The organism is Marinobacterium sp. MBR-109 (genome assembly GCF_040547565.1).
Lineage (GTDB): Bacteria > Pseudomonadota > Gammaproteobacteria > Pseudomonadales > Balneatricaceae > Marinobacterium.
This window is the reverse complement of record NZ_JBEPPZ010000006.1, coordinates 115,344-216,869: the sequence shown is the minus strand read 5'-3', so window position 1 is coordinate 216,869 and position 101,526 is coordinate 115,344. Positions and strand designations below refer to the sequence as shown.

At 56.6% G+C, this 101,526-nt stretch carries 102 protein-coding genes (1 of these 102 cut by a window edge); 30 read left to right on the top strand and 72 right to left on the bottom strand.

Going from position 1 to position 101,526, the window contains the following annotated elements:
* Positions 1-197 precede the first annotated feature (197 nt).
* From murI to ABIE60_RS10075, 19 genes are all read right to left on the bottom strand, one after another.
* Positions 198-1,058, bottom strand: coding sequence for a glutamate racemase (gene murI, locus ABIE60_RS10165; RefSeq protein WP_354469289.1), 861 nt, complete (start codon positions 1,056-1,058; stop codon positions 198-200).
* Positions 1,051-2,499, bottom strand: a complete 1,449-nt coding sequence (gene der, locus ABIE60_RS10160) for a ribosome biogenesis GTPase Der (RefSeq protein WP_354469288.1) — start codon at positions 2,497-2,499, stop codon at positions 1,051-1,053. The genes murI and der overlap by 8 nt, the downstream gene beginning before the upstream one ends.
* Before the next feature lie 75 nt (positions 2,500-2,574).
* On the bottom strand, positions 2,575-3,723 hold the full coding sequence (gene bamB / locus ABIE60_RS10155) for an outer membrane protein assembly factor BamB (RefSeq protein WP_354469287.1): 1,149 nt from the start codon (positions 3,721-3,723) through the stop codon (positions 2,575-2,577).
* The gene (locus ABIE60_RS10150; protein WP_354469286.1) at positions 3,720-4,379 is read right to left on the bottom strand and encodes a YfgM family protein; all 660 of its coding nucleotides are present in this window, start codon (positions 4,377-4,379) and stop codon (positions 3,720-3,722) included. The genes bamB and ABIE60_RS10150 overlap by 4 nt, the downstream gene beginning before the upstream one ends.
* Positions 4,380-4,416: 37 nt before the next feature.
* Positions 4,417-5,658, bottom strand: coding sequence for a histidine--tRNA ligase (hisS, locus tag ABIE60_RS10145; RefSeq protein ID WP_354469292.1), 1,242 nt, complete (start codon positions 5,656-5,658; stop codon positions 4,417-4,419).
* Positions 5,659-5,726: 68 nt separating this feature from the next.
* A complete protein-coding gene (locus tag ABIE60_RS10140; RefSeq protein WP_354469285.1) occupies positions 5,727-6,650 on the bottom strand; it encodes a RodZ domain-containing protein in 924 nt (307 codons plus the stop codon).
* Positions 6,647-7,423, bottom strand: a complete 777-nt coding sequence (gene pilW / locus ABIE60_RS10135) for a type IV pilus biogenesis/stability protein PilW (RefSeq protein WP_354469284.1) — start codon at positions 7,421-7,423, stop codon at positions 6,647-6,649. The genes ABIE60_RS10140 and pilW overlap by 4 nt, the downstream gene beginning before the upstream one ends.
* A 9-nt stretch (positions 7,424-7,432) precedes the next feature.
* Complete coding sequence (gene rlmN, locus ABIE60_RS10130; RefSeq protein WP_354469283.1) at positions 7,433-8,566, bottom strand: dual-specificity RNA methyltransferase RlmN; 1,134 nt, start codon at positions 8,564-8,566, stop codon at positions 7,433-7,435.
* Positions 8,567-8,625: 59 nt separating this feature from the next.
* The gene (ndk, locus tag ABIE60_RS10125; RefSeq protein WP_354469282.1) at positions 8,626-9,033 is read right to left on the bottom strand and encodes a nucleoside-diphosphate kinase; all 408 of its coding nucleotides are present in this window, start codon (positions 9,031-9,033) and stop codon (positions 8,626-8,628) included.
* Between the two features lie 91 nt (positions 9,034-9,124).
* Positions 9,125-9,325, bottom strand: coding sequence for a Fe-S cluster assembly protein IscX (iscX, locus tag ABIE60_RS10120; protein WP_354469281.1), 201 nt, complete (start codon positions 9,323-9,325; stop codon positions 9,125-9,127).
* A gap of 8 nt (positions 9,326-9,333) precedes the next feature.
* The gene (gene fdx / locus ABIE60_RS10115; protein ID WP_354469280.1) at positions 9,334-9,672 is read right to left on the bottom strand and encodes an ISC system 2Fe-2S type ferredoxin; all 339 of its coding nucleotides are present in this window, start codon (positions 9,670-9,672) and stop codon (positions 9,334-9,336) included.
* Positions 9,672-11,552 (bottom strand): Fe-S protein assembly chaperone HscA, encoded by a 1,881-nt coding sequence (gene hscA, locus ABIE60_RS10110; RefSeq protein WP_354469279.1) that lies wholly within the window; start codon positions 11,550-11,552, stop codon positions 9,672-9,674. Before hscA ends, fdx begins: the two co-directional genes overlap by 1 nt.
* A 10-nt stretch (positions 11,553-11,562) precedes the next feature.
* Positions 11,563-12,093 (bottom strand): Fe-S protein assembly co-chaperone HscB, encoded by a 531-nt coding sequence (gene hscB, locus ABIE60_RS10105; RefSeq protein ID WP_354469278.1) that lies wholly within the window; start codon positions 12,091-12,093, stop codon positions 11,563-11,565.
* Positions 12,094-12,120: 27 nt separating this feature from the next.
* Positions 12,121-12,444, bottom strand: coding sequence for an iron-sulfur cluster assembly protein IscA (iscA, locus tag ABIE60_RS10100; RefSeq protein ID WP_091827842.1), 324 nt, complete (start codon positions 12,442-12,444; stop codon positions 12,121-12,123).
* Between the two features lie 39 nt (positions 12,445-12,483).
* Positions 12,484-12,867 (bottom strand): Fe-S cluster assembly scaffold IscU, encoded by a 384-nt coding sequence (iscU, locus tag ABIE60_RS10095; RefSeq protein ID WP_091827799.1) that lies wholly within the window; start codon positions 12,865-12,867, stop codon positions 12,484-12,486.
* A gap of 27 nt (positions 12,868-12,894) precedes the next feature.
* Positions 12,895-14,109: an IscS subfamily cysteine desulfurase gene (locus ABIE60_RS10090; protein ID WP_354469277.1), complete on the bottom strand. Its 1,215-nt coding sequence runs from the start codon at positions 14,107-14,109 to the stop codon at positions 12,895-12,897.
* A 21-nt stretch (positions 14,110-14,130) separates the two neighbouring features.
* Entirely contained in the window at positions 14,131-14,613 is a 483-nt protein-coding gene (gene iscR, locus ABIE60_RS10085; protein WP_206835562.1) for a Fe-S cluster assembly transcriptional regulator IscR, read from the bottom strand.
* Between the two features lie 66 nt (positions 14,614-14,679).
* The gene (gene cysE, locus ABIE60_RS10080; protein WP_354469276.1) at positions 14,680-15,504 is read right to left on the bottom strand and encodes a serine O-acetyltransferase; all 825 of its coding nucleotides are present in this window, start codon (positions 15,502-15,504) and stop codon (positions 14,680-14,682) included.
* Complete coding sequence (locus tag ABIE60_RS10075) at positions 15,497-16,255, bottom strand: RNA methyltransferase (RefSeq protein ID WP_354469275.1); 759 nt, start codon at positions 16,253-16,255, stop codon at positions 15,497-15,499. The genes cysE and ABIE60_RS10075 overlap by 8 nt, the downstream gene beginning before the upstream one ends.
* Before the next feature lie 130 nt (positions 16,256-16,385).
* On the opposite strand from ABIE60_RS10075, the gene ABIE60_RS10070 reads away from it, so the two are divergent.
* Complete coding sequence (locus ABIE60_RS10070) at positions 16,386-17,201, top strand: inositol monophosphatase family protein (RefSeq protein WP_354469274.1); 816 nt, start codon at positions 16,386-16,388, stop codon at positions 17,199-17,201.
* Positions 17,202-17,293: 92 nt separating this feature from the next.
* Here the strand turns inward: ABIE60_RS10070 and ABIE60_RS10065 are convergent, their stop codons facing one another.
* The 11 genes from ABIE60_RS10065 to ABIE60_RS10015 all read right to left on the bottom strand — a co-directional run bounded on the left by ABIE60_RS10065 (position 17,294) and on the right by ABIE60_RS10015 (position 29,908).
* Entirely contained in the window at positions 17,294-18,589 is a 1,296-nt protein-coding gene (locus ABIE60_RS10065) for an adenylosuccinate synthase (RefSeq protein WP_354469273.1), read from the bottom strand.
* 41 nt (positions 18,590-18,630) lie between these two features.
* Positions 18,631-19,809, bottom strand: coding sequence for an ATP phosphoribosyltransferase regulatory subunit (locus ABIE60_RS10060; protein ID WP_354469272.1), 1,179 nt, complete (start codon positions 19,807-19,809; stop codon positions 18,631-18,633).
* A 123-nt stretch (positions 19,810-19,932) separates the two neighbouring features.
* Positions 19,933-20,808, bottom strand: coding sequence for a protease modulator HflC (gene hflC, locus ABIE60_RS10055; RefSeq protein ID WP_354469271.1), 876 nt, complete (start codon positions 20,806-20,808; stop codon positions 19,933-19,935).
* Positions 20,808-22,016: an FtsH protease activity modulator HflK gene (gene hflK / locus ABIE60_RS10050; RefSeq protein WP_354469270.1), complete on the bottom strand. Its 1,209-nt coding sequence runs from the start codon at positions 22,014-22,016 to the stop codon at positions 20,808-20,810. The genes hflC and hflK overlap by 1 nt, the downstream gene beginning before the upstream one ends.
* Positions 22,017-22,082: 66 nt before the next feature.
* Positions 22,083-23,381: a ribosome rescue GTPase HflX gene (gene hflX / locus ABIE60_RS10045; RefSeq protein WP_354469269.1), complete on the bottom strand. Its 1,299-nt coding sequence runs from the start codon at positions 23,379-23,381 to the stop codon at positions 22,083-22,085.
* Between the two features lie 8 nt (positions 23,382-23,389).
* Positions 23,390-23,629, bottom strand: coding sequence for an RNA chaperone Hfq (gene hfq / locus ABIE60_RS10040; RefSeq protein WP_091827810.1), 240 nt, complete (start codon positions 23,627-23,629; stop codon positions 23,390-23,392).
* 118 nt (positions 23,630-23,747) lie between these two features.
* A complete protein-coding gene (gene miaA, locus ABIE60_RS10035) occupies positions 23,748-24,695 on the bottom strand; it encodes a tRNA (adenosine(37)-N6)-dimethylallyltransferase MiaA (RefSeq protein ID WP_354469268.1) in 948 nt (315 codons plus the stop codon).
* Entirely contained in the window at positions 24,695-26,563 is a 1,869-nt protein-coding gene (gene mutL, locus ABIE60_RS10030; protein WP_354469267.1) for a DNA mismatch repair endonuclease MutL, read from the bottom strand. Before mutL ends, miaA begins: the two co-directional genes overlap by 1 nt.
* 15 nt (positions 26,564-26,578) lie before the next feature.
* Positions 26,579-27,916, bottom strand: a complete 1,338-nt coding sequence (locus tag ABIE60_RS10025) for an N-acetylmuramoyl-L-alanine amidase (protein WP_354469266.1) — start codon at positions 27,914-27,916, stop codon at positions 26,579-26,581.
* Positions 27,916-28,389 (bottom strand): tRNA (adenosine(37)-N6)-threonylcarbamoyltransferase complex ATPase subunit type 1 TsaE, encoded by a 474-nt coding sequence (tsaE, locus tag ABIE60_RS10020; protein ID WP_354469265.1) that lies wholly within the window; start codon positions 28,387-28,389, stop codon positions 27,916-27,918. Before tsaE ends, ABIE60_RS10025 begins: the two co-directional genes overlap by 1 nt.
* 13 nt (positions 28,390-28,402) lie before the next feature.
* Positions 28,403-29,908 (bottom strand): NAD(P)H-hydrate dehydratase, encoded by a 1,506-nt coding sequence (locus ABIE60_RS10015; RefSeq protein WP_354469264.1) that lies wholly within the window; start codon positions 29,906-29,908, stop codon positions 28,403-28,405.
* A gap of 70 nt (positions 29,909-29,978) precedes the next feature.
* Between ABIE60_RS10015 and queG the strand changes: the two genes are divergently transcribed.
* Positions 29,979-31,109: a tRNA epoxyqueuosine(34) reductase QueG gene (queG, locus tag ABIE60_RS10010; protein WP_354469263.1), complete on the top strand. Its 1,131-nt coding sequence runs from the start codon at positions 29,979-29,981 to the stop codon at positions 31,107-31,109.
* 19 nt (positions 31,110-31,128) lie between these two features.
* On the opposite strand, the gene orn is transcribed toward queG, so the two are convergent.
* Entirely contained in the window at positions 31,129-31,671 is a 543-nt protein-coding gene (orn, locus tag ABIE60_RS10005) for an oligoribonuclease (protein ID WP_354469262.1), read from the bottom strand.
* 96 nt (positions 31,672-31,767) lie between these two features.
* Here orn and rsgA point away from each other — a divergent pair, with 96 nt between their 5' ends.
* The 9 genes from rsgA (at position 31,768) to ABIE60_RS09960 (ending at position 42,338) form a co-directional block, all read left to right on the top strand.
* The gene (gene rsgA, locus ABIE60_RS10000; RefSeq protein ID WP_354469261.1) at positions 31,768-32,793 is read left to right on the top strand and encodes a small ribosomal subunit biogenesis GTPase RsgA; all 1,026 of its coding nucleotides are present in this window, start codon (positions 31,768-31,770) and stop codon (positions 32,791-32,793) included.
* A 23-nt stretch (positions 32,794-32,816) separates the two neighbouring features.
* Positions 32,817-34,433 (top strand): HDOD domain-containing protein, encoded by a 1,617-nt coding sequence (locus ABIE60_RS09995; RefSeq protein WP_354469260.1) that lies wholly within the window; start codon positions 32,817-32,819, stop codon positions 34,431-34,433.
* Positions 34,434-34,506: 73 nt separating this feature from the next.
* Positions 34,507-35,337, top strand: coding sequence for a sulfurtransferase (locus ABIE60_RS09990; RefSeq protein ID WP_354469259.1), 831 nt, complete (start codon positions 34,507-34,509; stop codon positions 35,335-35,337).
* Positions 35,338-35,349: 12 nt separating this feature from the next.
* Entirely contained in the window at positions 35,350-36,213 is an 864-nt protein-coding gene (gene asd / locus ABIE60_RS09985) for an archaetidylserine decarboxylase (protein ID WP_354469258.1), read from the top strand.
* Between the two features lie 76 nt (positions 36,214-36,289).
* On the top strand, positions 36,290-37,291 hold the full coding sequence (ygfZ, locus tag ABIE60_RS09980; RefSeq protein WP_354469257.1) for a CAF17-like 4Fe-4S cluster assembly/insertion protein YgfZ: 1,002 nt from the start codon (positions 36,290-36,292) through the stop codon (positions 37,289-37,291).
* A 198-nt stretch (positions 37,292-37,489) separates the two neighbouring features.
* Positions 37,490-38,158 (top strand): hypothetical protein, encoded by a 669-nt coding sequence (locus ABIE60_RS09975; protein ID WP_354469256.1) that lies wholly within the window; start codon positions 37,490-37,492, stop codon positions 38,156-38,158.
* Positions 38,159-38,175: 17 nt separating this feature from the next.
* Positions 38,176-38,730 (top strand): FlgO family outer membrane protein, encoded by a 555-nt coding sequence (locus tag ABIE60_RS09970; RefSeq protein WP_354469255.1) that lies wholly within the window; start codon positions 38,176-38,178, stop codon positions 38,728-38,730.
* Positions 38,731-39,065: 335 nt separating this feature from the next.
* Complete coding sequence (locus tag ABIE60_RS09965) at positions 39,066-40,289, top strand: ATP-grasp domain-containing protein (protein WP_354469254.1); 1,224 nt, start codon at positions 39,066-39,068, stop codon at positions 40,287-40,289.
* A gap of 75 nt (positions 40,290-40,364) precedes the next feature.
* Positions 40,365-42,338, top strand: a complete 1,974-nt coding sequence (locus tag ABIE60_RS09960) for a hypothetical protein (protein ID WP_354469291.1) — start codon at positions 40,365-40,367, stop codon at positions 42,336-42,338.
* A 2-nt stretch (positions 42,339-42,340) separates the two neighbouring features.
* Here ABIE60_RS09960 and ung read toward each other — a convergent pair whose 3' ends face one another.
* The 3 genes from ung to prfB form a co-directional block, all read right to left on the bottom strand.
* Positions 42,341-43,030: a uracil-DNA glycosylase gene (gene ung / locus ABIE60_RS09955; protein ID WP_354469253.1), complete on the bottom strand. Its 690-nt coding sequence runs from the start codon at positions 43,028-43,030 to the stop codon at positions 42,341-42,343.
* Between the two features lie 77 nt (positions 43,031-43,107).
* On the bottom strand, positions 43,108-44,622 hold the full coding sequence (gene lysS / locus ABIE60_RS09950) for a lysine--tRNA ligase (protein WP_354469252.1): 1,515 nt from the start codon (positions 44,620-44,622) through the stop codon (positions 43,108-43,110).
* Positions 44,623-44,645: 23 nt separating this feature from the next.
* The gene (prfB, locus tag ABIE60_RS09945; protein ID WP_354469251.1) at positions 44,646-45,740 is read right to left on the bottom strand and encodes a peptide chain release factor 2; all 1,095 of its coding nucleotides are present in this window, start codon (positions 45,738-45,740) and stop codon (positions 44,646-44,648) included.
* Positions 45,741-45,899: 159 nt separating this feature from the next.
* Here prfB and nhaD point away from each other — a divergent pair, with 159 nt between their 5' ends.
* Both nhaD and ABIE60_RS09935 read left to right on the top strand, forming a co-directional pair.
* Complete coding sequence (gene nhaD, locus ABIE60_RS09940) at positions 45,900-47,354, top strand: sodium:proton antiporter NhaD (RefSeq protein WP_354469250.1); 1,455 nt, start codon at positions 45,900-45,902, stop codon at positions 47,352-47,354.
* 1 nt (position 47,355) lies between these two features.
* Positions 47,356-48,084 (top strand): cytochrome b/b6 domain-containing protein, encoded by a 729-nt coding sequence (locus tag ABIE60_RS09935; protein ID WP_354469249.1) that lies wholly within the window; start codon positions 47,356-47,358, stop codon positions 48,082-48,084.
* A 60-nt stretch (positions 48,085-48,144) separates the two neighbouring features.
* On the opposite strand, the gene ABIE60_RS09930 is transcribed toward ABIE60_RS09935, so the two are convergent.
* The gene (locus tag ABIE60_RS09930) at positions 48,145-48,588 is read right to left on the bottom strand and encodes a c-type cytochrome (RefSeq protein WP_354469248.1); all 444 of its coding nucleotides are present in this window, start codon (positions 48,586-48,588) and stop codon (positions 48,145-48,147) included.
* Positions 48,589-48,704: 116 nt separating this feature from the next.
* On the opposite strand from ABIE60_RS09930, the gene ABIE60_RS09925 reads away from it, so the two are divergent.
* A complete protein-coding gene (locus tag ABIE60_RS09925) occupies positions 48,705-49,952 on the top strand; it encodes an MFS transporter (RefSeq protein ID WP_354469247.1) in 1,248 nt (415 codons plus the stop codon).
* On the opposite strand, the gene fldB is transcribed toward ABIE60_RS09925, so the two are convergent.
* The gene (fldB, locus tag ABIE60_RS09920) at positions 49,925-50,440 is read right to left on the bottom strand and encodes a flavodoxin FldB (RefSeq protein WP_354469246.1); all 516 of its coding nucleotides are present in this window, start codon (positions 50,438-50,440) and stop codon (positions 49,925-49,927) included. The genes ABIE60_RS09925 and fldB overlap by 28 nt on opposite strands.
* A 119-nt stretch (positions 50,441-50,559) precedes the next feature.
* Positions 50,560-50,892 (bottom strand): phasin family protein, encoded by a 333-nt coding sequence (locus tag ABIE60_RS09915; protein WP_354469245.1) that lies wholly within the window; start codon positions 50,890-50,892, stop codon positions 50,560-50,562.
* A 124-nt stretch (positions 50,893-51,016) separates the two neighbouring features.
* On the opposite strand from ABIE60_RS09915, the gene gloA reads away from it, so the two are divergent.
* Positions 51,017-51,415 (top strand): lactoylglutathione lyase, encoded by a 399-nt coding sequence (gloA, locus tag ABIE60_RS09910; protein WP_354469244.1) that lies wholly within the window; start codon positions 51,017-51,019, stop codon positions 51,413-51,415.
* 10 nt (positions 51,416-51,425) lie between these two features.
* On the opposite strand, the gene ABIE60_RS09905 is transcribed toward gloA, so the two are convergent.
* Complete coding sequence (locus ABIE60_RS09905) at positions 51,426-53,054, bottom strand: methyl-accepting chemotaxis protein (RefSeq protein WP_354469243.1); 1,629 nt, start codon at positions 53,052-53,054, stop codon at positions 51,426-51,428.
* A 257-nt stretch (positions 53,055-53,311) separates the two neighbouring features.
* On the opposite strand from ABIE60_RS09905, the gene ABIE60_RS09900 reads away from it, so the two are divergent.
* Entirely contained in the window at positions 53,312-54,118 is an 807-nt protein-coding gene (locus ABIE60_RS09900; RefSeq protein ID WP_354469242.1) for a tetratricopeptide repeat protein, read from the top strand.
* 93 nt (positions 54,119-54,211) lie between these two features.
* A complete protein-coding gene (locus ABIE60_RS09895; protein WP_354469241.1) occupies positions 54,212-54,697 on the top strand; it encodes an RDD family protein in 486 nt (161 codons plus the stop codon).
* Between the two features lie 14 nt (positions 54,698-54,711).
* On the opposite strand, the gene lptG is transcribed toward ABIE60_RS09895, so the two are convergent.
* Both lptG and lptF read right to left on the bottom strand, forming a co-directional pair.
* Entirely contained in the window at positions 54,712-55,773 is a 1,062-nt protein-coding gene (gene lptG, locus ABIE60_RS09890; RefSeq protein WP_354469240.1) for an LPS export ABC transporter permease LptG, read from the bottom strand.
* Positions 55,770-56,888, bottom strand: coding sequence for an LPS export ABC transporter permease LptF (gene lptF / locus ABIE60_RS09885; protein WP_354469239.1), 1,119 nt, complete (start codon positions 56,886-56,888; stop codon positions 55,770-55,772). The genes lptG and lptF overlap by 4 nt, the downstream gene beginning before the upstream one ends.
* A 185-nt stretch (positions 56,889-57,073) precedes the next feature.
* Between lptF and ABIE60_RS09880 the strand changes: the two genes are divergently transcribed.
* From ABIE60_RS09880 to ABIE60_RS09855, 6 genes are read left to right on the top strand one after another with little or no spacing between them, the layout of a single operon-like run.
* Positions 57,074-58,600, top strand: coding sequence for a leucyl aminopeptidase (locus ABIE60_RS09880; RefSeq protein ID WP_354469238.1), 1,527 nt, complete (start codon positions 57,074-57,076; stop codon positions 58,598-58,600).
* A 2-nt stretch (positions 58,601-58,602) separates the two neighbouring features.
* Complete coding sequence (locus tag ABIE60_RS09875) at positions 58,603-59,034, top strand: DNA polymerase III subunit chi (protein WP_354469237.1); 432 nt, start codon at positions 58,603-58,605, stop codon at positions 59,032-59,034.
* A gap of 40 nt (positions 59,035-59,074) precedes the next feature.
* Complete coding sequence (locus ABIE60_RS09870) at positions 59,075-60,205, top strand: efflux RND transporter periplasmic adaptor subunit (protein WP_354469236.1); 1,131 nt, start codon at positions 59,075-59,077, stop codon at positions 60,203-60,205.
* The gene (locus ABIE60_RS09865) at positions 60,202-60,885 is read left to right on the top strand and encodes an ABC transporter ATP-binding protein (RefSeq protein WP_354469235.1); all 684 of its coding nucleotides are present in this window, start codon (positions 60,202-60,204) and stop codon (positions 60,883-60,885) included. Before ABIE60_RS09870 ends, ABIE60_RS09865 begins: the two co-directional genes overlap by 4 nt.
* Positions 60,872-62,092 (top strand): ABC transporter permease, encoded by a 1,221-nt coding sequence (locus ABIE60_RS09860; protein ID WP_354469234.1) that lies wholly within the window; start codon positions 60,872-60,874, stop codon positions 62,090-62,092. The genes ABIE60_RS09865 and ABIE60_RS09860 overlap by 14 nt, the downstream gene beginning before the upstream one ends.
* Complete coding sequence (locus ABIE60_RS09855; protein WP_354469233.1) at positions 62,079-63,275, top strand: ABC transporter permease; 1,197 nt, start codon at positions 62,079-62,081, stop codon at positions 63,273-63,275. Before ABIE60_RS09860 ends, ABIE60_RS09855 begins: the two co-directional genes overlap by 14 nt.
* 190 nt (positions 63,276-63,465) lie before the next feature.
* Here ABIE60_RS09855 and ABIE60_RS09850 read toward each other — a convergent pair whose 3' ends face one another.
* Genes ABIE60_RS09850 through ABIE60_RS09840 form a run of 3 tightly spaced genes read right to left on the bottom strand, consistent with a single transcriptional unit; the run spans position 63,466 to position 68,833 of the window.
* Positions 63,466-67,497, bottom strand: a complete 4,032-nt coding sequence (locus tag ABIE60_RS09850) for an NACHT domain-containing protein (RefSeq protein WP_354469232.1) — start codon at positions 67,495-67,497, stop codon at positions 63,466-63,468.
* Positions 67,498-67,511: 14 nt separating this feature from the next.
* Positions 67,512-67,919: a DUF6375 family protein gene (locus tag ABIE60_RS09845; protein ID WP_354469231.1), complete on the bottom strand. Its 408-nt coding sequence runs from the start codon at positions 67,917-67,919 to the stop codon at positions 67,512-67,514.
* Positions 67,916-68,833, bottom strand: coding sequence for a radical SAM protein (locus ABIE60_RS09840; RefSeq protein WP_354469230.1), 918 nt, complete (start codon positions 68,831-68,833; stop codon positions 67,916-67,918). The genes ABIE60_RS09845 and ABIE60_RS09840 overlap by 4 nt, the downstream gene beginning before the upstream one ends.
* A gap of 563 nt (positions 68,834-69,396) precedes the next feature.
* Between ABIE60_RS09840 and ABIE60_RS09835 the strand changes: the two genes are divergently transcribed.
* The gene (locus ABIE60_RS09835; RefSeq protein WP_242530005.1) at positions 69,397-70,026 is read left to right on the top strand and encodes a tyrosine-type recombinase/integrase; all 630 of its coding nucleotides are present in this window, start codon (positions 69,397-69,399) and stop codon (positions 70,024-70,026) included.
* Positions 70,027-70,280: 254 nt separating this feature from the next.
* Here the strand turns inward: ABIE60_RS09835 and ABIE60_RS09830 are convergent, their stop codons facing one another.
* From ABIE60_RS09830 to ABIE60_RS09820, 3 genes are read right to left on the bottom strand one after another with little or no spacing between them, the layout of a single operon-like run.
* Positions 70,281-70,634 carry a cation transporter gene (locus ABIE60_RS09830; RefSeq protein ID WP_206835653.1) on the bottom strand — a complete coding sequence of 118 codons (354 nt, stop codon included), beginning with the start codon at positions 70,632-70,634 and terminating at the stop codon, positions 70,281-70,283.
* 14 nt (positions 70,635-70,648) lie between these two features.
* Positions 70,649-71,002, bottom strand: coding sequence for a cupredoxin domain-containing protein (locus ABIE60_RS09825; RefSeq protein ID WP_206835655.1), 354 nt, complete (start codon positions 71,000-71,002; stop codon positions 70,649-70,651).
* 15 nt (positions 71,003-71,017) lie between these two features.
* The gene (locus tag ABIE60_RS09820) at positions 71,018-73,318 is read right to left on the bottom strand and encodes a heavy metal translocating P-type ATPase (protein ID WP_206835658.1); all 2,301 of its coding nucleotides are present in this window, start codon (positions 73,316-73,318) and stop codon (positions 71,018-71,020) included.
* 312 nt (positions 73,319-73,630) lie between these two features.
* Between ABIE60_RS09820 and ABIE60_RS09815 the strand changes: the two genes are divergently transcribed.
* The 3 genes from ABIE60_RS09815 to ABIE60_RS09805 all read left to right on the top strand — a co-directional run bounded on the left by ABIE60_RS09815 (position 73,631) and on the right by ABIE60_RS09805 (position 76,646).
* Positions 73,631-74,182: a cupredoxin domain-containing protein gene (locus ABIE60_RS09815; RefSeq protein ID WP_206835660.1), complete on the top strand. Its 552-nt coding sequence runs from the start codon at positions 73,631-73,633 to the stop codon at positions 74,180-74,182.
* Between the two features lie 61 nt (positions 74,183-74,243).
* Entirely contained in the window at positions 74,244-75,902 is a 1,659-nt protein-coding gene (locus ABIE60_RS09810; RefSeq protein ID WP_242530006.1) for a copper resistance system multicopper oxidase, read from the top strand.
* A 12-nt stretch (positions 75,903-75,914) separates the two neighbouring features.
* Positions 75,915-76,646: a copper resistance protein B gene (locus ABIE60_RS09805; RefSeq protein WP_206835662.1), complete on the top strand. Its 732-nt coding sequence runs from the start codon at positions 75,915-75,917 to the stop codon at positions 76,644-76,646.
* Positions 76,647-76,880: 234 nt separating this feature from the next.
* On the opposite strand, the gene ABIE60_RS09800 is transcribed toward ABIE60_RS09805, so the two are convergent.
* The 7 genes from ABIE60_RS09800 to ABIE60_RS09770 form a co-directional block, all read right to left on the bottom strand.
* Complete coding sequence (locus ABIE60_RS09800) at positions 76,881-77,561, bottom strand: Aq_097 family APC-type transporter (protein WP_502914949.1); 681 nt, start codon at positions 77,559-77,561, stop codon at positions 76,881-76,883.
* A gap of 10 nt (positions 77,562-77,571) precedes the next feature.
* Positions 77,572-77,982, bottom strand: a complete 411-nt coding sequence (locus ABIE60_RS09795) for a c-type cytochrome (RefSeq protein ID WP_206835668.1) — start codon at positions 77,980-77,982, stop codon at positions 77,572-77,574.
* Between the two features lie 98 nt (positions 77,983-78,080).
* On the bottom strand, positions 78,081-78,554 hold the full coding sequence (locus ABIE60_RS09790) for a hypothetical protein (protein ID WP_206835671.1): 474 nt from the start codon (positions 78,552-78,554) through the stop codon (positions 78,081-78,083).
* 102 nt (positions 78,555-78,656) lie between these two features.
* A complete protein-coding gene (locus tag ABIE60_RS09785) occupies positions 78,657-78,827 on the bottom strand; it encodes a DUF2933 domain-containing protein (RefSeq protein ID WP_341868537.1) in 171 nt (56 codons plus the stop codon).
* Positions 78,828-79,040: 213 nt separating this feature from the next.
* The gene (locus ABIE60_RS09780; RefSeq protein ID WP_206835674.1) at positions 79,041-80,213 is read right to left on the bottom strand and encodes a transposase; all 1,173 of its coding nucleotides are present in this window, start codon (positions 80,211-80,213) and stop codon (positions 79,041-79,043) included.
* 21 nt (positions 80,214-80,234) lie between these two features.
* Positions 80,235-80,747 carry a signal peptidase II gene (lspA, locus tag ABIE60_RS09775; RefSeq protein ID WP_003821921.1) on the bottom strand — a complete coding sequence of 171 codons (513 nt, stop codon included), beginning with the start codon at positions 80,745-80,747 and terminating at the stop codon, positions 80,235-80,237.
* 3 nt (positions 80,748-80,750) lie between these two features.
* Entirely contained in the window at positions 80,751-81,647 is an 897-nt protein-coding gene (locus tag ABIE60_RS09770; RefSeq protein ID WP_004364974.1) for a cation efflux transmembrane domain-containing protein, read from the bottom strand.
* Between the two features lie 95 nt (positions 81,648-81,742).
* Between ABIE60_RS09770 and cadR the strand changes: the two genes are divergently transcribed.
* A complete protein-coding gene (gene cadR / locus ABIE60_RS09765; RefSeq protein WP_007148576.1) occupies positions 81,743-82,150 on the top strand; it encodes a Cd(II)/Pb(II)-responsive transcriptional regulator in 408 nt (135 codons plus the stop codon).
* 169 nt (positions 82,151-82,319) lie between these two features.
* Here the strand turns inward: cadR and ABIE60_RS09760 are convergent, their stop codons facing one another.
* The 5 genes from ABIE60_RS09760 to ABIE60_RS09740 all read right to left on the bottom strand — a co-directional run bounded on the left by ABIE60_RS09760 (position 82,320) and on the right by ABIE60_RS09740 (position 84,250).
* Positions 82,320-82,583: a DUF5676 family membrane protein gene (locus ABIE60_RS09760; protein WP_206835717.1), complete on the bottom strand. Its 264-nt coding sequence runs from the start codon at positions 82,581-82,583 to the stop codon at positions 82,320-82,322.
* Positions 82,580-82,867, bottom strand: a complete 288-nt coding sequence (locus ABIE60_RS09755) for a YHS domain-containing protein (protein ID WP_206835719.1) — start codon at positions 82,865-82,867, stop codon at positions 82,580-82,582. Before ABIE60_RS09755 ends, ABIE60_RS09760 begins: the two co-directional genes overlap by 4 nt.
* Before the next feature lie 118 nt (positions 82,868-82,985).
* Positions 82,986-83,342 carry a heavy-metal-associated domain-containing protein gene (locus ABIE60_RS09750; RefSeq protein ID WP_206835723.1) on the bottom strand — a complete coding sequence of 119 codons (357 nt, stop codon included), beginning with the start codon at positions 83,340-83,342 and terminating at the stop codon, positions 82,986-82,988.
* A 13-nt stretch (positions 83,343-83,355) separates the two neighbouring features.
* Entirely contained in the window at positions 83,356-83,523 is a 168-nt protein-coding gene (locus ABIE60_RS09745) for a hypothetical protein (RefSeq protein WP_206835725.1), read from the bottom strand.
* Positions 83,524-83,848: 325 nt separating this feature from the next.
* The gene (locus tag ABIE60_RS09740) at positions 83,849-84,250 is read right to left on the bottom strand and encodes a hypothetical protein (protein WP_206835728.1); all 402 of its coding nucleotides are present in this window, start codon (positions 84,248-84,250) and stop codon (positions 83,849-83,851) included.
* Positions 84,251-84,706: 456 nt separating this feature from the next.
* On the opposite strand from ABIE60_RS09740, the gene ABIE60_RS09735 reads away from it, so the two are divergent.
* Together ABIE60_RS09735 and ABIE60_RS09730 are read left to right on the top strand one after the other, a co-directional pair.
* Positions 84,707-86,077: a heavy metal sensor histidine kinase gene (locus ABIE60_RS09735; RefSeq protein WP_354469228.1), complete on the top strand. Its 1,371-nt coding sequence runs from the start codon at positions 84,707-84,709 to the stop codon at positions 86,075-86,077.
* A 34-nt stretch (positions 86,078-86,111) separates the two neighbouring features.
* On the top strand, positions 86,112-86,789 hold the full coding sequence (locus ABIE60_RS09730; protein WP_354469227.1) for a heavy metal response regulator transcription factor: 678 nt from the start codon (positions 86,112-86,114) through the stop codon (positions 86,787-86,789).
* Positions 86,790-86,793: 4 nt separating this feature from the next.
* Here ABIE60_RS09730 and ABIE60_RS09725 read toward each other — a convergent pair whose 3' ends face one another.
* The 14 genes from ABIE60_RS09725 to ABIE60_RS09660 all read right to left on the bottom strand — a co-directional run.
* Positions 86,794-87,675: a CopD family protein gene (locus ABIE60_RS09725; protein ID WP_206835738.1), complete on the bottom strand. Its 882-nt coding sequence runs from the start codon at positions 87,673-87,675 to the stop codon at positions 86,794-86,796.
* A 97-nt stretch (positions 87,676-87,772) separates the two neighbouring features.
* On the bottom strand, positions 87,773-88,015 hold the full coding sequence (locus ABIE60_RS09720; RefSeq protein WP_206835743.1) for an SHOCT domain-containing protein: 243 nt from the start codon (positions 88,013-88,015) through the stop codon (positions 87,773-87,775).
* 68 nt (positions 88,016-88,083) lie between these two features.
* The gene (locus ABIE60_RS09715) at positions 88,084-88,431 is read right to left on the bottom strand and encodes a copper resistance CopC family protein (RefSeq protein ID WP_206835748.1); all 348 of its coding nucleotides are present in this window, start codon (positions 88,429-88,431) and stop codon (positions 88,084-88,086) included.
* The gene (locus tag ABIE60_RS09710; RefSeq protein WP_206835752.1) at positions 88,431-91,625 is read right to left on the bottom strand and encodes an efflux RND transporter permease subunit; all 3,195 of its coding nucleotides are present in this window, start codon (positions 91,623-91,625) and stop codon (positions 88,431-88,433) included. The genes ABIE60_RS09715 and ABIE60_RS09710 overlap by 1 nt, the downstream gene beginning before the upstream one ends.
* Entirely contained in the window at positions 91,622-93,511 is a 1,890-nt protein-coding gene (locus ABIE60_RS09705) for an efflux RND transporter periplasmic adaptor subunit (RefSeq protein ID WP_354469226.1), read from the bottom strand. Before ABIE60_RS09705 ends, ABIE60_RS09710 begins: the two co-directional genes overlap by 4 nt.
* Before the next feature lie 2 nt (positions 93,512-93,513).
* Positions 93,514-94,842, bottom strand: coding sequence for a TolC family protein (locus ABIE60_RS09700; protein ID WP_206835758.1), 1,329 nt, complete (start codon positions 94,840-94,842; stop codon positions 93,514-93,516).
* Positions 94,843-94,942: 100 nt separating this feature from the next.
* Positions 94,943-95,344, bottom strand: a complete 402-nt coding sequence (locus ABIE60_RS09695) for a hypothetical protein (protein ID WP_206835761.1) — start codon at positions 95,342-95,344, stop codon at positions 94,943-94,945.
* A 1,247-nt stretch (positions 95,345-96,591) separates the two neighbouring features.
* Entirely contained in the window at positions 96,592-97,308 is a 717-nt protein-coding gene (locus ABIE60_RS09690; RefSeq protein WP_354469225.1) for a YebC/PmpR family DNA-binding transcriptional regulator, read from the bottom strand.
* Between the two features lie 109 nt (positions 97,309-97,417).
* Complete coding sequence (locus tag ABIE60_RS09685; RefSeq protein ID WP_354469224.1) at positions 97,418-98,023, bottom strand: transglycosylase SLT domain-containing protein; 606 nt, start codon at positions 98,021-98,023, stop codon at positions 97,418-97,420.
* A gap of 26 nt (positions 98,024-98,049) precedes the next feature.
* On the bottom strand, positions 98,050-98,916 hold the full coding sequence (locus ABIE60_RS09680; protein ID WP_354469223.1) for a bifunctional methionine sulfoxide reductase B/A protein: 867 nt from the start codon (positions 98,914-98,916) through the stop codon (positions 98,050-98,052).
* Between the two features lie 39 nt (positions 98,917-98,955).
* Positions 98,956-99,564: an ABC-type transport auxiliary lipoprotein family protein gene (locus tag ABIE60_RS09675; protein ID WP_354469222.1), complete on the bottom strand. Its 609-nt coding sequence runs from the start codon at positions 99,562-99,564 to the stop codon at positions 98,956-98,958.
* A gap of 13 nt (positions 99,565-99,577) precedes the next feature.
* On the bottom strand, positions 99,578-100,516 hold the full coding sequence (locus ABIE60_RS09670) for an MlaD family protein (RefSeq protein ID WP_354469221.1): 939 nt from the start codon (positions 100,514-100,516) through the stop codon (positions 99,578-99,580).
* Between the two features lie 2 nt (positions 100,517-100,518).
* Positions 100,519-101,307, bottom strand: coding sequence for an ABC transporter ATP-binding protein (locus tag ABIE60_RS09665; RefSeq protein ID WP_354469220.1), 789 nt, complete (start codon positions 101,305-101,307; stop codon positions 100,519-100,521).
* Positions 101,307-101,526: the 3' end of an MlaE family ABC transporter permease gene (locus ABIE60_RS09660; RefSeq protein WP_354469219.1), read on the bottom strand. The gene runs 920 nt beyond the window's last position; 220 of the gene's 1,140 nt are visible here — the last part of the coding sequence; the start codon falls outside the window, past its right edge — the gene reads right to left on this strand; its stop codon occupies positions 101,307-101,309. Before ABIE60_RS09660 ends, ABIE60_RS09665 begins: the two co-directional genes overlap by 1 nt.

Here is a 101,526-nt window from a genome sequence, read left to right as displayed (position 1 = left end):
AACCGCACCGTTGAACTGCTCGGTGCAACCTGTTGTCTCAAGCGAGGCGCGTATTCTACCGCAGCCCGTTTCAGTGTCAACCGTTTTTTTCGTTTGTTTTCACTGCCTTGGCGGAGAAAACAACGCGCGGTCAGCGCTGATGAGGTGGCGTATTCTACAGCGATCCGGACTGCTGTCAACGCCCTCCCACCACTTTTTTACCTTTCAGCAGTGTAGTGCTGGATATCAACCAGTTCAACCGATGCAGGATCGATCCGTTCACTGAAAAAGTTCGTCGCTACTCGCGCAAAACGTTCGGGTCCGTCCGTTACCAGGAAGGTCAGCCCGCCCCGCCCTTCCTCTGTGTTCAGCAACGCCTTGGTTTCCAGCTCCCGCTTTACCGCCTCAGCCGTTGTTTGTGCCGAGTCAACCAGCTGAATGGTATCACCGACCACCGATGCGATCGCTTTCCTCAATGCAGGGAAATGAGTACAGCCCAGAACCAGCGTATCCAGAGGAAACTGCTGATCGGTCAACAGCAGCGGCTGGAGACAGCGTGCGACTATTTGTTCTACCAGATCACCCTCATGCCACCCCTCTTCAGCCAAAGCAACAAACAACGAACAGGCTTGAGCACGAATGCGCGCATCAGGCCTTAATCGAAGAATGGCCTTCTGATATGCCTGATTGTTTGTTGTACTTTCGGTCGCGATGACGCCGATATGCCCCAGTCGACTCGCACGGCAGGCCGCTTCGGCACCAGGCTCGATCACCCCCAGTACAGGCAGGTCGGGGTAGCAGTTTTGCAGGTGTTCAAGCGCCATGGCCGAAGCGGTATTGCATGCAACGACGATAGCCTTGATCTGACGACTGCTCAGGGCACACACGGCCTGCTCGGCATAACGGCGGACTGACAATGCACTTTTGGTACCGTAGGGCACTCTTGCGGTATCACCAAGATAGACCAGGTGCTCTTCAGGCAGCACCTGCCTAAGCGCATTAAGAACCGTTAAGCCGCCAACGCCGGAGTCAAACACACCGATGGCATGGTTTGAACGTGGACCTGCAACCTCAGCCATCACGACGCGCCCGCTTCTTGGCTTTATGCTTCAGTGTCTTGATATGCTGACGACTCCGCTCCTTTTTAGCTTCCTGACGTGCGGTAAGGGGATTTTTGCGCCCCGCAAAGGGGTTTTCACCGGTTCGGAACTCAAATCGGATCGGTGTTCCACGCACCTTCAGGTATTTGGTAAAGCGGTTTTCCAGATAACGCTTGTACGAACCAGGCAGCGCATCAGTCTGATTACCATGCACCACGATAATCGGGGGATTGGAGCCGCCCTGGTGGGCATAACGCAACTTGATGCGTCGATTGTTGACTGCCGGCGGCTGGTGATCAGCCACAACATCTTCCAACAGCCGAGTCAGCTGATTGGTAGACCATTTCGCCATCGCCGAATCAAAGGCTTCATTGACCGATACATACAGGTCGCCAACACCCGAGCCATGCAATGCGGAGATAAAGTGAAAGCGCGCAAAAGACGCAAACGCCAGTTTTCGCTCTACCTGGGTTTTAACATCGGCGCGTTCGTCAGGATTCATGCCATCCCACTTGTTAAGAGCAACAACCAACGCACGCCCTGAGTCGATGACAAAACCAAGCATGCTCAAGTCCTGCTCGGTTACACCCTCTCGCGCATCAATGACGCTTATAACAACATTCGCATCCTTGATCGCCTGCAGTGTCTTCACGATGGAGAACTTTTCCACCGCTTCCTTAATGTTTTTTCGCCTGCGCACACCGGCGGTATCGATGAGGATATATTTCTGCTCATCACGCTCATAGGGAATATAGATACTGTCACGAGTCGTGCCGGCCTGATCAAAGACCACAACCCTGTCCTCGCCCAGCATTCGGTTAACCAGTGTCGACTTGCCCACGTTCGGACGTCCGATCACGGCGATTCGAATATTATCCGTATAGGCTTCCTTTGCCTTTTCTTCGCCTTCACCTTCGCCTTCCTCCTCAGGCATAAAGGGCGCGAGCACTTCATCAATCAGCTGGCTGACACCACGGCCATGAGACGCGGCGATGGCTACTGGCTCACCAATACCCAGCGCATGAAAATCAGCCATGGCAGTATCCGGGTCGATACCATCGGTCTTGTTCACTACCAGCCAACAGGATTTATTGTTGCGCCGCAGATGGTCTGCAATCATCTCATCAGCCGGGTTGAGACCTGCGCGACCATCTACCAGGAACAGAACCACATCCGCTTCATCAATCGCAAACAGTGACTGTTCGGCCATGCGCTGATCAATACCGGCCTCATCCCCTGAAATGCCACCAGTATCGATAACAATGTAGTCACAGTCGCCAACACGGCCCTCTCCGTACTTGCGGTCACGGGTCAGACCCGGCAAATCAGCAACAAGTGCATCACGCGAGCGTGTCAAACGATTGAACAGAGTGGACTTGCCAACGTTGGGACGACCAACCAGTGCAATTACGGGCAACATAGGATTTCACCTGAAAACAACACGGCGGCCACTGTGGATAACAGCGGCCGCCGAAAATGGACCCACAGATCCGGATTATTTAAATTTCAGCGCAGTCAGACGACCATCATTGCTGAGTACATAGAGCACATCGTCACGCACCAGCAGATCACTCTGAACACCGGATGAGCTGACGCGATGGCGGGCTGTAAAATGACCGTCAACCTGAGACATGACGTGCAGATAACCATCTGCATCAGCCGTTACCAGCGAGTTCCCCACCACGACCGGTGTAGTCAGACGGCGGTATTGCAGACTGTCCTGACGCCACACACTGGCACTGTTACGCGCATCAAATGCATGTACATGATCCTCATCCGAGATTGCATATACATTCCCGAAGCCTCCGGCCAGACCACGGTAGGTGGACAAATCCTGGCTCCATACAACCTGTCCATTACCAGGATTCAGCGCCACCAGGCGGCCCTGATAACTGCCGACGTAGACGAGACGGTTGTAGACCAGGGGCTTGCCATCAATATCGACAATACGCTCAAGTTCAGTTCTACCCTCAGCCAGTGAAATACGCTGTTCCCAGACAGGCCGCCCCGATGCATTTTCGACTGCAACCAGTTTGCCATTGGCAAAACCCGCCAAAGTGAGGTCAACCGCTACAATAGGTGCGCTTGTACCGCGCAGGCTGAGCCGCGGAATCTGACTGTCATAACTCCAGCGCCGCTTACCATTACCAACCTCAAGCGCCGTAATCTTGCCATCAAGCTGCTGAACAACAACCAGCTCCGCATTCATCTGTGGTTGGGAAATCACTTCAGAAGAAGCCTGATAGCGCCAACGCTCTGTACCGTCTTCGGTATCGAAGGCGATCACCACACCCGATTCAGTGGCCAAAACCACGATACCGTTACCGGCACCAACGCCACCACCTATCGGAGTTTTCAGATCGACGCGCCAATTGACACGTCCTGATGCAAGATCCGCTGCAACGAGGTCGCCCTGGGCACTGACTGCAAAAATCTGCTGCTCATGGATGGAGGGAACCAGCTGATGAAACTTAGAGCCAAGACTGCCTCCGGTGCTCAAGCTCCACAGCTGCTGAAATTGCTGCTCGGCTTCGAAGTCAACCAGTGGATTAGGCTCAACGGTTTCTTCACTGTTGAACAGCCCACAACCAGCAAGCGAGAGACTCATGGCGAGCGCCGCTGCGGTTTTTATCCAATACTTCATGATTCGGCTCCTGCAAGATCATCCCGTTTCATCTTCAGAAGCGGGCGCAACTGCTCTCCACCACCCAGTTTCAGGGCTCTATCATAGGCCGCAAAAGCTTCGCTCGGCCGGCCATTATCGGCATGCAGATCACCCAAGAGCTCCTGGTACTGCACTTCATAAATACCTGCATCAACACTTCCCAGCAGGTTGATGGCTGCATCCGCATCACCCTGCTGGCTCAGCAGCATGGCCTTTCGAAGCGTGGCGACACGCGCAATATTATCGGTTTCAGTCGTTGCACCCAGCACCCAGTCCAGCTCCTCAAGCGCACGCTCGATCTCTCCGTTACTGACAGCCATTGAAGCCATCATCAGGGCGCCGTAACGTGCATAAGCCGTGTCAGCATAGTCGGACCGAAGCTGTTCATTCAGATGGCCCGCTGTTGCATACTGCGACTCATTGATGCCACCTGCTGACAGCTGTACAGCTTCTGTCAGATTCTGGTACAGGGCTGAAGCATTGGCTGCTTTCTGTTCCTGATTGCCCTGCCAGGCTTTCCAGCCAAGCACGATCGCAACCGCGGCAGCGACACCAATCACCAGCGCCTTGCCGTTTTCCTTCCACCACTCCTTGAGCGCCTGCACCTGTTCTTCTTCGGTACGCAATTCTGCCACTGTCCACTCCTGCTAAATTGAATCGCCTGGCCACACGTCAGCTTGTAAAAATCTGTTTCAGCTGATCTGCCAGCTGCTGAGTGCCAAGATCATATACTGTCTGTTCCTGATACCAAAGAGATGCCTGCATCTCATCTGACTCGGCGCGCTTAAGTAGCGCTATCGCCGGCGCCCCGGTCTGGCGAGCCTTGGCCGCAATATTTTTCAGTCCTGAACAATGGGTACGAATACGTAGCCCCGGCAAAGAATGGCGCAGCTGTTCGGCCAGCAGCATCAGCTCCGCCTGTATTCCCTTCTGCTCTGCCGCCAGATATAAGTCAAATGTCTGACGCACCTGATCAGGCACCACTTCCAGCGTCTCAAGCAGGAGGATCAGGCGTTCAACGCCCATTGCAAAACCAACAGCTGGAGTTGGTTTTCCGCCCAACTGTTTGACCAGACCATCATAGCGCCCGCCCGCACACACGGTACCCTGGGCCCCCAGCCGATCAGTCACCCACTCGAAAACGGTTTTGCAATAGTAGTCCAGACCGCGTACCAGATAGGGGTTCACTTCATATTTCACCCCAGCGGCATCCAGTATTGTACACAGCTGCTCAAAGTCAGCGGCAGATTCCTGATCAAGATAATCGGTCAGAACCGGAGCCTGCTCAAGCAGTTTACGGGTACCTTCATCCTTGGAGTCCAGAATGCGCAGGGGATTTGATTCCAGCCGACGCAGGCTGTCCTCATCCAGTTGCTCAGAATGCCGGCTGAGATATTCCACCAGCGCATCGCGGTAACGTGCACGTGCCTCATTACTGCCCAGAGAGTTGAGTTGCAGCGTTACAGCTTGCTCCATACCCAATTGACGCCACAGAGCAGCACTCATGAGGATAATTTCGGCATCAATATCCGGCCCGGCCATGCCAAATGCCTCCACACCCACCTGGTGGAACTGGCGATAGCGACCCTTCTGGGGCTTCTCGTAACGGAACATGGGCCCCTGATACCAGAGGCGCTGAGTCTGGTTGTACAACAGGCCGTGCTCTTCACCGGCGCGAACACAACACGCCGTTCCCTCTGGCCGCAACGTCAGGCTTTCACCATTGCGGTCTTCAAAGGTGTACATCTCTTTCTCAACAATATCGGTCACTTCACCGATGGAGCGCTTGAACAGATCGGTTTGTTCTACAATCGGCATGCGTATTTCAGCATAGCCATAACTGCCAAGTACATTCTTTACGGTGCTTTCAAGATACTGCCAAACCGGTGTCTGGTCAGGCAGGATGTCATTCATGCCGCGAATGGCTTTAATTTTGCTCAAAACGTCAGCTTTCCTGTTTCGATAGGGATATGTAGGATTTTTTAAAGCGGTAGGCTCAAGCGGGCAACATTGTCCTTGCTCATGGCTGCAAGATCAATGGACTTCCCCTGGTAGCTGAACAGACTCACGGCATCTACCTTACCAACAACCACAGCCAGCGTGGCATCGCTCTCGAACTTGAGCGATTGTCCTGCCTGTGCCACGCCGTTGAACAGCGTGCGGCCGCCCACTTCACGAATACTGATCCAGCAGTCATCACTGAATGTGATATCGAGACCGCTTGAAACAGGCGCAGGCACTTCAGGCTCGGCAATAGAAGACGCTGCCGCTTGCGCTTCCTGCAACTGCTGGACCTGATCGTCCGTGAGGTAGACCGGCTCCTCATTTTCGGGCGTGACATCCGGCGCCGCAGCAGCTGCCTCACCGTCTTCGGTGACTTCAACTTCGGAAACTGCATCATCCACCTGAGGCAAAACCAGTGTTTTGCCATCACTGGTTTCAATCGAGAACGGCCTGTCATCCAGCGGTTCACGATCAGCTGTCGTGAAACCTTGCTGGGTCTGCCACCACCATACACTGGCTGCAATCAAGGCCAACACGAAAAGCCAACTGCCAATCCTGAGCAACGGACGCCCCTGATGCCGCCCGGGCACGGTTGAAACCGTACCGATGGCTTTCACCGTTCCGGTTGTCTGGACATTACCGCTCGCCAGGTTGTAACTGGCAACAAGTGCATCCGCATCCAGCTTGAGAAATTTGGCGTAGGAGCGGATGTAACCACGTGAAAAAACAGGATCGGACAGGTATTGCAGATCCCCCTTTTCAATCGCCTGTACCACCGCCTTGGATAGATTCAGCTGTCTGCAGACCTGCTCGACACTGAGCCCTTGCTGCTCACGTGCCTGAACAAACTGACCTGCTGGAAAATCGTTGGTTATGTTTTCGGATCGGGACTCTTCGCTCACTGAGCTGTCTCCTCATAAAGCCGATATTCTTGCGACTTCGGGTACAAATTCTTGAGCAGCAGCGCGTAGGTTGCAGCCCGAGACACGTTACGCTCCGCACGGGCAAGTCTCACCCCCAGCCAAAGACTTCTGGAGCTGTGTTCAGTCCGCTTCTGCTCGACCAGTTCACGAAAACGTTCAAACAGACGGCTTGATCCTGCTGTATCACCCTTGTCCAGCAGCAGCCCCGACAATTCAACCAACGCAACCGGCCGGTTACCGTTAATTGCCAGGGAGCGCCTGAACGCCTCCTGTGCCTCTTCAGGCGAATCAGTCAAGAGGTAACAGCGCCCCAGATTCTCAAGCGCCTGAGCACGCTGCTGATAGAAGGGATCAGTGGTCGCCTGGCTTAACTGCCGGCAGGCCGCTTCATAGCGCTGCTGCGAAAACAGGAATGCACCGTAGTTGTTATGAATCATCGCGGAGGTTTTGTCCGTCGCCAGTGCCTTGCGAAAATACTCTTCGGCGAGTTCAAACTCCTGCTCGGCCTGAAAAATCAGCGCCATCGCATTGTAAGCCGGGGCATAGCCCGAATCGATTGAAATGGCACGCTGAACCGACATCTTGGCATTGACGGTATTGCCCGCCTGAAGGTATTGCAGACCAAGACTGGTATAGGCTTCGAGCGCCTCCTGAGGTGAATTGGCAGCATTGCCGGAACCGGTGGTCTGGCTCGCACAGCCAGCCATCAGCGTTACTGCAAGCAGCAACATCAACACACCGGATCGTTTCACTTTACCCCCTTATAACCCTTGACTCTTTCCGTGAACAGGCTCTTCTTGTACCACAGGAATATATTTTTGGCTACGGCGCGTGCGGTCTTCAACCTGGCCCACCAGCTGCCCACAGGCCGCATCCACATCATCGCCACGGGTACGCCTTACCGTCGTGATGATCGAAGCCTTGAGCATGATATCCTTGAAGCGCTGAATCGCCTCTTCCGATGGGCGGCGGTAATCAGAGTTGGGGAAAGGATTGAACGGAATGAGGTTCAACTTACAGGGCACCTGGCGCAGCACCTTGACCAGTTCCCGGGCGTGTTCAGGCTGATCGTTAACACCCTCGATCAGAGTGTATTCGACCGTAATCACACGCTTGTCATTCAACCCCTCAAGATAACGGTTGCAGGCAGCGATCAGTTCTTCAATAGGGTAACGCTTGTTGATTGGAACCAGCTGGTTACGCAATGCATTGTTCGGTGCGTGCAACGAAATGGCCAGCGATACATCGCTGACTTCACGCAGCTTGTCCAGTGCCGGCACCACACCCGCCGTGCTCAGTGTCACGCGACGCTTGGACAGACCATAGGCGTTGTCGTCCATCATCAGCTGAGTCGCATCAACAACATTGTCGAAGTTCATCAGCGGCTCCCCCATACCCATCAGCACGACATTGCTGACTCGACGCTCTGAAGGATCAAACGGACCATATGCGCGGATGGCCACCCGCAGCTGGGCGATGATTTCCGCTGTAGACAGATTACGGTTAAATCCCTGCTTGCCGGTGGAGCAGAAACTGCAATCCAGTGAACAGCCAACCTGGGAAGAGACACAAAGCGTGCGCCGATCACCATCAGGGATCAGAACCATCTCGATTGCCGAGCCACCGTCCATCCTTATGACCCACTTGCGAGTGCCGTCTTTGGACACCTTGTCCAGCAGGATTTCCGGCTCGCGGATTTCGGCCATTTCAGCCAACCGGGCACGCAGTGCCTTGCTGATGTTGGTCATTTCATCGAAGCTGGATGCGCCCTGCTGATGCAGCCATTTCAGTACCTGGGTGGCACGAAAACGCTTTTCGCCCATCTGTTCAAAAAAGTCTTCCAGCTTGGCGGGCGACAGTCCCAGCAGATTGATCTTGGTGGGGGACTCGGACATCGGATGTTTACTCGTCTTTGGGGTAACAGGCTGCCCGGACGGGCAGCCCGAAGGGTCAATCAGGCGCCGAAGAAATAGGCGATTTCGCGCTCGGCAGAAGCAGCAGAGTCGGAACCGTGTACTGCGTTAGCATCGATGGACTCGGCAAAATCACGGCGAATAGTCCCTTCAGCCGCTTCTTTCGGGTTGGTTGCGCCCATCAGTTCGCGGTTCAGAGCGATTGCATTCTCGCCTTCCAGCACTTGAACAACAACCGGACCGGAAGTCATGAAAGCAACCAGGTCAGCGAAGAACGGACGCTCTTTATGCTCAGCGTAAAAGCCTTCAGCGTCTTGCTTGCTCAGCTGCTTCATCTGCATGGCGACAATTTTCAGATCAGCTTTTTCAAAACGGCTGACGATTTCGCCAATTACGTTCTTTGCCACTGCATCCGGCTTGATGATGGAAAGTGTGCGTTCAACTGCCATAGGTAACATCCCCAATCTATAGTACTAAGGTCAATAAGGCGCAACATTATACGCAAAGCGCCTCTGACTGAACAGCAGCGACTGAGTGGCGTTAATCCATTTCCTCGATCCAGGCCATCTGGATCGCTTCGAGGATTTTCTCGCCACAGTGGTCGGGATCATCATCAAACTCATCAAGCTCCATCACCCGAGTATACAGGTCCGGGAAGCTGATTTTCAGCGGATCCTGTTCCGGAAAACACTCAACCAGCTCGATGGCAATATCGTTTACATCTGTCCACTTGAGACCCATAACTCACCTCAGTGCTGTTCTGACACCTGATTAATGGTGTACTTGGGAATTTCAACAACCAGGTCCTGATTATCCACAACCGCCTGACAGCTGAGGCGCGACTCCGGCTCAAGACCCCAGGCCTTATCGAGCATGTCATCTTCCAGCTCATCCGCCTCATTGAGAGAATCAAAGCCTTCACGCACAATCACATGACAGGTGGTGCAGGCGCAGGATTTTTCGCAGGCATGTTCGATTTCGATGCCATTGGCCAGCGCCAGATCACAGATTGTGATGCCGCCTTCTGTCTCTATGACCTTGCCTTCAGGGCACAATTCCTCATGCGGAAGAAAGATTACCTGTGGCATCAGCGGGTCTCCTTGTCGATTTCATCAATGGTATGACCGGACAGGGCACGGGAAATGCTCTGGTCCATCCGACGCGAAGCAAAGAAATCGCTGGCCTTGGCCAGCTGCTCAACCCCCGCTTCGATGCGACGGTAATCGGCCTCTGCAACCAGCCGTTCAAGCGTGGCGATTTCCGACTGCAGCATGGAAGCTTCAGCCTCACTCAGCAGATTCCCGTCCTGTGACATTGCCGCCCTCAGCGCGGCAATAATACGTTCGGCTTCTACCTGCTGCTCGCGCAGATTGCGGGCCTCAAGGTCCTCTGCAGCATGACTGTAGGATTCCTTCAGCATACGTGCAATTTCGTCATCACTCAGACCGTAGGATGGCTTCACCTGAATGCTGCTGACCACACCCGTCGAAAGCTCCTGTGCCGACACATTGAGCAGGCCGTCAGCATCAACCTGAAAGGTCACGCGAATTTTGGCAGCGCCCGCGGCCATCGGCGGAATATCGCGCAGAACAAAACGCGCCAGTGAACGGCAGTCACTAACCAGCTCACGCTCGCCCTGAAGCACATGGATCGCCATTGCGGTCTGACCATCCTGATAGGTGGTGAACTCCTGCGCCCTTGCAACCGGGATAGCCGTATTACGGTGTACAATCTTTTCCACCAGCCCCCCCATGGTTTCAAGTCCGAGGGACAGCGGAATAACATCCAGCAGCAGCATGTCACTGTCCGGCTTGTTGCCAACCAGCACGTCCGCCTGCAGCGCCGCACCGATCGCCACCACACGATCCGGATCTATGTCGATGTGCGGCGCCCGACCAAAGAACTCGCCCACGGCATCACGCACACGCGGCACGCGGGTCGAGCCGCCCACCATGACAACTTCAGCGATATCGGCTTTGTCAATTCCTGCATCCTTCAGCGTACGTCGACAGGTGCGCAGGGTACGACTCACCAGTGGTTCGATCAGCGCATCGAGCTGAGCACGAGAAACATGTACCTCAACTTCGCGACCACCTGCCGAAAGGGTTTCAGTCACCTCGGCCTCATCCGTAAGACGCTCTTTGATGCGTCGCGCAAGGGCTGAAACGCTGCGCGCCGATGACGCATCCAGCTGTTCAGCCAAACCACTCTGCTGCAACAGGTACTCCGCCAGCATGCGGTCGAAATCATCTCCACCCAGGGCGGTGTCACCACCGGTCGCCAACACTTCAAACACGCCACGGTTCAGTCGCAGAATGGAGATGTCAAAGGTACCACCACCCAGATCGTAGACGGCGATCACACCCTCATCTTCCTGGTCCAGACCATAGGCAACCGCTGCGGCCGTTGGCTCATTCAGCAGGCGAAGCACCTTAAGTCCAGCCAGCTGTGCGGCATCCTTGGTCGCCTGACGCTGTGCATCATCAAAATAGGCAGGGACCGTAATAACGGCACCTTCCAATTCACCACCCAGCGCTGCACGCGCACGCTCAGCCAGTTCAGACAAAATATCAGCCGAGACCTCGACCGGGCTTTTGTTTCCGGCTGCCGTTTGTAAATAGGGCATGCCGGAGTCGGACGCGACCAGATGATAGGGCATTTCGTCACCCAGCCCTTTCATCGCCTCTACGCCACGCCCCATCAGACGCTTGACCGAACTGATGGTATTGTGTGGATCCTGGGCGGCACCTGCCAGCGCTCCAGCGCCCACCAGAGGAGCCTCTCCGGCGCGATAGCGCACAACAGAGGGCAGCAGATGCCCCCCCTGCGCATCCGCCAGGGTAACAGCCGTTCCACTGCGCACCGATGCTACCAGTGAGTTCGTCGTACCCAGATCAATTCCGACCGCCAGCTTGCGTGCGTGCGGCTCCGGACTCTGTCCGGGTTCAGCTATTTGCAGTAGTGCCATAGTGCTTCCGTTAGTCTTCGAACAGTCTGTCTTCGAGCGCTGCGACTTCCGTCTGCAGCTTGGACATGAATTGCATCTTGCGCACCTGTAGCTCCGCCTGCTCCAGTGCCTGCGCTTCCCAGGCACGAGCAAAGCCGGACTCAAGTGAACGCAGCTCGGCTTCCACCAACGCCGTCAAACGCTCCAGCTCTGCCTCAGGGTCACTGCATTCAGGCGCTTCGGCTACCTGCTCGCGCAGCTCCATCTGTTCCATGAGAAACATGGGATCGAGCTGTACACGTGAATCATGCAGAGTATCGATACCCTGAAGGGATAACAGATACTGCGCTCGTCGCAACGGCGACTTGAGGGTAGAGAGGGCTTCATTCAGATAGGCGGTATACTGAACCGCAAGACGCTGCTCTCGATCAGACTGATGTGAATGTCTGTCAGGATGAAGCCGCTTCTGCAGCTCCCTGTAACGCGAGGAGAGTTCGGCCTGATCGATAGCAAAACTGACCGGCAGGCCGAGAAATTCAAAATAGTTGCGCGTGATATCCATCAACCGACCTCAATAACCCCGAACGGGTCAGATGTTGAAGCTTTCACCGCAACCACATTCGCTTCGTACGTTCGGGTTGTTGAACTTGAACCCTTCATTGAGTCCTTCTCGCACAAAGTCCAGCTCAGTACCATCCAGGTAAGTCAGGCTTTTGGGGTCAATCATTACCTTGACGCCACCGAACTCAAACACCTCATCTTCAGGCTCGCCGGAATCAACAAATTCCAGCACATACGCCATGCCGGAGCAGCCCGATGTTCTGACGCCAAGGCGTATACCTTCCCCGTGGCCCCGCTGTTCCAGGTAGCGCGCGACGTGGTCAACCGCGGCCTGTGTCATGCTAATCGCCATAATCACCCCAGTCACGGGGGCATCAGCCCCCGCTTTCACTCACTTCTGCTGTTTCTTGCGGTAGTCTTCTACTGCAGCCTTGATCGCATCTTCGGCCAGAACCGAGCAGTGGATCTTCACCGGCGGCAAAGCAAGCTCTTCGGCAATACGAGAGTTTTTCAGCTCGGATGCCTGATCCAATGTCATCCCCTTGACCCATTCGGTCACCAGAGAGCTGGATGCAATGGCTGAACCGCAGCCGTAGGTCTTGAAGCGCGCATCTTCAATCACGCCCTCATCACTGACCTTGATCTGCAGTCGCATTACGTCACCACACGCCGGGGCACCCACCATGCCGGTGCCTACATGCGGATCATCGGCGTCCATTTTACCGACATTGCGCGGATTTTCGTAATGATCAATTACCTGTTCGCTGTAAGCCATGATAAACCTCCAAAAACTTTAGCGGTGTTAGTGGTGAACCCACTCAACCTTGCTCAGATCGACGCCATCTTTATACATATCCCACAGCGGCGACAGTTCACGCAGCTTTTCCACTGCGTGACGGCATTGTTCAACTGCATAATCCACCTCCTCTTCAGTGGTGAACCGACCCAGCGAGAAACGTATGGAGCTGTGTGCCAGCTCGTCATTAAGCCCCAGCGCACGCAGCACATAGGACGGCTCAAGACTGGCTGAAGTACAGGCAGAGCCTGAAGATACCGCCAGATCCTTTATCGACATCAGCAGCGATTCGCCTTCCACGAAGGCAAAGCTGATATTCAGGATGCCCGGCACGCGCTGCTCGGTAGAACCGTTAACGTGCACCTCCTCCATATTCTGGACACCTTTCCAAAGACGCTCGCGCAGCCCTTCCAGGCGGGCCGTCTCGGCCACCATCTCTTCACCGGCGATACGGAAGGCTTCACCCATACCCACAATCTGATGGGTCGGCAAGGTGCCCGAACGCATACCACGCTCATGACCACCGCCATGAATCTGGGCTTCGATGCGTACACGCGGCTTGCGGCGCACATAAAGAGCACCGACACCCTTGGGGCCATATATCTTGTGTGCGCAGACCGACAGCAGGTCCACCTTGAGTTCGTTGAGATTGATTGGCAGTTTGCCAGCGCTCTGAGCCGCATCGACATGAAACAGAACACCCTTCTCACGGGTAATCTCACCGATGGCCGCGATATCGGTAACGGTGCCGATTTCATTGTTCACGTGCATCAGGGACACCAGAATCGTGTCATCACGCAGCGCTTCGGAAACCTGGCGCGGGCTGATGATACCGTTGCTGTCCGGCTCCAGATATGTCACCTCGAAACCTTCACGTTCCAGCTGACGACAGGGGTCAAGCACCGCCTTGTGCTCAATTTTCGAGGTGATGATATGTTTGCCCTTCTTGTTATAGAAGTGGGCAACACCCTTGATTGCAAGGTTGTCAGACTCGGTGGCACCGGATGTCCAAACAATTTCACGCGGGTCAGCACCCAGCAGATCAGCCACCTGACGACGCGCATTTTCCACCGCTTCTTCAGCCTTCCAGCCGAACAGGTGGGAACGGGACGCCGGGTTACCAAAATTCCCGTCCAGTGTCAGACACTCGGTCATCTTCTGAGCCACACGCGGATCAACCGGTGTGGTTGCAGCGTAATCAAGGTAGATCGGCAATTTCATCTCATCTCTCCAAAAAAACTCTCACACAGCGGCTTTATGGCGCGCTGACTGTTCGGTAGTGCTGGCGATCAGCCGCTGCTGACGATCTGCCACCTGCTGGACATCTCGTCGTGCAACCAGATCAGCCAGACTGATGCTACTCAGAAAGCCGTGAATCTGATCACTCAGGTCGCACCAGAGATGATGCGTCAGGCATACCTCACCACCCTGACAGCCGCCGTTGTGCTGGCAGCCGGTTGCGTCCACCGACTCGTTGACCGCATCGATCACTTCAGCCACATTGATCAGACCCTGCTCTCGCTTGAGCTGGTATCCACCACCGGGCCCGCGTACACTGCGCACAAGCTCGTTGCGGCGCAGCTTGGCAAACAGCTGCTCCAGATAGGACAGGGAGATTCCCTGCCGTTCGGAGATATCAGCCAGGCTGATCGGCCCCTTGCCTTCGTGCAATGCCAGATCAAGCATCGCCGTCACGGCGTAACGCCCTTTAGTTGTTAATCGCATAATTATCCCTCACACCCACTCTTGCGAGTCTGAGGGTATTATGCAAATCCCTACTAAATTAGTCAACTATTTGTCCGACATGTTCACCGGGTCTTTGCGCTCCGCTGCAGGACGCAGCGTTTCAGGCTCGTCCACTGCCGCTTCAAAATCTTCCGACTTCAGTTCAGGCAGTTCCTCGTTGCAATAGCCCGGCTTGAGCTCGCACAGCGCCTTGCCCATGGTTTCAACCTTGTGATCCATCGCCTGCATGTGATCCAGCAGACAACGAATGGCGTGCGCCACCGGATCGGACACTTCACGGGAGACGGCGTAGGCATCGAACCCAACCTTGTCTGCCATTTGGCGCCGCTTTTGTTCTTCGGGTGAGTCTTCATCGGGATGGCGCCGAATCACGCGCCCTGGAATACCGACCACTGTGGCATCCGCTGGCACGTCACGCGTAACCACGGCATTGGAACCAATACGCGCCCCCTCGCCGATCATAATGGGGCCCAGCACCTTCGCACCGGCACCGCATACCACGTTATTTCCAAGCGTGGGATGGCGCTTCCCTTTGTTCCAGCTGGTGCCTCCCAGGGTAACGCCATGATAGAGCGTTACATCATCACCAATCTCGGCGGTTTCTCCGATCACAACCCCCATGCCGTGATCGATGAAAAAGCGCCGCCCAATGGTCGCGCCGGGATGAATTTCAATACCGGTCAGCCAACGCGCCAGATTGGAAATCATCCGTGCCAGCCACTTCAAGCCCTTGCGCCAGAACCAGTTGGCAATGCGATGAAACCAGATTGCGTGCAATCCAGGGTAGGCCGTCAACACCTCGAAGGCGTTACGCGCAGCCGGGTCCCGGTGAAATACCGAGCGAATATCTTCACGAATCTGATCAAACATCGGATTTGTCCTTTTTCACTTGCCCCGAACGGCGCTCGATGGCCGTGAGGATACCGCGCAACACATTCACTTCGACTTTATCCGGCACCGCACGCTGAAGCAGACGTCGCAAGCGGGGCATCAACTGGCGTGGGTTATTGGGATCAAGGAACTCAATCTCCACCAGCGTGCGCTCAAGGTGCTCGAACATCAGCTCCAGTTCGCGCTGCTCTGCCAGGTCGATATCCCAGTCAGTCCCCCACTGCGGTCGGGCCGCCTGCTGATCGGCCACCTGTGCCATTCGCAACTCGTAGGTAATAACCTGCACAGCCGCCGCAATATTGAGCGAGCTGAAATTTTCAACAGCCGGGATATGTACATGGTGGTGACAACGCTGCAGCTCCTCGTTGGTCAGTCCCCGGTCTTCGCGACCAAACAGAATGGCAACACGCGCCTTACCCTCGAGCGGAGTCGCGATGGCAGCCAGCTCGCGAGGGTTTACCAGTGGCCAGGGAATATGACGCTCACGTGCACTGGTACCGAAAATCAGCCCACAATCTGCCAGCGCCTCATCCAGGGTAGACACCACGCGGGCCTTTCCAAGGATATCGGTCGCACCCGAAGCTCTGGCATCTGCATCGGGATGCGGAAAGCTCTTGGGCTCTACCAGACAAAGATCACTGATGCCCATATTCTTCATCGCTCGCGCGACGCCACCGATATTACCGGGATGGGTTGTGTTAACCAGTACGATTCTGATGTGATCAGACATAGGGAGGCACGCCGTTAAAAGCTGGCTATTCTATCAGAACATCACCGAGTTGCAGACCACCTGTTCAGCGCGGGCTCCGACTAAGCTACAATAGACCTTTGACAACCACGAAGACCGGAAACCGACACTGATGCAACCGATGGTTAATATAGCACTGCGAGCAGCGCGACTCGCAGGCGAACAGATCTCCCGCACCCTCGAACGCCTTGACCTGATCAAATCCGAGCAGGCCGATGTTGCTGAGTTCATCAGTGATCTGTGCCAGCAGGCTGAACGCACGATTACCAACACCATTCAAAAGGCGTACCCGCACCACAGCCTGATTGGTGAGTATACGGGTCAACATGCACCGATTGGCGAAGGCCCCGGTCACTGCGAATGGCATATCAGCCCGATTGACAGCCTGACCAACTTCTCCAACGCCCTGCCGATGTTCGCTTTAAGCATCACCGGTTTCATCAACGGCAAGGCTGAACATTGCGTGGTGCTCAACCCCATGTTTGGTGAAGAGTTCACCGCAAGTCGTGGCAAGGGTGCACAGCTTAACGGCAAGCGCCTGCGCGTAAGCAATCGAACCTCACTGGAAGGCGCCATCATCGGCACCGGCTATCACGCACGCAAGAGCGACAAGCCTTGGCTGGAGTCACATGTACGCATGATGCAGGAAATCATGCAGGCGGGCGCGACCCTGCACAACAGCGGATCTCCGGTACTGAGCCTGGCCTACACGGCGGCAGGACGACTGGATGGGTTCTACCAGATCGGCCTCAGCCCCTCTGAACTTTCGGCAGGGCTGCTGCTGATCCGTGAGGCAGGTGGCTTGGTCGGCGATTTCTCCGGCGGCAACAGCTACAGCGAACGCGGCAATCTGGTTACTGCCAATTCCAAGATCCTCAAGGCACTGCTGCGCACACTGCACCCGGCCACTGCCGAAGGGCTGCGCTGATTCATTTGGCCCGTTTCTGATCGGGCCTGCTGCAGACCAAAAAAAACCGCATTCTCGAATGCGGTTTTTTTTCAGCTGCAGATCAGAAGACCTCAGGCATCGAACGGATCGCGCAGCACGATGGTCTCATTGCGGTCAGGACCGGTCGATATAATATCGATCGGCGCTTCAATCAGCTGCTCAAGACGGGTGATGTACGCCCGCGCATTAGCCGGCAACTCTTCCAGCGTACGCGCGCCCAGCGTCGACTCCTGCCAACCCGGAACAGTCTCGTAAACCGGCTGGATCTGCTCATAGTCTTCACTACCGTTAAGCGAAGTCACACTGTTGCCGTTACTGTCACGGTAGCCCGTACAGATATTGATCTCTTCAAGACCATCCAGCACATCCAGCTTGGTCAGGCAGATACCGGAAACCGAGTTGATCTGAATGGCGTGCTGCAGTGCCACTGCATCAAACCAGCCACAGCGACGTGCACGCCCCGTGGTAGAACCAAACTCGTGACCACGTTCAGCCAGCCGCTGCCCCACACCGCAATGCAACTCAGTCGGGAAAGGACCGCCACCCACACGTGTAGTGTACGCTTTGGTAATACCCAGAATGTAATCCAGATACAGAGGACCAAAACCACTCCCCGTCGAGGTGCCACCCGCTGTCGTGTTGGACGATGTCACGTAAGGATAGGTACCGTGGTCGATATCGAGCAACGAGCCCTGTGCACCTTCAAACATGATGCTCGCACCCTGCCTGCGCAATTGATGCAGCTTTGCCGTAACATCCGTCATCATCGGCACCAGCGTCTTGGCCATTTCCATGGCTTCATCAAACGTTTGCTGGAAATCGACGGCATCTACCTTGTAGTAGTTCTGCAGCACAAAGTTATGGTATTCAAGCACTTCGCGCAGCTTGACGGCGAAGCGCTCAGGATCGGCCATATCACCCAGACGCAGACCGCGACGGGACACCTTGTCTTCGTAAGCCGGACCAATACCACGACCGGTTGTACCGATCTTGGCAGTGCCACGGGCCAATTCACGCGCCTGATCCAGTGCAACGTGATAAGGAAGAATCAGCGGGCAGGCCGGACTCAGCTGCAGACGCTCACGCACCGGCACACCACGCCCTTCCAGTTCAGCAATCTCCTTCAGCAAAGCTTCCGGTGACAGCACCACTCCGTTGCCGATCAGACAAAGTACATTTTTACGCAGAATACCGGATGGAATCAGGTGCAGGACTGTCTTTTCACCATCAATCACCAGTGTATGGCCTGCGTTATGACCTCCCTGGAAGCGGACTACGGCAGCGACCTGTTCGGTCAGCAGATCAACGATCTTACCCTTGCCTTCATCACCCCACTGGGTGCCCAGAACAACGACGTTTTTACCCATTGCTGTCTCGAATGCTCGTTAGATATCAGAAAAAAATGCGCTCAAAGGTCGATCACGACCCAGTCACCACCCTTTGGAACCAGCTGCCGCCGGAAGCGACCGGGTTCGGAAATCTCACCATCCAGCTGCTGCACAACCCGCTCGCCGGAGGCACGCAGCAGACGAATTGCCTGCTGCAACGTCTGGTCTTCACCTGCCGGAGCCAGCACGGCATTGCCATTGGCAGCAGGCCGGGAAGCGGACAGATCAATCAGTGTCTTAAGGTCAGCACTGAAGCCGGTAGCCGGACGGGCACGGCCAAAGTCACGACCGATGTTGTCATAACGCCCACCCTTGGCAAGCGCCTGACCATAGCTGGGAGTGTAGGCTGCGAATACCACACCCGTGTGGTAGTGGTAACCGCGCAGCTCACTCAGATCAAAATAGGTTGATACACCATCACAACGCTGCACAACGCGCTGCGCCAGAGCATCAAGTGCGTCGACCGCCTGCACCAGCTCGGCATCGCTGGCAAACAGGGTACGCGCGCGCGCCAGAACATCAACCGAGCCGTTCAGGCGGGGCAGCGTCTGTAGCCAGAGAGCTGAACGATCGTCCAGCTCAAGCGCTGCGACGAAACGATCAATCTCAGGCAGTGCCTTGCGCTGCAGCATATCCTGATAGTCAGCCTGCTGTTGTTGATTCAGCTGACACAGCTGCATCAGCCGACTGAATACCGCCACATGACCCAGATCCAGACTGATCGGCCCTGCAACACCTACCGCTGACAGCGTTTCCAGCATCAGTGCAATTACCTCGACATCACTGTCGGGGCCCGCATGACCGTATAGTTCCGCACCCAGCTGAACCGGATTGCGAGACGCCAGCATATTGGCAGGATGAGTGTGCAGTACCGAACCACAGTAGCACAGGCGACTGGGGCCTTCCGTACGAAGACGGTGGGCATCAATGCGTGCTACCTGGGGTGTCATGTCAGCGCGTACGCCCAGTGTGTGCCCACTGATGCGATCGGTGACCTTGAAGGTATTGAGATCCAGATCATGTCCCACGCCGGTCAGCAGGGACTCAAGATGCTCTGCAATGGGCGGCATGACCAGGTCGTAACCCCAGCTGTGATAAAGATCCAGCACCTTGCGCCGCATCAGCTCCACCTGCCGCGCCTGCGGCGGCAGCAGCTCCATAATTCCGTCGGGCAGCAACCAGCGATCTGCCAAGGCCATGCATTACTCCGCTGTCATCAGTTGATCTGAATCACAAAAAAACCGGGCACAAACCCGGTTGTTCAACTATACCACGAAACCGGGTGCCAAAGGCACCCGGTTTTGGGCAACTGTCACTTTGCCTTATCGGTTTCCGGTCGCACTGTTCAGATAACGGAAGAATTCACTCTTCGGATCCAGTACGAACAGGTCACCTGCTCCAGAAAAGGCCTCACGGTAGGCATTGAGGCTGCGATAAAAGCCGTAGAACTCGGCATCGCGATTAAACGCCTCAGCATAGATTCCCGCTGCTTCAGCATCACCTTCACCCCGTACGATTTCGGCCTCACGGAAAGCGTCAGCCAGAATTACCGTACGCTGGCGATCTGCATCAGCACGAATACCCTCGGCAAGCTCCTTACCGCGTGAGCGCAGCTCTCTCGCCAAACGCAGACGCTCCGTCCGCATACGCTCATATACGGAGGAAGACACTTCCTGCGGCAGCTCTATGCGCTTGACACGAACATCGATGACCTCGATGCCCAGTTCATTCTGTGCCAACTGGCTCAGCGCACGAATAACAGCCCCCATCACCTCTTCACGGGCACCTGAAACCACCTCAGTCAGCGTACGCTCACCGAACTGATTACGCAGACTGGTCTCGATACGGCTCGCAAGAAGATCTGCCGCACGGAACTCGTCACCCGATGTCGCGGTGTAGTATTTCTCTACATTATCAATGCGCCACTTGACGAAGGAATCCACGATCAGACGCTTTTTCTCCAGCGTCAGAAACGCCTGCGGCCGAGCATCAAGCGTGATGATACGCCCTTCGAACTTGCGAATGGTGTTCACGAACGGAATCTTGAAGTGCAGACCCGGCTGGATGTCAGCCTCGACCACTTCACCAAAGCGCAGTTTGATGGCGCGCTCGGTTTCCTTGATGATGTAAACGGACTTGGAGCCCACCATGACGACCAGCAGAACAGCGATCAGTCCGAACAGAGTTGTCGGTTTCATTAGCGCCCCTCCCTCAGGCCAGAGGTTGTCTGAGCACGCTGACGCGCCTCCTGCAATACCTGCTCAGCCAGCTGATTCAGGGTGTTTTCATCCAGCCTGACCGGCCGACCGGACGTGTCGCGCAACGGCTGCTGCTCTGTCAAACGATCCAGCGGCAGGTACATCATGTTGTTCCCCCCTTCCACATCGACCATCACCTTACCGGTACGGCTCAGAACATCCTGCAGGGTATCGATATACAGACGCTCACGTGTTACCTCTGGCGCTTTGGTGTACTCGGTCAGAAGTGCCGTGAAACGGCTGGCTTCACCAGTGGCCTTGGCAACGACTTCCTCGCGGTAGGCGTTGGATTCTTCCATCAAACGCTGCGCCTGACCTCTCGCCTCAGGAATAATGCCGTTGGCATAGGCCTGAGCTTCGTTGATTACACGCTGCTCGTCTTCTCGAGCCTTGATCACGTCATCAAACGCATCCTGCACCTGACGCGGTGCCTGAGCGTTCTTGATATTGACCTTGGAGATCTGAAGACCCGTCGAATAATCTTCCATGTAACGCTGCAAGCGCGCCTGCACCTGCAACGCGAGGGTGTCACGCCCTTCCGTCAGAATGCCGTGCATCTCGGAAGTACCGACCACATGGCGCAGCGCCGATTCCGAAGACTGTGCCAGGCTGTCGCTGGGGTCACGAATCTTGAGAATATACATGACCGGGTCCGCCACCACGTACTGAACGGTCATATCAACATCGACGATATTTTCATCTTCGGTCAGCATCAACGAACGGTGGTCATAGGTACGAATGCGGGTGGTATTCACCTTGGTGACATCATCGATCAAGGGTGGGTTCCACTGCAGACCCGGCTGTACCGTGTCATGATATTTGCCAAGGCGCAGCACGATACCACGCTCCTGCTGGTCAACGGTGTAAAACCCCATACCGGCCCAGAACAGGGCCGCCAGTACGATGATAACAACAAAGAAACCGCCACCGGCAGCCTTGCTCGGACCCTTGCCCGAACCGCCACCAGAGCCGCCCTTTTTCTTGCCGCCCCCAAGGATTCCGCCCAAGCGATCCTGCAGCTTGCGCAGCGCCTCATCCAGATCAGGTGGACCCTGATCGTTGCCACCACTGCGCTTGCCGCGATTATCACCGCCGCCACTCCAGGGGTCATGGTTATTGCCATTCCCGCCGGGCTCATTCCAGGCCATAGTGCTCTCCGTACTAAACCGCTTGATTAACTGTATTGGATATCATTGTCGCCGCAACCGACCTGCTTAGTCGACCCCTTGCGGCAGGTATTGTTCCTGATCAATACCCAAACGACTGAGAATCCGTCTGAAATCCTTCACTTGCAGCCTGATTTCCAGTTGCATCTGGCCACTGTCATCCACCTCTTCAGCAACCACTGCGCCCTGGGCATACAACTGCGAGCGCAGACTTCCCTGCCTTGGGGTCAGGGTCAGTTTCTGGTGGAACATCTCTTCGCCCAGGCGCTCGCTGATTGCCGCCAGCAACAGGTCAATACCTTCGCCGCTGACCGCCGACACCCACACACGCCAGGGCATACCATTTTCATCCCGATCGATGCGTGGCTGCGCATCCGGCAGCTGATCAATCTTGTTGTACACCTGTAATACGGGCACCTCAGCGGCACCGATCTCTTCCAGCACCGCCTCAACCTGCTCGATGTGGCCCAGACGCTCTTCGTCATAGCTATCGATCACATGCAGCAGAAGGCCCGCTTCAGTGGTTTCCTGCAAGGTAGCACGAAAAGCCTCGACCAGCTTGTGCGGCAGATGACGAATAAAACCCACCGTATCTGCCAGAATGGCAGGCCCCACATCCGCCAGTTCAATCTTGCGCAGCGTTGGGTCGAGGGTTGCAAACAACTGATCAGCCGCATAGACACTGGCGGTAGTCAAACGGTTAAACAGGGTAGACTTGCCAGCGTTGGTATACCCCACCAGAGAGATGGTGGGTATTTCCGAACGTTTTCGCGCCCGCCGCCCCTGCTCACGCTGTTTGCGCACCTTTTCCAGCCGCTTGAGGATGGACTTGATGCGCGCACGCAACAGGCGACGGTCGGTTTCGAGCTGTGTCTCACCGGGGCCTCGCAGGCCGATACCACCCTTCTGGCGCTCAAGGTGGGTCCAGCCACGCACCAGCCGCGTTGACATGTGCTCCAGCTGAGCCAACTCCACCTGCAGTTTGCCCTCATGAGTACGCGCACGCTGGGCAAAAATATCCAGAATCAGGCCGGTACGGTCCAGCACACGACACTGCAGCTCACGCTCCAGGTTACGTTCCTGTGCCGGGCTCAATGCATGGTTGAAGATGACCAGTTCGGCTTCGTGCTCACGCACGAGATCGCCAAGCTCTTCAACCTTGCCTTTGCCAAGAAAGAATTTGGGACTGGGATCGGCGCGCGACCCGGTCAGAAATTCAACCGGATCGGCCCCGGCTGACAATGCCAGCTCTTCGAGTTCACGGGGGTTTTCGCGATCAGCCTCACGGGCCAGTTCAATGTGGACGAGGATCGCGCGCTCGCCAGATTCGGGACGTTCAAAAAACAATTAATACCTCATTCAGCAGGCTTTTCGTCGGCCACGGGCAGCTTGACCGGACGCGAGGGCACTACTGTGGAAATGGCATGTTTATAGACCATCTGGCTGACGGTATTTTTCAGCAGAATCACGAACTGATCAAAAGACTCGATCTGTCCTTGCAGCTTGATGCCGTTCACCAGAAAGATGGATACCGGAACGCGTTCCTTACGCAGAACATTAAGATAAGGGTCTTGTAGTGATTGCCCTTTTGACATTGCAAACTCCTTCCAGAATGGATAGCTATTTTATGTAGTTGTAATTCATTTGATTGTTACTGACTCGGCATCATACACCTGTATGCACAGAGTTTGCGCGCGATCATACCGCAATTCATTATATAACGGCAGGGTCCGCGAGTTTCAAGGCATGAGAGACTAAATTCGACGCTTCACTATCCAGCCAATGCACATCCGGCCAGCTGCGCAACCAGGTCAGCTGCCGCTTGGCAAGTTGACGCGTAGCCACTATTCCCTTGTAGCGCATGGTATCGCGATCGTACTCACCGCTGAACCAGGACCACATCTGCCGATAACCCACGCAGCGGATCGACGGCATCCGCTCATGCAGATCACCCCGTTCCCATAGTCGCCGCACCTCTTGTTCAAAGCCCGAGGCCAGCATCAGATCAAAACGCTGTTCAATTCGCTGATGCAGCCGGGGGCGATCCTGCGGCATCAATGCCAGAGGCAGAATGTCAAATGGCAGTTTTGCCTCTGCCTGTTCTCGCCAGTGCTCGCTGATCGGCCTGCCCGTCAGCTCAAACACTTCCAGCGCCCGCTGCAACCGTTGCGCATCGGTTGGCTTGAGTCGCTGCGCGCCCTCAGGATCCACCTGCGCCAGGCGGGCATGCATGGCCGGCCAGCCCAGCTCAGCGGCATCAGCCTCAAGTCGAGCACGCAATTCCGGATCAGCCTCCGGCAGATTGGCCAAACCCTGCTGCAGGGCATTGAAATACAGCATGGTCCCACCCACCAGCAGCGGTATCCGGCCACGCGACTGAATATCGGCTATCTCTGCCAGCGCATCCGTTCTGAACTGGGCTGCTGAATAGGCTTCCGCCGGATCCAGAATATCCACCAGTCGATGGGGGTAGGTACGCAGCTCGTCCGGCGAGGGCTTGGCGGTACCGATATCCATGTCCCGATAAATCATGGCCGAGTCGACGCTGATCAGATCACAGGGCAACGTGTCACACAGCTGCATGGCCAGATCAGTCTTGCCTGACGCAGTCGGGCCCATGACAAAAATCACCCGAGGGCGTTCACTATTCGACTGTTGCATTACTCGCCCCGCATGAAGAGTTTATCCAGCTGCCCCAGGCTCAGCTGCGTCCAGGTGGGCCGGCCATGGTTGCACTGCCCGCTGCGCTCGGTTTGTTCCATATCACGCAGCAGCGCATTCATTTCAGGCAGTGTCAGCTGTCGATTGGCACGTACTGCACCATGACAGGCCATCGTGGCCAAAAGTTCATTCAGGTGCGCCTCAATTCGATCGCTGGCTCCCACCTGGGACAGATCCGCCAGAACATCGCGCAACAACAGCGCCACATCCGCTTTGGCCAATGCTATCGGCACCTCACGAATCACCAGCGTTTCTTCGCCCATACGCTCCAATCGAAAGCCCAAACGCTCAAAATGCTCGGGCTGCTCCTCTGCCAGATCCGCTTCACGTCCACTGACCGCCACACTGACCGGAACCAGCAGGGGCTGACTGCGGATGCGGTCCTGCTCGAACGCAAGCTTCATGCGTTCGTAAACGATACGCTCATGTGCCGCGTGCATATCCACCAACACCAGCCCCTGTGCATTCTGAGACAGAATATAGATACCGTGCAGCTGCGCCAGCGCATAGCCCAGTGGCGGCATTTCAACGCCCTGCTCAACCGCAGGCGTTGTCTGCAAACGCTGCGGTGCAACACCAGAAGGCTGATGCAAGGCACCATAGGCGTTGATCTGCTCTCGTACCTGCGGTCCGCCCGGCATGCGCCCGGCATTCCCGGCATACCCCGCAATACCTGACTGAGCGACATGACTGACAGCCGGATCGGTCACCGCGCTACTCATGCCGGGCTGAAACCAGTTCGCGGTGGCCGGCTGACCAGGCGCTTCGGCGGAACCGGCAGGCGGAGGAGTATCCTGCGGACGCATTTCCGCAATCACACGATAGAGGGTGCGGAATATGAAATCGTGTACCAGTCGGCTTTCACGGAAACGCACCTCATGCTTGGTCGGGTGTACATTGACATCCACCAGCGCCGGATCGAGTTCCAGATACAATACATAAGCCGGGTGACGGCCGTGGTACAACACATCCTGGTAAGCCTGGCGCACCGCATGGGTCACAACCTTGTCGCGAATGACACGGCCATTGACGAAGAAATACTGCTGATCAGGCTGAGCACGGGAAAAGGTTGGCAAGCCCATCCAGCCCCACAGGCGCAACCCCGACGCTTCAGCCTGCACATCCAGCGCCACCGACTCAGCCACAAATGCCTTGCCCAGCAGCTGGGCCAGCCGCTGCTCGCGAGCCGCCTCACTGTCGGCCGCGCGCAGCTGGTGTACCACCTTGCCGTTATGGCGCAGGTTGAAACCAACTCGATAACAGCTCAGCGCCAACCGTTTGACCACCTCTTCAAGATGGCGGAACTCGGTTTTTTCAGTCTTGAGGAACTTGCGTCGTGCCGGGGTGTTGAAAAAAAGGTCTCGCACTTCCACCGTTGTACCGGCGGGATGAGCGGCCGGTATGATTTCCGCCGCCATATCGCGCCCCTGGGCCGATACGGCCCAGGCGCTGTCCTGCTCTGGCGGCCTGGAGGTTAGCGTAAGCCTTGACACGGAACTGATACTGGCCAGAGCCTCGCCACGAAAGCCGAGGCTACCTACAGCCTCGAGATCTTCAAGCATGCCAATTTTGGAGGTGGCATGCCGGCTCAGCGCCAGCGACAGGTCAGCCTTGTCGATGCCGCCACCATTGTCACGCAGGCGGATCAGCTTCACGCCACCCTGCTCTATATCCAGCTCGACCCGATCGGCACCCGAGTCCAGACTGTTCTCCAGCAACTCTTTCACTACGGATGCAGGGCGTTCAACAACCTCGCCGGCGGCAATCTGGTTGGCCAGCTGAGGGGAAAGCAGATGTATTCGTGTCATCAGAAACCTGAAGGGTTAGCCGGTCGGAATGCGCAGTACCTGACCGATGCGGATGCTGTCATTGCTGAGCTGATTGGCCTGTCGCAGGCGCTGCAGTGACACCCCATTACGCTGCGCAATGACGGAAAGAGTATCGCCCGAGACCACCTTGTACAGACGCTCGCCACCAGCCAGCTGGTTGCCGGACTGTTTTGCCCAGGCGATGTAGCTTCCTGTAGGAGGTTTTTCCCAGAAATGACCTGTTACGCCACGAAAGATCGACTGCGCCATCTGACGCTGATAGCTGGCGGTTTTCAACTTGCTCGCCTCTTCCGGGTTGGAGATAAAGCCGGTTTCAACCAGAATCGAGGGAATGTCGGGTGACTTCAACACCACAAAACCGGCCTGTTCCACATGTTTTTTATGCATGCGCGCAAAGCTGGCCATGTTGGCATGGATTCGAGACGCGACCTGATGACTGTCCTTGCGACTGGCATTCATCGACATATCGAGCAAAACACTGGCCAGCACATCATCCTTGTCACCCAGACTCAGACTGCCCACACCACCAATCAAGTCGGCGCTGTTTTCACGCTGAGCAAGCCAGCGGCCCATTTCACTGGTGGCACCTCGACCAGAGAGCACCCAAACCGAAGCACCACGGGCGCGGGGATCCTTGAAGGCATCAGCATGAATGGACACAAACAGGTCAGCATTGCTCTTGCGCGCCTTGCCGGTTCGGCCACGCAGACTCACATAATAGTCCCCGGTGCGGGTCAGTACGGCACGGTAGCCACGCTCGGCATCGATCAGGCGCTTGAGCTCCTGAGCAATCCTGATCACCACATCCTTTTCTTTGACCCCGCCAGGGCCGATGGCGCCCGGGTCTTCCCCGCCATGCCCGGCATCGATCACCACGACCACATCACGCTTATTTTCCTCTCCCGGCACCGGTACAACGGATTTGGTGACGATCGCTTCTTCGCGCATCGCCAGATCAACCACCAGCCGATGGCCATACTGCTCATTCGGTTTCAGGTCGAAGCTCTTGGGACGCACATCACTCTTGAGATCCAGCACAATGCGCAGGCCATCTCCGCGGGTGCTGTGACGGATTTGACTGACCGGGCTGTCCTCCAGCCCAAGACCATTCAGGGAAGCCTGCAACTGGACCTTGTCGATATCAATAACCACTCGATCAGGGCCTGACAGCGTGAACAGTTTATGTTCAACCGGGCCGCTGAGATCAAACACCAGGCGTGTGTTATCCGGTGCCAGCCAGGCACGAACATTCTGGATTTCCTGCGCTGCCTGAGCAGGCGGCACAAGCAGCAACATCAACAGCAGTGAGCTCAGTATGCGCAATGTATTCATCAACCCGTATCCGTATTGCGGATTTTCAACAGTGTATCGGCAACAGCGGCCCCTTTTTGAGTATTACTCATCAGATTCAATCTGCGCCCGGTGCCATCGAGCGTAATCCGGATCTCGATATCCGCAGTCGGCAGCAGCCCCTTGCCTTTCTCCGGCCATTCGATCAGACAGAGTGCATCGCTGGCAAAATAGTCGCGGATGCCAAGATATTCCAGCTCTTCCGGGTCACTGAGCCGATACAGATCAAAGTGATATACAGAACCTGCCGGCGTTTCATAGGGTTCAACCAGGGTATAGGTTGGGCTTTTCACCGAGCCTTGATGACCACACCCACGCAGCACACCACGACTGAACGTGGTTTTGCCCATCCCCAGGTCACCATGCAAAAAGACAACACCGCCGGCAGCAGCGGCCTGAGCCAGTTGCTCGCCACACCGGATCATCTCGGCTTCATCTGCCAGAAAAAACTCCATCCCCTTACTACCCTCAATCAAGCCCACTGAGTACTCGCCTTACCCGGGTGATCAGATCAGTTGCCAGCAACCCACGCTCCCCCTGCTCCAGAGCACACAGATCCGCCGCGCGCGCATGAACATACACACCGGCACGCGCAGCGTCGATGGCGCTGAGCCGCTGCGCCCGCAAGGCACCGATGATACCGGAGAGCACATCCCCCATGCCACCACAGGCCATGCCCGGGTTGCCGGCACTGCACAGGTGCATGCCATCACCATCAAAGCTCAGGCTACCGGCCCCTTTCAGCACGATCGTCCCTCCCAGCCGCTGCTGTAATTCTCGCACGGCCTCAAAGCGGTTCTGCTGTACCTGCTCAGTCTCTTGCCCCAGTAAGCGCGCCGCCTCCCCCGGGTGCGGGGTGAGAACCCAGTCGTGGCGACCGGCCTGCAGGTGTTGGCGCTGCTGCAACAAATTCAGCGCATCCGCATCAAGCACCAGGGGTTTGCCACTGGCAAGCGCTTTCTGCAGCAGCTGATCGGCCCACGCACTCTGCCCAAGGCCGGGGCCGACCACCAGCACATCAGGCCGCTCCAGCAGCGGCTGCAGATCCTGACCGGAGTTGACGCCTGCCGCCATCACTTCCGGCGCCCGGGTCAGGGCGGCTGTAACGTGCTCGGGCCGGGTCGCCAGCGACACCAGCCCGGCACCACTGCGCGCAGCCGCCTCTGCCGCCATCAATGCAGCACCGCCCATGCCGTAATCGCCACCGATTACCAGTACATGACCAAACAGCCCCTTATGGGAGGATCGCCGGCGCGGCGGCAACAGTTTGGCCAGGTCATCGCGGTCAGTGCGAAAGGCGCTGGGCGATATTTCCTCATACACTTCGTCAGGCAGCAGCAGGCCGTCAAATTTCACTTCACCGCAATGATCGACCCCTGCATGGGTCAGCAGCCCCTGCTTGAGGGCAATAAAGGTGACCGTCAGGTCCGCTCTGATGGCCACGCCCAGCACGGCACCGGTATCACTGCAAAGTCCAGAGGGAATATCGACTGCCAACACAGGGCGATGACTGCGGTTGATCTGCGCGATCAGTTCAGCGGCTTCACCCCTGACTTCACCGCTGATACCGGTGCCCAGCAGAGCATCCACCAGCACTTCACCCGTCAATTCCATGCCAGGCTGCCAGCACTGAAGCTGAACCCCCACCGCTTCAGCCCACTGCCAGGCGGCGAGCGCCTCGCCCTGCAGACGCTCGGGATAGTCATCCACCAGCACCAGCACCTGAACCTGAATGCCCTGCTGCCAGGCCAGACCCGCCATGATCAAGCCATCGCCACCATTATTGCCAGCACCACAGGCGATGGTCAGACTGCGCACCCCGGGCCAGCGCCCCAGCAATTCGGCGAAGGCGGCATGGCCCGCTCGTTGCATCAGCCGAAAGCCGGGGATATCGAATTGTTCGATTGCGGTTCGATCCAGGGCACGGCTTTGGGCAGCCGTGTATAATGCACCGGGCAGGTCTGATCTGCTCATGATTCACGAACTCCTTTTGTTATCAGTTCATTATAGTGGATGGACTGAGCGCCATGGCAACCGGTTCCCCATGACTGACTACACATCCGCACAACTGCAACAGCTCAGCCAAGCTCTGAAAGACAAGGCTCAAGCACTGGAGTTTCATGATTGCGCCATCACCCTGCCCGATGCCAGTGCCGAAAGTGAGCCCTACAGGCGCTGGCTTGAAGCGGGCTATCAGGCCGATATGGCGTACCTGAACGAGAATCAGGACAAGCGCTTCGACCCAACTCTGCTGCTGCCGGGCACACGCCGCATCATTATGCTGCGAATGGATTATCTGCCGGCAAAAGCCCCGCTCACCGGCGTATTGCGCAACCCGGACAAGGCCTACATCGCCCGTTACACGCTTGGGCGTGACTATCACAAACTGATGCGCAAGCGGCTGAAGCAGCTCGGCCAGTGGCTCAACAGCCAGATCGAGGGCGTGGAAGTACAGTTCAGGCCCTTTGTGGACAGTGCCCCGGTACTGGAACGACCGCTGGCTCGCAATGCCGGACTGGGATGGATCGGCAAACATACGCTGCTGCTTAATCGCCATGCAGGCTCATGGTTTCTGCTGGGGGAGCTGTTCATCGACCTGCCGCTACCAGTGGACGCACCTGAGACAGAGCAGCACTGTGGCCGTTGCCGCGCCTGTCTGGATGTCTGCCCGACCAACGCTTTTCCCGAACCCTACGTACTGGATGCGCGCCGCTGCATTTCGTATCTGACCATTGAGCACAAGGGCAGCATCCCGCATGAGTTGCGCCACCTGATGGGCAATCGCATTTTTGGCTGTGACGACTGTCAGCTGATCTGCCCCTGGAACCGCTTTGCCCGCCGCTCCACCGAAGCTGATTTCCAGCCACGCCATGGGCTTGATACGGCATCATTGCTGGAGCTGTTTCTCTGGGACGAAGCCACTTTCCTCAAACGTACGGAAGGATCGGCGATCCGCCGTACCGGCTATGAAGGCTGGCAGCGAAATCTGGCGGTTGCACTGGGCAACAGCAATGGAGGAGACGCTGTCATGGAAGCGCTGCGCAACCGTCGCGCAACAGCCTCAGCGATGCTGATCGAGCATATCGACTGGGCTTTGCAGCAGCTGAACGAACGCCATTCACCACGCCCGCTGCCGCTGCTCGACCACCCCGGCGCAGGCCGCCTGCCCGAGTAGGTCGACAGCAGCCCCTGAATCAAAGGCGGAAGAAATGCCGACGGTAGTGGCGCAGCTCTTCGATCGACTCGCGGATATCATCCAGCGCCAAATGCGTACCCTGCTTTTTAAAGCCATCCATAATGCCGGGTTTCCAGCGCTTGGCCAGCTCCTTGATCGTGCTCACATCAAGGTTTCGGTAATGGAAGAAAGCTTCCAGCTCCGGCATATAGCGCCAGAGAAAACGGCGATCCTGACCAATGCTGTTGCCGCACATGGGGGACGCCCCCTTTTCACTGTGCAGGCGCAGAAATGTCAGCATCTGCTGTTCCGCCTCAGCTTCGGAAATCGTGCTGGCGCGCACCCGGTCAGTCAGACCGGACTGGCCATGCTGGCGGGTACACCACTCATCCATGCGTGACAATACAGTGTCCGGCTGATGCACGGCGATCACCGGACCTTCCGCAATCAGATTCAGATCCGCATCGGTCACGATGGCGGCCATTTCAATGATCCGGTCTGTATCCGGATTCAGGCCGGTCATTTCCAGATCAACCCAAACCAGATTTTCCTTCAGTGCCATGCACCCTTTCTCCCCTGGCAATACTGTCAATTTTTCTCGGATTAGAATACCTTAGCACGTCAATGAATAAAGCTGTGAGCGAGTGATACCCGCCGGATGGGAAAACGCAAGGTTAATCGTCGCCAGGCCTGGCGCATCGACAAGATTCAGTCTGAACGGGCTGCCCGTGCAGAACGTCAGGACGCCCTGATCGAAGATCAGCTGGAAGGGGGCGAACTGGGCCCCGAACAGCACGGCCTGATCATCTCTCACTTCGGCCGTCAGGTCGACGTGGAGCCACTCGAGGGGGACAACAAGGGCGAGATTCTGCGCTGTCATCTGCGCACCCATCTGGGCCAGCTGGTCACAGGCGACCGCGTCATCTGGCGCCGCTCGCCCGACAGCGGTGTCGTGGTGGCCGCACTTGACCGACACAGCGAGCTGCTGCGGCCCAACAACCATGGTGAGCTGAAACCGGTCGCGGCCAACATCGACTTTATCGTCATCGTTATCGCCGTCGAACCCTATGCACATGCCAACCTGATCGACCGTTACCTGGTTGCCGCCGAGGCCAGCGACATCGAACCAGTATTGCTGCTCAACAAGGCCGATCTGCTCAACGACGAGAACCGCCAGCGGCTTGAACCTCTGTTGGAGCAGTACCGTTCACTCGGTTATCGCACGCTGCAGGCATCGACCGCCAGCAGCCATGGTCTGGATGAACTAAAGGCACTGCTGGCCGATCACATCAGTGTATTTGTTGGCCAGTCAGGGGTTGGCAAATCATCCCTGATCAACAGTCTGTTGCCCGGTGCCGATCTGCGGGTAGGCGCTTTGTCAGAGCAGTCGCGCAAGGGACGCCACACCACAACCACTGCCCGCCTGTTCCATTTCCCTGATGGCGGGGACCTGATCGACTCTCCCGGCATCCGCGAATTTGGCCTCTGGCACATGACCGAAGATCAGGTACTGAGCGGCTTTCGTGAGCTGTCGCAATTGCAGGGTCACTGCCGCTTCCGTGACTGCCGACACGAGCAGGAACCCGGCTGCGCTTTCCTTGAAGCGGTCGAAAACGGCAGTATCAGTGAGCAGCGTTTCAACAGCTACCGTCAGATTCTCAATTCCATGCAGGACAACCGCTGAACGACGGAGGACACGGCACAGTCATGAGCAGTACCCCTTGTCTTTACGGTTCTGAAGCCTGGGCCGACTACCTGGCCGAGCGTACCCTGCCGGTCAGGGTCAGCATACTGACCCGGCTTAAGCGCCTGCTGCAGGACGACAACACGACACTGCACCAGCTGTCTCAACTGATCCGCTCCGACCCGGTATTGAGCCTGCAGGTCACGCGCATTGCGCAAAAGCTGCACGCCGCCAAGGGCTCAAGCGTCACCAGCATCGACCATGCCGTCAACTCGGTTGGCCTTGATCAACTGTCCCTGCTGTCAGAAGGATTGCAGAGCCTCAAGATCAGCCCTCGCAACATGCAGCAAAAAATGTACTTCCGTGCCATTGCCGACAGTTTGCACGCCTCCAGCCAGGCGGCTGAGCTGTGCCGACAGCGCGGACTGCCTTTTGTCGAAGAGGTGCGACTGTCCGGTCTGCTGTATGGCTTTGGTCACTGGCTGTTGTGGCTGCATGCACCTTTGCACAAGCATGAATATCAAAAAAAGGTGCTGCTGGAAAAAGTGGATGTTGCCCTGGCAGAGCAGGATGTCTTTGGCTGCACGGTACAGGCTCTCAGTGCCGAACTGGCCAGGCGCTGGGAGCTGCCGGAGCTGACTCTGGCCGCGCTCGACCATGACACCTCTCCATCGCGCTCCGACCTGCAGCTGCTGCACCGTCGTGCCCTGAATGACCCCAGGCTGGGCCAGCTGGAACAGCGCGAAATCAACCAGCTGACACAGGAGCGTTTTTTTCCAGTCAAGCTGGGCAACTGGCTGGCCCTGACCAGCACCCGCGGCTGGCAGGGCAAGAAGATCCTGCGCCTCTACGACATCGCCGCCGATTTTCTGAGCTGGCCGCGCGACCGACTGATCGCGCAGCTGCACCAGACCTGTGCCGAGGCCTCCCGCCAGTATCATGTACCCGGAACCCTTAGCCCAGCCGCACAGATGCTTTTTCTGCCCTCCGAAGAGACCCTGTCGGGACTGATCGAGAGCCGGGAGTTGCAACAGCTTCAACAGCATTATCCGCTGCCCGAAAAACCTGTACTCAAGAAGCCCGAGCTACCCCGCGAAGAGCACCATACAAGTGAGCGCCCCGCAGTCACCACTCACGCGAGAGAGGAACTCTACACCCAAGTCCTGCAACGCCTGCAGGATGGCTACCCGCTCTACACCAAGCCGGCACACATACTGCAGGCGTTGCTGCAGGGACTGCATCAGGGATTGGGCCTTGGTCGCATCGCCCTGATGCTGATCAACCCGAAAAAACGTCTTTTGCACTGTGCTCGCACACTGGGGATACGTGATACGGCGGCGATCAACCAGCTCACCATCGACATCGAGATTCCGAGCCTGTTCAAACGCCTCACCGACAAGCCCGCCGGCATCTGGCTGGACAGTGCCAAACGCAGAACTCTGCGCCCGATGCTGCCGGATCCCTTTATCGAGGCCGCACACAGCGGTGACTATCTGTTGATGTCTGTTTTCAACAAGGGCGAACCGCTGGCCATTTTATATGCCGATGACGGCGATGACGCCGAACAGCTGTCGGAGTTCCAGTACGAGCAGTTCCGTCAGCTCTGCGCCGCCGCAACGCTTGCACTGAAACGACTCTAGGCAGGGCCTTTGAGACTTGCTGCCGGCTCCGTTATGATCAACTTCATCACATCTGAACGGTCGTACCCATACTATGCTGACACTACCCTTGGTGGTTGAGCCTCTGGCTTTACAGGCACAGCTGAGCCACCCTGACCTGCTGATCATTGACCTCTCCAGCCAGGAACACTACGACCAGGGCCACGTGCCTGGCGCTGTTCGGCTGGATGCGGCCAGGCTGTTGCGCGGGGAAGGCCCCGTCCCCAACCAGATACCGACCGAGAAGCAGCTATCGGCCCTGTGTTCAGAGCTGGGCATCCGTCCCGAGACTCATGTCGTGGCCTATGATGACCAGATGGGCCCTTGGGCGGGAAGACTGGTCTGGACACTCAACTGCATCGGTCACAGCCACGCATCGGTTTTGAACGGGCAACTGCCCGGCTGGCAGGCAGCCGGCCTTGAGCTGGAGACATCGACCAATATCCCAACCCCAGCCATGCGCCAGGTCAGTTTCAGCCGTCCTGAACTGCTCATGAGCGCTCAGGACATTTTGGCCGCTCTGGAACAGGAGCGATTGACCGTGTGGGATGCTCGTTCGGCGGCCGAATTTTCCGGCGAAAAAGTGGTCAATGCCCTCAAGGGCGGACATATTCCAGGGGCACGCCATCTTGAGTGGACCGATCTGCTGCAGCCCGGCCCGGTACCGCGGCTGAAGCCCGTGGCCGAACTGAAGCAACTGCTGCAACAGGCGGGCATCAGGCTTGATCAACCCGTCGTGACCCATTGCCAGACCCATCGGCGTTCAGGTCTCACCTGGCTGGCCGGCACCTGGCTGGGCATGCAACAGCTGTCCTGCTATGACGGATCATGGTTTGAATGGGGCAACCACCCCGAACTGCCCGTTGAACAATCCACTATTGAATAAGTGAAACCCGCGTTGAAAGACACATTGTTTATTCTGCTGCAACACCTCCTGCCACAGCATCTGCTGTCCCGACTGGTCGGGCGCCTCGCCGAGTGCCGTGTCCCCTGGTTCAAGAACCTGTTTATCAACTGGTTCCGCAAACGCTACGGCGTTGACATGAGTGAGGCCCTGCAACCCAATCCTGAAGCATACGAACACTTCAATGCCTTTTTTACACGTGCGCTGAAACCCGATGCTCGTATTCTGGACACTACCCCGGGCGCCGTGCTGTCACCGGCCGATGGCGCCATCAGCCAGCTGGGGAAGATTGAGCACGGCCGCATTTTTCAGGCCAAGGGACGCGGCTATGCCCTGACAACCCTGCTGGGTGGGGACGCAAGGCGCGCCGAACCGTTCATCAATGGCGAGTTCGCAACCATCTATCTGTCACCGCGGGATTATCACCGTGTACACATGCCGCTGACGGGGACGCTGAGGGAAACAGTCTATATTCCGGGTGATCTATACTCGGTCAATGGCACCACCGCCGAGGGGGTCGAAAACCTGTTTGCCCGCAACGAACGGCTGGTGGCCATTTTCGATACCGAGTTGGGCCCCATGGCCATGGTGCTGGTGGGTGCCATGATCGTGGCCGGTATCGAGACCGCCTGGAATGGGCAGGTGGCACCGCTGCCGCGCCAGCCACTGATACTGGACCAGTTTGGCGAAGCCACTCCACCGCAGCTGGAAAAAGGCATGGAGATGGGGCGGTTCAAGCTGGGGTCAACGGTCATCCTGCTGTTTCCCGAAGGCAGCATGAACTGGCAGGACACATTCAAGGCCGGCAGCACGGTTCGCATGGGTGAACGACTGGGTCAGGCAGAGCAAAACCAATAGCCCTGCCAATTGTCGGCTGATAGGCGTTGGCCGATGCATTACACTGCAACCAGATCAGGTCGCAACGGAGAAAAGCATGAATACACATTGGGTTAACCGGCTCAAGCAGCCGGGGTTCGAACTGGAAGGCAACAGACTGATCAAGGTGCCGTCTGCCGAGCACAGTACCCATTATGTGCCCCTGACCGACTACAGCATTATTTCAGTGAAAGGACCTGATGCTCACAAGTTCCTTCAGGGACAGCTGACCTGTGACCTGAACGAAGTGGACCGTCTTGGGGCCTTGCCTGGTGCTCACTGCAATATCAAAGGCCACATGCACAGCCTGTATCAGGTGATGCGTGCCAGCGACTCGGGCTATTGGCTGCGCATTCGAACCGATATGGCTGAAAATGCCCTTACACTGCTCAAGAAATACATCGTCTTCTCCAAGGCCGAGGCTCAGCTGGAAGAAGGTCTGGTCGGCATAGGCCTGCATGGCCCCAGCGCATCCGAGATTGGCGACCGTCTGAGCACCGCCTTCGGGATAGCACACCTGTTGGTCACGGAACGCCCCGGAGCCCGGCGTGAATGCTGGTTTGAAACCCGACTGATGACACAAGTGCTGGAACTGGTAGAGCAGAGCGCCAGCCCTGCCGAGCGCAACGACTGGGAACTGCTTGAAATTGATGCGGGCATACCCGAGCTGTCGCCTGACACCGCCGAGGCCTTTATTCCCCAGATGACCAATCTGCAAGCTCTCAACGGCGTCAGCTTCACCAAGGGCTGCTATACCGGCCAGGAGATCGTCACCCGCCTGCAACATCGCGGCCAGCTTAAAAAACCGATGTATCTGGCTGAGGTCCGTTGCAAAAACACGCCCAGGCCGGGCGACACACTGGCTTCGGAACAGAAGGACAGTGTTGGTCAGGTCGTGCGTGCAGCCCATATTCCAGGCGGTTACAGACTGCTGGCGGTCATCGCCAAGGATCAGGCTGAAAATCAGCCACTGCATCTGGGCAATACCGAGGGCCCGTTGCTCAAACTGCTGCCGTTGCCGTACGAACTTGACCCGGCGCTGTTCCAGAGCAAGCGCTGAGCTGTTCAACATCATCCCGGCATGCATCACGGTTTATTGATGCACGCCGGGGTGCAAACAGCTGTTTATTTGCTATTCTCATTTTCTGAGCAAGCCCCCTACTGGGGACTCAAACCGAGTTTTTTGCCAACAGACTTATTTTTCGAGCAGATTTTGCGCTATTCTCTGCTCTGGAATCACTAAATGAAGGAACTCACCATGCTTCGGAAGGTATGCCTCCTGGGCATCGGCAGCACTTTGCTTGCAGGATGCTTTGGCACTCACACATCTCAGGCGCCTATCGCCACCACTTATCCCATTTCTGAGCAGCAAAAAATGCAGGCGGCCCATCACTGGGATGTCCTGGCACAACATCAGGCCGAAATGCTGATCCAGAATGACCTGCTCAAGAGCCAGCCGCTCTATGTGCGCGGTGCCGATGCCGCCACACCTTTCAGTACCGCTTTTGACAACCTCCTGACCAGCCAGCTGGTCTCCAAGGGGGCTTATGTCAAAACCAGTCCGAATCAGGCGGCTGAAGTGAGTTACAAGGTGCAGGTCGTGAAACACAAAGATCGCGGCTACATTCGGACCCCCGAAGGCTCAATGACCGCCTTGGCCGCCGGTATTGCAGTTGCGACCCTTCCAATCAACAACTGGTCCGAACCTGCACTTGCCCTGATTCCAGCAGCATTCGCCACAGACCTGTTCAGCGGCAGCTGGACCAGTGAAACTGACCAGGAAGTCGTGATCACAACTCAGGTGAGCCTTGCTGATCAGATGATCTACTCCAACTCCAGCATCTACTACATCAACCCGGGTGACTTCGATCACTACAAGGCTCCCGCCAAGACCACCAAGACTGTCAAGGTCAATAACGAATGGTAATCAGGGAGGAGCCTAACATGCTTAAACGATGCAAACGCTACCTGTCGGCCGGCGCGATGGCTGTCATGCTGCTCGGCGCAGCAGGCTGCAGCACTAGCCAGCAAACAACCTCGGTTCACACTGTAGAAGTCGATCTTATCAGTGAGGTTCGCGAAGCATCCAACCAGCTGATCAGCAAGTCTACTGGACTCAATAACCGTGATCCCCTGTTGGCTGCAACGTTCGCTGATATCGATGACCTTCAGCAGTCCTCCACCTTTGGCCGTACACTGTCTGAACAATTCACCAGTGCGCTGGCCAGCAAAGGGTTGCCCGTCATTGAAGTTAAAATGCGCGAAAGCCTTTTTATCAAGGAACGTACCGGAGAGCTGATCCTGTCACGCAAACTGAATAGCCTTGTGGAGGCTCACGATGCACAGGCTGTTCTGCTCGGCACTTATGCCATGGGCGGCAATTACGTCTATGTCAACGTGCGCCTGGTTCGTACCAGCGACAACATCATCCTGGGTTCACACGATTTCAGCTTGCCCCTGAATCGCGATATCAAAGCAATGCTGCCCCGGCGTCGCTAAGCAATGACTTGCTCAAATGGATCGGCTCACGTGAGTCGCTCCATTTGAGCTTGCTCCCTTCACACAAGCGCTCAAAGAGCACCCTGGCCTGACCGGCAGGCCTTTCCCCCATCTTGTCACCCCCTTGACCACACTGCCTTTTCGGCATTCGCCATACATTCAGCCGCACCGTGCCAAGCGGTCTGAGTCAGGTCAAAACACCTCACAACACCGAAATACATGCGCGGACAATCAAGCCGATTGTCGGATGAAACACAGTAATGTCCTCCTATCACTGCTAGGCTAGGGGTGATGTGTTTTGTCTGCCTCGTTGCAGGCTATTGAGGAGAATGTATATGAAAAGCAATCCCGACAAGGGCTATATCGCCCTGCTGGGCTGGAGTCTCAACGCCGTTGAAGCGGCAGCTGCCTTTGATCGACGGTATGTCGTAGTCGCACCCGACTGGGCAGAGGAGTACTGTCAGCAGCATGACATTCCTTACCTGGCCTGGAATTTCGAACGGCTCAATGATCGGTCCATGGAAATAGCCGAGACCCTCAAGGAGATGGGTGTCGACGTAGCGGTTCCACTGTTTGAAGAAACTGTCGAGTGGGCCGGTGCCATCAATGCAGTGTTGCTGGACAACCCGCGTCTGTTGGGGCAATCCATGCTGATGCGTGACAAGTCCCTGATGAAACGACGCGCTCAGCTGGGCGGCATTCGGGTTGGCATCTTTGAAGAAGCCCACGACAGAGAGGATGTGGTCCGATTCCTTCGCCGAGTCAATCAGACGCTGCTCAAACTGGATGGCGATCCCAACGACCCGATTCACTTTAAGGCGTTCGACAAGGCTGGCTGCCTGGGTCACCGAGTGATACGTACCCCTGATGAAGTGGATGCGATCCCTGACGATGAGTTTCCTGCGCTGATGGAATCACATCTGGATGGGTGGGAATTTGCCGTGGAGGCATGGATACATAATGGTAAGGTCGTGTTTCTCAACATTTCCGAATATGTGACTCTGGGCTATTCGGTCTATGTCCCCGCATCCCCCGAACTTGAAGCCTACCGCCCCCAGATCATGGCCCAGATTGAAAAACTGGTCAAAACATTCGATATCGAATTCGGTCTTATCCATCCGGAATATTTTGTCACCAGCGATGGCGAAATGTACTTTGGTGAAGTGGCCTACCGTCCGCCCGGTTTCAAGGTATTCGAACTGCTGGAAAAGGTTTACGGCTTCAATGCCTATCAGGCGACCATGCTGGTATTCGATCCCAACACCACGGCTGAAGAGGTAAAAGCCTTCTTCCCTCGCGAAATCGAGGATGCCAATGGGTACGCCGGCTGTTTCGGCGTCTATCCACGCCGGCGCGTGGTAAGCCTGCTTGAAATTCCGGAAGAGACCGAAAACCACCCCTATTTCGACTCCCACGAGCTGACCCCTCCGCTGCAGGAAACGGTCACCAAACGGACCGCCTTTGGCACTCACTGGGGGCTGGTATATTTTACCGGACCCGATGCCCACGAGATGCACCAGCTGCTCAAGCGACAGGAGGACCTGGATTTTTATGTATAATATCCGGCATCTTCGGGAACATAGACAGGGGCCTGCGTGAACAGCGACCAGAACAGTGTGAACGAAAAGCAGGCCATGCTGCTTCAGCGTCTGGACCAGGCGATCGAGCAATTCCATGGCGCTGCAGACTTTGCCAAACTGGGTAAGCTGCCTCGACTGGTCGATCTGCTGCGACGGGTTTTATTGCAGGAGGGCGGCTGTACAGCTGTTGAGACCCGGGCACAGCGCCTGGAAGCAGCCGGTTTCTTTGCCGGTACCGACTGGGAAACGCCCCAGATACTGGTGCCCTCTCTGACCCCACATGCATTAGGCAGCGCCGATGCCACCCTTGTGGTTCTGGAGGCCGTCAGCGAGCTCCGACTGCTGGCTGTCGCCCTTGATGGCTACCAGCATCCGCTGATTTCAGCCGAGCAGGCTCATCATTACCTGACCCAGGTGATGGCGATTAACCTGGCACTGCTGTTTACCCCACCGTCCGAAGCCGAGCGGGAAACCCAGGGACGACTGGCCCAACTGCCGCGCAATCTGTTTCAGCATCTGGCGCAGCGAATAGGCTATGAGCACATCATCGACCGACTGATTGATGAGATCTGGCGTATCCTGCGCCAGCGCCCCATTCAGGTGGAGCCGGTCAAACGAATGGTGACCCAGATCGCGATCTGCCAGCAGGATCCCAATATCGACCTGGGCGGCAGTGGCCAGGGAGCCGATCGGCTGGTCAGCAGCCTGTTTGGTGTCACGCAAGCCTGTCGAGAAGATCCCGGTGTAGACGTGTATGCCGAACGACTGGCCAGTATGGACAGGCAGGCGCTGCAGTCCGAAGCCACCGGGTTTGCCCGCGCCATGCACGATACCGGCCTGGTGTCGCCCTATCATGCAGTGTTGATGCGCCAGCTTCTGGTTCAGGATGATCATTTGATCAGTGAAGCATTGGGGTTATCGTCCACGGGGCGTGATTGTTTCCTCTGTTACCACGAGCTGGTACTGGCATTGATCGGTCAGGGGATTTATCCGGAAACGGCTCAAGGCATCTATGGGCTGGCACTGATGTTGGAACGCGGCATTCTCTACCAGCCACCAGTGGCCCCTGCACTCTGGCGCCAGTTGGGCCTTCGGCTCTCCGATTGGTCCCGGCAACGCCTTGAGCTGGCGTTTGGAACCGGGGTGACGGCTGAGTCCCGTCTGGTTGAAGGGGTGCTCTGCATACTCGGCTTGCCATTGGGTGTCGGGCAGGGCAACAACCCAACCTGTCAGTCAGCACGCGCTCTGTCCATGTGGGCCTATAACGACCCGGACTACCTGCTGCAAATGCTGGTCTGGGCTGCCCGGGATGATGAAATCATCATGCACTTTGAAGGACAGCCGATCTCTTCCCGTGAAAGCATTGGCGGTGTTGCACGGGAACTTCCCATGGATCTTGATCCCGTTTCACTGCTGGTGGTCCCCCATCTGGATCGCATCTATGCCGAGATGGGACGGCGCTGCATCGGTCGTGAAGGAGACCCACACCGCTGGGTCAACCCGGAGTTTCACGGCTGGTGGTCTGGTCGCGGTTTCCGTATCAACGTGGACGTTGCCACCGGCAATCTGATCGATCTGGATGACTTTCTGCGAACGTTCTACACCTGCTACCATCCTTACTACAACGGCAATCAACCATTGATCCACCCCCAGCCGGCCGGCATCGCCGTCACCGACAGCGCCGCGCGTTTCATTGGCTGGCACGCCATAACGCTACTGCGCGTCGCTCTGGACCCTGATGAGGTCATGCGCGTCTATTTCTACAACCCCAATAACGACAGTGGACAGAACTGGGGCGATGATGTGGTGGTCAGTACATCCGATCGTGGAGAGCGCTTTGGCGAGTCTTCGCTGCCCTTTGTACAGTTCGCCTCACGGCTGTACATTTTTCACCATGACCCACTCGAAGGCGGTGAAAAAACACAGGTAACAGACCAGGAGCTGACTGAAGTGAAGCACTACATCGAGCGCAGCTGGGGGGCTGACCGACAGCCCAGTCCAAGCCCCTTGCAGGCCACGAGCCGCTAGCCTCAGGAAGCGGGAGTCGCGGACAACTGCCAATCAATGGGCTCTCGCCCCTGCTCCTCCAGCCAGTGGTTGGCCTGGCTGAAGTGCCGACAGCCCAGAAAGCCTCGATGAGCCGACAGAGGAGATGGATGCGGCGCCTTGAGTACCAGATGCCGATCCCGGTCGATATTCGCGCCCTTCTTCTGTGCATAACTGCCCCAGAGCATGAACACCACATGCTCGCACTGCTCATCGACCAACTGAATCACGCGATCGGTAAACGACTCCCAGCCCTTGCCCTGATGGGCATTGGCGTTGCTCTGCTCTACCGTCAGTACAGCATTCAGCAGCAGCACTCCCTGCTGTGCCCAGTGCTCCAGATAGCCGTGACCGGCAGGGGCTATGCCCAGATCCGCCTGCAACTCCTTGTAGATATTGACCAGTGAAGGTGGAATGCGCACACCCGGTCTGACCGAAAAGCAGAGTCCATGCGCCTGCCCCGGCTGGTGGTAGGGGTCCTGACCAATGATCACCACTTTTACCTGATCCAGCGGGGTGGCTTCCAGCGCATGGAACCACTCACTGGAGTGTGGATAGATCACCTTGTGTGCCGCTTTTTCCGCCTGCAAAAACCGTTTCAGTGCCTGCATGTAGGGCTGATCGAACTCTGACTGTAGCCAGGGCTGCCAGCTCGGTGCCTTGTCCAGTGCCATGGATACCCCCGAAAATATGCGCCGTAAACAGACAGGGCCACTCTAAAGTGGCCCTGTGGGTAACTCAATGTTTGCTGTCAGCCACGCGGACGCATGGCCGGGAACAGCAGTACATCACGAATGGAAGCGGAATCGGTAAACAGCATCACCAGGCGATCGATACCGATGCCCTCACCCGCCGTCGGCGGCAGGCCATACTCCAGAGCGTTGATGTAGTCGGCATCGTAATGCATGGCTTCGTCGTCACCGGCATCCTTCTCTTCCACCTGCTTCATGAAGCGCTCGGCCTGGTCTTCGGCGTCGTTCAACTCGGAGAAACCGTTGGCCAGTTCACGGCCGGCCACGAAGAACTCGAAGCGGTCGGTGACATGCGGGTTGTTGTCATTGCAACGCGCCAGCGGGCTGACTTCAGTCGGGTACTCGGTGATAAAAGTCGGCTGATGCAGGCGGTGCTCGACGGTCTTTTCGAAAATCTCGATCTGAACCTTGCCCAGCCCCCAGCTGTCCTTCACATCGATATCCATGCGCTCGGCGATCTGGCGGGCAGCCGCATCATCAGCCAGTGCCTCGGCGGTGATCTCCGGGTTGTAGTGCAGAATGGAGTCGAACACGCTCATACGGGTAAACGGCTTGCCCATGTCGTATTCGAAGGTTTCCAGCACTTCGCCTTCTTCGTTACGTACGGTGTTAACCACCACAGTGGTGCCGAGAACCTCCTGAGCAACAGTGCGCAGCATATCTTCGGTCAGATCCATCAGATCGTTGTAATCGGCGTACGCCTGATAGAACTCGATCATGGTGAACTCTGGGTTGTGACGGGTTGAGAGCCCCTCATTACGGAAGTTGCGGTTGATCTCGAACACCCGCTCAAAGCCACCCACCACCAGACGCTTGAGATACAGTTCCGGCGCGATACGCAGGTACATCTGCAGGTCCAGCGCATTGTGATGCGTGGTAAACGGACGTGCCGTGGCACCACCGGGAATCGGGTGCAGCATCGGTGTTTCCGCTTCGATGAAGCGACGATCGATCAGGTACTTGCGGATGCCGGCCACAATCTTCGAGCGCATCTCAAACACCTTGCGCGACTGATCGTTCATGATCAGGTCCACATAGCGCTGGCGATAGCGCATCTCCATGTCCTGCAGGCCCTTGAACTTGTCAGGCAGCGGGCGCAGGCTTTTGGTCAGCAGCTGAAACTCGGCCATGTCCACATACAGGTCGCCCTTGCCGGACTTGTGCAGTACACCACTGACGCCGATGATGTCGCCCAGATCCACGGTTTTGGCGAACGCGCGTGCATCCTTGTTGACGTACAGCTGGATACGGCCACTCATGTCCTGCAGCACCATGAAGGCACCACGGTTGAGCATTACACGACCGGCCACGGAGACACGGATGACAGCCGCCTCCAGCTCTTCCTTGCTCTTTTCGCCATGAGCCTGCTGCAGATCGTCGGCATAGCTGTCACGGCGGAAGGTATTGGGGAAGGCATTGCCTCCCTGACGCAGGGCGGCGAGTTTTTCGCGGCGCTCGGCGATCAGGCGGTTTTCATCTTGCTGCACGTTTTGCTGCACGTTGTTGTCTGACATCGGGGTTACCTTAAAACGAATGCTTACAGGCCGGCCTTGAGGCTGGCTTCGATAAACTGGTCCAGATCGCCATCAAGCACGCGATCACAGTTGGAAGTCTGTACGCCGGTGCGCAGATCCTTGATGCGCTGGTCATCCAGCACGTAGGAACGGATCTGACTGCCCCAGCCGATATCGGCCTTGGAGTCTTCCAGTTCCTGTGCCGCTTCACGACGCTTCATCATCTCCATTTCGTACAGCTTGGCACGCAGCTGCTTCATACAGGTATCACGGTTTTGATGCTGTGAACGTGCCGACTGGCTCTGCACCACAATGCCGGATGGCTCATGGGTAATACGCACGGCCGATTCAGTCCGGTTAACGTGCTGACCACCCGCACCGGATGCACGGTATACATCCACACGCAAATCGGCCGGGTTGATTTCAATGTCCACGTTGTCGTCAATTTCCGGCGAAACAAACACCGAGGAGAAAGAGGTATGGCGACGGCCGCCGGAATCGAACGGTGACTTGCGCACCAGACGGTGAACACCGGTTTCGGTTCTCAGCCAACCATAGGCGTATTCGCCCTCAAACCGGATGGTGGCGGACTTGATACCGGCCACTTCACCACCGGACACTTCGAGCAGCTCTGTCTTGAAGCCCCTGCTCTCGCCCCAGCGCAGGTACATGCGCAGCATCATGTTGGCCCAGTCCTGTGCCTCGGTCCCGCCGGATCCGGCCTGAATCTCAAGGAAGGCGTTGTTCGCATCGGCTTCACCGGAGAACATGCGGCGGAACTCAAGCTGTTCCAGCTGGGTACGCAGACGCTCGACATCCGCCTCAACTTCAGCGACGGTATCTTCGTCATCTTCTTCAACCGCCATATCCAGCAGGTCACGGGCATCACGGATACCGGTGGTCAGCTCGTCGATGGTTTTTACCACCGCCTCAAGGCCTGAGCGCTCACGGCCGAGCTGTTGTGCATTTTCAGGATTGTTCCACACACCCGGATCTTCCAGCTCGCGCTCAACTTCTTCAAGCCGTTCACGCTTGCCATCATAATCAAGGTAGCCGCGCAGCGACTGGGTGCGCTCACTGAACTCTTTCAGACTGTTGAGAATCGGATTGATTTCCATGGTGGGGCTACAAACTCGCTGCTTGGAAAAAGGGAGGTATTCTAACTGATCCTCCGCCCTGTTTGAACGATTGTGCAGCAGTTCCTCATTCTCTGGCCATGACACTCGACTTGACTGCCAAGGTCGGCAAGAATGATCTGATCGATTCGGGAGGCCCGCATGACCATGATAGGGAAACATGTTCTGCCGGCAGCGTCTGCTCTGCTGCTGTCATTGCCGGCTCAGGCTGCTCTGCAGGATACGCCTCAACGGCTGGACTTGACCGCCAGCGTCTACGGTTATCTGGCACTGATGATCTTCATGTTGGCTTATGTCTTCGTGGTGATGGAGGAGCGGCTTGCACTGCGCAAGTCGAAGCCGGTCATCGTGGCGGCCGGTCTGATCTGGATACTGGTCGGTCTGGCCTATCGCCAGCACGGCGACCAGGTCACCGCCGGGGCCGAGCTGAGGCTGTATATTCTGGATTATGCCGAGCTGTTCCTGTTTTTGCTGGCCGCCATGACCTTTGTGAATATGCTCGAAGAGCGACGCGTATTCGAGGCCTTGCGCACCTGGCTGGTTTCACGCGGATTTTCACTGCGCAGCATCTACTGGATCACCGGCGTACTTACGTTCTGTATCTCCCCTGTTGCCGATAACCTTTCCACGGCTCTGCTGATGGGGGCGGTGGTCCTGGCTGTCGGCAACCACAACTACCGTTTTATTTCGGTGGGCTGCATCAATGTGGTTGTGGCCGCCAATGCCGGCGGCGCGTTCAGCCCATTCGGCGATATTACCACCCTGATGGTGTGGCAGCAGGGGCATGTCTCTTTCACCCAGTTCTCGCATCTGCTGTTGCCGGCACTGGTGAACTGGCTGGTACCGGCGTTGCTGATGAGCCTTGCCATCGAAAACGCGCGCCCCACGGGCAGCCAACGTCATCAGCGCATGAAAAAGGGCGGTGTCACCATTATGCTGATGTTTCTGGCGACCATCGCCACCTCCGTGCTGGTACACAGTGTGCTGCATTTGCCGCCGGTTCTGGGGATGATGACCGGGCTCGGCGTATTGAAGCTTTACGGCTACTACCTGAGTCTGCATGACCCGGTATTCCGTGAGCAGGGACATATCACCCACCACCATGCCGAGAACACAAGCAACCACAGCATGCTGCGCGGTGACCATACCGGCGTGGTGCGTCGTTTCGATATTTTTAAGGTCGTTGAGCGTGCCTCCTGGGATACCCTGATGTTCTTCTACGGTATCGTGCTGTGTGTAGGTGGTTTGGCCACGCTGGGATATCTGGCTGACTTTTCCACCCTGATCTATGGCAGCCTTGGCATCCCTTTGGCCAACAGCCTGATCGGGCTGTTGTCCGCATTGGTCGATAACATCCCGATCATGTTTGCCGTACTGTCGATGGATCCGGGGATGACGCTTGAGCAATGGCTGCTGGCCACCCTGACTGTCGGCACCGGTGGGTCGCTGCTTTCAATCGGTTCGGCAGCCGGTGTGGCCTTAATGGGGCAGGCACAGGGAACCTATACCTTCATGAGCCATCTGAAATGGAGCTGGGCCATCCTGCTGGGTTATGTGGCCAGCATCTTCTGTCACCTTTGGTTAATTGGACTCTGACATGACCGAACACTCTGCCAAACTGGAAAGGAAACCCGTCTGGGATATTTATGTGCGCCTGTTTCACTGGACCCTGGCCGCCAGCGTTCTGTTTGCATGGTGGAGCGGTACCACCGGAGGGTATGTGAATGAGACATTCAACCTGTTGGGCCTGAGCCTCAGTCTTAAGTTCGATGTTATGACATGGCACATGTACGCTGGCTACACCGTGCTGACGCTGGTTCTGTTCCGCCTGATGTGGGGTTTTGCCGGTAGCCACCATGCTCGCTTCAGTGAATTCGTACACTCCCCGGTTACCACGGCCCGCTATGCCCTGCAGATGCTGCAGCGCCGCGAACCGCATCATCTGGGCCATAACCCGCTGGGTGGCTGGATGGTCGTGGCCCTGTTGCTGCTGACTGCGGCTCAGGCGAGTACAGGTCTCTTTGCCAATGATGAGGTTTTCATCGAAGGTCCGCTGGCCAGTCTGGTCAGCTCCAGTATGAGTGTTGAGATCACACGCTGGCACCGCTGGCTGTTTGATATTCTGTTGATCGCCATTGGTCTGCACCTGCTGGGCGTCATTTACCACCAGCTGTTCAAGCGCGAGAAGCTGGTTCAGGCCATGTTGCACGGGCGCAAGCCAGCCGCAACAGAGGCGCCGAGCTACCCGTTCGCCCCCTTCCTGCGTGGGTTGCTGCTGGCCCTCGCTGCAGCTGCCATTGTCTGGAGCCTGCTCAACCTGCCTTGAATACAAACAGGGCGCCACATCGGGCGCCCTGTTTCAATTCAAGTCCTGACCGCTTGCAGTTCAGTCCTTGAAGTTGTCGTGGCAGCCCTTGCAGGTCTTGCCCACCTCACCGAAAGCAGGACGAATCTGGTCCATGTCACCGGTTTTGGCTGCAGCCGCCAGCGCATCAGCCTTCTCGGCAAACATGTTCATGCCACCTTCAAACTTGTCCCAGTTCTGCTCAATGGCCGGAAGAGCATCGGTGTCACCCTGATAAGAACCCGCCACAAAGCCTTCCAGCGGAAGCTTGCTCAGCTGAGCCACAATGTCTGCACGGCGTGCAAAGTCTTCTGCGTTGTAATCCTGTTTACCCTTGACCACTTCACCCATGGTACCGAAGTGCCATTTGACAGCACTGAACACGCCCTGACGGTATTTGATGGCGTCTTCCGCTTCCGCCGCCAGTACAGCCGTGCTGCCCAGCGCCATAACCCCTGCCAATCCAAGCATTGCGATCTTTCTCATGTCGATTTCCCTTTTCATTGATGGTCTGACCGTAATTCTATATGAGCGCCGCCTAATCCAACAAGTTCCCGTCTGAAGGGGTATACTGTGGGTCTTTTTGGCAGACAACACGCCCTATGCAGACTTCTACCCTTTTCACCCTGCGCCTGTTGATCCCCTTCGCACTGGGCTACTGGCTGTCCTACCTGTTTCGAGTCATCAATGCGGTGGTTGGCCCCGACATCATGGCCGAGCTGGGTATCAGCGCGGCCACTCTGGGCCTTATTTCCAGCGCCTACTTTCTGACTTTTGCAGCCTGCCAGATTCCGCTGGGCATTCTGCTGGACCGTTATCAGACTCGAGATGTGGCATCCGCCCTGCTGTTGTTCGCAGCCGCCGGCAGCCTCACTTTCGCCCTGGCCGAAAGCAGCCTGACACTCTGGATCGGCCGCGGCCTGATCGGCATTGGTGTATCGGCCTGTCTGATGGCGGCCTTCAAATGCTATACCAGCTGGCTCAAGCGAGAGCAGCTTCCCGCAATCAACGGCCTCCAGTTGACCAGCGGCGGACTCGGCGCACTCACGGCTACCGCCCCTGTCGAGTTTGCCCTGACGTTTACTGACTGGCGCGGCATTTTCCTGGCAACAGCCGTACTCAGCATCATGATCGCCATTTTGGTGCGCGGCTTGATTCCGAAAACAGCGGTGGACAAACCGTCTCTGGGCATTGTGGCACAGCTGGGCCAAACCTGGGCCGTAGTTCGCACCCCGGCATTCTATCAACTGGCGCCAGCCAGCATGCTGTCGCAGTCGGTCTTCATCGCGACCCAGTCTCTTTGGGCCGGCCTGTGGCTGCAGCAGGTCAGCGCCCTGAGCGCCAGTGCCGCTGCCGGCGTGCTGTTTGTTTCAGCCGCCAGCATGGTGGCTGGGTTTCTGCTGCTGGGGTTCATTACCGGCCGCCTGAACCGGCTGGGCATCAGCACGCCCAGCGTCAGTTTTATCGGCATGCTGTGTTTCACTCTGGCTCTGGTGTGGATTCAGCTTAAACCCGGAGATGCCAGCCTACTGGCCTGGGCACTGTTCGGCTTCTTCGGAACATCAGGTACATTGATGTTCGCAGGACTGAGCCAGCAGTTTCCGGTTGCGATCAGCGCACGGGTCGGCACCAGCCTGAACCTGGGCATCTTTTTGGGTGCATTCATTGTGCAGTGGGGAATGGGTGCGGTGATCGGGCTCTGGCCATCAGAAGATGGCCAGCATTACCCTGCCCAGGCCTTTCGCTGGGCTCTGGGCGGCGCAACGCTGTTGCAGGCGTCTGCCCTGAGCTGGTATCTGGTCTGTCGCTGGCGAGGAGCCGATCAGTCCTCAAATGCGGCCAGCACTTGAGGCATCCAGGCACGGATTCGCTCTTCGCTCAGGCCATGTTCACCGTCCTCATCCAATGCCAGGCCCACAAAATGCCGTTTGTCCTGAGTCAACGCCTTTGACGCTTCGAATCGGTAGCCTTCAACGGGCCAGGGCACAACCACTTTACCCCCGGCCTCCTGCAACACCTCGTTGAGTGCCCCCATCGCATCCAGGAACCACTCACCATAGCCAAGCTGGTCCCCCAAACCAAACAGGGCGATCTTCTTGCCGCTGAAGTCCAATGCCTGCAGGGCAGGCCAATGTTCGTCCCAGTCTTCCTGCAGCTCGCCAAAATCCCAGGTCGGGATACCCATGATCAGATATTGATACTGTGCCATTTCGACCACACCTTCGGTCGCAATATCATGCAGACGAATCTGTTCAGGTAACAAAGCCGCAATCTGTTCTGCAACCATTTCGGTATTGCCCGTGGTGCTGGCATAAAACAGGCCGATGGGGGTACTCATAACAATTCTCGATTAATAGCCGCTTGTTGTGGGTATCCATACGCCCGCGGGATGGCATACGTCCTGTACATAAACGAAAAAGCAGCCCTGCGGGCTGCTTGATGGCACCTGGCGAATACTTATTTTTTATTGCCCGTCATGGCGTCCATGGAGCCCTGTGCCAGCTGCTGCATCGCCTGCTGCGCTGCGGTCAGGGCCTTCAGATTCTGCTCATTGGCCGCACGCAGGGTTTCTTCCAGCTCTTTGGCATAGGCCTGTTGCAGTTCGATCAGGTCATTCGGCGTCTTGCACTTCTGCAGTTCGCTGGTTTGCTGCATGGTTGCTTCGATGCAGGCCTTGGTGCACTCCATCTGCTGGCGGGTCAGTTCCTCCAGCATTTTGGTCTGGATGTTCACCAGATCACGGAAAGGTCCCATCGATTCGGTCATCTGCTTTGTCATATCCTGAAACATTGTCTGCCCCCTTGGCACTTGTTGTGAATACATATAATTAATCACTATAGACTGAAAGCCGCAAGTCTGGTGCGTTAGACTTAAGATTCAAATCAAGTTCCACTCTCAAACACGAGGTGTACCGATGCGCATGCTGCACACCATGTACCGGGTTACTGACCTGGAAAAATCGCTTTCCTTCTACACCGAAGTCCTCGGGATGCGTCTGCTACGCCGCAAGGACTACCCGGAAGGCCGTTTCACGCTGGCATTTGTCGGCTTTGGTGACGAGGCTGACAATACCGTCCTGGAACTCACCCACAACTGGGACACCGATGCGTATGACCTTGGCACCGGCTATGGCCATATCGCCATCGAGGTGGATGATGTGTACGAGGCCTGCGACCAGATCAAGTCAAAAGGAGGACAGGTCGTGCGAGAGGCCGGCCCAATGAAGAACTCAACCTCAGGCACGATTCTGGCATTTGTGCGCGACCCGGACGGGTACATGATCGAGCTGCTCAGCCCCCAGCGCGGGGACTGAGCCAGTAGCATCAGGTGCGGAATTTCGCCGTCATGCTCTGCAGTTCTGCTGCCAGCCGTGACAGTTCATGGCTGGCACTCTCGGTCTGTGTTGCCCCGGCTGCGGATTCCTGAGCGTTGTCGTTGATGGTCACCAGAGACCGGTTGATCTCTTCGGCAACGCTGCTCTGTTCCTCAGATGCACTTGCGATCTGGGCATTCAGATCGGTGATCCGCTTGACCGCTTCCGAAATTCGACGCAGCGCATCACCGGCCTTCTCGGCCTGTTCGCCAGTCAGTTCGGCACGCTCCTGACTCACTTTCATCGCCGTAACCGCATCACGGGTTCCCACCTGCAAGCGACCGATCACCTGCTGAATCTCTTCGGTTGACTCCTGGGTACGCTGAGCCAGTGAACGAACCTCATCCGCCACGACGGCAAAGCCGCGCCCCTGATCACCTGCACGAGCCGCTTCGATGGCGGCGTTCAGGGCCAGCAAATTGGTCTGTTCGGCAATACCGCGAATCACATCGACCACACTGCCGATACTTTCACTGTCCTGCTCCACCACGGCAATCTGTGCCGCAACCTTGCGCACCTGATCCACCAGATCACTGGTCGCACGAGACGCATCGACTACAACCCGGTTACCGGAATCGGCCTCGTCATGCGTGGCTCGCGCTTCCTGATCCGCCCGTTCGGCACTGCCAGCCACTTCCTGCACGGTCGAGACCATCTCATTCATTGCAGCCGCTACCTGCTCTACTTCGGCACGCTGGCTGTTGATGGTCTGGCTGGAATGGCTGCTGATGCTGCTCATCTCTTCTGCTGCAGCCGCCAGCTGGGTCGTCGCACCGGAGATGTGCCCTACCAGGCTTTGCATCTGGGCCAGCATCTTGTTGAAGCTGCTGGCGATATGACTGAGTTCGTTATCACCCTCGATTTCGGCACGCAGGCGCAGATCAGAATTGGTGGCAACGTTATCCATTACATCCTGTAAATGCTCAAGCGGCTGACGGATGGAGCGGTAAATCAACAGCCCCAAAAGCGCCAGCAGTACCACAATGGCGGCTGACAAGGCGATCTGGAACGTGCGCTGACGCTCATACGCACGGCGCAGCTCCTGACGCATCTGATCCGCTTCGCTCAGCTGCAGGTCAACCAGCTCCGCCACCTTTTCGCTGATCGGATCAACATCGGCGTACAGGTCGCCGTTAAAACCGTACATGTCACCATAGGTCAGGCCGTTGAGGGTCTGCAGTCGCTCAATCAGTTTCTCAATGGCATCGTCAGCTTTCCTTAACAGCCCTTCCGCTTCCTGTACCAACTGCTGTTCCCTGGAGGTCAGATCGGTAGCTGTGTAGCTTTGCCAGTCACGCTGAATATTTTCTCGGGCCCGGGTCACGACGGCCAGGCCGTCTTCGGCTTTCATCAGGCTCTTGTCGACCTTGTTTACCGTGTCGATGATGTTAACCGCATAGTTATCCGCCACGTTTTTCAGCAGCTCAAGCGGCACAATCCGGTCCACATAGAGCCGATCAATGCCTTGGTTGGCCTTGTTCAATTCAATCAGGGAAGTGATCACAATAACGAGCAAACCGATAATCGGCAGCACCGACCCCAGCACCAGTTTGCTCCTGATGGTCATTCGTTTCAGCATTTCGGGCTCCTGTCAGGCGTGCAGCAGAAGATTCAGGGCAGGTGCCGCTGAGTGATCTTTTCCTGTACAATAGACATATTAGAAGTGACTTATACGGATGAAAGTTCAAGTTCCAGCTCGTACTAAAGTAGAAGCATTATCTTGTACTATCAGTCCGGTCACAACTGTTGTATCCGTCTGCACACCCGATTCGGTGGAAGCCGTTGCAACACGACTTCCTGAAATGCATCAATAACGATGATGAAGGCATGGCTTCAATGAACAAATCTACCCTTCTTGCAGCAGCAGGCCTGCTGTTTTCCCTGCACACCACATCAGCACTGGCCGCCAGCGTCGACGCGGCCCAGCGCGCCATCGATGCCGGCGATTACGCCAAGGCTCTGTCCGAGCTGGAAAGCCTGGTCAAGAATCAGGACCCGGCTGCAATGAACCTTCAGGGCCAGATGTACGAAAACGGCTGGGGTGTTGAAAAGAACACTGACATGGCCCGCCGCTACTACGAAAGCGGTGCCCGACAGGGTCATCTGGAGAGCGTCAACAGCCTGCGTGCATTGAAAAACCGGGAATACAAAGTCGAGTTCGACCGTCTGTTGCCCGCAGCTCAGGACGGCGACGGCGACGCTCAGAACCGCATCGGCGAAATGTATGAATTTGGTCAGGGCGTTGCACGCGACAATGACGAAGCAATCAAGTGGTACCGCAAGGCCGCTGACCAAAATGTGATCACTGCCTGGCATAACCTGGGCCGCAGCTACAATTTCGGTACCGGTGTCGAGCAGGACTACGTTCAGGCTGAACAGTGGTATCGCAAGGCGGCCGAGCAGGGTCATATGGATGCCATGTTCTTCCTGGGTACGCTCTACTCCAACAGCCACGGACAGGACACCAGCGTTGACACCAATATTCTGGCCTATGCCTGGATGCACAACGCGGCTGAAATGGGCAACGGTACCGCCCGCGCCATCGAGGCACGCCTGCTGATGAAGCTGGATGAGTCACAACTGGAAGAAGCCCAGTCTCTGGCCGAGCGCTACAAGGCCAGATTCGTCACGCCATTCAAGTAATTCCATTGCCCCTGCCAGCATCGCTGGCAGGGTTTCACCCCGATCCCCCGCTGGTGCTACAATCCATCGCCAACCCAACCGATGGATCCGGACATGCCGATGCACCGCCCCTTTGCTCAAGAATTTACCGACACCTGCCCGGCCACTCTGGTCAGACGCCTGCTGGCCATGGTGTATGATGCCTTGCTGGTGATTGCGATCTGGATGATTGTAGGTGGGGTCGGTGTAATGTTGAACGATGGCGAAGCGATCAGTGCCCAGACCAGTTCAGCGGCGGCGGTCGCCCTGTTCAACTCGGCACTGTTTTGTATCACCTTTCTGTTTTTTGGCTTTTTCTGGACCCGCAATGGCCAGACACTGGGCATGCTCGCCTGGCGCCTGCGGGTTCAAACACTGGAAGGTGGCCGCCTGAGCTGGAGCAAGGCGCTGATGCGATTCCTCTGCGCCATCCCGTCCCTCGGCCTGTGCGGTATCGGCCTGTTCTGGATACTGTTCACCGATGAGCGCCTGAGCTGGCATGACCGCTGGTCAGGCAGCTGTATTGTTCAATTGCCCAAACCCGCACCAAAAAAACCGTAATCGAGCTGAAGCCTTTAACCCGCTCGCCGCAGCAGCCAGCCACCTGCCGCCATGCACAGCAACACCGGCAGCACCACCGCGATGAAGGGCGGGAAGCCAAACACGGTACTGGCCGGGCCAAGCAGATCCTGTGCAAACTTGAACAGCAGCCCGAACACAACCCCGGCAATCACCCGCTGGCCGACGGTCACGCTGCGCAACGGCCCGAAAATGAATGAAACACCGATCAGCACCAGTGCCAGAATCGCCAGCGGCTGCAGCAATTTGGTCCAGAACGCCAGCAGATAGGTATCCGCATTGACTCCCTGGGCCTGTAGATAACTCGAATAGGACCAGAGGCCACTGATTGGCAGGTCCACAGGCTCAACCACGATCACCGACAGAAGATCGGGCGTAAGTCCGCTTTTCCAGGACTCCTGAGATTGCTGCGACGCCTGAGTACGCCCTTCCATGAACTCTGTCCTGCTGACATTCTGTAACTGCCATCGATCGGACTCATAGTGTCCAATACGCGCATAGCTCGCTTCAGCCAGCTGACGGGACTCATCAAACCGATAGCGCGTGACGCCATGAATCACGCCCCCCGGCTCTACCGCATTGATATGAATGAAGAGGCGATCTTCACGGTGCCATATGCCGTAACGGGAGCTCAGCGCACCACCACCTGCCTGCGCCAGCGCTTTCAGACTCTGGGCACGCTGCTCGGTATAGGGCGCGATGAACTGACCCAGTACCAGCGCGAACAACGCCAACACCAGCACCGGCTTGAACACTGCCACAAGAATGCGTCGGGTTGAAAAACCCGCCGCCCGCATAACGGTGAGCTCACTGTGGCTGGCCAGCATACCCAGCCCGATCAAACAGCCCACCAGGCTGCTCAAGGGGATGAACTCATAGATCCGACGCGGCGTGGTCAACATCAGGTACTCGAGCACACCCGCAAAGGTATAGTGTTCATCGATATCATCCAGCTGATCAAGCAATGCCGATACAAGGTCCAGCCCGACCACCACCAGCAGCACAGCCAAAATGGCGCCAATAACATGACGGGCAATGTACCACTCCAGCTTTATCATGCGGATTTCCTCCAGCTGACGTGCGGCAGACACTTGCGGACACGATTGAACTGATGGCCCCAGAAACGTTCCGCCAGAATCAGATTGGCGGCCAGCGCCAGGAAGATCGCATGCACCAGCCACAGCAGCCACACGCCCACCTCTCCATCCTCAACGGTTGAACGCGCACTGGTCAGCAGTGAAAGGTAGAGCAGATACAAAACAATGGAAGGAATCAGTTTGGCAAAACGGCCCTGACGTGGGTTGGTTCGACTCATCGGCACCGCTATCAGTGTCACGATAAAGGCCAGCACCGGCAGGGACAGGCGCCAGTGCAGTCGGGCCTGCTCCCTCGGCTGCGTACTGTCCAGCAGGGCCAGCGTCGGCTGTGCATCCAGTTCTGTCACTTCTCGCGCCAGCTCCGCTTCGGGCAGGCTTATGCCGTATTCCCGGTAGCCGGTGCGGGTGTATTCTGCCGAGCCAGGAACACCATCAAAGCGATAGCCCTGTTTCAACACAAGAAAGCGGCCACCATATTCCGGCAACATGACGCGCTCGGCCTGCTCAGCCAGCAGGACCACCGGTTCACCGTTCTCGTTGCGCTGCGCAATGAACACCTCACGCAGGTTACCGCTTTCGCTGTCAAAGGATTCGGCATAGGTGACCTGCCGGCCGCCCGTCTGAGACTGAAAACGCCCCGGTGTCAGCAGTTCCAGTTCGCTTTTCGACTCCTGCACACTGAAGATCTCCTCCGATTTGGTCGCGCCCAGGGGGGCAAGCCAGAGCGTCATCACCGCCACCAGCAGTGCCACCAGCGAAGCAGGCCCCAGGGAATAGAGCACCAGCCTTTTTTGACTGATGCCACAGGCCCTCAGCACCACCATTTCGCTGTCGAGATAGAGACGCCCGAATGCCAGCAGGATGCCGAGGAACAGCCCCAGCGGCAGCAAGAGTTCAAGGAAACCGGGGATACGCCAAAGCAGAACCCAGAAAACGAAGGCCGCATCCAGCTTGCCGGTCGCGGCATCGGCGAGATACTTGATCAGGCGCGCACTGGTGATAATCAGCAGCAGTACAGAGGTTACAGCCAGTGTTGAGATCAACGCCTCACGGGCGAGGTAACGGAAGATAATCAAAACAGATTCCCTTTCACCGCCATGGTTTCCAATCGGAGAAATGGTTTATAGTGCGCGTTGGATCTAGCTATGAGCTGCGCGGCACAACGTTCGGCACCAGACCGGTTCCATCACCGGGATGCCTGACATCAAGCAAGCCCCGCATTATCACCCAATCAGTCTGCAATGTCTTGTACGGAGTCGTCATGGATTTTGAGATTATCAACGGCAGTGTCGAAACACTGGAAACCGAATGCCTCGTGGTTGCACTGGAAGCCGAGGGTAAACTCTGCCCCTCTGCACAGGCGATCGACACGGCTGCCAACGGCTACCTGAGCGACCTGATCAACAGTGGCGACATCAGTGGCAAGGCCGGTGAACAGCTGCTGCTGTTCAAGGTACCCGGCATCAAGGCCAATCGTGTCCTGCTGGTGGGTTTGGGCAAGCCCGAGGAACGCAAGGATCGTCACTACCGCAAGCTGATCAAGGGCATTACTGCCACCCTGAAAAAGTCGGGCATTGGCTCAGTGCTGTTTGCACTCGATGGCTGTGCCAGCGAGCAGGACGATGTGTACCGCGAAACCCGCCAGCTGGTGGAGTGGATCTCGGCTGACTTCTATCAATACGACGAGACCAAGAGCAAGAAAGCCGATCCGATCAAGCTTGAGCACATCATGATCAAGCTTGACGAAGAGGATATTGAGCTGGGCGAAGGCGCTCTGCTTGATGGCGTGGCCATCGCCAACGGCGTTGATACAGCCCGCGAAGTGGGCAACCTGCCGGGCAACATCTGCACGCCCGTCTATCTGGCCGAGCGGGCACAGGCGCTGGCGGAAGAGTTCGATGAACTGAAGGTCAGTGTGCTGGATGAAGAGCAGATGGCCGAGCTGGGCATGAACGCACTGCTGGCCGTTGGCAAGGGCAGCGCCCAGCCTTCGCAGCTGATCGTGATCGAATACCGCGGTGGCGAGGACGGCGAAAAGCCCCACGTACTGGTCGGCAAGGGCATCACCTTTGACACTGGCGGCATCAGCCTGAAGCCCGGTGCCGGCATGGACGAGATGAAATTCGACATGTGCGGTGCAGCCAGCGTACTCGGCACCATGGAAGCGCTCGCCGAAATGCAGCTGCCGATCAACGTGGTCGGGGTGATCGCCGCCGCCGAGAACATGCCGGGCAGTCAGGCTACCAAGCCGGGTGACATCGTCACCACCATGTCGGGGCAGACCGTTGAGATCCTCAACACCGATGCCGAAGGGCGTTTGGTGCTGTGCGATGCGCTGACCTATGTCGGCCGCTTCGAACCCCAGTCCGTGGTCGACATCGCAACCCTGACAGGTGCCTGCATCATCGCCCTGGGCCATCAGGCCACCGGCGTTCTGTCCAACAACGAATCATTGGCAACCGCTCTGCTCGAAGCCGGCGAATACGCCGCTGACCGTGGCTGGCCGCTGCCGCTGTGGGACGAGTTCCAGGAGCAGCTGGACTCCAACTTTGCCGATATCGCCAATATCGGTGGCCGTGCGGCCGGCACCATCACCGCCGCCTGCTTCCTGTCACGCTTCACCAAGGAGTACAACTGGGCGCACCTGGACATTGCCGGTGTGGCCTGGAACAGCCATGGCAAGGAAAAGGGCGCGACCGGCCGTTGTGTACCCATGCTGTGCCAGTATCTGCTGGATCTGGCTGAGCAGGTTGAGATCGACGAGCACGATCACGACCACGGGGAATAAGCGTGTCCCGCGCAGACTATTACATTCTGCCGGACACCGAGCCCGAAAGCCGGGCGGCCTTTCTGTGCCGCCTGTGCGAAAAGATCCTCGGGCTCGGTATGCGCGTGTTCATCAGTACCGAGCATGAGGCCGCGGCACGTCAGCTGGATCAACAGCTGTGGACAGCACGGCCGCAGAGCTTCGTGCCTCATACCCTGTTGAATGGACAGCCGGACTCGCCAATCGAGATCGGCTGGGGTGAGCAGTTGCCGGATCATCGTGAGGTATTCGTCAACCTGTCTAACCGGCTTCCCGATACAGCCTTTGAATTCGAACGCATTGTCGAAGTGGTGATTCAGACACCTGACGTTCTGGCGGCTACGCGTGACAACTATGCGCGCTGCCGTGACCGTGGCCTTGAGCTGCACCGAACCGACATGCGTCAACGCAGCTGAGTTACCTATACTGCATCCGTGACACAAGGAGCCCTGCCGGATGAAAAAGCTGCTTACCTTCCTGTTGTTATTGATCCTTGCCGGCGTGGCCCTTTACTGGTTCAACCGGCCCAAACCCATTGAAGTCCGACTGACCTCCGTTGCAACCGGCGTTGTGGAACAGCTCGCCGCCAACAGCCGCGCCGGCACCGTGCGTGCCTGCCGTCGCTCACGTCTATCGATGCCTCAGGGTGGTCGGGTGGAACGCCTGCTGGTAGAAGAAGGCGATCACGTAGAACAGGGACAGCCACTGCTTGAACTCTGGAACGCTGACCTCAAGGCGCGCCTTGAAGAGGTTGCGGCCACGCTGAAGGCCCGTGAGATTCATACCGCAGCGGTGTGCCATACAGCTGCCCTGGCACAGCGTGAGGCCCGCAGAACCGAATCGCTGGCCCGCGACCGGCTTGCCTCAGACGAGCTGTTGGACCAGCGCCAAACCGAAGCACGCCGCTCGGCACTGGCATGCGAAGAAGCGCAGGCACTGACAGAACAGGCCCGCGCCACGCTCAAACTGCATCAGGTACTGCTCGACAACACGGTCCTGAAGGCTCCCTTTGGTGGTGTGGTCGCCGAGATCAATGGTGAAGTGGGCGAATATGTCACACCTTCCCCGCCGGGGGTGCCAACACCACCTGCCGTGGATCTGATCGATGACAGCTGCCTGTATGTTCGCGCCCCCATCGATGAAGTCGAGGCCGCACGGCTCGCGGTGGGTCAGTCGGTGCGTATCAGCCTGGATGCCTTTCGGGGCCAGAGTTTTGCCGGCGAGGTCTCGCGCATTGCGCCCTTTGTCTCCGAGCTGGAAAAGCAGGCCCGCACCGTCGATGTGGACGTTCGCTTCACCCCGCCACCCACCGATGCCCATCTTCTGGTGGGCTACAGTGCCGATATCGAAGTGATCATCGAACGGCGCGACAACGCCCTGCGTGTGCCGACTGAAACCCTGCTGCAGGGCAATCGAGTGCTGCGCCATGACGACGACAGCGGCACTCTGCATGCCGTGCAACTCAAGACAGGGCTGAGCAACTGGACCTGGACTGAAGTGGTTGAGGGCCTTGAAGCCGGCGATCGCATTCTGCGATCACTGGACAGCGGCGCGGGCGAAGGCACCCGGGTGGTACCGGCACCATGATCCGGCTGCAACAACTGTGCAAGCGTTACCAGCTGGGGGACGAACCGGTACAGGCGCTGGACCATGTGGACCTTGAGATCGAAGCCGGTGAATATCTCTCCGTCATGGGCCCCTCCGGCTCCGGCAAGTCCACCCTGCTGAACATGCTGGGCCTGCTCGATACACCCGACAGTGGCCGCTACTGGCTCGATGGCACGGACATGACGATGCTGAAAGAGGAAGCCAGAGCCGCCGAGCGCAATCGCCGCATCGGCTTTGTGTTTCAGGCCTACCATCTGATTGACCGCCTGACCGCACGCGAAAATATTGAACTGCCACTGGTGTTGACCGGCACCGAGCCGGCCGAGCGCCGACCACGGGTGGACGAGCTGCTCACACGGCTGGGGCTGGAGCGCCACGCCAACCACCTGCCCCATCAACTCTCCGGCGGCCAGCGGCAGCGTGTAGCCATCGCCCGCGCCGTAATCCGCAAACCCGGTCTGCTGCTGGCAGACGAACCTACCGGCAACCTCGACAGCCACTCGGGACAGGATGTGATCGAACTGTTGGAAGAGCTGAACACGGATGGCATCACCCTTGTGGTCGTTACCCACGATGCCGCCATGGGCCAGCGGGCACGGCGCAGGCTCTGGATGCAGGATGGCCGTCTGCTGAAGGATGAGCGAGATGCAGGTCACTGATCTGATCCGGTTCAACCTGCGCCTGTTGACGGGGCAATGGTTCCGTACCCTCATGACCCTGTTGGCCACGGCGGTCGGTGTCTCGGCCGTGCTGCTGTTGACCGGTATGGGGGAAGGGGCGCGCCGCTTCGTGCTGGAAGAGTTCAGCCTGCTGGGCAATGATGTGCTGATCGTACTACCCGGCCGCAAGGAAACCACTGGCGGCCTGCCGCCTCTGACCGGCGAAGGCACGCGGGACCTCACGCTGGATGATGCCCGAGCGGTACTGGGACTGCCGGGGGTCAGGGCTGTCGCTCCGCTGATCGTTGGACTGACGCAGGCGGAAGCCAACGGCCGCAACCGGGAGCTGATGGTAGTCGGCACCAGTGCGGCATTTTTCCAGATTCGACAGCTCAGCGCCGCCCAGGGACGCCTGTTGCCCGCGCTGGAGCTGGAGCGAGCCGAGCCGGTCTGCGTCATCGGCCAGGGCGTGCGAGATGACCTGTTCGACCAGACGCCGGCGCTGGGTCGCTGGCTGCGCACCGCTGACCGACGCTGCCGCGTCATTGGCGTGCTGGAGAACCGTGGCGTTTCCCTTGGAACCGACATGAGCGAGGCGGTGATCATCCCGGTCGCCAGCGCACAGCAACTGTTCGATACCCAGGGGCTGTTCCGACTGTTCGTGCAGGTTCGCCATGTTGACATGACCAATGATCTGAAGCCGGCCATTCTTGATCTGATCCAGGCACGCCATCAGGGTGAGCGGGACGTCACTCTGATCACGCAGGATAGCCTGCTGGGCGTGTTCAATGACATTCTGCAACTGCTGACACTGGCGGTAGGCGCCATTGCGGCTATCAGTTTGGTGGTCGCCGGCATTCTGATCATGAACATCACCCTGATCAGCGTCAGCCAGCGCACCTCGGAGATCGGGCTGCTCAAGGCACTGGGCGCCAGTGAACGTCAGGTGCACCGTCTGTTTCTCAGCGAGGCGCTGATGATGGCACTGCTGGGTGCCGCGCTGGGCGTACTGGTCGGTTATGCGCTGCTCTGGACCGGTCACTGGCTCTGGCCACAGTTCCCGGTATCGGTTCCGGGGTGGGCGCTGGCCGGGGCCATTCTGCTGGCCATCACAGTGGCATTGCTGTTTGCCTGGCTGCCGGCACGCAAGGCCGCCCGCCTGCCCCCCGTTCTGGCACTCAAGGGCATTACCGATGCGCAGCGCTGACTATATCCGCCTGACCCTGACCAGCCTGCGCGCCAGCCGCATGCGCAGCAGCCTGACCATTCTGGGCATCGCCATCGGCATCTGTGCGGTGGTGCTGCTGACGACGCTGGGCGCGGGCATTCGGCTCTATGTACTGGAAAACTTTTCCCAGTTCGGCACCCGCATCATCGCCATCAACCCGGGAAAATCCCAGACCGGCGGCACAGGAGGCCTGCTTGCCAGCACCCGCCCCCTGCTGGTCGAGGATGCCTGGAGCCTGCAGTCCCTGCCCTTTGTGGAGCATGTGGTTCCGGTGGTTCAGGGCAGCGGCGCCATTGAGTTCGGCCGGCGTGTACGCCACACCGACATTATCGGCAGCGGCAGCGATATGGCCGCGGCCTGGCGCTTCGAGATCGCTCAGGGACGCTTTCTGCCCGACAGTCGCAACGGTTATCCACAGCCCTGGGCAGTACTGGGTCACAAGGTCAAACAGGAACTCTTTGGCACACAGAATGCGCTTGGCCAGTTCATCCGCGTGGGGGGCGAACGCTACCGGGTGGTGGGTGTCATGACCGAGAAGGGGCAGATGCTGGGCTTCGATCTGGACGACATCGTCTACATCCCGGTGGAGCGCGCCCTGAGCCTGTTCAACCGCAGCGGCCTGATGGAAATCGACGTGACCTATCGGCCCGGGATCAGCGCATCCGCCATGGCCGAACAGGTCCGCCAACGACTGATTGATCGGCATGGTGTCGAGGACTTTTCCCTCATCACCCAGGATGAAATGCTGAAAAGCCTTGATCGTATCCTCGGCATCCTGACACTGGCCGTCGGTGGACTGGGCGGCATCTCCCTGCTGGTCGGCGCCATCGGCATCGTGACCATCATGGTCACTACCGTACATGAACGTCGGGCCGAAATCGGCCTGTTGCGCGCCGTTGGCGCAACCCGTCGACAGGTGATGTGGCTGTTTCTGGGTGAAGCCGTACTGCTCGCGCTGACTGGTGGCATTGCCGGCATATTGATCAGTGTTGCCGCACTGATGCTGCTAGCCCTGGCCATGCCGGATCTACCTGTTCAGTTGTCGTTTTTCTACCTGCTGCTGGCCTTGCTGCTGTCAGCACTGGTCGGGTTGGTATCAGGCGTACTGCCCGCCCGCAATGCCGCAAAGCTTAACCCGGTGGTGGCATTGCAAAGCGAGTAAACGCTGCTCAGCGATACTGCCTTCTGGTCGTATTGTGGCCCAAAGCAGACGCTAGTAGCGTTATAAAATGTCCAGTAATAGCGGTTGGTTATACTTTTTGGAGCAGCTCAACCATTCTGTTAATCACGGACAATATTCTTTGGTGAAACTGTTAAGGTTCCTACATGCGGCCTCTAAGCCTGAAACATACCTATGATTGTGTTTTCGAGTTTGTCTGATAGACGTGGGCACATTTGTGAATATGCTGGTTCCTCTCGCAATGCTTGTACAGGTTACGCACCCCGGCAGACCGGTAATGAAAGCCACGCTCTCCCCATATGAGCCAAACAAGAGCCTGCCCGGACTCAGTCAAGTAGCTGTTAAGCAAGTCACTACGCAGATAGCTGAAAGAACCGCTGATATGTGAATCATCCTTTCCGACTTCGCGGTATAAGGAAGCCACACCTGAAGTATCATGCAAGTCCCATTGGTTGGCATGATATCTGAGACTAAAAGCTTCACAGAGCCGTTTAGAGGGCAGTTTCGCGCCGCTGCTCTGGTTCAGTGCACTGTGATAACTTTCCCAGTTATACTTCTGCACTGGGATGTTGACCGCCACGCCATTGTTTGACCAATGATCAGCGGATACCATGTATTCGTAGCCATTCCCTTCTTGCTCATCAGAGGCTGGCTGTCCGGGTATTGAGTGTAAAGGCATTTCACCCGCATAGGTGTAGTAGTAGGTTGGCTCCTCAGGAATTGCGGAGTTTCCGGGATATTCAAGATCTGTAAACAATGTGCAAAGCCGGTCAACTTCTCCTCTGTCCACGAGCACACCTCGAAAAAAGGTAAAAATCTGTCGGTCATCATCGTGAGAGTTCTGTTCAAGAAATCCGTCAAGTACAACCCAGGGGCCCGTCAGGCCTTCAATCTCAGTGATCTCGAGGATGTTTCCGTAGTCTGGTCGCGGACCGTTCACAACCCAGTCGCCAGTATCTGTAGGCTGGCCGCTGAACAAGTCTGGGAGTTGCAGGTCGATGCACACAGCCTCAGGTGGAAATGTCGGGTCGATATCCACGTCTGAGGGTCGTCCTTTTCGCCACTCGTCAAGAAGGCCCTTCGCATTCCGGACACCCCACATTTCAAAGTAAGCAATCCAGCTGTACTTCTTCCCATATCGATCTACCTTGTACCTATCACTTCCCATGCGTGGGCCTGGATTCATTTGCCGATCAACAGGTTCGAACAGCTGGGGGTCATAGCCAAGCATAAGCATTCGGGAAACGATTTCCGTCAGAACCTGCTGATAGTCTGTGTTGCTGTAGTCGTAATTCGGCCGACTTGGAATCAGGCCTCCGATCGTGTAGTTGCCAAAATCCATCCGAATCGCTGAATCCTTCGCGTATTCGATCATTTCCGAGTTGTATTGTGGCAAGCTGTCAAAAGGGTTGGGTAGATTGCTAAGTGGTGGAAGCAGGTAAGCTGTCTCCTCCTTAGACAAGCAAGTTGGATCAACTATTCTTGCGATAGCGATGATCCCCTGGCAATACTGCTGGTATAGAGCATGCCAAGTTGGATGCGTAGCGCCAGGCGCGAATATCACTTGATAAATATCACGGGCCAATCTGGGCAGTGCCTCACGCACCTCTACAGCATTAATATCCGACCACGTGGTCAGCGCCACACCATAGGCCGCTGCGAACATGCGTTCGGGGACGTATGGATCTGAAATGGCAATTGCCTCTACTGCCAGCTGAAAAAACTCCGCTGGCCGTTTGGCAGAAAACTCGTATAGAGTTTTGGTAGCTACATCACGAAGTCTTCTATGTGTAGACGTCAGCGTCCACATCACCCAGCGCGCTCGCCGAGTTTCTCGCTCGTCTAGGCACCCCGATTTCCATCTGTCAGACAGAAATTTGAAGTCGTTTTCAACTTCCTCAGACTTCTCGCGAACCCACTCCGACCAGACAAGATCACGCTGTGTATTGGACATACCGGAAAGCACACCGTGCAAGAAGTCCATGTCAAACGGATGTGCCCGGGCTGCCCTGATACTTCGAAGCCTAGTGAAAGCAATTTGAGCGAACTGCTTAGAGTTTTGCATCGCACGGGCGAACTGTTCTACCGTTTCTCTCCCGATGTATCTTGGATCTGATTGCGCCGTCAGCAACAGAGCGTTCATGATGAGGTGATCGTCAGACAAATCTTGCCAAAGCTGACGCCTGTTACGGCGTTGCGGATACAAACCAACCAGAGCCCGGAACACGTCATAGGCGAAGGTATGCGATCCAGGTTCGCGGAATTGGAACTGCGCACGCCCTTCATCGCTTCGTAGCCATTTCGCCAAGTCGGGACTGTCAAGCAGGTGGCGCGCCATCATATGTCCGGCCATTAGATCGTATGAAAATGCGATCCCTTGTCCGCCATCTTCAAAAATCGTTCGAACAAGGACACCTTCGGATTCTAGCGCTCGAATGACGCTGACATCCCAGCCCATATCACGAACTGCCTTCCGAGCAGCGTTAAACTCCACGCTTCTCGCATTTCCTTCCCAGAGGAGACTTGCGATCTTCAGCAGAGCATCCTGAACATCATCCTGATAGATACGATGTGCTGTCGGTGAAAGCTCGGCGACTCTTGCGGCTACACGATTGAAGTGTTCTTCGAACAGGCTTGCAAGAGAGCTGGGCAATGCCTCCACCCCGACAAGGTGCTGACGACTCGCGTTCGCCACCTCACAAAATACTCTTAGCGTCAAAGGGTGCTGTAAGAACTCGATTGGTAGGTCTGCGTCGGTGGCGTCGATCCTGTAGTGCTTAAAGTACTTGTCGATGGCCGTTTGCGGGTTTTCCTGAAACCCGTTGTGCTCAAGCTTGGGAAACTCCTCCGGCAGGCACATCGGCGCGAACTCATTGCGGAGAGTGACAACCAACAAGACGTGCGGAAAGTCTTTGAGCAGCTCGTCTGCTCGTGCGAGCTCATCCTTCCAATTTCTCGGATCTTCGGCTTCATTCAGACCGTCGATGACAATTGGGAGGCGTTTGCCTGCTCGCTGCCCTGCCGCATCTACAGCCTCAACCAACCGGTCGAAGCTCTCCGCCGACCTGCCAGAAATTTTGAAGGAAGACACAAGCTGGTCAAGTCCTTGGCCTGAGTGAAGATTTTTGCCCAGAAGCAAAACACCACCGGGGACATCTCCGTCCGGCTGTGTGACCTTGACGGCAAGCTCGGATTTTCCTTCGCCTGCAGCTGCAAGTATAGCTAAGCCCCGAACGCTGATTGACTGTTCCAAGCTGAGCCGCACCGACGTAACTGCGTGGATGTCTGCGACTAAGTTCGCGATTAACGGTGCTCCGGCTGAACGCACCCCACGCAATTTGGAGAGCAGTCTGTCGTAACGTACTGGCTGCGAAGGATTTGTTACCAGTATTTGCTGAACTGAGTCGAAGTCACCCTTACCAAGCATCTCATGCAGTCTATCAAGCAGGTCAGCCAGCCCTGTAGCACGAACCAAGAGCGAGTCGACTTCAGCCTTGAGTACGGTATTGAGTTGCTCTACGAGTGAAGTAATGGCAGAGCAATTGGTTTTGAGTGCACTTGAAAGCTTCTCCAGTGAGTCCCACGCGCTCTGGCCACCCAAATGCTTGAGAATCTTATCCTCTGTTCCAACAACTACATGAACTTCCGGCTGGTACCGGCGGTTGAATGGCGCAGCAGCGAGCCTATACTGCTCAGCAAGTAGCGCAGGCGTGAGAACGAGTTCACCGAAGTAGGTTTCTCGAAGTAGTGCTCCCGGGCCAACCAATAGGTCCTCAATGTCGGTTGCTGTTAGCAATTCCAGCTTCAACTCAGGGCAATCGCTTTTTTCAAGCCCAAAGAACCAGTCTTGATCCCCTTTGGTCAGCGTGTGATGTGTCCATAACTTCCAATCGGTTACACCCGGGACATGTTTTCGAGTCTTCTTTATGCCATCGATAATCTTGCTACGGCGTGCTGCACCCAGCTGTTCTCCGTTCCGCAGCTCATACCACTTGCATTGCCAGCCAATCCAGCGTGGCGGTGTTCCAAGCTCACAAGGTTCGGTCAGTTCAAGATGAAATTCCACACCAGGTTGGTTTGCGAGCTGCTTAAAGCTACCGAAGCATCCGTAGTGCCGGCGAATTAGAGCACGGCAAAGCTTCTCGAAATTTACATCTGCGGCACCAGGTAATTTGCTGAATACGTCCCAATTTGCTTCAGGCATTGGCGTTTTCCTTTTCAGCTATCGTCGTTTGAATCAAGCGGATAGTCGTGCGCCGAGAAGACTTCGACCTTCGCCCCGGCCTCAATAAAGAGCTTCAAGAACGCGGATACATCAGCCTCGTCTGTCGTTACTGTGATTCTATTGTTTGCACGATCAAGGCGATGGTCTGATACCAGCTGCCCAAGCTCACTTGGCCCTAAGGTATGGAGGTTGAGGCTCCAGAGCAACGAGAGCATCTCATCTGAAAATTTCTGATCCTCTGGACTAGCGAAAGGGATAGATTCACAGTCGTCCTTCAAAGACTGAGCGCTGAGCTTGTCAATGTCTTTCTCCACTTTCTCTGCATCTTGCTCTCGTTTGAACTTCCCTATCAGAACCAGGTTCATCGAATGCTCAGAGCTGTATCCGTTCCAAATTTTCATGACGGGGTATCCTGTATAATCTCGACAGTATTCGTGAGTTGTTTAAGCGACGACATAACTCCGGCATCACCAATCTTCGCACCGATGTGGGAGTATGAGCTCGCGCGAAGCACGCCGGATGCGTCTATGTGTGCATAGGACTTAAGGCCACGCTCACCGGGAAGCGGGTCGCACGTAGGAAGCCCTAATGCACCCGCCTCACTAACTGCAAGGCGCACCTTGCCTCTATAGCTGGAGACCCAGTTCTGAAGGTCTTGGTTGACCACTTCATTCACACTTGCTACCGAGGAGGTTGCTTGCTGCGGTAGCAACAGCAATTCGCTAGCTCCTGCCTTTTCCGCGAGCTCGCTTATCGCGTCAAGCTCTGGAACCGTCTGCTCGTTGACCACGACGTTGATCCCAAAGGGCGACAAGTCAGCAATCAGCTCAATGCCTTGAAGTAGGCTGAAAAATGGTTTCCCTCGCTGCTCTTCATACGTCTGACCTACCCCATCAACGCTGATGCGTGCGAAGTGGATTGAGCCCTTGAGGCATTCGACTAGCTGCGACGTCAGGTGATGACCATGAGTCGTGAATGTAACCGCGAGTTGAGTCTCTCCCGCAGCTCGTTTACATATCTCAACGAAATCAGGGTGCAGCGTGGGTTCGCCACCTCCAAACCCAACGCCTAGGCACCCCTCAGCATCCAGCTCTTTTAACCAGGTGAGTACTTGTTCTAGATGCAGCGCCGCTTTGTGCTTCGGCGCGTAGCAGTACACGCATTGAAGGTCACAAACATTAGTGAGTGCAATGGATACCTGGCGTGGTGATAACGACCAAGCCTCCTTTTCCGGGCGTAATTCGTCTAGCAGGACATTTAGGCCTGAATGTCGATCGAATATGTGTAACCCGTTTGGGCTAATTCTGGACTTCATAGGGGTTTATCACAGTAAGCAGGTTTCTTTGAGTGGGGTACTGGCCCCGCCTGTACCCTCTGGCAGCTGTTGACGATCTTGTCATCTAAACGACTCTTTGAGACAGAGTCTGCATGCTATTTCTAGCTATTCGATGACATATGCTGCTTACCATAATAATTCTCCCCCCCAGCGCCATCGCAGCGGGAGAAAGTTGTGATGTTGAGTGAGATGCCCCGTCAGCAATATGTGCTGGTAATGGTTGGTTGTGAGTCATAGCTATTTTCCTCCGTTGAAAATGAGCGTACGCATATGTATTTACCGTGCGCAATCTATCCCGCAACGGCCAGTCTATATTTATCTGATACTGGGTGATTTTACCGCGTCTTACCAGCCAAGAATGAGTCAGCGCAGTGAGAAAAAACACCTAATGCGTTTGTCATTTATAAAAGCTACCCACTTCGATCACGAATTACTGATAAACAGAGCGATATACTAAACCAGCAAACGTCCGCAATGTGCGCTTCGGCGGAGCCCTACGGCCTGATCAATACTTATCCTCCCTAGCTGAAGAGGATAGAACAATGAGCGAAAACGGTATTGATGCAGAGCATCTGAACCCACCCTGGAACAAGGGTAAACTGTTAGGCCAAAAGCGCCCTCTGAAACTTAAAGAGATTTGGGGCATTCGCATTCGTCTTGAACTTGCCGGCAAAACTCGTGACCTGGCGATGTTTAACCTCGCGATCGATAGTAAGCTGCGCGGCTGTGACTTGATGAACCTCAAAGTAAAAGATATCAGCCACGGTACAACGATCCAGAGTAGAGCCATCATCATCCAACAGAAAACTGGTAAGCCAGTACAGTTCGAAATCACGGAGGAGACCCGAAAGTCTCTACGTGATTGGATCAGCTACAAACGGCTAACTAGCAATGACTTTCTGTTCCCCAGCAGGGTCGTTTCCAACCATCCTATCACTACACGGCAATATGCCCGGATAGTTGATCAGTGGGTTACAAGTGTTGGTCTGGATGTCTGTGACTATGGGACACACACAATGAGAAGGACCAAGCCGACTCTAATATACAGACGTACGCATGACCTGAGAGCAGTCCAGCTACTACTCGGTCATTCGAAGCTGGATAGCACTGTCCGCTATTTGGGAGTGGAGTTGGATGACGCCCTCGTATTGGCCGAACAAACTGATGTTTAAGGGGCTAAAAGGGCCGGCATGCGCTGGCCAAAAGCAAACCTTTGACTGTGATAAATATTATTTGAGAGCGTGGCTGTTTAAAAGTGGGAGAATAGGAAAAACCTACCATGTGAATACCAAACCTGATGTATGACGCGGTGTTAGTACCAGCGAAGGCTGGTACTAACATCACCAGATGGCACATGGCTCCGCGTCACCGGCAGAAGTCGGCGCTTCACTCTTCAAACATGCCTACGCACCAGCCCATCGCTGGTCTACCTGCGCGGAGCCTTGTTGCAACAGTGCGGTTCGTGGGCCTCGTTGTCCTTAATGTTCTGGTCGACAAAGCGATAGTAACTGCGCTTCATCCGGTTCCACCAGCCATTATCAAGCCTGGCCCCCTGCTGCCGGATGACCTCTTCCACCTTGTCCAGGCTGCAGTGCGTCGCATCGTAGGCGAAAGACAGGCTGGATGTCCTGGCGTCATAGCTCACCTGGTCCATGCCGAACAGCTGGTCAATCTCGTCGACCAGGGTCGTCGCGGCCTGTCCACTGACATCGGCCAGCTTGAGCCGGTGACTGACCAGGTTCACTTCCTTCACCCCGGGCTTATGGTCAAGATCACTCATTTGTCTTACCTCCGTTACTCCACAATCACTTCACCCCTGTACATCTGCATCTGGCAGGTAAAGGGATAGCGGCCCGGTTGCAGCGGTGGCAATGCCACCGTCCGGGTCTTGTTCAGCGGCAGCTCCTCACTGATGCCAAAGTCCTTGAACACCACCACACTGGCGCAAGGTGAGGGATCCTTACGCAGAAAATTGAGCTGGGCGCGCTGCCCCGCCTGAATGCGGATATGCGCGGGCGCGTAAACGCCGTCCTGTACTTCAATCGTAATCTCGCCGGCGGCCAGCGCCGTGGCCGGCTCCCGGTACAGCCAGAACCACCAGACGATCAGCGCAATCAACAGCAGCCCAAACAGATTAATCACCATCATGATATTACCTCCCTGTCAGTGTTCCTGTGGCTTGAACAGGCGCAAACGGTTGGCATTGGTCACCACCGTCAAGGACGAGAACGCCATGGCCGCACCGGCAATGACCGGGCTCAGCAGCACGCCGACGAAGGGGTACAGCAGACCCGCCGCCACCGGCACACCGGCCACGTTGTAGATAAATGCGCCGAACAGATTCTGGCGGATATTGCGCAGCGTTGCCCGACTGACCGCAATGGCGTCGGCCAGGCCGTGCAGCGATCCACGCATCAGGGTGACATCGGCACTCTCGATCGCCACATCGGTCCCGGTACCGATGGCAAAGCCTACATCCGCCAGCGCAAGCGCCGGCGCATCATTGATGCCGTCACCGGTCATGCCCACGATCTCGCCCCGCTGCTGCAATTCGGCAACCTTGCCGGACTTGTCCTCCGGCAGTACCTCGGCAAAGAACTCGTCGATGCCGACCTGCTCGGCCACAGCCCTGGCCGTATCCCGGTTGTCGCCGGTAAGCATGACCACACGGATACCGTCCTTCTGCAACCGCCTGATGGCGGCGACCGAATCCTGTTTGATCGGGTCAGCCACGGCGATCAGCGCCAGCAGCCGGTTATCCACCGCCAAGTACATCGGCGTGCGCGCCTGCGCTGCCAGCTGCTGAGCCTGCTCAAGGTGCGCCTCAATGGATATACCCCGGTCACGCATCAGCTTTTCATTGCCGAACAGCAGCATCTGACCATCGACCTGACCTTCCACACCGTGACCGGCAATGGCGTTGAACCCTTCGACACGACCCGGCTTGACCTCCCGCTCCAGTGCCGACTCAACAATCGCCTGTGCCAGCGGATGCTCGGAACCCTGCTCCAGCGTTGCCGCCAGCCGCAGCACCTCCGCTTCTTCAGCCCCCTCGAAGGGGATCACCTCGGTCACTTTCGGTGTGCCCTCGGTGATGGTGCCGGTCTTGTCCAGAATCATCGCGGTAATCTTCGACGCCGTCTGCAGCGCCTGGCCGTTGCGAATCAGTACCCCGGCTTCCGCCGCCTTGCCCACACCGACCATGACCGACATCGGCGTCGCCAGCCCCAGTGCGCAGGGACAGGCGATGATCAATACGGTGGTCGCCGACACGATGGCGAAGGCAACCGCCGGCTCAGGGCCGAAATTGAGCCAGGCCAAGGCACTGATCACGGCAAGGATCATGATCGTCGGCACGAAGTAGCCGGAAATCACATCGGCCAGTCGCCCGATGGGCGGCTTGGAGTTCTGCGCCTGCTTGACCATCGAGATGATCCTGGCGAGCGCGGTATCCTTGCCGACGCGGGTGGCGCGGAACAGCAGCGATCCCGACTTGTTGAGGGTACCGCCAACTACCTCGTCATCCGCTGCCTTTTCCACCGGCATCGGCTCACCGGTCAGCATGGACTCGTCTACCGACGAATGTCCGTCCAGCACTACGCCATCGACGGGAATCTTTTCACCGGGCCTGACCCTGACCTGGTCGTCTTGCTGAACCTGCTCAATCGGGATGTCGATCTCCTGACCGTCGCGCAGCACTCTGGCCGTCTTGGCCTGGAGCCCGATCAGGCGCTTGATCGCTTCCGAGGTGCGGCCGCGGGCACGAATCTCCAGTGCCAGCCCCATGTCAATCAGACCGATGATCATCGCGGTGGCTTCGAAATAGACATGCCGTGCCATCTCGGGCACCAACTGCGGGAAGAACACCACCACCATTGAATACAGCCAGGCCGTTCCGGTACCCAGCGCGATCAGGGTATCCATGTTGGCACTGTGATTACGAAACGACTTCCAGGCACCGACATAGAAATGTCGACCGGAAAACAGCATCACCGCCAGCGTCGCCAGCCCCACCAGCAACCAGCCGATGCGCTCTCCGGTCGTTACAACCGTCATCTCGCCAATGAACAGGCCGTAAATCATCAACGGCACGCCCAAACCCAGGGCGATCACCATCTCGCGGATCAGGCGCTTGTAGTACGCCTGGTCTGCCTGCTCCTTCTCGCTGAGCAGTTCTTCTGCCGACTCGCTCTGCGCCACCCTGGCGCCATAGCCGGCCGCTTCCACCGCCGCGATCAACGCCTGATCGGACACATCGCCAACGACGCTGACGCTGCGCTGGGCAAAGTTCATCTCGGCACTGTTCACACCCGGTACCTTCTGCAGTGCCGCCTCAATCTTGCCGACACAACTAGCGCACCCGGCACCTTCGATCAGCAGTTCGTGCGGACTACTGTCATGACCCGCTGCAGATCCAGCCGCCTCATGATGGCAATGCTCTGTGTGCTGTTTCGCTTCATGCATGTCTTATTACTCCATTGTGGAAATACCGCTATTTCCCCAAGTACAGTATGGGTGATATTCAGCGACATGAAACTTACCACCAGATTACATTTTCGTAAGCAAGGTTCATCAATAGCACCGCTAGATGATCACCCCGTCATTCTGTACCTCGATCTGCTACTCAAAAGCGGACCTGCCAGAACGTGACTGAACCCCAAAGGCCAGGTGAAAAGTTCTCGATCGGGAACCTTACGGAAATATCATCTTGACGTCAGCATAGCGATAAGTGACATCAATATACTGGGCGCTACATGTTTATCAGAGGAAGTAGCGATGACTATCATCAAACCAACCGTGCTGGCCCTGTGTCTGTCCACAATTCCCGCTTTTGCAGTTGCCAATGCGACTCATGAAATCAGCCATGCAGCTAAAGAACCGAATATCGGTCAGGCCGGTATTGCAACCAAGACCACCCGCACCGTCGAGATAACCCTGAAAGACAACTATTTCGACACCGAGACGATCACCGTACAAGCCGGCGAGACTATCCGTTTTGTGCTGAAAAACGAGGGTGGCCTGTTGCATGAGTTCAATATAGGCACGTCGCATATGCACGAAGGACATCAGACCGAAATGCTCAAGATGATGCAGCACGGCATGCTGACAGTGACCGGCATGAACCATGATATGGCTGGGATGGACCACGGCTCAATGCCCGAAATGGAGGGCATGGCGCACAATGATCCGAACAGCATACTGGTCAACCCCGGTGAGACCAGAGAGTTGACCTGGACCTTCTCGGGTGATGCCGAACTGGAGTTTGCCTGCAATATGCCGGGCCATTACCAGGCTGGAATGGTCGGCGAATTCAAGCACGAAGCTTGAAGCCCCTCTTTTTCAGCCCGGTATTAATATGCCGGGGTAGTTGCAGTTCAAGGAGAACCCTATGCGACTCAGTAATACGGCTAGAGGGCTGATCGCCCTCGCGGCGCTTATGCCGCTCGGTGCCCTGGCCGGCACTTACAACCTGACAATCGATCATCAACCGATGACGATTGACGGCAAGGCCAAAACCGCAATGACCATCAACGGCGGCATCCCTGGCCCCACGCTGCACTTCCAAGAGGGTGAAGAGGTTACAATCAACGTAACCAACAAGCTTGATGTCGACAGCTCTATCCACTGGCACGGCCTGCTGTTGCCCTACACAGAAGATGGCGTACCGGGTATCAGTTTCGACGGCATAAAGCCGGGTGAAACCTACACCTACCGTTTCCCGATCAAGCAGGCTGGCACCTACTGGTACCACAGTCACTCCGGTTTTCAGGAGCAGGAAGGTATCTACGGACCGATCGTCATCGAACCGGCAAACCGCGAGCCGTTCAAATTCGACCGGGAATATGTGGTGATGCTGTCGGATTGGTCGGCTGAAACCGGCAACCAGATTTTTTCCAACCTCAAGGGCCAGAGTGACTATTACAACTACAACCAGCAGACGGTCGGCAGCTTTATCGAGGATGCGAAAGCCAAGGGCTTCGGCACGGCCCTGAAGGAACGTCTGGCCTGGGGCGGCATGCGCATGATGCCCACTGACATTAGCGACGTGTCCGGTTACAGCTTCCTGGTCAACGGCAAGTCGACCGATGACAACTGGACCGGTCTGTTCCAGCCGGGTGAGCGAGTGCGACTTCGTTTTATCAACGGCTCGGCGATGAGCTACTTCGATATCCGCATCCCCGGTTTGAAGATGACAGTGGTACAAGCCGATGGTAACAACGTGCAGCCGGTGACTGTGGACGAATTTCGCATGGCGGTCGCCGAAACCTACGATGTGATCATACAGCCGAAGGAAGAACACGCCTATTCGATTCTGGCCGAGTCGATCGACCGCTCGGGATTTGCCCGCGGCACTCTGGCCCCGCGCGAAGGGTTGGCCGGCGAGATTCCCAAGCTGCGGGAGCGCCCGCTGCTGACGATGGCCGATATGAGCATGGCAGGCATGGGAGAGATGGATCATTCCAGTATGCCGGACATGGATAAAGGCAATATGAGGGATATGGATCATTCCAATATGGCGGGCATGGATCACTCACAGATGACAGCTGTCGCGCCGAACAATGACTATGCACCGGGTAGCGGCCTGACCCCCTCCGCCGCCGATGGCGGCAAGTTCCTGGTCTATGGCGATCTCAAGGCGATGACTCCCTACGTCGACTACCGCGCGCCGGACCGCGAGATCGAGCTGCGCCTGACCGGCAACATGGAACGCTATTTCTGGTCGATTAACGGCACCAAGTACTCTGAAGCCGAGCCAATACGGCTGACCTACGGCGAACGGGTACGGATAAAATTCGTCAACGACACCATGATGAACCACCCGATGCACCTACACGGCATGTGGATGCAGCTCGACAAGGGCAACGGCCGGTTCAATCCGCTGAAGCATGTCGTTAATGTCGCACCGAACACCACACTGACGGTGGATGTGCCAGTCGATGCTCTCGGCGAGTGGGCATTCCATTGCCACCTGATGTACCACATGGCGTCGGGTATGTTCCGCAAGGTAATAGTGGAACCGCCAGTCGCTCAGTCTGCCGCACTGTAAGGAGCAAAAGAGATGACTTTTAAGATGACTTATCGGGCGCCCGTGGGAGTTGCGTTGACGGTACTGGCGCTTGGGCTCACTGCAACCGCTAACGCCGCCAGTGCTGACGACGCATTCATGACCAAGGTCATGCTGGATCGCTTCGAGCTGCGCGAACTGGACAACAACGATAAATTGGCCTTCTGGGAAGGTCAGGTCAACGTTCGCAACGATTATCAGGGGCTGGCGTTCAAGACCAACGGCGAGCGCGCCAAAGGTGGCCCCACCGAAAGCGCCGAGTATCAGCTGCTCTATCAACGACTGATTTCAGACTTTTTCGACGCCCAGTTCGGCATCCGTTACGACAATCAGCCGGGACCCTCCCGAACCTATGCGGTTGCCGGAGTGCAGGGACTTGCGCCCTATTTCTTCGAGGTTGATGCCAACCTGTTCCTGAGCGATGAAGGCGATACGTCGGCCCGGCTTGAGGCAGAATATGACCTGCTGCTGACCCAACGGCTGATCCTGCAGCCGGCGGCCGAGATCAACGTCGCCTTCAGCGACGACGAGAAGATCGGTATCGGTACAGGCTTGAGTTCGGCCGAGTTGGGACTGCGGCTGCGCTACGAGCTGAATCGCAAGTTCACCCCCTATCTCGGCGTTCAGTGGGAACGGAAGTTCGGCAACACCGCCGATTATGCTCGCAATGAAGGTGAGGATATCGAGTCAACCGCATTCGTGCTGGGTATCAGCGCCTGGTTCTGATGTGAAGGTGGCGGGGCGTCAGACACAGTTATTCCCCTTCTCTGACGCTCCTTCCTAAACACTCTCCGAGCTTCACACGTGGTACCCAACCAATCCCCCCTAACATAACGACGAGTACAGCGGTTACCTGATATTTTCCGTTTGCCGCGATAATTCCGACGGAGCAAAATGACAAGCCGGTTTGTCCCTAGTCTGCAGGTACCGCAAATAGCAGTATGAAGCCCAGCGCCAGGCTCACCATGAAAAACGCACTCGTTCTCGACTGTTCCGACAAACATTGAACGCAACCAGGCATTGCAGCAGGTAATACAACGCAAAGGCTCTGGACGCCAGGGCAATGACGGTAAAGGTCGAACCGGTCCAGGCCAACACCGTTGTAGCAGCACCAACCAGTAGATAACCCCATCCTGGCTTGAATCGCCTGTGGCTCACCTCCTCAAGGTTCGACACTGCCGCCAGCGTATCGGCTACTGCCGCCGAAAATTGGGATAGCGCCGCTAGGATCAGAGGCATCGATAACAGGGTAGAGACAGTGACTGCGAGGCTGATCAAGCTGTTGTCTTCGTACTGTCCGTTCAACACCGGCACTAGCGGAAGGGTAACAACAACGAAAACGATATAGGCCAACACCAGCGCAATGTCGGAGCCGCGCTCGAGCATGACTGTCAGCCGCTTGTTTCCCGCGGCCAGCACCGGTTCGGCGCAGAGGATATTGTGGCGCACGATGGCGCCGGTCTGGAGCGCGACCACGGAGATCGCCAACATCGCCAGTATGGCATAGGGCCCCACGCCGCTGGCCAGCACAGGTACGATAACGAGAAACCCACTGCCGAATATGGAGGCCAGTGGCGTACTCATCGCAGGGATGATCTGCCGTGGTTGCGGCAACTGACGATCCGGCGAGCAACCGCTCATACACCGACCATCAGCGGTGCTGCTGGTAAACGATGCCGTTAGCTTCCTGCATTTCGCGGATAAATTTCACGATAGCGGTGGACTCCATGAAGCCGACGCTCGTTTGCTTCGGCATATCGCCGTAGGGCCAATGATGCTGGCGTACACCATTGCGCATCGCGTTGTAGATCGATTTATCGTTATGATGCCCCGGGTTATAGATCGGGTGAACCAATGGAGGTCCCTTCATCGTGCCAGTACCGTTCTCGCCGTGACATTTGGCGCAGGTTTCATTGAACGCGCGCTGACCGGTCGCGCCCATCTTGCTGAGTGCAGGCACGGTGACATCGACATGCCCCTTGCGATGGTCCGCCAGTACTACATTAGGCGAAAGCATCACGAGCACCAGTAGGCTGGTGCAGAATTTCATTAGTCTACTCATCAACATGGGTGTTCCTCTTGGCAAACCTTCTTTACTGGGGCAGACGCCCTTCCATACGTCTCTGCCCAGCTCAAACGAACCCTGTCATTACAAGCCCGCTACTTATCCAACCGTTGCTCAAGCAGTTGCTGTATCAGATCCAGGCGTTTATCCATCTGACGATAGGCTTCCATCATACCCATGCAATTCATCTGGCCGCCCATCATGCCCATGCTTTTCATCGTTCCCATACCCCCGCCCTGCTGCATTTCTCCCATCATGCCCATTGTTTCCTGCAACTGCTGACGGTGCGCTTGCATCAGTTCCATTCGTTTTTCAGGGTCGTCAGTGTCCATGATCCGATCCATACCGGACTGCATCTCCCGCATGCGCTGCATCATCGGCAGCATACCGTCCTGACCACCCATCATACCCATGCCGCCGCCCGGCATCGACGACTGAATTGTTGCACCGGCCATCGCCGCTGGCGCTCCATTTTGGGCACTCGCATCCTGATGATGCTCCTGCTGGGCCCAACCAAGAGGGCTGGCAATCGACAGCGCCAGCGTCAGAATTAGCGTCGGTGTTTTCATAGTGTTCACTCCAGTTGCTCTAATTGTCTTTTATTGGCTAAACCCAACGCAGCCGGGATCATTCACTGTGCTGGGGTGCTGACTGCCAAGCGCTGGGTCGGTTTAATCAAACCCAGCCCTCGGTTTGGTAGAGCTAAAAACGAAAAGAAGACCATGCCCATGGTGCATAAACAGGTGCCTTAATGGACAGAGCAAAAGAATCAGACAGGGCAACCAGGCAACAAGATGCGCCAGACCTTCCGTCACCAGGAAACAGCTCAAAATGGCAATCACTTTTGGCGCTATCAGCCCCTTACCGCTTATCCATCGTATAACCTTCGACCTGAATGGTGCCCAAGCTCCAGTAATGGACCAGATTTCAGCTTCAATTAGCAGTATGGCAGGTCAAACTCGACACGGTACTTACCTGAGCATTACATTTTTGTAATGGGTATACGGATTTAATGGTTGATGGGGCACCTTCACCCCATCAATCTGATACCACCCTCAGATGGTTGATAGATCGACTCCGTAGTTGAGTTCCTCTGCGAAGTCCGGCAGTCCGTAACCGATGGTTTTCTTGTAGAAAGGAGAGACCTTCGCAGTCGGTGCCTTCTTCTTGTGCTTCGTGGTGTAGAGCATTCGTGCCCGCATCACCTCGAAGGAGTAACCGCGCCCTTCACGGTTCTTGTCCTTGGCCAGTCGGTTGATGGACTCCGTGTAAGCGTTGGTGACGGGCATGTCCGTCTCGAAGTAGGTCATGGTCTCTTCGCGCCAGTTTCCCACTGCCCTGACCAGATCGCTCCAGACTTCCTTTTGGCCCTTCGGGATGGTGGCTATCCACTCGTCCAGGGCGGCTTCTGCCTGGAGCCGTGTGGTGGCGTCCCAGATGCCGTAGAAGCGCTCCTTGTGCTCGTAGGCGGCCAGCAGTTGCGGGAACGCGCCTGTCCAGGTCTCCATGATGAGGCGCTCCCGGTCTGAGACTTCGTGAGCGCGTTTCAGTAGGATTTTCCGGTCTCCCTTGAGAGTCCGGCTCTGGGACGGTTTCAGCTCCTTTCTGAGGCCCTTGCGCACTCTCTCTAGGGCATCGTTGGCCATGCGCACCACATGGAACTTATCGACCACGTCCTGGCGGCGGGTGGCCAGCAGGTCGAGCAGGGTTCGCTCCTCAATGTTGGTCAGAATGCAGCGGTAGCGCTTGTTCAGGTATAGCTCGTCAATGCCCAGGATGCGGGGCGTCTCGAAGCGGTGCCAGCGCCCCAGGAACTCGGCGCGGGCGTTGAAGATGTCGCGCACCGTCTTCTCGTCCAGGCCGGTCTGTGCCGCCACAAAGGTGTAGGGGTGGTTGAAGGATTCCTTCTCCACGTACTCATGCAGCCGCAGTGTCATACGGAATCCGTCCACCATCTCCGGTAGCTGGGGCCTGAATGTTGTCTTGCAGGCCCGGCAGGTGTATCGGCGGCGGACCACCCAGAGAGTGACCCGCTTGCCGTGGATGGGCAGATCACGATAGGGAACGTCACGCTTGCCGAACCGTACGAACTCACCCTGCACGCCGCATTCCTCGCAGGCGATGGGATCGGGCACGTCCACCTGGAAGTGCATTTCGTCGTCGGTTGATTTGCAGCCCAGTACTTGGTATTGCGGCAGGTGAAGGATGTTGTCGGGAAGTTCGGTCATGGTGTTGTATAGGCGTAGGTGTCAGTCAGATCCATCCGACTCGGCATTGGTGTTTGCTTTTTTACCCAACAAGCTGCTGGAAACGAAAAGTAAGGCACCGAGGACAATTGCAATATCAGCCAGGTTGAAGGCCGGCCAATGCCAGTCTCGCCAATAGAAATCAAAGGAATCCACAACATAGCCGCGAAAGACCCGGTCAATCAGGTTGCCCATGGCGCCACCGAGGATAAGACTGTAAGCGATGGCTTCTCCTTTATGACGATTTTCAAGGATCAGCTTGATCAGAAAAATCGAGACCACTACCGCGATTCCGATAAAAAAGTAGCGCTGCCAGCCTCCACCATTCGCAAAAAGACTGAATGCGGCACCGGTGTTCCATAGGTGCACCCAGTTAAAGAACGGGGTCACCGAAACATACTCGCCATAGGCCATTGATTGCTGCACCAGCCACTTTACAGCCTGATCAGACGCTGCCAGCAGGCCCGATATGGACAATAGGGCATACGGCGAGAGCTTTTTGCCAATAATGAGCATTATTTAACCCTTCAACGCCAAAATGCGTCTGGCACCGTTAAGTACAATGCCCCCCGCGATGGTGCCGATAATCAGATCCGGATAATTGGAACCGGTCCACGCGACCAGGGCGCCGGCGGTGATGACCCCCAGGTTGATCACCACGTCGTTGGCCGAGAATATCCAGCTTGCCTTCATGTGCGCCCCGCCTTCCCGATGTTTGGATATGAGCAGCAGACAACTGGTATTGGCAATCAATGCGACGAATGCGATAGCCATCATCACCAGCGATTCAGGCTCACTACCGAATACAAAGCGTCTCACCACCTCTACGAGCACGCCCACAGCCAAGATCAGTTGCAGTACACCAGCAAGATGCGCGGCACGTACCTGCATTTTCACGCTATGTCCAACCGCATAAAGGGCAAGCCCGTACACCGCCGCATCGGCAAAATTGTCCAGGGATTCTCCAATCAGGCCGGTGGACCGGGCGATCAGACCGGCAGTCATTTCCACCACGAACAGAAGTGCATTGATGCCGAGCAACCAGCGCAGGGTCCCGGATTCTTGCTTAGCAGAAGCTGCCGAAAACTCGGCGGCCTTGATGGTCTCCGGATTTGCAGCGACGGTTTCCTGAAGCGAGGCGCCTAGCCCCAAGGTCTTCAGTTTCGAGGTGACGGGCTCGACCTCGCCGTCATGCACGACCTTCAGCCGGCGGTTCGACAAGTCGAAGGACAGCGCCCGAATCTCCTCAAAGCCGTTCAGGGCTAGGCGAATCATTCGTTCTTCTGATGGACAGTCCATCTTCGGCACGGCATAAACACTGACCCATCTCCCTGGCGCCTCGGAGGAGGCCTGTATATCGGTATCCGCTGCGGACGTTGCATCACCGCCACAGGCGCCACCACAGGATTTGCTCATGATACGACTCCACTTGAACAATGTTGTGGTACCATTTAAAACTATAAAGCTACTATAAGGTCAATAGAGTAAAGAATCCGTTGGGGAGGAGGCTGATGCGCATTGGTCAGTTGGCGCAGTTGGTAGGGGTCGAAACACAGACGATCCGCTTCTATGAACAGCAGGGCTTGTTGCCGCCGCCTGATCGGCAGGACAACGGTTACCGTGTCTATACCGAGAAGCATGGTGAGGGGCTGGCCTTCATCCGTCGCTGCAGAATCCTGGGCCTGTCACTGGCTGAGATTCACGAACTACAGAGCTATCAGGACGACCCTCATCAGCCTTGTACCGCCGTCAACACCTTGCTCGATGATCACATCTCTCATGTGCGGTCGCAGATAACCGCTCTGCAAGCGCTTGAGAAACAACTCGTTTCACTGAGAGCGAGTTGCAACGATGACCGGGAAGTTGAGGCGTGTGGGGTTCTTGCTGGAATTAGCGAAGGAAACATGCACCAGCAGTAGGTGAAGCATCAACCAGATAATCCGATGAGATGCCGGTCTGTCTCACTCTCATGCAAAGGTAAGATCAACCATTTAATCCGCTTACCCTTTGTAATCTAACTGATAATCAAAACAAAGCCAGATGAATATACGACTGGCCATATCGGCAAAGCGACCACTTCGAGCTGTTTCAGCGCACGCTACGCGCCGCAAAGACATTGTAAAGCGGCACCCAGATCAGGGCGAAATACCAGCCATAGCCGTAACTTTCCAGCAGCCCCAGGAAGAAACTACCCCAACTGATCCACTCAAAACCTGGCAACAATGCCCGCCAGCTTTCATACATCGCCTGCTCGGGAAACAACAGGTCGAATCCGACACAGACAGAGAACGAGATCGCCAGGAACAGGCTAGAGGCATGGCCAACGGCAACAAGAGAGACTCGGGTGGTCATGACTGTTCACCTGTCTTGTGGAGATAGCGCTCGGGATCAGCATCGAACTTATCCAGGCAGACACGGGAGCAGAAGCGAAGCGTCTGACCATTATGAACCTTGCCGTAGCCTTGATCCGGCGCAACCTCCATGCCGCAGACGGGATCCCTGTGCGCTTCCCCTCGTTTATGGCCAGAGTGACCATGCCCATGATGATGACCATGGATCATGTGCGCACCGCATCCAAAACGCATCATCAGATAAAACAGCCCTGCAAACACCAGCAAGGATATGAATCCGTCCATCTGTCATCCTCCAGCCCCGCATTCTCTCAATAAGACAGCGATCAGGAAGGTGATTTCGCTCCCGCAGGGCACCTTGTATTTAATCGGATTGTCCAACGGTAGAGCGCATGGCAACAGGCTATTTCCTTGGTGGAACCTTGCTGCAGCACCAAGGTTCATGCCTGGCGTTGTCCAGAACATTCTGGTCGGTGAAGCGATACCAGCCTTCCTTGAAACGATTCCACCAACTCTGATCAAGGTCACTGCCGTAGCGACGTACTATCGCCTCAATCTGCTCAAGCTGCAGAACTGAAGCGTCGTAGGCGATATCCAGTCGCCGTGTGACTGGATCAAGCGCTACACTATCGACGCCAAGCAATGGCTCTATTTCCTGTGCAATAGCTGTCGCTTGCTCGGCATCCAGAGAATCAAGCTTCAGCTTTCGCCGCACCAGATAGACCTCGTGAACACCCGGCTTGTGGTCTGTGTTAGACATGTCGGCCTCCTTATCAAACATCTTGTAATCGATTGTTACCCATAACCATCTGCATCGCCTCGTGCTCTTCCATAGTTATCAGGCTTTGCAATAACTCCTTCGCAGAAGCGGCACCAGCCTGGGCGTGCAGATAGCGATATAGCTCAATCATCTGATTATGCTGATCAATGATTCGGGTCATGACAGTTAGCCCTGCCAATCCCTCTGCGCAAGACTGCAGTATCAATACGCAGCCCTTTACCCTGCATTCAGTATGGTTGAATATTACCGACATAAAACTTACCGGCTGATTACATTTTTGTAATTTTACATAGAGCATGAAAACATCAGATATCCTGATGCACTTAATATCAGGATAGGTTCTTGCGCGACAAGGCATCCGAATATTAAAACGTTGAACTCACCCTTACATTTCCATTGAATCAAGCTGGCCATATCCTTCGATATGGCCAGCAGAAAAGATTATCGACTCTTTATATAATTGTGCAATTTCGTAATAAGCAACATCATTTATGCTTGGCACCGTCCATCATATAACCTTGGGGCCCATCTCCTGAGAGCATCATGTAATGCCGGCTCTGAGCGTTGCGCCGGGAACTGGAGGCCTCTTTATCACTCTTACCAAAGGAGCCTGACATTCCATGCTGCTGGCCTTGCATTTTATACCCTTGAGGCCCTTCCCCTGAAAGCATCATGTAGTGTTCATCCTTACTAGAGCGCATCGATTTTGCCAACACTTTGTCACTTCCGGCAGAGTCATCAGATACACCGTGCTCACGTCCTTCCATCATGTAACTCTGAGGCCCTTCTCCCGACATCATCATGTAGTGCTTTTCTTCAGCGACCGACACCGATGCCACTGATACGAGTAAAGCTCCCAAAACTGCCTGATTGATAGATTTCATCATTTACACTCCATTTGAAAGAATAACCAGATGTTAACGATCAAGCCTGTCTCATGAATTACCCCAAAATTATAATCATGTAATCTTTTTTATAACGCTACTAAATACACTTAAAACCAATTAAAAATCAAACAGTAAGAGGTTAACTAAAAATCTTATTATTCGCGTCCTGCGCCCAGTAAAGACCTTTTTCTAACATGGAAAGCTCCCATACATCTCAAGCCCTCGATCTCCTGATACTTTCTATGATGCTTTGGTTGAAAAGTACTGAAAAAAGCACCTAAACCCCTTCAAACCAGACACATTATGAACATTACTTTTTCGTAATCATGACTATTTACATTATCGATATGGCAAACTTGCTCAGGGCGTCATACTGGTTTCGAAGACCGCAACGGAAACCTGTCTGACTTGCATCCTGACACCGGAAACACAACGTTCGCTTGACCAAGGCTTATGATGTCACTAACGCTTCGTCTGACCCTGCTCTTTTCCCTGGTATCGGCGGCCATACTGTTCGGCCTCAGCCTGCTCATCCAGCACTCGATAGAAGGCCACTTCGCTGCTCAGGACTTCAACGAGCTCAAACCCAAGTTGAACCAGATCGTCAACCTGGTGAAGCCGACACCCGATTCGACCGATACAACACAACTTGCGGCTAAACTCGATGAAATTGCCCATCGCCACCGCCTGATCAGCTTCCGCATTGACACCCTGAGCAGGCAAAACCTGTACACTTCCGGTTCTTTGGACTTTCCCCTGACATCTCTTACGCCGGGTCAAGTATATGAGGCGGAGTGGTCGCAACAGGGCACCGAGTTCCGGGGAACCGCAATTGCCATATCCGAGGAAACAGCTTTTGGTCAAGGCGTCGTCATCGCTATCGGTATCACAACGTCTCGACATACTCTTTTCATGGAGACATTCATGAGGCAACTCCTGTCCTTCATTCTCATCGCCATACTACTGAGTAGCCTGCTCGGATGGCTGGCCGTTAAAAAGGGCCTGTCGCCCTTACGAATGATCAAGTCGAAAGCACGGGCGGTCAGTGCCGAGAGGCTCGACCAGCGCTTGCCACTGGAATCCGTGCCCACAGAAATTGCAGACTTGGTCAATGAATTAAACCTGATGCTGGATCGACTGGAAGCATCGTTCAGCCGATTGACGCACTTCTCATCGGACATTGCCCACGAGTTGCGTACCCCTCTGAGCAATATGATGACACAGACCCAGGTTTCCCTGTCCCAGTCACGCACCTTGGCTGAATACTCGGACATTCTGGCTTCGAACCTTGAAGAACTCGAGCGTATGTCACGCATGATTTCCGATATGCTCTTTCTTGCCAAAGCCGAGAATGGGCTCGAGCTACCCTCAAGCTCCTGTATAGATCTTGCCACCGAAGTGGAGAAGCTATTCAATTTCTACGAAGCGCTGGCTGACGAAAAACAGATTAAGCTGCAACTACAGGGAAAGGGTACTGCTCAAGGGGATCTCATGATGATCGACCGGGCGCTCAGTAACCTGATATCCAATGCCATACGCCATACTTTTGAAGGCGCCGAAATAAGGATCGACATACAAACTCATGGGGATCAATCACTCGTGACGATCTGTAATCAGGGGCCGCCGATCTCGGAACATGACCAACGTTATATCTTTGACCGCTTCTACCGTTGCGACCGGGCCCGCGCCCATGGTTCAAATGATGGCACAGGGCTTGGCCTGCCAATCACCCGCGCCATCGCCCACGCGCACGGCGGAGAGGTATCGGTATGTTCCAATACCGAGGAAACCTGCTTTACCCTGTCACTCCCGGTACACAACCGCTAACGCTATACTGAAACTGATGCTTGAGGAGGTCAGATTGAAACTGCTGATTGTAGAAGACGAGGTAAAAACAGGCGATTACCTGCGCCAGGGACTGGGCGAAGCTGGCTTCGTTGTCGACCTGGCCCGTACCGGCATGGATGGTTTGGCACTTTTAATGGAGGAACGTTACGACCTGGTGATACTTGACGTGCTGCTGCCAGAGCTGGACGGATGGCAGATTCTACAGGCGATCAGAAAACGTGACAGTTCCACGCCGGTCATGTTCCTGACCGCACTCGACGACGTCGATGACCGGGTCAAGGGGCTTGAACTGGGTGCCGATGACTACCTGATCAAGCCCTTCGCCTTTTCCGAACTACTGGCACGCGTCCGAACATTGTTGCGCCGGGGCCGTAGCCCTTCAGAAACTACTCTGCTGACCGTAGCGGATCTTGAGCTGGACCTGATCAAGCGCAAGGTCAGTCGTCAGAAGCAACGTATTGATCTGACCGCCAAGGAGTTTTCGCTCCTTGAATTGCTGATGCGTCGTAAGAGTGAGATTCTGCCTCGTTCACTAATCGCATCGCAAGTATGGGATATGAACTTCGACAGTGATACCAACGTGATCGAAGTTGCCGTACGCCGGCTGCGCAGCAAGGTCGATGACCCCTTTAACAACAAGCTTATTCACACGGTCCGAGGCATGGGGTATGTACTGGAGGAGCGCACCTGAGGCATCAGTGCACCGGCCCTACCAGTACCGCCAGCACCGTGGTAACGGCAAGAATCGCCATGCCTACGGCCTTTTCCAGCATCAGCGAGTGCTTCATCGAACGAGCATCACCAACATGCTTGAGCGCTGGAACCAGATAGAGTTTGTGGAAAGCGGCCAATGCCAGAATTGCACCAACCAATGCTACCTTGAGTATCAGCCAGAAACCGTATTGACTGGTGATCAGGTCAGCTGACCAGCCGGTCAGGCGGTAGCTAAGCACCATGCCTGCGACAAGCACTAAAAGCACGACTGGCAACGCTAGCCTGCCGAATAGCTCCAGTACTTCATGACTCTGCTCAGAGTCGAGCTGGTGTGTGACCAGCCAGAGCGGAAACAGCGAGCCCATCCACCAAGAAATCAGTAGCACATGTGCCGTCAAGGTCACCGCTGACAACATGCCTTCACTTTGAACATGGCCGCTCAGCGTGTAGGAGAACGCCAGTGTAACCATGCCGGCCACGGCCGTGACCAACTGCAGCCAGTGCATGGGACCGGTATTATCCGAGCGCAGGTTGATATAGTGGGAAACCCCCAGCAACAGCATACCCAATCCTGCCCAGATCAGAGCATCGCCCGCCGTGGACTGCCACATGAGCTGCAACATGACAGGCTCGAACATCCCGCTGACTCCGGCTTCAGCCAGCGCACCTGCACGAATCAGGAAGTGGGTGATCAATGCCAGAGGCGCCAGCAGAATACCTGTCAGGGTGTATCGCTTAAGAGCAGGGCCGATAGCCCTGTAACGGTGCAAGAGCCATTCGCCGGCAATACCACCCACCGCGATCGCCATTCCCAGATAGAGCACCCAGCGTGAAGTCAGTGTCAGCCATTCCCAATCGCTCACAGTACCTCCTCCAACCAGTGAAATTCATAGGTTTTTGAAATATACCCCGGGCAACAGGGGCCTGCTCATTGCAATCACCCGAAGCCATTGTTCCTTACTAGCGTTGCTGCAACTCCTGTTTCAGCTTGCGATAGGTATCCATATCGATCTCCCCGCGCGCCAGTCGCTGGTCGAGGATGTCAAGCGCATCCTGCGCCCCCCGATCCTCAGAGCTGCTCGGCCCTTTCAGCCATTTGACCAAAGCCACGATCAGCAACACCATCAGCAGCCAAAACAGAATCATATGGACGCCGCCGAACAGCATCCAGCCCCAGCCATGGACCTGATAATCACCCCACATGGCGGTACCTCCTCATTCACCCGGTCGGGCCGGGCCTGCAGCACAGCGCTGCAGGCAGCCCGGTTCGTTTAGTGCTGCATGAAGCCAAAGGAACCTTTCATCTTGTGCCCATCGTCACCCATGGTGGTCCAATGCACGGTGTAGTTGTCCGGCTGCAGCATCGGTACCGGCACGCTGAACTGCTTGCCCGGCTCCATCATCGGGCTGAAGTCGATCGACACCGGGCGGTTATCGGAACTGATCAGCTTGACGTTGACCAGGCGAACCGGCATGCCGAAGTTCAGTTTGAGTTCGCCGACCTGTTCCATCATCATCGCCCCGTCCATCGGGTGGCTGTCCATCATGTCAGTGTGTGCCATAACCGGTGCGGACAGTGCAATCAGACCGGCAGCCAGCAGGGATTTGAACATACGCATTATCGTGTTTCCTTTTCTGTGGTTGTATCGGAGTGAGCTGCCGGAAATTCAGCTACCAGCGACTCTAGAGTAAGCGTTTTCATTGAACGCCTGCGCCACAAATAGTAGACAGCAGGCAACACTAAAAGGGTCAAAATCACGGCACTGACCATGCCACCGACCATCGGCGCGGCGATACGGCTCATCACTTCAGAACCGGTGCCGCTGCCGTAGAGGATCGGCAACAGGCCGACAATGATCGCGGCAGCTGTCATCATCACCGGTCGCACGCGCAGACCGGCACCATGCAGCACCGCATGGCGCAGGGTTTCCTCGCGCGGCACCACCTGGTGCGCAGCACAGCGCTGCAGCATTTCACGCCAGGCCTGGTTCAGATACACCAACATGATGACGCCGATCTCGACCGCTACCCCGGCCAGGGCGATAAAGCCCACGCCTACGGCAATGGAGAAGTTGAAGCCCTGCCAGTACATAAGCCAGACGCTGCCCACCATTGCCAGCGGCAGTGTGCCCATGATGATCGCCACCTCGGTCAGGTTGCGGAAGTTGAGGTAAAGCAGCACTACAATGATCGCCAGAGTGAGCGGGATCACGTAGGTCAGTTTCTCCTTGGCCCTGAGCATGTATTCGTACTGCCCGGACCAACTGATCGAATAACCGGCCGGCAGCTCCAGTTCGTCGGCCACCACCGCCTGTGCCCGGCTTACATAGGTACCCAAATCCACGCCGTCGATGTCGATGAAAGCCCAGCCGTTCAAGCGCGCGTTTTCACTCTTGATACCGGGCGGGCCGTCTTCGATGTAGATATGCGCCACATCTCCCAGGGCGATACGCTGCCCCGCCGGGGTCACGATCGGCAACAACGCCAGCTGCTCCGGCGAGTCGCGGTATTCCTGCGGATAGCGCACATTGATCGGGTAGCGCTCCAGCCCCTCGATGGTCTGGGAGACGTTCATCCCGCCCACAGCACTGGCCACGATCTGCTGGATATCGGCAATATTGAGGCCGTAACGCGCCGCATCACCTCGCTGAATATCCACCTTAATGTAGCGCCCGCCGGCCACACGCTCGGAATACACCGACGCCGTCCCCGGCACTTCCTTGAGGATGGTTTCCAGTTGCTGGCCAATCGCCTGAATCTGCGACAGCTCCGGCCCAGCGATCTTGATGCCGACCGGGGTCTTGATACCGGTGGCTAGCATGTCGATACGGGTCTTGATCGGCATGACCCAGGCGTTGGTCAGCCCCGGCAGTTTGACCAGCGCATCCAGCTCCTGCTTGAGGCTTTCGGTGGTCACACCTTCACGCCATTCGTCCCGCGGTTTCAGCTGAATAAAGGTCTCGATCATGGTCAACGGGGCCGGGTCGGTGGCCGACTCGGCACGGCCAACCTTGCCGAACACGCTCTTAACCTCCGGTAGGGTCGCAATCAGCTTGTCGGTCTGCTGGAGCAGCTGCCGTGCCTGCCCAATGGAAATGCCGGGATAGGTCGTCGGCATGTACATCAGGTCACCCTCATCCAAATTGGGGATGAACTCGCTGCCGATTTTGTCGACCGGCCAAAAGCCCAGCGCCAGCACCGCCAACGCCCCAAGGAGGGTCATTTTCGGGTACTTCAACACGCCTTTCAGCGTCGGCATGTATACCGCCGTCAGCAAGCGGTTGATCGGATTCTTATGTTCCGGCAACACCTTGCCGCGAATGAAATAGCCCATCAGCACCGGTACCAGAGTGATCGCCAGTGCCGCAGCAGCGGCCATCGCATAGGTCTTGGTGAATGCCAACGGTGAGAACATGCGCCCTTCCTGGGACTCCAATGTAAATACCGGCACAAAGCTGACGGTGATGATCAACAAACTGAAAAACAGAGCAGGCCCCACCTCACTGGCCGAATCCGCCACCACCTTCCAGCGGTTCTCCGGTGTCAGCGGCGTGCGCTCCATGTGCTTATGCATGTTCTCGATCATCACGATGGCGCCGTCGATCATCGCCCCGATGGCGATGGCGATACCACCCAGCGACATGATGTTGGCGTTGATGCCCTGCAAATGCATAACGCCAAAGGCTGCCAGAATACCCACCGGCAGGCTGACAATCGCCACCAGCGACGAGCGGATATGGAACAGGAACAACATGCAAACCAGCGCCACCACCAAGAACTCCTCCAGCAGCTTGTGCCAGAGATTTTCGACGGCGCGACCGATCAGGCCGGAACGGTCATATACAGTGACGATCTCCACCCCGTCCGGCAGGCCGGCCTTCAGGGTTTCGAGCTTGGCCTTCACCCCTTCGATGGTCTTCTGGGCGTTCTCGCCAAAGCGCATGACCACCACGCCACCAACTACTTCTCCGTCTCCGTTCAGTTCGGCAACGCCGCGGCGCATCTGAGGCCCAACGCCGATCTCGGCCACATCCTTGAGCAACAGTGGCGTCCCTTTGACGTTCACCCCAAGCGGAATGCTTTCAAGGTCTGTCACACTCTGGATGTAGCCGCTGGCACGTACCATGTACTCAGCCTCGGCCAGCTCCACTACCGAGGCGCCCACCTCCTGGTTACCCCGGCGTATGGCGTTCTGTACCTGGGCCAGCGGGATGTTCAGCGCCCGCAGCTTCTCCGGATTGACCTGCACCTGGTACTGCTTGACCATGCCGCCGATCGCAGCAACCTCGGACACACCGGGAACCGTCTGCAGCTCGTATTTCAGGAACCAGTCCTGCAGCGAACGCAGCTCGCCAATATCATGCTGGCCGCTGGTGTCCTGCAGGGCATAGAGATACACCCAGCCGACACCTGTCGCGTCCGGCCCCAGCTGGGGACGGGCATTCTCCGGCAGCGAGGGTGCCACCTGAGACAGGTATTCCAGTACCCGGCTACGCGCCCAGTAGATATCGGTATCCTCGTCGAAGATGACGTAGACGTAGGAATCACCGAAAAACGAGAAGCCACGTACGGTTTCGGCACCGGGCACCGACATCATGGCGGTGGTCAGCGGATAGGTGACCTGGTCTTCGACCACCTGCGGCGCCTGGCCGGGGTAGCTGGTCTTGACGATTACCTGCACATCGGACAGGTCCGGTATCGCATCGACCGGGGTATTTTTCAGCGACCAGGCGCCCCAGCCCAGCAGCAGCAGAGTGGCCAGCAGCACGAAGAAGCGGTTGCCGACCGACCAGCGAATAACAGATTCAATCATTGGGCCTCCTCACTGCTGCCGGAAGCGTCCTGATCCATGGTATGCATGCTGTGATCCATGGCGTCCATCGCAGGCGAATCCGTCCCTCCTTCGCCCGGCTCGGTGATGAAGGCGTCAACAACCTCATAACCGCCGCCGTCGAGCTTGCTTACCTCTATCTGCCCCTTGGCACCAGGGGCCAACTCGGACATATCGACAAACTCGGAGACATTGAAGTCCATGCGCATTTCAGGCCAGCCCCAGTCGGGAATGGCTGCATGGCTAACGTTGATCTTGCCCTGCTCAGGCATCACCGCATTGACCGTGGCATCCACCCAGACACGGGTCGGCCTGGCCTTGGGCGCGCTGTCCCCCGCCTGACTGTCAGCTTCCGCGTTCGCCATGAACACGTCACTGATCTCATAACCGCCCGCGTCCAGCTTGCGCACTTCAACCTGCCCCTTGGCACCCGGGGTCAGTTCGGTCATATCAACAAGCTCGGAGACCGCGAAGTCCATGCGCATTTCGGGCCAGCCCCAGTCGGGAATCGCGGCATGGTTAACGTTGACCTTGCCCTGTTCGGGCATCACCGTATTGACGGTGGCATCCACCCAGACCCGGGTCGGCTTGACCTTGGGCGCGCTACTGTCTTCCTGAGCGACAGCACTGCCGGCCTCCTCATCCCCGTAGTACATACGCTTGAAATCGGAGGTCTTGCTGGATTCGGAATCGAGCAGGAACTGGGCCGAGGTGACCACCCGCTCTCCCTCGCGGACTCCGTTCAGGACTTCGATTCGGTCGCCGTCACTGCGGCCGGTACGCACATGCACCGACTTGAAACGGCCCTCGCCCAGCGCCAGCACCACCCGGTTGTTGCCACCACCACGGATCACCGCCTCACGGGGCACACTGAGAATATCGCTCGCGGTCTCGTTGTGGATCTGCACCTGTGCAAACATGTTGGGTTTGAGCAGGTGATCGGCGTTGTCGAAACGCATGCGCACCCTCAGGGTACGGGTATCCGAATCCAGAGTCGGGTAGATGTAATCCACGCGTCCCTGCCATTCGCGTCCCGGCAGATAGTCCAGCTCCATGCTGACCGGCAGGCCGGGCTTAACCAGGCTGGCCTGACGCTCGAACACTTCCGCCTCAACCCAGACCTCATCAAGGCTGCCGATGGACATCAGCGTCATGCCCGGCTGTACAAACAGCCCCTCGCGCAAGGTAAAGTCATCGACTACCCCGGTAATCGGGGCGTAGAAAGTGACAGTTTGCGAGACCTTGCGCTCACGGCGCAGTGTCTTGATCACTTCATCAGACACGTTCAGCGAGCGCAGACGGGACTCCGCGGCCTGCGCCAATCGGCTGTCACCACGACCCAGTGCAAATAGCAGTTCCTCCTGGGCATTGACCAGCGCCGGCGAGTAGAGCTCGTACAGTGGCTGCCCCTGCTCGACCGGTTCACCGGCTGCCTGCACATGAATCCGCTCGACCCAGCCTTCCACGCGAGGGTGCAGGTGCACGATCCGATCCTGGTCGTACTGCACATAGCCGACGGTGCTGACTTCAAAACTGAGGGCACTGTGCGCAACACTGGCGGTTCGAACGCCCAGATTGTTGACCACTTCAGGCGATATCCGAATGGTCCCGGCGCCCTCATCAGGGCCGGAGGTCGCGTCTTCCTCGTAGACCGGAATCAGATCCATCCCCATGGGCGACTTGCCGGGCTTATCACGCCGGTAATTGGGATCCATGGGGGCCACCCAGTAAAGCGGCTCGGGTTCACCCGAGGCGTTGGAGCCACTGCTGGTTGCAGAGTTAGCCCCCGGATTCAGGACATAAACCGCCCCGCCGCCGATCACACCACCCAGGACCAGTACGCCCAGAAATTTAACCGTTCCATTCATGTTCACATCTCCTCCTGGCGCACCTGGGTCATGAGGTAATTAAGCTGGGCGACCTGCTTCTGCTGCTCGGCCATGATTTCAATTTCCGCCAGACGGGCATTCAACTCAGCGATACGGGCACGTACGACTTCGGCAAAGTCGCCCACATCCCGGGTATAGGCATTCAGTGCCGCCTCGGCCGCCTGCGCGGTCTGCGGCAACAGCTGTTTTCGATAAAGGGAAAGACGCTCATTCAGACGCTGCAAAGCCGCCATCGAGGTATCGTGAGCAGCCAACAGCTGGCGCAGCTTGAGCAACCGCTCGGTGCGTACGACCTCTGCCCGGGAAGCGGCCGATGCCACTTCACCATCCTGGCGACGGGTGGAAAACAGCGGCACCTCCATACTCACGCCCAGGCTGAACAGGTCCGCTCGGTCCTGCCCCATGGGATCATCGCCTCGATAGCCGTAGCTGGCGCTGACGCCCCAGGCCGGCTTGTAGCTCTGCTCGGCAAGGCGAATATCGGTTTGGGCCACTTCGATCTGCCGATCGAACAGCACCACTGACGGGTGTTGCAGGAAAAAGCGTGCACGACTGTCCTCTCCGCTCTCGGATTGCAACTGCCGATCCAGCACCAAAGCCGGAGGCTGGGCCGCAATTTCAACCGCGGCGACATCAACCAGTCCGGTTGAACGCTCACGGGCAGCGGCAAGCCATTCTGAAAGACGACCACGCAGGGTGTCGTACTGCAGATCGAGACGACTGATCTTGTCCTCCAGCTGAGTCAGTTCAAGCTGGGCACGCACCACATCCTGCTGCTGTGTCTTACCCAGGCCGACCATATAGCTGGAGGTCGCTACATCCTCAAGCTGTTTGAACAAGCGCCGGTTACGCTGAATGAGCGTCAGGCTTTCCCGCGCCCGCCAGGCATCGATCCACAACTGGCTTACCTGCATGCGCACCTGGGCACGGCGTTCCAGGCGCATCAGGGGCTGCAAATGGGCTTCCTGGCTGAAGCGCTGTTCCTTGAGTTCCAGTGTGTCGCCCCGTGGCAGCATCTGGGAAATCCCGAGCGCAAACTGGGTCATCCCCTCCTGGCCAAAGTCAAAGCTGTCGGTCGGCATATTGGCCAGGGCAAGGCTGATTTTCGGGTCGGGCAGCGCCCCTGCCGCATCGGCCATGGCGCGCTTGGCCGTTTCATTGTGGTGGCTGGAACTCAGCCAGATATCGTTGGCCAGCGCCTGATCGACGACCTGCTCCAACGTAAGCTCGGCAGCATGGATAGAGCTGCTCAGTAACAAGCTGGCAGCCAGTCCCCAGCTCCGCAGGCGGGCCTTGTGATCTGTTGTCATAACATCCTCGTCTGAACGCAATCATGGGACTATCCGCAGGGGACAGAGACCATGAACAATCGGTAAAACCGGCCCTGTCAGGCCGATAACTCAGAAGGGTTCAGACGTTACGGGGAGGTCGGCCGGGAGGGGCCAGTACCAGGGAAAGCAGCTGATAGCCGCCGGAACTGAAGTATTCGCGAGCGGTATAAGGCATGACGCCCAAGGGTTGGCTGAGGAGCCCCTGAGACGAGAAGCAGTGATCAGGTGAGCAGTCCGGTGTATTCTGGCAAGTGCTGCCATAAGAGTCATCACCGGATAACCGTTGATGCTCGGCACACCCCGTGGACCTGGACGGCACTAGGTGCCCGGCATGCTCAGCCATCGCTACAGGCTGACTGAGAGCAGGAGTGGATTCATCCACCGGCATTACCATCGGCATCAGCTGATCCGCACGCGCCACCGCCGACAACACAAAGGCCATCAAATATAGCAACAGGGCAATGTAGGAACGAATACGCACGGATCTTTCACCCGAAAGGAGTTTCAGCCAATAAGCTCTTTTAATTTAAAGCGTTGGGCCAAGTGACTCAAGAAAAAACAGACTGGATTACACAGATGTAATCTTGCGGACAGCTAGCCAATCACGTTTCATAAAAAGCCAATGACTACTCTCCAACCATCTGTTTGATACACGGCAATATATCCTGATCAGACCTGCATTGGCTTCGCTGCTGCTGGCAATGGTTACCTGGCATGAACTATTCGCAGGAACCGTTTTGGGGTTTATTGCTTCGGCTGTGTTGGCGTCAAGCGTCACTCTGCCATGAATATAACGGCGTCAGGAGCCATGGTTATCGTCAATACCGTGGTTACTGTGCAGGCCAAGTTCAAACTGGATGCGTAGGATACGGCTTTGGCGCTGGCTCCATGCTGGCTGCCCTATCAGTACCAGCATTGCTGAAGCGTTTCAGTGATCGTAGCCTCATGTTATAGGCCAGCTTGCTGTTGGTACTGGATCTATTGATAGCCTCACAGATCAGTGATTTGAAACAGCTTCTCGTCATCTGGGCGCTACTGGTCATTGGCTCTGCTCTTGTGCAAACCCCTTCAGGGCGTTTGCTAACCCGCTCCACACATCCCAAGGATCGTCCTGATCTGTTCGCGGCTCAATTTTCACAGTCGCATGCCTGCTGGCTGTTGGCATATACACTGGCCGGGTGGCTAGGGGCCACCTGGGGAATGACGAACACGTTTTTAGTGTTTGCACTTTAAGCCTTGCTGGCAGCGATAGTTGGGTGGCGACTATGGCCTGCAAATGATCTGAGTGAAATTGATCATTGCCATGATGAACTGCCCGAAGGGCACTCTCACTTGAACGGAAGTCAACGACACCATAAGCATCCGTTCTAGATTGATGACCTGCGTATTCGATGGCCAAGGTAACCAGGCCTTCAAACAAAAGGAATGCCAAAATTCGAACCTGGAAGTGCATCAAGGTGTAAAACCTATATGCGTAGTGCAATTTAATGGTCACTTCAGGTCGATGTAAATAATGTCCGCTTTGTGCGCGAAGCGGCTAAAACATTGGTCGACCCAGCCAGCGCTGTCAGATCATCCAGGGCACGCTCTCGTGCTCTCTTTCGCGGCAGGCTGAGCACTACAGCGGTAATGCCCCGTTGTATCGGGCCGTAAACAAAAGAGGAGGTGCCGTGGCACCTCCTCTTCAGTCCCTGTGACAGGGAAGTGTTCTGTATTGGGTCAGCCCAATCAGAGCTCGACGTTATGGTACACCTGTTGTACATCGTCAAGATCGTTCAGCATCGTCAGAAACTTCTCGAACATTGCTACATCGTCACCACTGAGAGTGGTGTAGCTCTGCGGGATGAACTGGATCTCATCGACGTCGAAATCGATATCGCCGAAACATTCGGTCAGGGCTGTCTTGGCCTTGAAGTATTCAGTGTTGGGGGCAAAGACGGAAATCTTGCCGTCTTCGTTTTCGATATCGGTGACGTCAACATCCGCTTCCATCAGCGCTTCAAGCACAGCCTCTTCATCATCACCGGCAAAGACGAAGATGGCACAGTGATCGAACATGTGGCTGACGCTGCCCTGAGTACCGATTTTGCTCTTGGTCTTGGTGAACGCCTGACGCACGTCGCCAAAGGTCCGGTTGGGGTTATCGGTCAGACATTCAATGATCGCCATGCTGCCGCCGGGGCCGTAACCTTCGTAACGCGCCGGAGAGTAGTCCTCACCGCCGCCACCCTTGGCCTTGTCGAGCGCCTTATCGATAACATGCCCCGGAACCTGCTCCTTTTTCGCGCGATCGATCAGACCGCGCAGCGCCAGATTGCCATCGGGGTCGGTCCCGCCGGCTTTGGCCGTGACATAGATTTCGCGCCCGTAACGGCTATAGAGCTTGGCCTTCATGTCCGAGGTCTTGGCCATTGACTCTTTACGGTTCTGATACGCTCTGCCCATGCACTGGTTACTCCGATAGTGATCTTGAAGGTGGCGATTCTACTGCGATCCGTGTTGTCTGAATACTAGAGAAAGGGGACAGACCCCTTTCTCGCACGGGCGCTGTGGTTTAAAAGGGCCACCACCAGGGTGAGGATTTCAGGCTGTGCCTGCAGCCTCTGAGCTGTTCACCATACATCCGGGCATTGGCATCCACCTTTCGGGCAACGCTGACCAGCCAACCCTTGCTGTTATAGGTTTTGCGTTGCCAGCCTCCGTGTCCTTCGTGGTACGCCAGATACTGGTTGTAGGCGTCCCACTTGGAGATGCCCAATGTTTTTTGCGACACGTCGGCATACCAACCCATGAAATCGACCGCATCGTCGTAGTCATCACGGTCGGCGCCCCAGTTACCCGTCTTGTCCTTGTACCAGTCCCATGTCTCGTCCTTTACCTGAGCATAGCCATATGCACTGGATACCCGCCACCACATGGGGATGCCGAGGAAGCTGTCGCGGGGAGGGGCGGCATTGTGCCTGAAGCTGGATTCCTGTCGCATGATGGCCAGCTGCACCTGAATCGGCAGGCCATACTTTCGCTCAACCGTCAGAGAGGCATCAAACCAGTCGGGCTTCTCGCGAAAGATCCTGCAGGCATTTTCCACATTGGAAGGCGGCGTGGTCGCACAGGACGCCAACAGAAGAGGCAACATCAGAAACAAACAGATTCTTTGCATACGTACACCAGCAACCGGATGAGAAGTTAAAACCGCTTCTGATACCGATGACAATAAGGCATCTTGCCGGTACGCACGTAGTAGTCCTGATGGAACTCTTCGGCACGCCAGAACGGCGCCATCGGCAGTACCCGTGTCACGACATCCAGCCCTTGGTTTTCCAGCAGCGCGATCAGTTTTTCACTGATGCCACGCTCTTCGTCATCATGTACGAAAATGGCGGAGCCATACTGAGGGCCGATATCAGGCCCCTGACCGTTTTCCTGTGTCGGGTCGTGGATTTCGAAGAACAGTTTTGCCAGTGTCTCAAAGCTGACCCGAGCCGGATCGTAAAGCACTTCAACGGCTTCCAGGTGGCCAGTCTGCTTGCTGCAGACCTGTTCATAACTGGGGTTATCCACATGACCGCCCATATAGCCGGAGACCACCGAGATCACGCCAGGCTGTTGCTGCATCAGATGCTCAACGCCCCAGAAGCAGCCACCGGCAAAGTAGGCGGTTTTGAGTTTACTGCCCTGCCGCTGTGCCAGCTCGTCGGCGCTGATGAACTGCATCGAAATGGAGTTCACGCAATGGCGCACATTCTTGCGCGTCAGCATCTCGCCTTCAAACACATGGCCAAGATGGCCACCACAGTTGGCGCAGAGAATCTCGGTGCGGCGTCCGTCGGCATCGACTTCTCGGCGGATGGCGCCTTCAATTTCATCATCAAAACTGGGCCAGCCGCAGTGCGAGGGGAACTTGTCTTCGGAACGGTACAGGGGGGCTCCGCACTGCCGACAGGCGTAGACACCGGTCTCGAAGTGTTCGTTGTATTCACCAGTGAAGGGACGTTCGGTCCCTTTTTTCAGAATGACGTATTCTTCTTCGGGGGTCAGGTTCTTGTAGGACATGCTTCACCTCTGCGCAGGGGCTCGCGTTACTCGGACAGCTCACTGTCCCGTTGCGGCGCCTGCCTCTGTATTCAGTAGCCAGTCTCTGATTTCGTTGGCCATTTCGGCACTCAGACTGGAAAAGGTCGCCACCACGGCGGACAGCTCGGTACTGCTTGCGTCTCGGCTGAGATCGAATGATGTCTCGGCCAGAATGCGACGGTTCTCAGCTTTTACCAGCTGCAGATGACCACGGATCACCACCTGTGGCCTTCCCTGCCGATATTCGACCTGAAAGGCATCCAGACGACTCACCAGCAGCTTGCCAGCCGCCAGACGCACCTCATCACCACTGATTCGGCTGAAACGACTGTCGCGCTGCAGGGCCGAAATCAGCTGATCTCGCCACAGCTCCGGTATGGCACTGCTCCAGCGTGCGCCGGCATACACACTGGGCGGCTGCCCTTCAGGCACCACCAGCATATGGCGACCGTTCAGCAGGTCAGGTACCTGCGGCCTCAGGACTCTCAGACCATCGATCTGAACGGTTTGACCTGCCACACCGGGTACCGGTTCCAGCGTCCAGCTTTGTACCGGCTCTGCCGAAGGCAGCCAGCTGCAGCCGCCCAACACAAACGCCAGCAGAGTTGTGAACATCACATGTTTCATCACGCGCTCCCAGTCAGGGGGTAAATTCAGGTGCCGGTGGGCGGCCGGTCAGGTATGCCGCCGGATCCTCCTCCAGCCGTGACAGGATTCGGTTCAGGGTTCCCAGACTGCGCTGCAGGTCCTGCATCACCGGACCAATTTCAGCCATGCCCTGCAGGCCGTTGTCCAGCGCAGCGGCGTTATCACCCAACAGGCGCTCCAGCTGTGCGCCGCTTTGTGCCAGTGAGTGCATCGCCCGCCGGCCATCAGACAGCATGGGGCCGCCTTCCTTTAACAGCAGCTGGTCTGCATGATTGATCAGCGAGGTCGCGGCCTGTAATACCGCCTGAGCGTCCTGTGCGCTCGCGGTCAGGGTTTCCAGCGTTTCACTCACACCGGCTCGTGACTCAACCAGTTCTTCCGATACCTGTTCCAGGTTGTGGATAATCCGGCCTATGCGGTCAATATTCTGCGGTGACAGCAGTTCAGCCCCCTGCTCAACCAGCTCATTCACACCACCGAGCAGGGCTTCACTGTTACCCAGCAAGGCCCCGATCGGCGAGGGGTCGGCCTGAATGACAGGAGGGCCATTGTCAGGTCGAATCAATGCTGGCGCCTGCGGGTTATCAGTGCTGAGCAGAATATTGGCGGCCCCGGTGATGTTGGCGATCGCCATCCGGGCACGGGTGCCCTGATTGATCGGCGTTGCAGCACTGACCTCCATATCGGCCAGCACCCGGCGCGGGTCTTCGGGATCCAGCTGTAGCTGCTTGACCTCACCGACCCGCAGTCCGTTGTACTGTACCAGACTGCCCACTGTCAGGCCGGTTACCGCCTCATTGAACACCACCCGATAGCGCCGGGTTTCCTGTTGCTGCCCGGACTGCACCAGCCAGATGCCGAAAAACAGTGCTGCCAGCAGCCCCGCCAGCGTAAAGAGTCCAATAAGGACATGATGCGCGCGTGTTTCCATGCTTAGGTCTCCCCTGCCGCTGCGTAGGCAGCACGGCCTCGCGGGCCATTGAAATAGGCCTGTATCCACTCATTGTCATGGCGTGATACACGTTCCGGCGTATCGGCTACCAGCACCCGTTTTTGCGACAGTACCGCGATGCGGTCACAGGCGGTCCAGAGCGAGTCAAGATCGTGCGTTACCATAAACACGGCAACTCCCAGCGCATTGCGAAGCGTCAACAGCAGCTGGTCAAAATCGGCGGCACCGATGGGATCAAGACCCGCTGTCGGCTCATCCAGAAACAGTACATCCGGGTCCAGCGCCAGCGCGCGAGCCAGGGCTGCACGCTTGACCATACCACCGGACAGCGAGGCCGGGTAAAGATCACCAGCATGCGCGGCCAGCCCGGTCAATGCCAGCTTGACCTCAGCCAGTGCTTCAGCATCGGCACGATTCAGGCCGGCATGCTCCATCAGTGGCAGCGCAACATTTTCTCTGACCGTCAACGAGCTGAACAGCGCACCACCCTGAAACAGAACACCCAGTCGCTGCTCCAGCTGCGAGCGTTTGGCCCCTGACAGCGCCAGCAGATTCTGGCCAAACAGCCTCACCTCACCGGCGCTGGGTCGGATCAGACCGACAATCGAGCGCAGCAACACCGACTTGCCGGTGCCCGAGCCTCCGACCACCCCCAGTATTTCACCGGGATAAAGATCCAGATCCAGATTCTCATGCACCGTATTGGTACCGAAACGATTGCACAACCCACGCACCTCGATCAGTGCTCTCTGCTCTTTTCTCGCAGCCATCACCACCCCATCTCCATAAAGAACAGTGCAGCTATCGCATCCAGCAGTATCACCATGAAGATCGACTGCACCACCGCCGAGGTAGTGTGACGGCCCACTGACTCGGCACTGCCACTGACCTTGAAGCCTTCCATACAGCCGATAACCGCCACCACAAATGCAAACAGCGGCGCTTTCACCAATCCAACCAGATAGTGTTTCAACGGCACATCAGCCAGA

Bases quoted from the DNA above. Each gene is read 5' to 3' on its own strand.
- ygfZ (WP_354469257.1), top strand. From the start codon at position 36,290: ATGAATACACATTGGGTTAACCGGCTCAAGCAGCCGGGGTTCGAACTG.
- ABIE60_RS09700 (WP_206835758.1), bottom strand. From the start codon at position 94,842: ATGACAACAGATCACAAGGCCCGCCTGCGGAGCTGGGGACTGGCTGCC.
- hscA (WP_354469279.1), bottom strand. From the start codon at position 11,552: ATGGCACTACTGCAAATAGCTGAACCCGGACAGAGTCCGGAGCCGCAC.
- ABIE60_RS09835 (WP_242530005.1), top strand. From the start codon at position 69,397: ATGAGCGAAAACGGTATTGATGCAGAGCATCTGAACCCACCCTGGAAC.
- lptG (WP_354469240.1), bottom strand. From the start codon at position 55,773: ATGATAAAGCTGGAGTGGTACATTGCCCGTCATGTTATTGGCGCCATT.
- ABIE60_RS09880 (WP_354469238.1), top strand. From the start codon at position 57,074: ATGGATTTTGAGATTATCAACGGCAGTGTCGAAACACTGGAAACCGAA.
- ABIE60_RS09840 (WP_354469230.1), bottom strand. From the start codon at position 68,833: ATGAAGTCCAGAATTAGCCCAAACGGGTTACACATATTCGATCGACAT.
- ABIE60_RS09900 (WP_354469242.1), top strand. From the start codon at position 53,312: ATGAACAAATCTACCCTTCTTGCAGCAGCAGGCCTGCTGTTTTCCCTG.
- hflK (WP_354469270.1), bottom strand. From the start codon at position 22,016: ATGGCCTGGAATGAGCCCGGCGGGAATGGCAATAACCATGACCCCTGG.
- hflC (WP_354469271.1), bottom strand. From the start codon at position 20,808: ATGAAACCGACAACTCTGTTCGGACTGATCGCTGTTCTGCTGGTCGTC.
- ABIE60_RS09720 (WP_206835743.1), bottom strand. From the start codon at position 88,015: ATGTGGGGTGATTATCAGGTCCATGGCTGGGGCTGGATGCTGTTCGGC.
- ABIE60_RS09740 (WP_206835728.1), bottom strand. From the start codon at position 84,250: ATGATGAAATCTATCAATCAGGCAGTTTTGGGAGCTTTACTCGTATCA.
- ABIE60_RS09850 (WP_354469232.1), bottom strand. From the start codon at position 67,497: ATGCCTGAAGCAAATTGGGACGTATTCAGCAAATTACCTGGTGCCGCA.
- ABIE60_RS09750 (WP_206835723.1), bottom strand. From the start codon at position 83,342: ATGTCTAACACAGACCACAAGCCGGGTGTTCACGAGGTCTATCTGGTG.
- ABIE60_RS09670 (WP_354469221.1), bottom strand. From the start codon at position 100,516: ATGGAAACACGCGCGCATCATGTCCTTATTGGACTCTTTACGCTGGCG.
- ABIE60_RS09925 (WP_354469247.1), top strand. From the start codon at position 48,705: ATGCAGACTTCTACCCTTTTCACCCTGCGCCTGTTGATCCCCTTCGCA.
- ABIE60_RS09710 (WP_206835752.1), bottom strand. From the start codon at position 91,625: ATGATTGAATCTGTTATTCGCTGGTCGGTCGGCAACCGCTTCTTCGTG.
- ABIE60_RS09975 (WP_354469256.1), top strand. From the start codon at position 37,490: ATGCTTCGGAAGGTATGCCTCCTGGGCATCGGCAGCACTTTGCTTGCA.
- ABIE60_RS09830 (WP_206835653.1), bottom strand. From the start codon at position 70,634: ATGAGTGATCTTGACCATAAGCCCGGGGTGAAGGAAGTGAACCTGGTC.
- ABIE60_RS10025 (WP_354469266.1), bottom strand. From the start codon at position 27,916: ATGAATACATTGCGCATACTGAGCTCACTGCTGTTGATGTTGCTGCTT.
- ABIE60_RS10075 (WP_354469275.1), bottom strand. From the start codon at position 16,255: ATGTCTGATCACATCAGAATCGTACTGGTTAACACAACCCATCCCGGT.
- ABIE60_RS09800 (WP_502914949.1), bottom strand. From the start codon at position 77,561: ATGAGCGGTTGCTCGCCGGATCGTCAGTTGCCGCAACCACGGCAGATC.
- ABIE60_RS09705 (WP_354469226.1), bottom strand. From the start codon at position 93,511: ATGAATGGAACGGTTAAATTTCTGGGCGTACTGGTCCTGGGTGGTGTG.
- ABIE60_RS09825 (WP_206835655.1), bottom strand. From the start codon at position 71,002: ATGATGGTGATTAATCTGTTTGGGCTGCTGTTGATTGCGCTGATCGTC.
- ABIE60_RS09675 (WP_354469222.1), bottom strand. From the start codon at position 99,564: ATGAAACATGTGATGTTCACAACTCTGCTGGCGTTTGTGTTGGGCGGC.
- der (WP_354469288.1), bottom strand. From the start codon at position 2,499: ATGTTGCCCGTAATTGCACTGGTTGGTCGTCCCAACGTTGGCAAGTCC.
- cysE (WP_354469276.1), bottom strand. From the start codon at position 15,504: ATGTTTGATCAGATTCGTGAAGATATTCGCTCGGTATTTCACCGGGAC.
- ABIE60_RS09745 (WP_206835725.1), bottom strand. From the start codon at position 83,523: ATGACCCGAATCATTGATCAGCATAATCAGATGATTGAGCTATATCGC.
- iscA (WP_091827842.1), bottom strand. From the start codon at position 12,444: ATGGCGATTAGCATGACACAGGCCGCGGTTGACCACGTCGCGCGCTAC.
- ABIE60_RS10070 (WP_354469274.1), top strand. From the start codon at position 16,386: ATGCAACCGATGGTTAATATAGCACTGCGAGCAGCGCGACTCGCAGGC.
- lysS (WP_354469252.1), bottom strand. From the start codon at position 44,622: ATGTCAGACAACAACGTGCAGCAAAACGTGCAGCAAGATGAAAACCGC.
- iscR (WP_206835562.1), bottom strand. From the start codon at position 14,613: ATGCGATTAACAACTAAAGGGCGTTACGCCGTGACGGCGATGCTTGAT.
- hfq (WP_091827810.1), bottom strand. From the start codon at position 23,629: ATGTCAAAAGGGCAATCACTACAAGACCCTTATCTTAATGTTCTGCGT.
- murI (WP_354469289.1), bottom strand. From the start codon at position 1,058: ATGGCTGAGGTTGCAGGTCCACGTTCAAACCATGCCATCGGTGTGTTT.
- ABIE60_RS09930 (WP_354469248.1), bottom strand. From the start codon at position 48,588: ATGAGAAAGATCGCAATGCTTGGATTGGCAGGGGTTATGGCGCTGGGC.
- ABIE60_RS09845 (WP_354469231.1), bottom strand. From the start codon at position 67,919: ATGAAAATTTGGAACGGATACAGCTCTGAGCATTCGATGAACCTGGTT.
- iscU (WP_091827799.1), bottom strand. From the start codon at position 12,867: ATGGCTTACAGCGAACAGGTAATTGATCATTACGAAAATCCGCGCAAT.
- ABIE60_RS10060 (WP_354469272.1), bottom strand. From the start codon at position 19,809: ATGGCCTTGGCAGATCGCTGGTTGCTGCCCGACGGAATTATGGAGCTG.
- ABIE60_RS09815 (WP_206835660.1), top strand. From the start codon at position 73,631: ATGACTATCATCAAACCAACCGTGCTGGCCCTGTGTCTGTCCACAATT.
- cadR (WP_007148576.1), top strand. From the start codon at position 81,743: ATGCGCATTGGTCAGTTGGCGCAGTTGGTAGGGGTCGAAACACAGACG.
- ABIE60_RS09870 (WP_354469236.1), top strand. From the start codon at position 59,075: ATGAAAAAGCTGCTTACCTTCCTGTTGTTATTGATCCTTGCCGGCGTG.
- ABIE60_RS09995 (WP_354469260.1), top strand. From the start codon at position 32,817: ATGAGCAGTACCCCTTGTCTTTACGGTTCTGAAGCCTGGGCCGACTAC.
- hscB (WP_354469278.1), bottom strand. From the start codon at position 12,093: ATGGATATCACGCGCAACTATTTTGAATTTCTCGGCCTGCCGGTCAGT.
- orn (WP_354469262.1), bottom strand. From the start codon at position 31,671: ATGGCACTGAAGGAAAATCTGGTTTGGGTTGATCTGGAAATGACCGGC.
- ABIE60_RS09820 (WP_206835658.1), bottom strand. From the start codon at position 73,318: ATGCATGAAGCGAAACAGCACACAGAGCATTGCCATCATGAGGCGGCT.
- ABIE60_RS09760 (WP_206835717.1), bottom strand. From the start codon at position 82,583: ATGACCACCCGAGTCTCTCTTGTTGCCGTTGGCCATGCCTCTAGCCTG.
- ABIE60_RS09735 (WP_354469228.1), top strand. From the start codon at position 84,707: ATGTCACTAACGCTTCGTCTGACCCTGCTCTTTTCCCTGGTATCGGCG.
- ABIE60_RS09895 (WP_354469241.1), top strand. From the start codon at position 54,212: ATGCCGATGCACCGCCCCTTTGCTCAAGAATTTACCGACACCTGCCCG.
- ABIE60_RS09805 (WP_206835662.1), top strand. From the start codon at position 75,915: ATGACTTTTAAGATGACTTATCGGGCGCCCGTGGGAGTTGCGTTGACG.
- fdx (WP_354469280.1), bottom strand. From the start codon at position 9,672: ATGCCACAGGTAATCTTTCTTCCGCATGAGGAATTGTGCCCTGAAGGC.
- ABIE60_RS10015 (WP_354469264.1), bottom strand. From the start codon at position 29,908: ATGAGCAGATCAGACCTGCCCGGTGCATTATACACGGCTGCCCAAAGC.
- ABIE60_RS09935 (WP_354469249.1), top strand. From the start codon at position 47,356: ATGACCGAACACTCTGCCAAACTGGAAAGGAAACCCGTCTGGGATATT.
- rlmN (WP_354469283.1), bottom strand. From the start codon at position 8,566: ATGTCCGAGTCCCCCACCAAGATCAATCTGCTGGGACTGTCGCCCGCC.
- ABIE60_RS09860 (WP_354469234.1), top strand. From the start codon at position 60,872: ATGCAGGTCACTGATCTGATCCGGTTCAACCTGCGCCTGTTGACGGGG.
- bamB (WP_354469287.1), bottom strand. From the start codon at position 3,723: ATGAAGTATTGGATAAAAACCGCAGCGGCGCTCGCCATGAGTCTCTCG.
- ABIE60_RS09810 (WP_242530006.1), top strand. From the start codon at position 74,244: ATGCGACTCAGTAATACGGCTAGAGGGCTGATCGCCCTCGCGGCGCTT.
- ABIE60_RS09665 (WP_354469220.1), bottom strand. From the start codon at position 101,307: ATGGCTGCGAGAAAAGAGCAGAGAGCACTGATCGAGGTGCGTGGGTTG.
- ABIE60_RS09865 (WP_354469235.1), top strand. From the start codon at position 60,202: ATGATCCGGCTGCAACAACTGTGCAAGCGTTACCAGCTGGGGGACGAA.
- ABIE60_RS10090 (WP_354469277.1), bottom strand. From the start codon at position 14,109: ATGAAATTGCCGATCTACCTTGATTACGCTGCAACCACACCGGTTGAT.
- ABIE60_RS09965 (WP_354469254.1), top strand. From the start codon at position 39,066: ATGAAAAGCAATCCCGACAAGGGCTATATCGCCCTGCTGGGCTGGAGT.
- ABIE60_RS09970 (WP_354469255.1), top strand. From the start codon at position 38,176: ATGCTTAAACGATGCAAACGCTACCTGTCGGCCGGCGCGATGGCTGTC.
- queG (WP_354469263.1), top strand. From the start codon at position 29,979: ATGACTGACTACACATCCGCACAACTGCAACAGCTCAGCCAAGCTCTG.
- ABIE60_RS09755 (WP_206835719.1), bottom strand. From the start codon at position 82,867: ATGGACGGATTCATATCCTTGCTGGTGTTTGCAGGGCTGTTTTATCTG.
- ABIE60_RS09915 (WP_354469245.1), bottom strand. From the start codon at position 50,892: ATGTTTCAGGATATGACAAAGCAGATGACCGAATCGATGGGACCTTTC.
- ung (WP_354469253.1), bottom strand. From the start codon at position 43,030: ATGGCACTGGACAAGGCACCGAGCTGGCAGCCCTGGCTACAGTCAGAG.
- tsaE (WP_354469265.1), bottom strand. From the start codon at position 28,389: ATGGAGTTTTTTCTGGCAGATGAAGCCGAGATGATCCGGTGTGGCGAG.
- gloA (WP_354469244.1), top strand. From the start codon at position 51,017: ATGCGCATGCTGCACACCATGTACCGGGTTACTGACCTGGAAAAATCG.
- ABIE60_RS09680 (WP_354469223.1), bottom strand. From the start codon at position 98,916: ATGTCCTACAAGAACCTGACCCCCGAAGAAGAATACGTCATTCTGAAA.
- ABIE60_RS09685 (WP_354469224.1), bottom strand. From the start codon at position 98,023: ATGCAAAGAATCTGTTTGTTTCTGATGTTGCCTCTTCTGTTGGCGTCC.
- ndk (WP_354469282.1), bottom strand. From the start codon at position 9,033: ATGGCAGTTGAACGCACACTTTCCATCATCAAGCCGGATGCAGTGGCA.
- iscX (WP_354469281.1), bottom strand. From the start codon at position 9,325: ATGGGTCTCAAGTGGACAGATGTAAACGATATTGCCATCGAGCTGGTT.
- ABIE60_RS09790 (WP_206835671.1), bottom strand. From the start codon at position 78,554: ATGAAAACACCGACGCTAATTCTGACGCTGGCGCTGTCGATTGCCAGC.
- fldB (WP_354469246.1), bottom strand. From the start codon at position 50,440: ATGAGTACCCCCATCGGCCTGTTTTATGCCAGCACCACGGGCAATACC.
- ABIE60_RS10065 (WP_354469273.1), bottom strand. From the start codon at position 18,589: ATGGGTAAAAACGTCGTTGTTCTGGGCACCCAGTGGGGTGATGAAGGC.
- miaA (WP_354469268.1), bottom strand. From the start codon at position 24,695: ATGCAACAGTCGAATAGTGAACGCCCTCGGGTGATTTTTGTCATGGGC.
- lspA (WP_003821921.1), bottom strand. From the start codon at position 80,747: ATGCTCATTATTGGCAAAAAGCTCTCGCCGTATGCCCTATTGTCCATA.
- ABIE60_RS09990 (WP_354469259.1), top strand. From the start codon at position 34,507: ATGCTGACACTACCCTTGGTGGTTGAGCCTCTGGCTTTACAGGCACAG.
- ABIE60_RS09960 (WP_354469291.1), top strand. From the start codon at position 40,365: ATGCTGCTTCAGCGTCTGGACCAGGCGATCGAGCAATTCCATGGCGCT.
- ABIE60_RS09905 (WP_354469243.1), bottom strand. From the start codon at position 53,054: ATGCTGAAACGAATGACCATCAGGAGCAAACTGGTGCTGGGGTCGGTG.
- ABIE60_RS09690 (WP_354469225.1), bottom strand. From the start codon at position 97,308: ATGGGCAGAGCGTATCAGAACCGTAAAGAGTCAATGGCCAAGACCTCG.
- ABIE60_RS09780 (WP_206835674.1), bottom strand. From the start codon at position 80,213: ATGACCGAACTTCCCGACAACATCCTTCACCTGCCGCAATACCAAGTA.
- rsgA (WP_354469261.1), top strand. From the start codon at position 31,768: ATGGGAAAACGCAAGGTTAATCGTCGCCAGGCCTGGCGCATCGACAAG.
- nhaD (WP_354469250.1), top strand. From the start codon at position 45,900: ATGACCATGATAGGGAAACATGTTCTGCCGGCAGCGTCTGCTCTGCTG.
- ABIE60_RS09715 (WP_206835748.1), bottom strand. From the start codon at position 88,431: ATGCGTATGTTCAAATCCCTGCTGGCTGCCGGTCTGATTGCACTGTCC.
- hisS (WP_354469292.1), bottom strand. From the start codon at position 5,658: ATGAATGACATCCTGCCTGACCAGACACCGGTTTGGCAGTATCTTGAA.
- ABIE60_RS09855 (WP_354469233.1), top strand. From the start codon at position 62,079: ATGCGCAGCGCTGACTATATCCGCCTGACCCTGACCAGCCTGCGCGCC.
- mutL (WP_354469267.1), bottom strand. From the start codon at position 26,563: ATGACACGAATACATCTGCTTTCCCCTCAGCTGGCCAACCAGATTGCC.
- ABIE60_RS09770 (WP_004364974.1), bottom strand. From the start codon at position 81,647: ATGAGCAAATCCTGTGGTGGCGCCTGTGGCGGTGATGCAACGTCCGCA.
- ABIE60_RS09795 (WP_206835668.1), bottom strand. From the start codon at position 77,982: ATGAGTAGACTAATGAAATTCTGCACCAGCCTACTGGTGCTCGTGATG.
- prfB (WP_354469251.1), bottom strand. From the start codon at position 45,740: ATGGAAATCAATCCGATTCTCAACAGTCTGAAAGAGTTCAGTGAGCGC.